Annotated in this window: 91 protein-coding genes, 29 tRNA genes and 1 CRISPR repeat array (2 of these 121 only partly in view); of the genes, 82 read left to right on the top strand and 38 right to left on the bottom strand. The window is 41.2% G+C overall.

The window, feature by feature from the left end:
* The 3 genes from AC504W_RS09760 to AC504W_RS09750 form a co-directional block, all read left to right on the top strand.
* A protein-coding gene (locus tag AC504W_RS09760; protein ID WP_494877563.1) for a cation:proton antiporter crosses the window boundary here: on the top strand, window positions 1-1072 show its end. Its footprint begins 1118 nt before the window's first position; 1072 of the gene's 2190 nt are visible here — the last part of the coding sequence; its start codon lies beyond the left edge, outside the window; the stop codon is at window positions 1070-1072.
* Between the two features lie 4 nt (window positions 1073-1076).
* Window positions 1077-1586: a hypothetical protein gene (locus AC504W_RS09755; protein WP_494877562.1), complete on the top strand. Its 510-nt coding sequence runs from the start codon at window positions 1077-1079 to the stop codon at window positions 1584-1586.
* A 141-nt stretch (window positions 1587-1727) separates the two neighbouring features.
* Window positions 1728-2570, top strand: coding sequence for an AMIN domain-containing protein (locus AC504W_RS09750; protein ID WP_494877561.1), 843 nt, complete (start codon window positions 1728-1730; stop codon window positions 2568-2570).
* A gap of 89 nt (window positions 2571-2659) precedes the next feature.
* Here AC504W_RS09750 and AC504W_RS09745 read toward each other — a convergent pair whose 3' ends face one another.
* Window positions 2660-3199 carry a DUF3172 domain-containing protein gene (locus tag AC504W_RS09745; protein WP_494877560.1) on the bottom strand — a complete coding sequence of 180 codons (540 nt, stop codon included), beginning with the start codon at window positions 3197-3199 and terminating at the stop codon, window positions 2660-2662.
* Window positions 3200-3440: 241 nt separating this feature from the next.
* Here AC504W_RS09745 and AC504W_RS09740 point away from each other — a divergent pair, with 241 nt between their 5' ends.
* A complete protein-coding gene (locus AC504W_RS09740) occupies window positions 3441-4268 on the top strand; it encodes an ABC transporter permease (protein WP_494877559.1) in 828 nt (275 codons plus the stop codon).
* A gap of 71 nt (window positions 4269-4339) precedes the next feature.
* Here the strand turns inward: AC504W_RS09740 and AC504W_RS09735 are convergent, their stop codons facing one another.
* From AC504W_RS09735 to AC504W_RS09725, 3 genes are all read right to left on the bottom strand, one after another.
* Window positions 4340-4690 (bottom strand): DUF1257 domain-containing protein, encoded by a 351-nt coding sequence (locus AC504W_RS09735; RefSeq protein ID WP_015113818.1) that lies wholly within the window; start codon window positions 4688-4690, stop codon window positions 4340-4342.
* Window positions 4691-4830: 140 nt separating this feature from the next.
* Complete coding sequence (gene ycf46 / locus AC504W_RS09730) at window positions 4831-6345, bottom strand: stress-responsive protein Ycf46 (protein ID WP_494877558.1); 1515 nt, start codon at window positions 6343-6345, stop codon at window positions 4831-4833.
* Between the two features lie 91 nt (window positions 6346-6436).
* On the bottom strand, window positions 6437-6790 hold the full coding sequence (locus AC504W_RS09725) for a slr0373 family blue light stress response protein (RefSeq protein ID WP_494877557.1): 354 nt from the start codon (window positions 6788-6790) through the stop codon (window positions 6437-6439).
* Between the two features lie 269 nt (window positions 6791-7059).
* Between AC504W_RS09725 and AC504W_RS09720 the strand changes: the two genes are divergently transcribed.
* The 4 genes from AC504W_RS09720 (at window position 7060) to AC504W_RS09705 (ending at window position 13048) form a co-directional block, all read left to right on the top strand.
* Window positions 7060-7566: a hypothetical protein gene (locus AC504W_RS09720; protein ID WP_494877556.1), complete on the top strand. Its 507-nt coding sequence runs from the start codon at window positions 7060-7062 to the stop codon at window positions 7564-7566.
* A 129-nt stretch (window positions 7567-7695) separates the two neighbouring features.
* The gene (locus tag AC504W_RS09715) at window positions 7696-8850 is read left to right on the top strand and encodes an NAD-dependent epimerase/dehydratase family protein (RefSeq protein ID WP_015113814.1); all 1155 of its coding nucleotides are present in this window, start codon (window positions 7696-7698) and stop codon (window positions 8848-8850) included.
* A gap of 208 nt (window positions 8851-9058) precedes the next feature.
* The gene (locus AC504W_RS09710; RefSeq protein ID WP_494877555.1) at window positions 9059-10195 is read left to right on the top strand and encodes a glycosyltransferase family 4 protein; all 1137 of its coding nucleotides are present in this window, start codon (window positions 9059-9061) and stop codon (window positions 10193-10195) included.
* 210 nt (window positions 10196-10405) lie between these two features.
* Entirely contained in the window at window positions 10406-13048 is a 2643-nt protein-coding gene (locus tag AC504W_RS09705) for a GAF domain-containing protein (protein WP_494877554.1), read from the top strand.
* A 104-nt stretch (window positions 13049-13152) separates the two neighbouring features.
* On the opposite strand, the gene AC504W_RS09700 is transcribed toward AC504W_RS09705, so the two are convergent.
* Window positions 13153-13416: a DUF7219 family protein gene (locus AC504W_RS09700; RefSeq protein ID WP_096575716.1), complete on the bottom strand. Its 264-nt coding sequence runs from the start codon at window positions 13414-13416 to the stop codon at window positions 13153-13155.
* A 734-nt stretch (window positions 13417-14150) separates the two neighbouring features.
* On the opposite strand from AC504W_RS09700, the gene purC reads away from it, so the two are divergent.
* From purC to AC504W_RS09665, 7 genes are all read left to right on the top strand, one after another.
* On the top strand, window positions 14151-14888 hold the full coding sequence (purC, locus tag AC504W_RS09695; protein ID WP_494877553.1) for a phosphoribosylaminoimidazolesuccinocarboxamide synthase: 738 nt from the start codon (window positions 14151-14153) through the stop codon (window positions 14886-14888).
* 110 nt (window positions 14889-14998) lie between these two features.
* Window positions 14999-17581 (top strand): BamA/TamA family outer membrane protein, encoded by a 2583-nt coding sequence (locus tag AC504W_RS09690; RefSeq protein ID WP_494877552.1) that lies wholly within the window; start codon window positions 14999-15001, stop codon window positions 17579-17581.
* Window positions 17582-17708: 127 nt separating this feature from the next.
* Window positions 17709-18578 carry a UDP-3-O-acyl-N-acetylglucosamine deacetylase gene (gene lpxC, locus AC504W_RS09685; RefSeq protein ID WP_494877551.1) on the top strand — a complete coding sequence of 290 codons (870 nt, stop codon included), beginning with the start codon at window positions 17709-17711 and terminating at the stop codon, window positions 18576-18578.
* Between the two features lie 57 nt (window positions 18579-18635).
* Window positions 18636-19157 carry a 3-hydroxyacyl-ACP dehydratase FabZ gene (fabZ, locus tag AC504W_RS09680; protein WP_096575724.1) on the top strand — a complete coding sequence of 174 codons (522 nt, stop codon included), beginning with the start codon at window positions 18636-18638 and terminating at the stop codon, window positions 19155-19157.
* Between the two features lie 252 nt (window positions 19158-19409).
* The gene (gene lpxA / locus AC504W_RS09675; protein WP_494877550.1) at window positions 19410-20231 is read left to right on the top strand and encodes an acyl-ACP--UDP-N-acetylglucosamine O-acyltransferase; all 822 of its coding nucleotides are present in this window, start codon (window positions 19410-19412) and stop codon (window positions 20229-20231) included.
* A gap of 168 nt (window positions 20232-20399) precedes the next feature.
* Entirely contained in the window at window positions 20400-21563 is a 1164-nt protein-coding gene (lpxB, locus tag AC504W_RS09670; RefSeq protein WP_494877549.1) for a lipid-A-disaccharide synthase, read from the top strand.
* A gap of 93 nt (window positions 21564-21656) precedes the next feature.
* Window positions 21657-22898 (top strand): DNA cytosine methyltransferase, encoded by a 1242-nt coding sequence (locus AC504W_RS09665; RefSeq protein ID WP_494877548.1) that lies wholly within the window; start codon window positions 21657-21659, stop codon window positions 22896-22898.
* Between the two features lie 150 nt (window positions 22899-23048).
* On the opposite strand, the gene AC504W_RS09660 is transcribed toward AC504W_RS09665, so the two are convergent.
* On the bottom strand, window positions 23049-24476 hold the full coding sequence (locus tag AC504W_RS09660) for a hypothetical protein (protein ID WP_494877547.1): 1428 nt from the start codon (window positions 24474-24476) through the stop codon (window positions 23049-23051).
* A 551-nt stretch (window positions 24477-25027) separates the two neighbouring features.
* On the opposite strand from AC504W_RS09660, the gene AC504W_RS09655 reads away from it, so the two are divergent.
* The gene (locus AC504W_RS09655; protein ID WP_494877546.1) at window positions 25028-25723 is read left to right on the top strand and encodes an esterase/lipase family protein; all 696 of its coding nucleotides are present in this window, start codon (window positions 25028-25030) and stop codon (window positions 25721-25723) included.
* A 98-nt stretch (window positions 25724-25821) separates the two neighbouring features.
* Entirely contained in the window at window positions 25822-26451 is a 630-nt protein-coding gene (locus tag AC504W_RS09650; RefSeq protein ID WP_494877545.1) for a cytochrome b N-terminal domain-containing protein, read from the top strand.
* Here AC504W_RS09650 and AC504W_RS09645 read toward each other — a convergent pair.
* Entirely contained in the window at window positions 26418-28340 is a 1923-nt protein-coding gene (locus tag AC504W_RS09645) for a cation:proton antiporter (protein ID WP_494877544.1), read from the bottom strand. The two genes, AC504W_RS09650 and AC504W_RS09645, sit on opposite strands and share 34 nt — an antisense overlap.
* Before the next feature lie 409 nt (window positions 28341-28749).
* On the opposite strand from AC504W_RS09645, the gene AC504W_RS09640 reads away from it, so the two are divergent.
* Both AC504W_RS09640 and AC504W_RS09635 read left to right on the top strand, forming a co-directional pair.
* Window positions 28750-28822: transfer RNA gene (locus AC504W_RS09640), tRNA-Glu, on the top strand.
* 48 nt (window positions 28823-28870) lie between these two features.
* Window positions 28871-28943 (top strand) — tRNA-Glu (locus AC504W_RS09635).
* Window positions 28944-29015: 72 nt separating this feature from the next.
* On the opposite strand, the gene AC504W_RS09630 is transcribed toward AC504W_RS09635, so the two are convergent.
* The 3 genes from AC504W_RS09630 to AC504W_RS09620 all read right to left on the bottom strand — a co-directional run bounded on the left by AC504W_RS09630 (window position 29016) and on the right by AC504W_RS09620 (window position 32733).
* Window positions 29016-29603 carry an SRPBCC family protein gene (locus tag AC504W_RS09630; protein WP_494877543.1) on the bottom strand — a complete coding sequence of 196 codons (588 nt, stop codon included), beginning with the start codon at window positions 29601-29603 and terminating at the stop codon, window positions 29016-29018.
* Window positions 29604-29611: 8 nt separating this feature from the next.
* Window positions 29612-31636 (bottom strand): GAF domain-containing sensor histidine kinase, encoded by a 2025-nt coding sequence (locus AC504W_RS09625; RefSeq protein ID WP_494877542.1) that lies wholly within the window; start codon window positions 31634-31636, stop codon window positions 29612-29614.
* A gap of 761 nt (window positions 31637-32397) precedes the next feature.
* The gene (locus tag AC504W_RS09620; protein ID WP_015113795.1) at window positions 32398-32733 is read right to left on the bottom strand and encodes a ribbon-helix-helix domain-containing protein; all 336 of its coding nucleotides are present in this window, start codon (window positions 32731-32733) and stop codon (window positions 32398-32400) included.
* 71 nt (window positions 32734-32804) lie between these two features.
* Here AC504W_RS09620 and AC504W_RS09615 point away from each other — a divergent pair, with 71 nt between their 5' ends.
* The 3 genes from AC504W_RS09615 to AC504W_RS09605 all read left to right on the top strand — a co-directional run bounded on the left by AC504W_RS09615 (window position 32805) and on the right by AC504W_RS09605 (window position 34059).
* Window positions 32805-33053, top strand: a complete 249-nt coding sequence (locus tag AC504W_RS09615; RefSeq protein WP_494877541.1) for a hypothetical protein — start codon at window positions 32805-32807, stop codon at window positions 33051-33053.
* 81 nt (window positions 33054-33134) lie between these two features.
* The gene (locus AC504W_RS09610) at window positions 33135-33653 is read left to right on the top strand and encodes an HNH endonuclease (protein ID WP_494877540.1); all 519 of its coding nucleotides are present in this window, start codon (window positions 33135-33137) and stop codon (window positions 33651-33653) included.
* 16 nt (window positions 33654-33669) lie between these two features.
* Window positions 33670-34059: an alr0857 family protein gene (locus tag AC504W_RS09605; protein ID WP_494877539.1), complete on the top strand. Its 390-nt coding sequence runs from the start codon at window positions 33670-33672 to the stop codon at window positions 34057-34059.
* Between the two features lie 71 nt (window positions 34060-34130).
* Here the strand turns inward: AC504W_RS09605 and AC504W_RS09600 are convergent, their stop codons facing one another.
* Window positions 34131-34973: a polysaccharide deacetylase family protein gene (locus AC504W_RS09600; protein WP_494877538.1), complete on the bottom strand. Its 843-nt coding sequence runs from the start codon at window positions 34971-34973 to the stop codon at window positions 34131-34133.
* Between the two features lie 509 nt (window positions 34974-35482).
* Between AC504W_RS09600 and AC504W_RS09595 the strand changes: the two genes are divergently transcribed.
* The 27 genes from AC504W_RS09595 to AC504W_RS09465 all read left to right on the top strand — a co-directional run bounded on the left by AC504W_RS09595 (window position 35483) and on the right by AC504W_RS09465 (window position 38298).
* Window positions 35483-35556, top strand: a tRNA-Asp gene (locus AC504W_RS09595).
* A gap of 83 nt (window positions 35557-35639) precedes the next feature.
* Window positions 35640-35712: transfer RNA gene (locus AC504W_RS09590), tRNA-Cys, on the top strand.
* A gap of 9 nt (window positions 35713-35721) precedes the next feature.
* Window positions 35722-35797 (top strand) — tRNA-Met (locus AC504W_RS09585).
* 2 nt (window positions 35798-35799) lie between these two features.
* Window positions 35800-35871: transfer RNA gene (locus tag AC504W_RS09580), tRNA-Trp, on the top strand.
* Window positions 35872-35955: 84 nt separating this feature from the next.
* A tRNA-Glu gene (locus AC504W_RS09575) sits at window positions 35956-36027 on the top strand.
* Window positions 36028-36031: 4 nt separating this feature from the next.
* Window positions 36032-36114, top strand: a tRNA-Tyr gene (locus AC504W_RS09570).
* Between the two features lie 4 nt (window positions 36115-36118).
* Window positions 36119-36208, top strand: a tRNA-Ser gene (locus tag AC504W_RS09565).
* Window positions 36209-36277: 69 nt separating this feature from the next.
* A tRNA-Arg gene (locus AC504W_RS09560) sits at window positions 36278-36352 on the top strand.
* Window positions 36353-36434: 82 nt separating this feature from the next.
* Window positions 36435-36508 (top strand) — tRNA-Phe (locus AC504W_RS09555).
* Between the two features lie 5 nt (window positions 36509-36513).
* Window positions 36514-36588 (top strand) — tRNA-Asn (locus AC504W_RS09550).
* Between the two features lie 5 nt (window positions 36589-36593).
* Window positions 36594-36666: transfer RNA gene (locus AC504W_RS09545), tRNA-Gln, on the top strand.
* A 3-nt stretch (window positions 36667-36669) separates the two neighbouring features.
* Window positions 36670-36745 (top strand) — tRNA-Gln (locus AC504W_RS09540).
* 6 nt (window positions 36746-36751) lie between these two features.
* Window positions 36752-36828 (top strand) — tRNA-Leu (locus AC504W_RS09535).
* 6 nt (window positions 36829-36834) lie between these two features.
* A tRNA-Leu gene (locus AC504W_RS09530) sits at window positions 36835-36913 on the top strand.
* A 1-nt stretch (window position 36914) separates the two neighbouring features.
* A tRNA-Pro gene (locus AC504W_RS09525) sits at window positions 36915-36988 on the top strand.
* Between the two features lie 107 nt (window positions 36989-37095).
* A tRNA-Leu gene (locus AC504W_RS09520) sits at window positions 37096-37169 on the top strand.
* A 15-nt stretch (window positions 37170-37184) separates the two neighbouring features.
* Window positions 37185-37258, top strand: a tRNA-Leu gene (locus AC504W_RS09515).
* A 10-nt stretch (window positions 37259-37268) separates the two neighbouring features.
* Window positions 37269-37344 (top strand) — tRNA-Met (locus AC504W_RS09510).
* A 67-nt stretch (window positions 37345-37411) separates the two neighbouring features.
* Window positions 37412-37487, top strand: a tRNA-Thr gene (locus AC504W_RS09505).
* 9 nt (window positions 37488-37496) lie between these two features.
* Window positions 37497-37567, top strand: a tRNA-Gly gene (locus AC504W_RS09500).
* 9 nt (window positions 37568-37576) lie between these two features.
* Window positions 37577-37648, top strand: a tRNA-Gly gene (locus AC504W_RS09495).
* Between the two features lie 5 nt (window positions 37649-37653).
* A tRNA-Val gene (locus AC504W_RS09490) sits at window positions 37654-37728 on the top strand.
* A 6-nt stretch (window positions 37729-37734) separates the two neighbouring features.
* Window positions 37735-37808, top strand: a tRNA-Arg gene (locus tag AC504W_RS09485).
* Window positions 37809-37882: 74 nt separating this feature from the next.
* Window positions 37883-37956: transfer RNA gene (locus tag AC504W_RS09480), tRNA-Ala, on the top strand.
* Between the two features lie 6 nt (window positions 37957-37962).
* Window positions 37963-38036, top strand: a tRNA-His gene (locus tag AC504W_RS09475).
* Window positions 38037-38043: 7 nt separating this feature from the next.
* Window positions 38044-38126 (top strand) — tRNA-Ser (locus AC504W_RS09470).
* A 100-nt stretch (window positions 38127-38226) separates the two neighbouring features.
* Window positions 38227-38298: transfer RNA gene (locus tag AC504W_RS09465), tRNA-Lys, on the top strand.
* Between the two features lie 14 nt (window positions 38299-38312).
* Here the strand turns inward: AC504W_RS09465 and AC504W_RS09460 are convergent.
* Window positions 38313-39335: a tetratricopeptide repeat protein gene (locus AC504W_RS09460; protein ID WP_494877537.1), complete on the bottom strand. Its 1023-nt coding sequence runs from the start codon at window positions 39333-39335 to the stop codon at window positions 38313-38315.
* Window positions 39336-40204: 869 nt separating this feature from the next.
* Here AC504W_RS09460 and AC504W_RS09455 point away from each other — a divergent pair.
* A complete protein-coding gene (locus tag AC504W_RS09455) occupies window positions 40205-40648 on the top strand; it encodes a DUF29 domain-containing protein (RefSeq protein WP_494877536.1) in 444 nt (147 codons plus the stop codon).
* 167 nt (window positions 40649-40815) lie between these two features.
* Here the strand turns inward: AC504W_RS09455 and AC504W_RS09450 are convergent, their stop codons facing one another.
* The 6 genes from AC504W_RS09450 to AC504W_RS09425 form a co-directional block, all read right to left on the bottom strand.
* Complete coding sequence (locus AC504W_RS09450; RefSeq protein WP_494877535.1) at window positions 40816-41058, bottom strand: YgiT-type zinc finger protein; 243 nt, start codon at window positions 41056-41058, stop codon at window positions 40816-40818.
* Window positions 41059-41062: 4 nt separating this feature from the next.
* Window positions 41063-41359 (bottom strand): DUF4258 domain-containing protein, encoded by a 297-nt coding sequence (locus tag AC504W_RS09445; protein ID WP_494877534.1) that lies wholly within the window; start codon window positions 41357-41359, stop codon window positions 41063-41065.
* A gap of 175 nt (window positions 41360-41534) precedes the next feature.
* Window positions 41535-41891, bottom strand: a complete 357-nt coding sequence (locus AC504W_RS09440; RefSeq protein WP_494877533.1) for a hypothetical protein — start codon at window positions 41889-41891, stop codon at window positions 41535-41537.
* Window positions 41892-42066: 175 nt separating this feature from the next.
* On the bottom strand, window positions 42067-43857 hold the full coding sequence (typA, locus tag AC504W_RS09435; RefSeq protein ID WP_494877532.1) for a translational GTPase TypA: 1791 nt from the start codon (window positions 43855-43857) through the stop codon (window positions 42067-42069).
* A 317-nt stretch (window positions 43858-44174) separates the two neighbouring features.
* On the bottom strand, window positions 44175-44642 hold the full coding sequence (locus AC504W_RS09430) for a hypothetical protein (RefSeq protein WP_494877531.1): 468 nt from the start codon (window positions 44640-44642) through the stop codon (window positions 44175-44177).
* Window positions 44643-44977: 335 nt separating this feature from the next.
* Window positions 44978-45994, bottom strand: coding sequence for a ribose-phosphate pyrophosphokinase (locus tag AC504W_RS09425; protein ID WP_096575766.1), 1017 nt, complete (start codon window positions 45992-45994; stop codon window positions 44978-44980).
* Between the two features lie 855 nt (window positions 45995-46849).
* Here AC504W_RS09425 and AC504W_RS09420 point away from each other — a divergent pair.
* From AC504W_RS09420 to AC504W_RS09405, 4 genes are all read left to right on the top strand, one after another.
* Entirely contained in the window at window positions 46850-48538 is a 1689-nt protein-coding gene (locus AC504W_RS09420) for a protein kinase domain-containing protein (RefSeq protein ID WP_494877530.1), read from the top strand.
* A gap of 190 nt (window positions 48539-48728) precedes the next feature.
* Window positions 48729-49406 carry a dethiobiotin synthase gene (gene bioD, locus AC504W_RS09415; protein WP_494877529.1) on the top strand — a complete coding sequence of 226 codons (678 nt, stop codon included), beginning with the start codon at window positions 48729-48731 and terminating at the stop codon, window positions 49404-49406.
* A gap of 61 nt (window positions 49407-49467) precedes the next feature.
* Window positions 49468-50685: a M20 family metallopeptidase gene (locus AC504W_RS09410; RefSeq protein WP_494877528.1), complete on the top strand. Its 1218-nt coding sequence runs from the start codon at window positions 49468-49470 to the stop codon at window positions 50683-50685.
* 85 nt (window positions 50686-50770) lie between these two features.
* On the top strand, window positions 50771-52090 hold the full coding sequence (locus AC504W_RS09405; RefSeq protein WP_494877527.1) for a pentapeptide repeat-containing protein: 1320 nt from the start codon (window positions 50771-50773) through the stop codon (window positions 52088-52090).
* A 5-nt stretch (window positions 52091-52095) separates the two neighbouring features.
* Here AC504W_RS09405 and AC504W_RS09400 read toward each other — a convergent pair whose 3' ends face one another.
* Window positions 52096-53277, bottom strand: a complete 1182-nt coding sequence (locus AC504W_RS09400) for a patatin-like phospholipase family protein (RefSeq protein ID WP_494877526.1) — start codon at window positions 53275-53277, stop codon at window positions 52096-52098.
* Between the two features lie 148 nt (window positions 53278-53425).
* Between AC504W_RS09400 and AC504W_RS09395 the strand changes: the two genes are divergently transcribed.
* Window positions 53426-53992 (top strand): sugar O-acetyltransferase, encoded by a 567-nt coding sequence (locus tag AC504W_RS09395; protein WP_494877525.1) that lies wholly within the window; start codon window positions 53426-53428, stop codon window positions 53990-53992.
* 19 nt (window positions 53993-54011) lie between these two features.
* Here the strand turns inward: AC504W_RS09395 and AC504W_RS09390 are convergent, their stop codons facing one another.
* Window positions 54012-54392: a calcium-binding protein gene (locus AC504W_RS09390; RefSeq protein WP_494877524.1), complete on the bottom strand. Its 381-nt coding sequence runs from the start codon at window positions 54390-54392 to the stop codon at window positions 54012-54014.
* A gap of 555 nt (window positions 54393-54947) precedes the next feature.
* Here AC504W_RS09390 and AC504W_RS09385 point away from each other — a divergent pair.
* The gene (locus tag AC504W_RS09385; RefSeq protein ID WP_494877523.1) at window positions 54948-55169 is read left to right on the top strand and encodes a hypothetical protein; all 222 of its coding nucleotides are present in this window, start codon (window positions 54948-54950) and stop codon (window positions 55167-55169) included.
* A gap of 97 nt (window positions 55170-55266) precedes the next feature.
* Entirely contained in the window at window positions 55267-56202 is a 936-nt protein-coding gene (gene rbsK / locus AC504W_RS09380) for a ribokinase (RefSeq protein WP_494877522.1), read from the top strand.
* A gap of 58 nt (window positions 56203-56260) precedes the next feature.
* Here the strand turns inward: rbsK and AC504W_RS09375 are convergent, their stop codons facing one another.
* Entirely contained in the window at window positions 56261-56692 is a 432-nt protein-coding gene (locus AC504W_RS09375; RefSeq protein WP_494877521.1) for a nucleoside deaminase, read from the bottom strand.
* Window positions 56693-56709: 17 nt separating this feature from the next.
* Here AC504W_RS09375 and AC504W_RS09370 point away from each other — a divergent pair, with 17 nt between their 5' ends.
* Complete coding sequence (locus tag AC504W_RS09370) at window positions 56710-57633, top strand: nucleoside hydrolase (protein ID WP_494877520.1); 924 nt, start codon at window positions 56710-56712, stop codon at window positions 57631-57633.
* 177 nt (window positions 57634-57810) lie between these two features.
* Complete coding sequence (locus AC504W_RS09365) at window positions 57811-59115, top strand: glutamate-5-semialdehyde dehydrogenase (RefSeq protein WP_494877519.1); 1305 nt, start codon at window positions 57811-57813, stop codon at window positions 59113-59115.
* 193 nt (window positions 59116-59308) lie between these two features.
* Here the strand turns inward: AC504W_RS09365 and AC504W_RS09360 are convergent, their stop codons facing one another.
* Window positions 59309-59887, bottom strand: a complete 579-nt coding sequence (locus AC504W_RS09360) for an Alr1449 family protein (RefSeq protein ID WP_494877518.1) — start codon at window positions 59885-59887, stop codon at window positions 59309-59311.
* Window positions 59888-59924: 37 nt separating this feature from the next.
* Here AC504W_RS09360 and ureE point away from each other — a divergent pair, with 37 nt between their 5' ends.
* The 8 genes from ureE to AC504W_RS09320 all read left to right on the top strand — a co-directional run bounded on the left by ureE (window position 59925) and on the right by AC504W_RS09320 (window position 75042).
* Window positions 59925-60410 (top strand): urease accessory protein UreE, encoded by a 486-nt coding sequence (gene ureE / locus AC504W_RS09355; RefSeq protein WP_494878614.1) that lies wholly within the window; start codon window positions 59925-59927, stop codon window positions 60408-60410.
* A complete protein-coding gene (locus AC504W_RS09350) occupies window positions 60388-61077 on the top strand; it encodes an urease accessory protein UreF (protein WP_494877517.1) in 690 nt (229 codons plus the stop codon). Before ureE ends, AC504W_RS09350 begins: the two co-directional genes overlap by 23 nt.
* Window positions 61078-61411: 334 nt before the next feature.
* The gene (gene ureG / locus AC504W_RS09345; protein ID WP_494877516.1) at window positions 61412-62008 is read left to right on the top strand and encodes an urease accessory protein UreG; all 597 of its coding nucleotides are present in this window, start codon (window positions 61412-61414) and stop codon (window positions 62006-62008) included.
* Window positions 62009-62547: 539 nt separating this feature from the next.
* Window positions 62548-69237, top strand: a complete 6690-nt coding sequence (locus tag AC504W_RS09340; protein WP_494877515.1) for a HAMP domain-containing protein — start codon at window positions 62548-62550, stop codon at window positions 69235-69237.
* A gap of 171 nt (window positions 69238-69408) precedes the next feature.
* Window positions 69409-69522: a DUF6888 family protein gene (locus tag AC504W_RS09335; RefSeq protein WP_494877514.1), complete on the top strand. Its 114-nt coding sequence runs from the start codon at window positions 69409-69411 to the stop codon at window positions 69520-69522.
* The gene (locus AC504W_RS09330) at window positions 69519-69719 is read left to right on the top strand and encodes a DUF6887 family protein (RefSeq protein ID WP_096575805.1); all 201 of its coding nucleotides are present in this window, start codon (window positions 69519-69521) and stop codon (window positions 69717-69719) included. The genes AC504W_RS09335 and AC504W_RS09330 overlap by 4 nt, the downstream gene beginning before the upstream one ends.
* Window positions 69720-69821: 102 nt before the next feature.
* Window positions 69822-73297: direct repeats of the CRISPR family, unit length 37 nt; unit sequence GTTTCAATCCCTAATAGGGATTAGTTTAAATTGCAAT.
* A gap of 382 nt (window positions 73298-73679) precedes the next feature.
* A complete protein-coding gene (locus AC504W_RS09325; protein WP_494877513.1) occupies window positions 73680-74645 on the top strand; it encodes an acetamidase/formamidase family protein in 966 nt (321 codons plus the stop codon).
* A gap of 25 nt (window positions 74646-74670) precedes the next feature.
* Entirely contained in the window at window positions 74671-75042 is a 372-nt protein-coding gene (locus AC504W_RS09320) for a sulfite exporter TauE/SafE family protein (RefSeq protein ID WP_096575809.1), read from the top strand.
* 93 nt (window positions 75043-75135) lie between these two features.
* On the opposite strand, the gene AC504W_RS09315 is transcribed toward AC504W_RS09320, so the two are convergent.
* Window positions 75136-76386, bottom strand: a complete 1251-nt coding sequence (locus AC504W_RS09315; RefSeq protein ID WP_494877512.1) for an HhoA/HhoB/HtrA family serine endopeptidase — start codon at window positions 76384-76386, stop codon at window positions 75136-75138.
* Between the two features lie 547 nt (window positions 76387-76933).
* Between AC504W_RS09315 and AC504W_RS09310 the strand changes: the two genes are divergently transcribed.
* Together AC504W_RS09310 and AC504W_RS09305 are read left to right on the top strand one after the other, a co-directional pair.
* Window positions 76934-78610: an alpha-amylase family glycosyl hydrolase gene (locus AC504W_RS09310; RefSeq protein ID WP_494877511.1), complete on the top strand. Its 1677-nt coding sequence runs from the start codon at window positions 76934-76936 to the stop codon at window positions 78608-78610.
* Window positions 78611-78681: 71 nt separating this feature from the next.
* Entirely contained in the window at window positions 78682-79425 is a 744-nt protein-coding gene (locus AC504W_RS09305) for a hypothetical protein (RefSeq protein WP_494877510.1), read from the top strand.
* A 170-nt stretch (window positions 79426-79595) separates the two neighbouring features.
* Here AC504W_RS09305 and asnS read toward each other — a convergent pair whose 3' ends face one another.
* On the bottom strand, window positions 79596-80987 hold the full coding sequence (asnS, locus tag AC504W_RS09300) for an asparagine--tRNA ligase (protein ID WP_494877509.1): 1392 nt from the start codon (window positions 80985-80987) through the stop codon (window positions 79596-79598).
* Between the two features lie 2 nt (window positions 80988-80989).
* Window positions 80990-81358, bottom strand: coding sequence for a sll0565 family protein (locus AC504W_RS09295; RefSeq protein WP_494877508.1), 369 nt, complete (start codon window positions 81356-81358; stop codon window positions 80990-80992).
* Window positions 81359-81435: 77 nt separating this feature from the next.
* Here AC504W_RS09295 and AC504W_RS09290 point away from each other — a divergent pair, with 77 nt between their 5' ends.
* The gene (locus AC504W_RS09290; protein WP_494877507.1) at window positions 81436-81711 is read left to right on the top strand and encodes a DUF6439 family protein; all 276 of its coding nucleotides are present in this window, start codon (window positions 81436-81438) and stop codon (window positions 81709-81711) included.
* 49 nt (window positions 81712-81760) lie between these two features.
* On the opposite strand, the gene AC504W_RS09285 is transcribed toward AC504W_RS09290, so the two are convergent.
* The 3 genes from AC504W_RS09285 to rlmD form a co-directional block, all read right to left on the bottom strand.
* A protein-coding gene (locus AC504W_RS09285) for an IS630 family transposase (RefSeq protein ID WP_494873200.1) occupies window positions 81761-82638 on the bottom strand; the annotation gives its coding sequence in 2 pieces (ribosomal slippage) (window positions 81761-82306 and window positions 82309-82638; 876 coding nt in all).
* 93 nt (window positions 82639-82731) lie between these two features.
* Entirely contained in the window at window positions 82732-83181 is a 450-nt protein-coding gene (locus tag AC504W_RS09280) for an ATP-binding protein (RefSeq protein ID WP_096575823.1), read from the bottom strand.
* A gap of 431 nt (window positions 83182-83612) precedes the next feature.
* A complete protein-coding gene (rlmD, locus tag AC504W_RS09275) occupies window positions 83613-84971 on the bottom strand; it encodes a 23S rRNA (uracil(1939)-C(5))-methyltransferase RlmD (protein WP_494877506.1) in 1359 nt (452 codons plus the stop codon).
* Window positions 84972-85094: 123 nt separating this feature from the next.
* On the opposite strand from rlmD, the gene AC504W_RS09270 reads away from it, so the two are divergent.
* The 5 genes from AC504W_RS09270 to AC504W_RS09250 all read left to right on the top strand — a co-directional run bounded on the left by AC504W_RS09270 (window position 85095) and on the right by AC504W_RS09250 (window position 93335).
* Entirely contained in the window at window positions 85095-85580 is a 486-nt protein-coding gene (locus AC504W_RS09270) for an allophycocyanin (protein WP_494877505.1), read from the top strand.
* Window positions 85581-86202: 622 nt separating this feature from the next.
* Window positions 86203-88578: a phosphoribosylformylglycinamidine synthase subunit PurL gene (gene purL, locus AC504W_RS09265; RefSeq protein ID WP_494877504.1), complete on the top strand. Its 2376-nt coding sequence runs from the start codon at window positions 86203-86205 to the stop codon at window positions 88576-88578.
* A gap of 169 nt (window positions 88579-88747) precedes the next feature.
* Window positions 88748-90247 carry an amidophosphoribosyltransferase gene (gene purF, locus AC504W_RS09260; protein WP_494877503.1) on the top strand — a complete coding sequence of 500 codons (1500 nt, stop codon included), beginning with the start codon at window positions 88748-88750 and terminating at the stop codon, window positions 90245-90247.
* Between the two features lie 398 nt (window positions 90248-90645).
* On the top strand, window positions 90646-91791 hold the full coding sequence (locus AC504W_RS09255; protein WP_494877502.1) for a hybrid sensor histidine kinase/response regulator: 1146 nt from the start codon (window positions 90646-90648) through the stop codon (window positions 91789-91791).
* 158 nt (window positions 91792-91949) lie between these two features.
* Window positions 91950-93335 carry an aldehyde dehydrogenase family protein gene (locus AC504W_RS09250; protein ID WP_494877501.1) on the top strand — a complete coding sequence of 462 codons (1386 nt, stop codon included), beginning with the start codon at window positions 91950-91952 and terminating at the stop codon, window positions 93333-93335.
* Between the two features lie 47 nt (window positions 93336-93382).
* On the opposite strand, the gene AC504W_RS09245 is transcribed toward AC504W_RS09250, so the two are convergent.
* From AC504W_RS09245 to AC504W_RS09235, 3 genes are all read right to left on the bottom strand, one after another.
* Window positions 93383-93982, bottom strand: a complete 600-nt coding sequence (locus AC504W_RS09245) for a sulfite oxidase-like oxidoreductase (protein WP_494877500.1) — start codon at window positions 93980-93982, stop codon at window positions 93383-93385.
* A gap of 432 nt (window positions 93983-94414) precedes the next feature.
* A complete protein-coding gene (gene rpmF, locus AC504W_RS09240) occupies window positions 94415-94588 on the bottom strand; it encodes a 50S ribosomal protein L32 (protein WP_015113744.1) in 174 nt (57 codons plus the stop codon).
* 142 nt (window positions 94589-94730) lie between these two features.
* Window positions 94731-95240, bottom strand: a complete 510-nt coding sequence (locus AC504W_RS09235; RefSeq protein WP_096575839.1) for a hypothetical protein — start codon at window positions 95238-95240, stop codon at window positions 94731-94733.
* Between the two features lie 199 nt (window positions 95241-95439).
* Between AC504W_RS09235 and AC504W_RS09230 the strand changes: the two genes are divergently transcribed.
* Window positions 95440-97380 (top strand): caspase family protein, encoded by a 1941-nt coding sequence (locus AC504W_RS09230; protein ID WP_494877499.1) that lies wholly within the window; start codon window positions 95440-95442, stop codon window positions 97378-97380.
* A gap of 78 nt (window positions 97381-97458) precedes the next feature.
* Here the strand turns inward: AC504W_RS09230 and AC504W_RS09225 are convergent, their stop codons facing one another.
* Window positions 97459-97836, bottom strand: coding sequence for a Mo-dependent nitrogenase C-terminal domain-containing protein (locus AC504W_RS09225; protein WP_096575843.1), 378 nt, complete (start codon window positions 97834-97836; stop codon window positions 97459-97461).
* Between the two features lie 770 nt (window positions 97837-98606).
* On the opposite strand from AC504W_RS09225, the gene uvrA reads away from it, so the two are divergent.
* Genes uvrA through AC504W_RS09210 form a run of 3 tightly spaced genes read left to right on the top strand, consistent with a single transcriptional unit; the run spans window position 98607 to window position 103782 of the window.
* A complete protein-coding gene (uvrA, locus tag AC504W_RS09220; protein ID WP_494877496.1) occupies window positions 98607-101495 on the top strand; it encodes an excinuclease ABC subunit UvrA in 2889 nt (962 codons plus the stop codon).
* Between the two features lie 26 nt (window positions 101496-101521).
* Window positions 101522-102193, top strand: a complete 672-nt coding sequence (locus AC504W_RS09215; RefSeq protein ID WP_494879602.1) for a nuclease-related domain-containing protein — start codon at window positions 101522-101524, stop codon at window positions 102191-102193.
* Window positions 102130-103782: a DEAD/DEAH box helicase gene (locus tag AC504W_RS09210; protein WP_494879601.1), complete on the top strand. Its 1653-nt coding sequence runs from the start codon at window positions 102130-102132 to the stop codon at window positions 103780-103782. Before AC504W_RS09215 ends, AC504W_RS09210 begins: the two co-directional genes overlap by 64 nt.
* Before the next feature lie 129 nt (window positions 103783-103911).
* Here AC504W_RS09210 and AC504W_RS09205 read toward each other — a convergent pair whose 3' ends face one another.
* Window positions 103912-104313 carry a type II toxin-antitoxin system VapC family toxin gene (locus tag AC504W_RS09205; protein ID WP_494877493.1) on the bottom strand — a complete coding sequence of 134 codons (402 nt, stop codon included), beginning with the start codon at window positions 104311-104313 and terminating at the stop codon, window positions 103912-103914.
* On the bottom strand, window positions 104313-104549 hold the full coding sequence (locus AC504W_RS09200) for a hypothetical protein (protein WP_096575851.1): 237 nt from the start codon (window positions 104547-104549) through the stop codon (window positions 104313-104315). The genes AC504W_RS09205 and AC504W_RS09200 overlap by 1 nt, the downstream gene beginning before the upstream one ends.
* Window positions 104550-105159: 610 nt before the next feature.
* On the opposite strand from AC504W_RS09200, the gene AC504W_RS09195 reads away from it, so the two are divergent.
* Window positions 105160-106425 (top strand): M16 family metallopeptidase, encoded by a 1266-nt coding sequence (locus tag AC504W_RS09195; RefSeq protein ID WP_494877492.1) that lies wholly within the window; start codon window positions 105160-105162, stop codon window positions 106423-106425.
* Between the two features lie 149 nt (window positions 106426-106574).
* Window positions 106575-107858, top strand: a complete 1284-nt coding sequence (locus AC504W_RS09190) for a M16 family metallopeptidase (RefSeq protein WP_494877491.1) — start codon at window positions 106575-106577, stop codon at window positions 107856-107858.
* 18 nt (window positions 107859-107876) lie between these two features.
* Here the strand turns inward: AC504W_RS09190 and AC504W_RS09185 are convergent, their stop codons facing one another.
* Both AC504W_RS09185 and AC504W_RS09180 read right to left on the bottom strand, forming a co-directional pair.
* Window positions 107877-112532 carry a response regulator gene (locus tag AC504W_RS09185; RefSeq protein WP_494877490.1) on the bottom strand — a complete coding sequence of 1552 codons (4656 nt, stop codon included), beginning with the start codon at window positions 112530-112532 and terminating at the stop codon, window positions 107877-107879.
* 112 nt (window positions 112533-112644) lie between these two features.
* Window positions 112645-113061, bottom strand: a complete 417-nt coding sequence (locus tag AC504W_RS09180; RefSeq protein WP_494877489.1) for an ATP-binding protein — start codon at window positions 113059-113061, stop codon at window positions 112645-112647.
* Window positions 113062-113212: 151 nt separating this feature from the next.
* Between AC504W_RS09180 and AC504W_RS09175 the strand changes: the two genes are divergently transcribed.
* Window positions 113213-114412 carry a PP2C family protein-serine/threonine phosphatase gene (locus AC504W_RS09175; protein ID WP_494877488.1) on the top strand — a complete coding sequence of 400 codons (1200 nt, stop codon included), beginning with the start codon at window positions 113213-113215 and terminating at the stop codon, window positions 114410-114412.
* 26 nt (window positions 114413-114438) lie between these two features.
* On the opposite strand, the gene AC504W_RS09170 is transcribed toward AC504W_RS09175, so the two are convergent.
* Window positions 114439-114765, bottom strand: coding sequence for an STAS domain-containing protein (locus tag AC504W_RS09170; RefSeq protein WP_494877487.1), 327 nt, complete (start codon window positions 114763-114765; stop codon window positions 114439-114441).
* Window positions 114766-114914: 149 nt separating this feature from the next.
* A protein-coding gene (locus AC504W_RS09165) for a glycosyltransferase family 2 protein (protein ID WP_494877485.1) crosses the window boundary here: on the bottom strand, window positions 114915-115343 show its 3' end. The gene runs 1557 nt beyond the window's last position; 429 of the gene's 1986 nt are visible here — the last part of the coding sequence; its start codon lies off the right edge, out of view; it ends in the stop codon at window positions 114915-114917.

Below are 115343 nucleotides of genomic sequence, written 5' to 3'. Positions count from 1 at the left end.
AGTAATTTCGCCGCTAGTCTTTACCATGCTGGTAATTATGGCATTGGTCACAACATTTATGACTTCGCCGCTACTGGAGTGGACATATCCAAAACGCCTGATTAAGTTAGATGTCGTTGAACCAGACTTAGAAGTAGAAACATCTGCTGAAACCGCTACCATTGTTGAATCTGCTCCTAGTTACCGAATTTTAGTCCCGGTGGCGAATCCCAGCACCCAAAAAGGTTTGGTACAGTTGGCAGTGGCGTTGGCGCTGAATTATAAACAACCCGCTGTTGTCAATCCTCTCAGCTTAATTGAATTACAAGAAGATTATGCTTTTGAGAGTACCCCAGTGGAAGCGGAACGATTAATTCTTCAGCGTCGCCAGGAACTAGAACAATTAATTAGCACCTTAGAACCGCCAATAGTTCGTTCTCACATACATCCCATCATTCGCATATCAAGCAATGTAGCGCGGGAAACTGCTCAAATAGCCAAAATTGAGCAACCTGATTTAATTCTCGTCGGATGGCACCGTCCAGCTTTTAGTAACAATCGTTTAGGTGGTAGAGTCGGGCAAATTCTGAGTACCTCACCAGTGGATGTTGCCGTATTTGTAGACAGGGGATCAGAGCGCTTAGAAAACTTGTTGGTTCCTTACTCGGCAAATATCCATGATGATTTAGCCTTGATTTTAGCTTTGAGACTATTGATTAACCGCGATACCTGTATGTTGCAGATTTTACAGGTACTTGGGGAAAATCACCACCAAGATGAGTTGAGTTATGAATTGTCCAAAATGATGGAGCAACTACCAGCTAGTGTAAGCGATCGCATTGAAATTAAAACAGTCGCATCCCCAGAGCCAATTCAAGCCGTTGTTGCCGCTTCCGAAACAGTTGACCTCACCATTGCCGGCACCAGCCGCGTTTGGGGAATTGAGCGTCAAACCCTGGGCAGATATACAGATGCACTAGCAATTCAATGCCGTTCCTCTCTGCTGATTACCCGTCGTTACAGTCAAGTTACCTCTCATCTGGCTTCTGTACTGCCTGAAATCACCAACCAAGAATCAAAAGTGACAAACTAAATCAATGAATCATTTGAATGTTAAATCTTTAACCTTCTATGGAGTAGCTATAGCTTCAGTGTTACTGTTGTTTAAAACTGTCACAGCCTATGGAGAAAACAATCTCAAAGCGCCTTCTGTAGTTGACGGCCGCTACCTGATTGCTCTATCCCCAAACTTATCAAAGTGTGACACAGCAGACTCTCTGGTACTAAATATCCAACAATCAGGTATTTATTTGAATGCCTCTTTATTGCCTGTAAATTCTGATGGAGATACTGAAAAACCGCTTTCGCTCACAGGTATCTTGCAAAAACAACAGATGAGTTTTTCTGGCAAAGTTGCTCCAGAAATCCTTTGTCGTCATCCAAACTCGCAACTTGACACAAGTAAATCAGTTACCATGCAAATGCAGCTGATAGATCAAGATAAAATGACAGGTCAACTAACAGTTAATGGCATTCCCCAAGCTCTGAGATTTACTGCAACTAAACAACTAACCCAAGAAAAATCACAAAAGTTAAATAGCCATTAAATGTGGGCAAATTATAGAAGTTAGGAATTGGGTAATTGGTAATTGCGTAATTTAAAGCCTAAAATTTGCTTTGAATGAGGTATCACCTTTTACTAATTCCGCTAAACTTTCTTGTGCCTAAACATACACCTAATACAAATAATGTACACAAGCCCAAAACCTAAATGGTTTTTTTTATTCAGCCAGCGTCTAGTTAGTATCAGCTTGCTGGGATTTTACACAGCAATTACTTTAGAAACTGGTAGTAGTAATGCTGCACCAATTGCTAAGTTAAATGATTGGCGATTTTATCCAGAAGCAGCACAACTTGAATTTATGCTGTCAGCAGATACAAAGCCGAAATACTTTTACCTTTCTCAACCACCACGTCTAGTTATTGACCTACCAGATACTAAGCTGGGCTATGTTGTTACCAAGCAAAATTATCCTGGCGCAATTCAACGCGTCCGGGTTTCGCAATTGAACGCCACCATAACTCGGATTGTTCTAGATTTAGCCGCCGGCACTTATATCGACATCAATCAGGTTAAACTACAACCCGTATCTATAAATAATCCCACGCGCTGGGTATTACGTCCTTTTACTTCTAGTAAAAATCTCTCTATTCAACCGACAAACTTACAGCCTGCTATTCATCGCCTCCCACCAACTTCCCATAATTACTATCCTCAAACACCAACTCCTACTAATTTAAATCCCAATTCTAACTATCTACAGTTACCTAGTACTTTACCGCCTATCACTGCTAACCAGCAGCAACCCTATATCACTGTACCTCCCCTAACTTCCAAGAATCCTTCTCAAATCCAAGGCTCAATTCTTCCTCCAGCCAACTTTCCCAATCAATCTGGTAACTTGAATAGTACTGCGCCCTTAGCCAGTCCTAATTTTCCCATTCCTACAGTTCCACGCACACCCAACTATCAATCCAATGAAGTCCAAATCCCAGTGATTGAATTTGGACAACCTCTGCCTAAACCATAAATTCAAAGTGCTGTTAGCGGTAGCGGGGCGTTCAGCCCGTGCTGATGGTTGAGTAAAAAACTAGCCTCTAAGCGTTCTTTCTTCTCACACTAAAATCTATCTGTTTCTTGAGGTGATGTAACTGCGCCTGGTTGGGATGTGAAAAAGTTTTGTGCTGCTTCGTTTTGATAAATACATCTAATATCAGGTTTTTCGCTATCTAAGCTACCTGTAAAACCAAAAGTATTCAGACGATTTTTACATTCTCTTACTTGGTCAGAGGTGACAAGTTTGCGTTGTTCTAATATTGCCCAGTTATTTTGCCGTAACACGCATCCTGGACGCATACTTGGTTGAGCAACATAAACGTTAAATGGGTTAAGTGTCACAAATAATCTGGCATCCATCACCATTGCACTAGCGCCGTACTGTACACAAATCTCTGGGTTTGGCGCTCTTGTATCAATAAATTCCCGCGAAGCCACGTTGGATGGCGTTAATGTAGTTGTGGAGCTAAAAGCAATCCCAATACCAATACCCAAAACTAGCACACCTCCCAAAATAGCGATCGTGGTGAGGTTGAACAGAGAAGGCTGAAAAGCCGGAGATTTAGATGTTGTAGCTGATCTACCAGTTGATTTACGTCTCATTTGTACTTGACACCTTCACGTTTTGGAAAGCAGGGAGCTTTCTGAACTGCTCTCCTTATTTCAGTATGCCGATTCTTGACGATGATTGTCTGCAAAATTCATCAGAGCGATGATTTTATATTTCTTCAGTGATAAATAATACATAAACTGCAATAACAGTATTTTTGATTATAAGTATTAATTGAATCAACTAAAATTGTAAAGTATTCTTACAAGAACTTTGATAAATAACTGCAAGCAAGTGACATCTCAAAAAGCATTGCTCTGGGGAAAAAAATTTCCAACTACACAATTTCCACTTCTACTTGCGGATAGTCTGACGATTTTCTGGGGAGAGTGGTTGAAATTACGTGCCAGAATTACACAAGTTGCCGCAACTGGTTTAATATCTCCACTTATATATATTTTGGCTTTTGGTTTGGGACTGGGTAGCTCAATTCGTCCAGGTTCAGGTATTACGGGGAATTATGATAATTATTTAGAATTTATTTTGCCAGGGATGGTAGCGTTATCATCGATGACCATTAGCTTTGGCGGGACAACATTTTCAATTTGTGGAGAAAGGCTATTTAGCAAAACTTTTGAAGAGATGTTGTTGGCTCCTATACATCCTCTTGCTTTGCATATTGGCAAAATGCTGGCGGGGATTTTGCGAGGTTTGATGACATCTGGTTCGGTAATTTTGGTCGCACTGTTATTTACTGGTAACTGGAATTTTCTCCATCCGTTATTTTTGTTGTTACTGGTGTTGAATTGTGCTGTATTTGCTGGGTTGGGGGTAATTGTTGGGTTAAGTGTGCGATCGCTCGAATCTGTGGGACTATATAACAACTTCGTGATTGTGCCGATGTCTTTTCTGGGCGCGACTTTTTTTGACCCCAGTACCTTACCAGTCGCGTTGAAATGTGTTGTTTACTTATTACCTTTAACTTACGCCAGCACAGGTTTACGGGCTACCGTTTACTCACCTTTATCGGAGTTTCCTTGGTACAGTATACCGATTTTATTAGTAGTGGCGATCGCTCTATCTTTGTGGGGTAGTTACAAATTTTCTCAGCAACAAGATTAAAACATAAAAAAGCGGGCTAACCGCTATAGTGTGGTTAACCCGTGCAGCTTTGGGAACGCGCAGAGAAATTACTATTGCAATACCAACTTAACGTTAGCGTTTTGCAGACCGCGCTGTTTTACTTCAGCCAAAGTCTTGTTAACTGCATATTTTTGATTAATGGAGTTGATTAACTCGGTTTGGTTGTGCTTTTTAGCAACGCCCCACAGGTCAGCGATGAGGTCGAAGGAACCATCGCTATTGCGAGACCAGCCGAGATCATATTCGCCTTCCAAAACAGCAACGATGTCGGAACGAACACGCTGACCGTTATAACCGCGTACATCAGCTTCTGTCTTTACGGTAATACCCAAGTCGCGCAGAGAAGCTTTGAGGATTTCTGCATCGGTGATTTTGGTGCGAAGAGTGCTAAAGTGAGACATTTGGGTTTCCTCCAATGAGAAGATTGAGAAAAAAACAACGGTTTATCTTCAGCAAGCCGCGCTTATAGAGAGGCGGCTTTTTCTTTTAACTGCTAGTTTTTGGGACTAGCCTTTCCCCCTGGGTTAGCAAGGGAAAGCTTTTAGAACTCCATTCGCTGATATTCAGCAACGGAGGCTGCGGCTGGTCTTGCCCGCTGTCTAGCCCAGTCTCTGAGGGCTGTTACCTGTTCTTGCATCGTGCGAGACAGGGGCAATGTTGCTTTCAGTGCAGCAATAATATCTAGTTGGGTGAACTCGCGGTCTTGGGCAAAAGCTTCGTACATTGCCGCAATAATCGCTTGCTCAATTTCTGCCCCAGAAAAGCCATCAGACATCTTGGCTAGTTGCTCTAAATCAAACCTAGTGATGTCTTCACGGCGGCGTTTGCTTAAGTGGATATTGAAAATATCGCACCTTTCTTCAGGAGTAGGCAGATCCACAAAGAAAATTTCATCAAACCGACCTTTCCTCAAGAATTCTCCAGGTAAGCGTTCGACTCGGTTGGCTGTGGCCATAACAAACACTGGAGATTTTTTCTCCTGCATCCATGTGAGGAAAGACCCGAATATCCTGCTTGATGTGCCGCCATCAGAATCACCAGAACCAGCACTACCAGCAAAGGATTTATCTAACTCGTCAATAAACAGAATCGCTGGAGAGATGGATTCTGCTGTTTTGAGGGCGTTACGCAGATTTGCCTCACTTCGTCCCACCATTGAGCCGTCGTATACGCGTCCCATATCTAAGCGTAACAGCGGTAAACCCCAAAGCCGGGATGTTGTCTTGGCTATCAAGGATTTACCACAACCAGGTACTCCTAAAATTAGCATCCCTTTGGGTTGGGGTAAACCATACTCTCTTGCTCTTTCGGTAAAAGCATTAGAGCGTTGCGTCAGCCATTTTTTTAATTCTTCTAAGCCGCCTACAGCATCAATGGTTTCATCTTCTTCGATGTATTCTAATATCCCATTACGCCGAATAAGCTGCTTTTTCTCAGATAAAACTATATCAACTTCTTCTTCTGTTAGCCGGCCGGTGGTGACTTGAGCTTTCCGGTATACTTTTTCGGATTCATCTTTAGTTAAACCTAAAGCCGCCCTGAGAAGTTTTTCGCGTGCTTCTGTTGTCAACCGTCGCCCACGGTGATTGTCTAAATGGGAGGTTAAAACTTTATTTAACTCCGCCATATCCGGTAGTTGGAAGTCTAAAACTACTACTTCTTTCTCCAGTTCTATGGGGACTTGGTGCATCGGGGACATTAAAATAATATTTTTTTGCTGCCCTTTAAAACTGGCGATCGCATCTCGCAACGATCTTGTTGTTGCAGGCGCATCAATAAATGGGTGTAAATCTTTAAGAATAAATATACCTGGTTCTCTCTGCCGAATTATCCAATCAATTGCCGCCTCTGGGGAAACAGTGTTGTGTTGGCTCACATTCCGGGGTTGACCATATTCCACGATGCCATGAGTTACTGTCCATACATAAACTCGGCGCTGGGGCTTTAACACTTGAGCGATTGTGGAAATTGCTTGCTCTGCTCGCTCTTCCTCGGAGGTCACAAGGTAGATTAGAGGGTATTGAGCTTGAATTAGGATATTGAGCTCTTCTTTCATACAATCGACCTACTTGAGACCTTATACAGTAAAGAACAGACTTCGTTTGTAACGATGGCTGAATTATGAATCACTCATTCATAATTCTTATCTAGCAAGGGACTAGCTCTTCCTCACTCTTGGGATGGGTTTCTACTGGTTCCATTTCATCAATGGAGATATGCTCTTGTCCAATCAATCCTGGTTGATTGCCTAATGCAATTAATTCCCCATCACGTAATGCAAGTGAACTTTCGCAAGTCGGACAGGAATACACTCTATGAGTTCTCCCATAAGCAGAAGCTTCTAATTCTTCTACTAATTCTGAGTTCGCCAAGTAAAAGTAGAGGGCGCGTTCGGCAAGGTCTGACATTGGCTCAGAATCAATTGCTGAACGAATCTTCAACCTTTTGTGCAGTTCTGGCGATATATAAAAAGTAACCTTTTGCTTAGTTTGCGTTTGCATATAACTCTTTGGCGGTCTTACCCGGGTATGTATATCACGTTATCGGCTCCTTTGTTAGTTGTCAAGCTGTTAAAACGTTTTGACGGCACTTTTGTTACATTTATTTATATACTTTGCCGACTTCTCAAGCCACTAAGTTATATTTAAAACATCAGATGAATTTTATTCATTTCTAGGTAATCAATAGAGAATATCTTGTGAAATCTCAATAAATCTGAATATTTACAATACTTGTATAAACTCTGTAAGATTAAATAATAGATTTAATTATGTCTGCTACTTCAGTGAAAACTTGTAGTTATCGACAAGAAAATCATACAAAAGCCCAGAGTATGGTGGGTGCGATCGCTCTCTCGCTGCTATTATTCGGATGCAGCAAACCTTTTAGCGTCTCCGATACCCAATGGCAGACTTATAGTAATTCTCGTTATGGCTTTGAATTTCCCTATCCTCGTAACTGGAATGTTTTAGCAGTACCAGAAAATGATGATGGTATTGCCCTAGTTTCACCACGCAGCCAAAAAGTCGAAATTAGAGCATGGGCTAGTAATCGCCAATCAGAGGCTGCAAATGCAATCCAGCCTAACTTTCAGACCACACAAGGGGTATCTGGAGTTTTATTAGTCGAAGTTGATCAGCAAGTTGGTTCGATGAAATTAACATTAACTCAAGGGCAAGTCACATATTACTGGCAGGGAAAAAGCCCCAGTCAAGAATTTTCTAACTATTACCCCTTGTTTTATTACATAGCCCAGCAATATCGGGTAAAAGTATGAAATCTTGTGTCTTTTGACAGATGACCAATGACTAATGACCAATGACTAATGACTAATCACTACTTTTGATGGTTGAGGGGGTACAGAAACCTGATAGATTTAGCTATCAGCGAGTAAAAACTGGTGAAAATGAAAGTCCTGGTTATTGGTGGCGATGGGTATTGTGGTTGGGCAACCGCACTTTACCTCTCCAATCGAGGTTACGATGTTGGAATTTTAGATAATTTAGTGCGTCGGCACTGGGATAACGAACTAGGTATCGCAACTCTGACTCCGATCGCACCTATTCAGCAACGTATCCAGCGCTGGCAAGATTTGACCGGCAAATCTATCGACCTATTCGTAGGCGATATCACTAATTACGAATTTCTGCAAAAAGCTTTACATCAATTTGAGCCAAATGCGATCGTGCATTTTGGCGAACAGCGTTCTGCACCATTCTCCATGATTGACCGCGAACATGCAGTTCTTACACAGGTCAATAACGTTGTTGGCACACTCAACTTGCTGTATGCCATGCGTGAAGATTTCCCAGACTGTCACTTAGTCAAGTTGGGAACAATGGGTGAATATGGTACACCCAACATTGATATTGAAGAAGGGTATATCACCATTGAACACAATGGGCGCAAGGATACCTTGCCTTATCCCAAGCAGCCCGGTTCAATGTACCACTTAAGTAAAGTGCATGATAGCCACAATATCCATTTTGCTTGTAGGATTTGGGGATTGCGTGCCACCGACTTAAATCAAGGCGTGGTTTATGGGGTCTTGACCGAAGAAACGGGAATGGATGAACTGTTGATTAATCGCCTAGATTACGACGGGGTTTTTGGTACAGCATTAAACCGCTTCTGTATTCAAGCTGCCATTGGTCATCCCTTAACTGTGTATGGTAAAGGTGGACAAACTCGCGGATTCTTGGATATTCGGGATACAGTCCGCTGTATGGAATTAGCGATCGCCAATCCCGCCGAACCTGGAGAATTCCGCGTCTTCAACCAATTTACCGAACTATTTAGTGTTGGTGACTTGGCATTAATGGTGAAAAAAGCAGGTAACTCCTTGGGATTGAATGTCGACATCAACAACATAGATAACCCTAGAGTGGAGAAAGAAGAACATTACTTCAACGCTAAAAATACTAAACTGCTTGACCTTGGTTTGCAGCCTCACTACCTCTCAGATTCATTACTTGATTCACTGCTGAACTTTGCCGTCAAGTATCAGCAACGAGTTGATAAAAAGCAAATTTTGCCAAAAGTTTCTTGGCATAGAAAGTAGGTGAAAACTCTATGAGGCTGGTGAAACAACCAGATTTCTATCTGGTCAATCACTAGCCTTCAATGATTTCTCGTTACGTTGTCACACAACAGAGACAAAACTTAAATTGTAACGATGCAGAATTGATTACACCACAGGAGAAGGTTTACCCTGTTTTTGATAGCGAAATCCACAAAAAGCTGGGATTATCTGCCTGGACTAATTTTTTATGAGAATAGCCCTATTCACCGAAACATTTTTGCCAAAAGTTGATGGCATAGTTACACGATTACGTCATACAGTTGACCATCTCCAACGTCATGGAAATCAAGTTTTAGTTATCGCCCCTGAAGGTGGAATTACAGAACACAAAGGAGCGAAAGTTTACGGCGTTACGGGCTTTCCTTTGCCTCTGTATCCAGAGTTAAAAATGGCGCTACCTCGACCAGCAATTGGTTATGCCTTAGAAGAATTCCAGCCAGATTTGATTCATGTTGTCAATCCAGCCGTTCTAGGATTATCAGGCATTTTTTATAGCAAACTTTTGAAACTACCTTTAGTAGCTTCTTACCATACCCATTTACCGCAATATCTCCAACATTATGGTTTAGGGATGTTAGAAGGATTATTGTGGGAATTCCTCAAAGGCGCTCATAATCAGGCATTGTTGAATCTTTGCACCTCTACAGCCATGATGAAAGAACTGTCATCACATGGCATTGAACGAGTAGATTTATGGCAGCGGGGAGTTGATACAGAATTATTTCACCCTGATTTAGCAAGTTGGGAAATGCGATCGCTTCTTTCGCAAAACCATCCCGAAAGTCCCTTGTTGCTTTATGTTGGTCGCCTGTCTGCCGAAAAAGAAATTGAACGCATCAAGCCAATTTTAGAAGCAATTCCCCAAGCGCGATTAGCATTAGTGGGAGATGGCCCCCATCGCCAAGCCTTAGAAAAATACTTTGCTGGGACAAACACAAATTTTGTCGGCTACCTCATAGGACGAGAATTAGGTTCTGCTTTTGCTAGTGCGGATGCTTTTATCTTTCCTTCTCGGACAGAAACTCTGGGGTTAGTCTTATTAGAAGCAATGGCCGCCGGCTGTCCAGTCGTTGCTGCCCGTTCTGGTGGCATCCCTGATATCGTGACAGATGGTGTAAATGGATATCTCTTTGACCCCAAAGCTGACATTCAAGATGCCATTTCTGCCACAATTCGCCTCTTGGAAAATCAACAAGAACGAGATATCATTCGTCAAAATGCTCGTAAAGAAGCAGAAAAGTGGGGATGGGCAGCAGCCACAAGTCAGCTGCAAGATTACTATCAAAAAATAGTCTTGGCAAAACAGCCAACAGCAGCAGTTTAAATGGAGACAGGAGTTAAAACGCAGGAGGCGGGAAGCTGATGGGAGAGGGATTTCGACCAGCTTCTCATAAAAGACTGGTAAAATCTTTGATTTGCTGGGAGACTTAAACCCAACTGGGCGATCTAAAAAGGCTTTTTTATAGTCTAAAAATTTTACCTCTTACCTCCTGCCTTCTGCCTCCTGCTATAAAATCTAAAATCTAAAATTCCCATGACTCTTCCCAATCCTGGTAGCGTCTTGGCTACATTAACCGAACTTACGCAAGTTAATCGCACCCACGCTTTACTGCGTCGCGTCAAAGACCTTTCTGTTAACGAATTTGTTTGTCTACTAGATTTTATAACAGCTGAGTTCCAACAATTTCTCAGAGCGATTGAATTAATCAATAATGAAGCTCTAGAAACTATGTTGGAAAAGGTACTAGAAGCAATCACTTTGAAAATTGGCCAAATTTTGCAAGCAGAACACACAGCTATTTTTTTAGTTGACTATGATAAAGGTCAGTTGTGGTCAAAAGTTCCTCAAGATAATAGCCAAAAATTTTTAGAAATTAGAACCCCGATTAATGTAGGAATTCCTGGTCATGTTGCGAGTACAGGCCAATACTTGAATATTTCTGAAACTGCTACTCATCCCTTATTTAGCCCAGATTTAGAAAAGCAAATGGGCTACAGAATTCGTAATATTTTATGTATGCCTGTTGTGAGTAGTAAAAGTCAAACTGTCGCTGTAGTCCAACTAGCAAATAAAGAAGGCGACATTCCTTTTAATCATGAAGATGAAAACTGTTTTCGAGATTTTGCTGCTTCTATTGGGATTATTTTAGAAACCTGTCAGTCTTTTTATGTAGCAGCCCGCAATCAACGAGGTGCTACAGCACTGTTACGTGCTACTCAAACACTAGGGCAAAGTTTAGATTTAGAAGCAACTTTGCAAATAGTCATGGAGCAAGCCCGAATTTTAATGCAGGCAGACCGCAGTACGCTATTTTTGTATCGTAAAGAAATGGGCGAACTTTGGACAAAGGTAGCAGCGGCTGCGGCTCCAACAGATTATCTTGAAATTCGGATGCCGGCAAATCGTGGGATTGCTGGCTATGTAGCATCTACAGGGGACGCATTAAATATTCCTGATGCTTATAAAGACCCCCGCTTTGACCCCAGTACAGATAGAAAAACTGGCTATGTAACTCGGAATATTTTATGTTTGCCAGTGTTTAATTCTGCTAACGAATTAATTGGGGTAACACAGCTAATTAATAAGCAAAAAGGTAGTTTCACCGCTTCTGATGAAGAGTTTATGCGGGCTTTTAATATTCAAGCAGGCATAGCATTAGAAAATGCGCGATTGTTTGAAAATGTCCTGCTAGAAAAACAGTACCAAAAAGACATTTTGCAAAGTCTTTCTGATGCGGTAATTTCTACTGATATGATTGGTGGCATTGTCACAATTAATGATGCCGCCTTAGAGTTATTAGGTTGTCCTTTAGGAGATGCTAATAACAAAAGCAATAAATTATTATGGGAACAAAATTTAATTGGTCGCTTTGTTTGGGAAGTAGTGCCAATTGAAAATTTACAAATGCGTTTAGAAGATAGTTTAACATCAGGTGCGAGATATTATGTCCCAGAGCAAAGTCTGATGGTAGGCTTATATCAAGCATTGATTTTAGAAGGGCGAGTGAGTAGCGAAATTCAGGACGCGGATCAACTTCCGTTACCGCTCCAAAATGGGTTTGCGGCTGGGCAAACGGGGATGACTCATCAGTTAATTTTAACAGTCCGCGATCGCACCAACCCCGATATGTTTATTCCTTGGAATTTACTCCTCACTCCCCCATCTCAGTTAATTCCTATCAGTCAGGTAGAACAGTTAGAACGCAGTATTAATCTGACAGTTAATCCCCTGACTAACCCAGAAGGCGGAGTTAGAGGTGGTTTGGTAGTTTTAGAAGATATTAGTCAAGAAAAACGCCTAAAAACTACAATGTATCGTTACCTCACTCCCCATGTAGCTGAACAAGTTATGGCTGTGGGGGAAGATGCTTTGATGGTGGGTGAACGTAAGGATGTGACTATCTTATTTTCTGATATTCGTGGTTACACCACTTTGACAGAAAATTTGGGGGCGGCGGCAGTAGTCTCCCTGCTAAACCAGTATTTTGAAACAATGGTAGAGGCAGTTTTTAATTATGAAGGCACTTTAGATAAATTTATTGGCGATGCCTTAATGGCTGTGTTTGGTGCGCCCCTACCACTCACAGAAAACCATGCTTGGCAAGCGATACAGTCAGCTTTAGAGATGCGCCAACGTCTGGAAGAATTTAATCAACGGCGGATTATTCAGGAACAGCCACAAATTCGCATTGGGATTGGGATTAGTTCTGGGGAGGTGGTTTCTGGTAATATTGGCTCTCACAAACGTATGGACTACACCGTGATTGGTGATAGTGTCAACTTAAGCGCCCGTTTAGAAGCTGTAACAAAAGAATATGGCTGCGATATTATTTTGAGCGAATTTACCTACCAATTATGCAGCGATCGCATTTGGGTGCGTCAGTTGGATCAAATTCGCGTCAAGGGTAAACACCAAGCAGTTAATATCTATGAGTTAATTGGCGATCGCCAAACTCCCCTGGATGCTAATACCCAAGAGTTTTTATTTCACTATCATAATGGCCGGGCTGCTTATTTAGCCAGGGATTTTGCCGGAGCGATCGCTTATTTTACCGCCGCTAAACATAATCGACCCAAAGACCAAGCTGTAGAAATTCATTTAGAACGCGCTCATAATTATCACAAAACACCACCGCCAGATTCTTGGGATGGTGTTTGGACAATTGTCAGCAAATAAAGGCGTAATTTGTGTACTATATGACAAAAGCTGTTTTATTTTTTATTACGTAATAAGTAAAAATTATTTTTTTGCTTCTTACTATTTATTTATTCTTGCTTTTCCTATGAATCTTCAGCTTCGCCCCCTTCATTTTTAAAAGGATTCTCGCCAATTTGTAACTGTTTTTTACTCTGCTTTAACTGTTTCCACAAAACTCTAATTTGTTCATAGGCTGCTTCTGGGGGAATTTTTCCACCTGTTTCTAAGCTACAAACATAACTAACTTTCTGAGCAAATTCTTGAAGATTTGCATTAAAGACTAAGTTTTCTGGTTTGACATGGCCATAATAGCGACCATGAGGGTAAAGAAAATCATCTTTGTCCACTATCCGATGCTCCACTTATGAAACTCCGTTATTGTTTTAATATCTGACTTTAAGCAATCACTTATGCACATATCTTGTGTCTCAAGGCAAAAAAGCTTAATCAACATTGATATAAAAACAATAGTTGTGCAGAATTGCTAATAGTTTACCCTTGTGCCAATTGCTAATTAACATTCTCTCCAATTAAATACCTATATTTTAAATAGCTTTTTACTGAGTCATATTTTATACTATTTTTTATTTGCAAGAGAAAAAATTAGGTTGATTGGTAAAAAAATCTACAGTCAGAGTGTAATATTTTTCTGGGTAATTTACCTCTACTAGAGGTTATATACTATATATCTGAGAATCAGCTTTGGGTAATTAATCTTAACCAAAACTTGATGTAGTTGGCTAGTGGCAGTTAATGAACCAACTGCTACTTTTTTATGGCTCAACAGAGGTCATAAACAATTTTATGAGGCATTTTATTTTACTTTTAAGGAAGTCTAAGTAAACCAGCTTTTATAGCAATAAATTGAGTTATGGAGATAGTAACAAGATTTACGGGTAAATACTCAGTAATCTTTATAGAAAGCTACTGTAGAAACCCCGCAAATATTATTTAATCATTTATTTTGAATCCTATTCATTACTCACTTACAATTGATTGGCTAATCTTTGTTAACTAAAGATAAAATGGTGAAGCCCGAAAGGACACAAGTCTCCCAGTGCTGAAAAGTTTACCTCCTACCATGTCTGTTCATTCCAAGCTCTACGAAGGCAAAGCGAAGATCCTCTATACAACAGATAATCCAGAAGTCTTGTTGGCTGATTTTAAAGATGATGCCACTGCTTTTAACGCCCAAAAGCGTGGAAGTATCCTTGACAAGGGAAGAATTAACTGTATTATTTCTAGCCAATTATTTAAAAAATTGGAAGCCAATGGGATTAAAACCCACTTTATTGACAGCCCAGCCCCCCATCAAATGCGGGTAAAAGCCGTTAAGATTTTACCGTTAGAAGTAGTTGTGAGAAATATTGCGGCTGGTAGCCTCAGTCAACAAACAGGTTTACCAGTAGGGACAGTTTTAAAACAGCCAATAGTTGAGTTTTATTACAAAAACGATCAATTAGGAGACCCGTTGCTGACAAGCGATCGCCTATTCTTGATGGAACTAGCTACAGCGGAACAAGTAGACATAATTAAGAATCTAGCATTGCAAATCAACGAGTTTCTGCGTAGCTTTTGGCAGCAATGTGGCATTACCCTAGTAGACTTCAAACTAGAATTCGGCTTAGATTCACAACAGCAGATACTCCTGGCAGATGAGATTAGTCCAGATACCTGTCGTTTGTGGGACACAGCAGAAACTGACCCTAACCGCCGGGTAATGGATAAAGACCGCTTCCGCCGAGATTTGGGAAATGTAGAAGACGCTTACCAAGAGGTTTTACAACGAGTGCTACAAACAGTAGACAGTAAAAATTAAACTGATATACCTTGTCATTGGTCATTGGTCTTGACAAAGGACAAATGACCAATGACTAATGACTAAGTAACTAGTGTGTGATTGTGTGCGGAAGTGAAGAGGAATATAAAATGCGTTTATCTCCTATATTAGTAGCAGCTGTAGCAATTGCAGCGCCATTAAGTGGCTCTCTCAGAGCAAATGCCCAAACTGCTGAAGGGTTACAACAGACAGCTAAATTTGTCCAACCCTCGACAAGTCAGCCACAAGAGAAGGACGCAGGCCAAAGTTCAGCAAGGGAAAGTTTAAAATCTGCGAGCAACTCTACAGAGGCTAAGGTACTTAAAGATACTCAACCTCAGTCTGTGAAACTTTTACCAACACAGTCAGCGGTAAAACTCAAACCACAGATAATAGTACCAACAATTGCCCAAACTCCAGAAACAATTCCCAACCCTGAGACTCAACAGCCCACTACCGTTCCAGATAATTCATCTCCAACAACCCAACCGACACCTGCACCAGAGAATACCAACCCGCCAACGACAATAGAACCCGCATTTCCTACAACTCCCAGTAACACTCAACCAGGAAATACCATCCCATCGACAATAGAACCCGCATCTCCAGGTAATACTCAGCCAAATAATACTCAACCAGAGAATACCAACCCGCCAACGACAATAGAACCCGCATTTCCTACAACTCCCAGTAACACTCAACCAGGAAATACCATCCCATCGACAATAGAACCCGCATCTCCAGGTAATACTCAGCCAAATAATACTCAACCAGAGAACACCAACCCGCCAACGATAGAACCAGCATTTCCCACATCTCCAGGGAATACTCAGCCGAATGGCGCTACCGAAACAACAGAACCAAGGGTGTTAGTCTCAGAAGTAGTAGTGAGGCCTCAGACAGGACAATTAACACCAGAATTAGAAGAAAAAGTTTATCAGGTCATTCGGACTCAACCAGGGCGAACAACCACCCGCACACAGTTGCAAGAAGATATTAATTCTATCTTTGGTACAGGTTTCTTTTCCAACGTTCAAGCATTACCAGAAGATACACCTTTGGGCGTGCGAGTCAGCTTTGTTGTTCAGCCCAACCCTGTACTGACACAAGTGCAAATCCAAGCTAATCCTGGTACTGGTGTCGCGTCTGTTTTACCTACCAACACGGCGGATGAAGTGTTTAAGGATCAGTATGGCAAAATTCTCAATTTGCGAGATTTACAAGAAGGCATCAAAACCTTAACCAAACGCTATCAAGACCAAGGTTATGTATTAGCCAACGTGATTGGTGCGCCCCAAGTTTCGGAAAATGGAGTTGTGACTCTGCAAGTAGCAGAAGGCGTAGTGGAAAATATTAAAGTCCGGTTCCGTAACAAAGAAGGTCAAGAAACAGACGATCAGGGTAGACCAATTCGAGGACGGACACAAGAGTATATTATTAAACGCGAAGTAGAATTAAAGCCAGGACAAGTATTTAACAGAAATACAGTACAAAAAGACTTGCAACGGGTATATGGACTAGGATTATTTGAAGATGTGAATGTTTCCCTAGATCCTGGTACTGATCCCAGTAAAGTAGATGTGGTAGTCAATGTAGCCGAACGGAGTAGTGGTTCGATCGCCGCAGGGGCTGGTATTAGTTCTGCTAGTGGATTATTTGGTACGGTGAGCTATCAACAGCAAAACCTCAACGGGAGAAACCAAAAACTAGGTGCAGAAGTCCAGGTGGGAACAAGGGAGTTACTGTTTGATTTACGCTACACAGACCCCTGGATTGCTGGCGACCCTTATCGTACTTCTTACACAGCTAACATTTTCCGGCGTAGTTCCATTTCTTTGGTATATGAAGGCACAGATGAAAACGTTGAAACCTTTAGAAATGCTGGAGATACAGATGGCGATCGCCCCCGTGTGCTGCGGTTAGGTGGTGGTGTTACATTTACCCGCCCTTTATCTAATAATCCCTACGAACGCGCAGAATGGACAGCTTCAGCTGGTTTGCAATATCAACGCGTTTCCACCCGTGACGCTGATGGCAATCTCAGAAGATTTGGGACAGTGTACACAAATGGAGTAGCTGGAGAATTAATTCCCTTGAGCTTTTCGGGAGAAGGCCAAGACGATTTATTACTATTACAATTGGGTACGCAGCGCGATCGCCGTAACAATGCCCTACAACCTACGAGTGGTTCTTTCCTCCGCTTCGGAGTTGATCAGTCAGTTCCTGTAGGGCTAGGTAATATTTTACTCACTCGATTACGGGGGAGTTATAGCCAATATATACCCGTTAAACTGCTTAACTTTACTAAAGGCGCACAAACCCTAGCTTTTAACATTCAAGGCGGAACTATCCTGGGTGACTTACCCCCTTACGAAGCCTTTACTTTGGGTGGTAGTAATTCTGTGCGCGGCTATGAAGAAGGTACACTAGCCAGCAGCCGCAGTTACGTGCAAGCAACTTTAGAGTATCGCTTCCCTGTATTTTCTATCGTTAGCGGTGCAGCCTTTGTGGATTTTGGCAGTGACTTAGGTACCAACACTAGGGCGGCGGAAGTCCTCAACAAAAATGGGACTGGCTATGGTTATGGTCTGGGTGTGCGCGTGCAATCACCTTTGGGGCCAATTCGGATTGACTACGGTATTAACGATGATGGTGACAGCCGCATCAATTTCGGCATCGGCGAAAGATTTTAAGTTGGTCAAAAGTCAATTGTCTATAGTCAATAGTCAATCGTTTTCAATTATTGACCTTTGACCACTGACTCTTGACTCTTGACCCCTAACCCTTGACTATTTATTAAGGTGTATTAAATTTTTGCCGATGCAACAACACACCATCACCGGGGAAGTCTACCAAACAGGAGTTGGTTTACATAGCGGTATTACTACCAATGTGCGGATATTACCAGCCCCAGCAAATAGTGGGCGTTATTTTGTGCGGGTAGATTTACCTGATTTACCAATTATTCCTGCCCAAATTGCAGCAGTTAATGAGACTGTTCTCTCAACTCAATTGGGCAAAGGTGAAGCATCTGTTCGGACAGTTGAGCATTTGTTGGCAACATTAGCAAGTATGGGTGTGAATAATGCCCGCATTGAAATCGACGGACCAGAAGTGCCGCTATTGGATGGTTCAGCACAGCTTTGGGCAGCCAGCATTGCTCAAGTTGGCTTACAACCACAATCAGTAGATGATCATCAAGAAAACTTGGTAGTCAAAGAACCAATCTGGATTTATCAGCAAGATGCTTTTGTTGGTGCCATCCCAGCAGCAGAAACTCGCTTTAGTTATGGGATTGATTTTGATTTATCTGCAATTGGGAATCAATGGCACAGTTGGTTGCTGGCTACTGATGTGAATGAAACTGCTGTGAGCTTTACGGCGGAAATTGCACCTGCGCGTACTTTTGGTTTATTACATCAAATAGAATACTTACAACAAGCTGGATTAATCAAAGGTGGTAGCTTGGATAATGCGCTCGTTTGCGGGTCGGAAGGATGGCTAAATCCGCCATTAAGATTTGCAAATGAGCCAGTCCGTCATAAGATATTGGATTTAGTAGGAGATTTGAGTTTATTGGGAATTTTCCCGCAAGCACATTTCTTAGCGTATAAAGCCAGCCACAATTTACATATTCAACTCGCGCAAAGGATTTTAGCAGCACAGCAAAATCCCACTGACAAAATCTGAGGGGGTTTCAGCGCCATCCCACTTAAATTTTTCTAGTCAAAGTCACACAAACCGCCAATGTCAATTCTTGCAGAAGTAAATAGTAGCGATGCGATCGCATCCTCATCTATTGCCACAGAAACTCCAACTGTATCTGAAGTGAAAAAAACCTTCACCTCTGAAGAAATTCAGCAGTTGCTACCCCATCGTTATCCCTTTTTACTGGTAGACAAAATTATTGACTATGTACCAGGAAAAGTGGCTGTAGGCGTTAAAAATGTTACTATTAACGAACCTCAATTTCAAGGACATTTCCCCGGTAGACCACTCATGCCAGGTGTGCTAATTGTTGAAGCAATGGCACAAGTAGGCGGAATTGTGTTAACACAACTGCCAGAATACAATGCAGGTGGACTGTTTGTATTTGCTGGTATCGATAAAGCCCGCTTCCGCCGTCAAGTTGTTCCTGGAGATCAACTAATCATGACAGTGGAACTGTTATGTATCAAACAACGTCGGTTTGGGAAGATGCAAGCTCGGGCCGAAGTTGATGGACAACTCGCCGCTGAAGGCGAATTGATGTTTTCTTTAGTTGGTTAACAACTTGTTGGAGTGTCTAAGTACAACCGTGATGTACCTAAACTCAATCCTGAAAAAAGATAACAAGTCAACAATTGTCCACAATAGTATTTGAAAATTTCTTGATTTTCGCTGCCCTCTCGGACGAGACGCTACGCGAACACACCTAACTTGCTTCGCCCAACACACTTTCGACAGCTGAAGTTATCACAACTCAGCAACACCAGTTGCCACAAAGCGCTGGCTTCTCAAGACAGTTCTGGAGATTCACCCTTGAAGACTCTTATTCATCCAACGGCTGTAGTTCATCCTAAAGCGGAACTCCACCCTACAGTGCAAGTCGGTGCCTATGCTGTGATTGGAGCGCATGTCAAAGTTGGCCCTGAAACAATTATTGGCGCTCATGTAGTGCTAGAAGGGCCTTGTGAAATTGGGGCGCGAAATCAGATTTTTCCAGGTGCAGCTATCGGTATGGAACCCCAGGATCTCAAATTTGTGGGAGAACCTACCTGGGTCAAAATTGGTGACGATAACTTAATTCGGGAATATGTCACCATTAATCGTGCCACAGGTGAGGGAGAAGCTACAATTATCGGCAGTAATAACTTGCTGATGGCTTATGTCCACGTTGCACACAACTGCATAATTGAAGACCATGTAGTCATTCCTAACTCAGTGGCCTTAGCTGGTCATGTCCATATCGAGTCTCGTGCCAGACTAGGTGGAGTGTTGGGAGTTCATCAATTTGTTCATATTGGTAGGCATTCAATGGTTGGTGGAATGTCACGGATTGACCGAGATGTGCCGCCATATATGTTAGTTGAAGGCAATCCTGTACGCGTAAGAACCCTCAACTTAGTAGGGCTAAAACGCTCTGGGATGACAGCTAGTGACCTGCAAACGCTCAAAAAAGCTTTCCGCATTCTCTACCGTTCTGGTTTGACTTTCAAGCAAGCGTTAGAACAGTTAGAACAGTTAGGAGATACAGAAGAACTACAGCACCTACGCCGCTTTATCCTTCTATCGCAAATGCCAGGAAGACGCGGTTTAATTCCGGGTAAAGGTAGAGCTTCTAGCGCTAGTGATGAGTCTTAGGTTAGTGACGGGAAATTAGGGGTTATACAATTTTGGATTTGAGATTTTGGATTGAGAATGTAGGTTTGATGAATCCAGTGATCTAAATCAATTTTTAAATTGGTACGAAGTAACTCCTAATTTCTCAGCTTTTATATCTAAAATTTTTACGAAATTTTTAATGATCAAATGCGGATATTTATCAGCACTGGCGAGGTGTCTGGCGATTTGCAAGGGTCGCTGTTAATTGCAGCCATACAACGCCAAGCGGTTGCTGCTGGGTGGAAATTAGAAATTGTTGCCCTTGGTGGTGAGAAAATGGCCAAGGCAGGAGCAACAATTTTAGGCAATACCAGTGGTATTGGCTCAATGGGTCTTTTAGAATCTCTGCCATATATTGTACCAACTCTATTAGTACAACGAAAAGCGATCGCCTACCTCAAGCAGAACCCGCCAGACTTAGTTGTGCTGATTGATTACATGGGGCCAAATCTTGGTATCGGCACTTATATGCAGAATAATTTGCCCGATGTGCCGGTGGTCTATTACATTGCTCCCCAAGAGTGGGTATGGTCAATGAGTTTACAAAATACATCTCGAATTGTGGGATTTACGGATAAACTCTTGGCGATTTTCCCCGAAGAAGGGCGTTATTATCAAGAAAATGGGGGAAATGTTAGCTGGGTAGGTCATCCGTTAATTGATCGAATGCAGGACGCACCCAATCGTCAGGCGGCGCGTGCCACATTGGGAATTGCACCAGAACAAATTGCGATCGCACTGCTCCCCGCTTCTCGTCAGCAAGAACTCAAATATCTTTTACCCATAATTTTTCAAGCGGCTCAGACAATTCAAGCTAAATTACCCCAAGCTCACTTTTGGATTCCCTTATCTTTAGAAAGCTTTAAACAACCAATAGAAGCAGCAATTCAAAGTTACGGTTTACGAGCAACAATCGTATCTGGCCAACAAAAGGAAGTATTTGCTGCTGCTGATTTCGCCATTACAAAATCTGGCACGGTTAACCTAGAACTGGCGCTGTTGAATGTGCCGCAAGTTGTGGTTTATCGCCTGAATGCCATGACAGTGTGGATTGCACGGAAAATCCTCAAAGGTTCCATTCCCTTTGCTTCACCAGTTAACTTAGTGGTGATGAAGGAGATTGTGCCAGAGTTATTACAAGAAAAAGCTACAGCAGAAAATATCACTCAAGCAGCGATGGAGTTATTACTGAATCCTGAACGCCGACAACAGACATTGACAGGTTATGCCCAAATGCGACAATGTTTAGGAGAAGTTGGTGTATGCGATCGCGCTGCTCAAGAAATTTTGCAAATGCTCAATAAAGTATGAAGGATAAAGTATAAAGTCTGAAGTGTGAATTAAAAAAGGGCTAGGAGCAAGTTACTTTTTACTCAGCACTCAAAACTCAGCACTCAGCACTTAATGAGAAAACGACGACCAATCGCAGTTGATTTGTTCGCAGGCGCAGGTGGTATGAGCCTTGGCTTTGAACAAGCTGGCTTTGATGTATTGGCAGCCGTAGAAATTGACCCCATTCACTGCGCCACACACGAATTTAACTTTCCTTCTTGTACAGTGTTGTGCAAGAGTGTAGAAGATACCACAGGAGAAGAAATTCGCCAGCGTGCCAAAATAGGCGATCGCGAAATTGATGCAGTTATTTGTGGTAGTCCCTGTCAAGGCTTCTCACTTATGGGTAAACGGGTTTTTGATGACCCGCGAAATTCTTTAGTATTTCACTTTCATCGCTTGGTATTAGAATTACAACCAAAATATTTTGTGATGGAAAACGTTCGCGGTATAACTGTTGGCGAACACAAACAAATCCTCAAAAGTTTAATTAGTGAATTCCAATCTCACGGCTATCAGGTAGAAGAAAATTATCAAGTTCTCAACGCTGCTCACTACGGTGTACCACAGTCCCGTGAGCGCTTGTTTTTGTTGGGAGCTAGACAAGATGTCAAATTACCAAAGTATCCCCAGCCAATTACCCAAATAGCCAAGCCAAATCAGTTAATCAAAAAAAATTCCTTACCACTGAGTCCCACAGTGTGGGATGCGATTGGTGATATCCCAGAAGTGGAAAATTACTCAGACTTATTAGAAAAAGATTGGGTATTTGCTGAGTATGGCAAACCTAGCGATTATGCCATGATACTTCGCGGTATCAGCACTTTAGCAGATAATTATGCCTGCGATCGCCAATTCGATGCCCGGATTCTTTCTTCGAGTTTCCGAACAAAACACTCATCTACCACTATTCAACGCTTTCAAGAAACTCCCCAAGGCGAAAGAGAACCCATTAGCCGCTTCCATAAACTACATCCGGCTGGTGTTTGCAATACCTTAAGAGCCGGAACAGATAGATACAGAGGTTCATTTACATCTCCGCGACCAATTCATCCGTTTACACCTCGTTGCATCACAGTTAGGGAAGCAGCAAGACTACATTCTTACCCAGACTGGTTTAGATTTCATATCACCAAATGGCATGGTTTCCGCCAAGTTGGTAATTCTGTACCGCCACTTTTAGCAAAAGCTGTAGCAAAAGAGATCATCCGCAGTTTAAAAGTCATTCCCTTCAAACCCAGTTTTTCACAGCAGCTAGGAGATGAAAAGCTATTGCAATTGAAGATATTCACAGCAACACAACGTTATTTATAGCAAGCGAAGCATAGCTTAGGATATCAACAGATGATACAAGCTAAACTATACTGGGTGCGGAATCCTCCTACCTGCTATTTTGCTCTTGATTAGGATCACAACACCTGCTTCTTACTATTTTGCCACTATGAAATGAGAGCGATCGCTACGTTATTTTTCTGAGTTAGCATTTTCTCTTTTTTCCCTGACATCGCGTAACTTTTGAATTAGTTGACGGTCAGGTTTTTGAGAAGACAATCGCTGATTGGTATTAGTTATTGATGTAGATGATGATGTTGGCTCAATGTTATCAGGTTTAGCCGTCACTGCTGGATTTGGTTTTAGCTGATTACTATTACCTGGAATAATTATTGGCTGGCTACTTGTTGTCTGTTGAGTTGTACCTACTGGTGTCTGTATTGGCTGTGAGCTACCCCCAGCAGTTTTGCTCCCGTCTTGGAACAGCAGATTAAATGGATAACGACTAATTGTTTTCTCTCCTTTTAAAGACTTAGCATTGAAATATTGCCTTGCTTTTAATTGCAGTGCTGGAGAAAGTAATTTGTCTTGAAATTTGATATCCAATACTTTGCCATCAGGATCTACTACTAAAACGCCTAAAACTGTACCTTCCACACCAGCTTTACTAACAGCAACTGTATCCCGGATGACCCCTTTTTCTTCTGAATTAGGGTATTGCTGCTGGAGTGCTTTTCTCAGTTCTGCGTAAGATTCTGCTTGAGCTATCAGCGTCTGGTTGGCAGCTTTTGTGGGCAAACTAGGCGTTGTTATTGGCTTTAAAGGGGGGAGGCTTGCTGTTGATGAAGTTGTATTACCTCCAGCCTTCGGCGTTTGAGCAATACCAGTGGCTAAAGTCCGGTTTGGCGTAACTGCTATATTATTTTCAGGCTCAGGCTGTATAGGCTGGGGAGTAATTCTGTTATTTGCCGTTGTCGTATTTGAGCTAGAGGCTGGACTGGGAATTGGGCTATTGAGTATTTCCGGCGGTATTGTTGCTGGAGGTAGATCTGGGAGATTTTCTACTGGAAGTGGTTGTGTTCTCTGTGGAATTACAGGCTTATCATCAAAATTAGGAATTGATGCGGTAAATTTTTGGTTCCCAGCTTTAAAACCGGAATTGTCAAATCGAAAATCTTGTCTAGGAATTTGTGAAGACTGCTTTGTAGGCAATGAGGAAATACGGTAGTTATTAGAAGTTGTGGGTAATGATGGCAGTACTGACTGTGTATAACTAGATGGTGGTAGCGGAGGCAGTACAGTTGTCTGGCCATTAAAAGATGGAGGTACTTGTGGCTGTAGAGCTAGTTGCTGTTGCTGCGAAAATCTAGGTAATTGTGGTTGCACAGCAAACTGAGTTGTACCTGGAGTTTGAGGTAAACGATTTTGATCAGCTTGGCTTAATTCCAAAATGCCCACTGATTTTGAAGATGCTGTATCTTTAGCTTTATTTGGATCTACTGGCATCAATGGCACAATCAATGCAATAGCGCCATGAATACCAATTGAGGCAATAGCGGCAATTCCAGTTGGCTGGCTTAAAATTTCAGGTATATTTTTTAGCAGGGAGACGTAAGACATAGCTGTTATCGTTCACTCGGCTCAGTTGCAGTTAATTAGCAAATCAATATTATCTTGGTGGTACAAAATGCAGCCTTTAAAAAGAATAACTTCTTGGGTATAACTCAAAATGACAAGAGTTAGATTTTTGGTCAAGTTTAATTTTTTAATGACGCAATTTTAGCTTTTTTAGTTGCACTTGCAAATCCGAACTTTAAATAGTTATCACTTCACCAATTTGTATGTTGCGTATATATTTACGCACTCTAAACTGACAATTACAGTAGTTTGCAGTGAGCCTGAACGCATCGGTCTAAAGATATATCCATCTAGACTGTACCAGACTCAACTATCGCTATAACTGTTTTTCCGTCAGTTGAGATTTTGTAGTAGATGGTTAGCTTGTTGTCTGTCAAAATTTGCCGACAGATGACATGGTATCACATCAGTTAGTAGCTAATTGTGGCTAAGTTGGCTTTTTCTCTAATAAATGACTACAAACAAGGTCTTCATAATTCCTGATATTTTAATGACATCATTTCCCACGATGAAATTTTCATTTTAATTGCCAAATGCCTTTACCTACAGTTATTGTGCCGGGATATTTAGAAAGCGCGATCGCTTACCAGACCCTAGAAACCTCCCTGAAACAGTTGGGGTTTCCTACAGTCACAGTACCATTGCGACGACGTGATTGGCTTCCTACTGTTGGTGGCAGACCTGTCACACCAATTTTGCAAAAGCTTGACCTGACTGTTAAACAAATATTGCAGGAATATCAAGCCACACAAATCAATCTAATTGGACATTCAGCTGGTGGTTGGATTTCCCGGATTTATTTAGGAGAAAAACCTTACACTCCTCGCAATCAAGCTCAACCATCTGTTTGGAATGCTCATCCTTTAATTGCTACCCTGATCACTTTAGGCACTCCGCATATCAGTCAAGAACGCTGGACGCGATGGAATCTCGACTTTGTAGCCAATAACTATCCCGGAGCATTTTACAAGAATGTCCGTTATGTGTGTGTTGCAGGCAAAACTATTTTTGGCGAACGGCGGCCTGGTAGCTGGTTAGCCTACAGCAGTTACCAATTAACTTGTGGACAAGGAAACACCTGGGGCGATGGTATTACTCCGATTGCATCTGCTCACCTGGAAGGAGCAGAAAATCTAATTATTGAAGGTGTGAGGCACTCACCCAGAAGCCCTGGAATTTGGTATGGCTCCCCAGAACCGCTAAAAATTTGGGTGAAATATTTGATTTAAAAATTTTATATATCTTTGATAAATGCAACAAATATAAATATTTGTTAGTTAAAATGTAGTAAAAATACATATTTAATAAAAATCAGGAGGGGTGAGCCATGCAAAGCGCCCAGTTCGATAGAATTTTGCGACGACTCGCAACGATATTCTCAGTCGTAATTCTGACCCTGTGCTTGATTTATACCACTACTGGAATTTTGCTGTCTTTTTATTACGAACCAACAGCAGGTGGCGCTTACAATTCCTTAAAAATGATTAATACCCAAATACCTTATGGGTGGTTATTTTACCGCACCCATGAGATAGCAGGTAATGGTTTAATTGCGATCGCCTTGGTGCAAATTGTCGTCATGTTTTTAGGGCGGCAATTTAGTCAGAGTTGGCTTGTAGCTTGGGTTAGCGGTATATTACTTACCTTAAGTGCGATCGGGCTAGATTGGACAGCTATGCTCCTTGATTGGACACAAGCAGGATACTGGCGTTTCAGCATTGAATTGGGAACTATCGAAGCCATTCCTTTCATTGGTGAACAACTGCGAAATATCCTGACTGGTGGTGGAGCGATTAACACCCTCACAGTGCAACATCTTTACGCCATCCACAGCTATATAATTGCTGCGGCCACCTTAATTCTGGCAGTAGTGCATTTATTAGCTTTACTGTGGCAAGAACAGCAAATTTATACAGCGTCAAATCAACTTCCAGAAACATCACTAGTAGAGAGTTGAGCCAAAGTTGGTACAGCAACTTCTTCTAGTTCTGGTAACTTTTCTACAGCCAAGGGTGTGGATTGACTAGCACCAGACAAGCGTTTTAACAGATTTGGTCTGGGGTCATGCAATAAATAAATAATGCGATCGCCTATTTCCCAGTCTTGATTTGCTGGCATTACTTGGAGACGCTCTTCTCGTTCTAATAGTAGTGGTAGGAATACCCCAGTCCGAATTTTTTCTTGAATGCGCTCTTGTTGGCTGTCAAAATCTGCTGCATCCAATGTTGTAGTCCCTAACTTCACGCGTCCGTCATTCATATATTCATTCCAAGTCTTAATTGTTAATTCAGTTACAAAAGCTTGGTTTACAGTCTTTTGATTTCCACCATTACTCGCCTGCGGATCACGGGGAAAAACAGCTAATACACGGGGAGGATTAAATTCCTCAGCAGCACGTTGCGCCAAAACAAAATTTACCTCCCCATTACTCGTCATCGCCACAAAAGTCCCCATAGAAGCAAGTCCGGCTTCTTCTAAAACTCCGGTATCGAGAGCGCTACTAGCAATCACGCGAATATTTTGCTCTGCGGCTTTTTCACAACTTTCCGGGTCTGTATCAATCATCACCACAGGCTCCCCTCGTTCTTGAAACAAGCGAGCAATTAACAAACTCAAGGAATTACAACCAACAATTACTACTCCAGTTGCATCCTTGGAGGTGATTTGCAATAACTTGGCAATTCCCCCAGCCGTTAACCCTTGGCAAACCACCGTCATAATGATAGTCAAAAATACTAAGGCTTTAATGGCATCACCACCATTTATCCCATGCTGCGTGAGTAAAATTGCGAATAATGAAGCCACAGAAGCCGAAACAATCCCTCTAGGAGCTACCCAACTTAAAAATAACTTCTGTCGCCAGTTGAGATTACTGTTCCAAGTACAGGCCAGAATATTAATTGGCCGCACTACAAACATTAGAACTAAAACAGTTAATACACTACCCCAACCTAGGGCAAATACACTGGCAATTGATAAATCCGCCGCTAACAAAATGAAGAGAACGGATACGCTGAGAATTGTTAACTGCCCTTTAAAACTGCGTAAAAGTCGTTCTTCCGGTACAGAAGAATTGGCAAACACAGCACCTGCGACTACCGTTGTCATCACTCCCGATTCACTACGAATAGTCTGGGCGAGAGAAAACAGACCCCAAAGTATTGCCAGAACTACAAGATTTTTCAACTCGAACGAAAGCAAACTGGCATACTTGAAAACCCAACTCATCAAGTAGCCACCAACTGCACCAATTGTCGCACCCACCCCTAAACGCATCAACAGACCAACAATGGCGTTAACTGGGTCAGCATCACCGTTAACAATCGTATCTAAAACCACGAAGGCTAAAATAGCACCCACTGGGTCAATTAAAACCCCTTCCCCTTCTAAGAGCGTTGCAACCTGTCGATCTACATTAATTTGTTTCAGCAGAGGCCCAACCACTGTTGGCCCCGTAACCACAACTATCGAAGCATAGAGAAAAGCGATATTCCAAGGAAATTCACCCAGCCAATGAGCCGCCATACTGCCGCCAAGTAGGGTGATTAGCGTTCCTAGGGTAACGAGCAATTGTAGGCTAACTGAAACCCTACCTAATTCCCGTAAATCTAAATTCAGTCCGCCTTCAAACAGGATGATAGCCGTCGCTAGAGAAACAATTACTTCTAGTCCTGTACCTAGCAAATGTGGGTGCAACAATCCCAGACCATCAGAGCCGAGGATAATGCCCAATAAGAGCAATAAAACGATACTGGGTACACGCAAGTATGCAGCTATCACTTGAGCGCTAATACCTGCTACAACAGCGATCACCATCTGTAAGGTGATTTCAAGAGATGCTTCCATGTTGTAGATTTTGAGCGATAGATTTCAAAATCTCTTGTAAAGAAGTGTAAAGAGGACTTCTCCAGAGTACAGTATGACAATCTTTGTATCTGATTAAAATGTGATTTTCTTTCATACTGGGTTTTGTAAGATACTCTATTGTCCCTTAGTTCTCACAAAAGTGGTAGTTTGCCAAACATTTTTAGATTTCAGATTGACTCAACAGATTAATCTGGGGGTTTGTGCCATTCAGGAACTCGTTAATTCGCTGTTTGTTGTGCATACAACAATTGTAGGTAAAAGCTTCAACCCATCTCACTTTGCCCTTTCTTCCCGCATCTTAGTTTATCTGCAATAAAAATTGTTTTTTTGCAAAAGCTGTTGACATCACTTGGAAAATTAGTTAACTTATAAAAGGTTTGATTGCGATGCCCCCATCGTCTAGAGGCCTAGGACACCTCCCTTTCACGGAGGCGACGGGGATTCGAATTCCCCTGGGGGTACTTTACCAGCAAGGCAGCATCAAACTAAAACACAGTCGAAAGTCTTATGCCCCCATCGTCTAGAGGCCTAGGACACCTCCCTTTCACGGAGGCGACGGGGATTCGAATTCCCCTGGGGGTACTTTAAAAGTCAAGTTTTTCCCTCTCACATTTTGTTTTTCAGGAAAACTTGACAAATCATTGTTCATATTAACTACGCCAACTGTGCTATACGCTGATAGATTGCTAAAAGATTCAACTGTAAATCCTTACTCAGACGGCGTTCGATAATAGTCACTGGCATAGTTAGTTTTGGCCAAACTTGGATGGTGTAGCAAAGATTGGTTCCCATAACTCCGTCAACAGAGCAAGGCTCTAAGTTCCAACTACCAGAGAAGCCTTTGAAATCTCCTTCAACCATAGAGAAAGTAATTTGCTGGGGAAAATGTTCTTCTAAATCTAGAACTACACGCGCACAAAAGTTGACATTCAATAAGCGCTGAGAGCCTACTTGCTCAAGTCGAATACCACCGTGAGGATGCTCCATTAAACGACTTTTAGCTAGATTGGGGATGAAGTCAACTAAGGCTTCATAATCAGTCAGCACTTGCCATATACGTTCCACGGAATGAGGAATGTGAATTTTGGCGGAAATTTGTCGCTGTCGCTCTGCTGTTTTCTCGATTTGGACGGCGACAGGAGGCAAATTCGCTGAATCAACAGCCAAGTTGTCTTCTAGGCTAGTGTCATCAATAGCGGCGTTGAAATCAAGGTTTGCTGTGGAATTGTTTTGTTCAGTCACGGTCGGAATTATAGTTCGCTTTCGTCTGAGAATTGGGGCAAGGTAAGAGTAAAAGAAACTTGGCTTTGTTCAGAATTGGGGATGGGAGTACTTTCAACAGCGATCGCCCCATTCAAATGCTGTACTAAAGACTTGGCTAAAGCCAGCCCCAAACCTGTTCCCGGAGTCCATCGACCACCTTTACCACGCCGGAACCGATCAAATATGTAGGTGGCTTCTTCTTCAGAAATTCCCCGTCCTGTATTAGTCACTTTAATAATAACTTGATCTACCAATTGCTCAACTTGGTGAAAGGCTTGCACATGAATTACAGTTTCCGGCTCTGAGTATGTACACGCATTCGTTAATAATTCTTGCAGGATACGGTTAAAACTTTCTAATTCAGTCTGTATTTTTAACGAATCTTGGGGTAAATCCAGATTTATACTTAAGGTTTTAGTTGCCAGTTTTGAGTTCAGATTAGCTGCTAATCCATGAATTTTCGTATTTAAATCTATAGTTTCAAATTGCGGACGTTCTTGTTTGGACTCTAACTTCTGGAGTGTCAGCAAATCATTAATTAAGTTAATCTCTTTCGTGCATTCTTGCTCTAGGATATCCATGTATCTTGCTTGACGCTCTGGTTGAATTCCCGGCAAACGCAAATTCTTGATAGACATTTGCATATTGGTCAGTGGATACCGTAGGCGATCGCTCATGTTGCTCAAAAATTCATCTTTGAGATGATTGAGTTCCCGTAGCTGCTCAACATATTGTCGTGTTTTTTCATGCAATTTCGCTTGCAATTCCAGACTGCTTTGGAGTTTTGCTGTGCGCTCATCTACCAAAGTCTGTACCTGGCGCAATGTTTGTGACTGAATAATGGCATTACTCATTTGAGCGCAGACCATTTCCACCAGATTTAATTCTGACGCTTGCCAACTACGGGCTGTTGCTTGTTGAAGAACAATAAACCCTAAAACTTTGCCTTGATTTTCTAATGGTACTAAAAGTACCGCAGGCAAGATATCCAGTGTAAACAATGAAACAGCTGTCAAGGTGTCTTGGAGGTCTGTGTAATCATCGATAATTACGGCTTTTCCTGAATCTGTAAACACACGTTGGCACAAACCACACTCAGAAATCAGAAATGACTGCGGCTCAACATCTGGCTTGGTAGCCGAATAACTTGATGTATTTCGGTTCCACTCAGCAACTACGGTGGCCTTTGCTTTGGGAATTTGTTTTTTTGGTTGAGTTCTAAATAAAGGATCTGTATATTTGAGCAAGATGAGTAAGCCTCGGTCTGCCTGTAAAGATTCGGCAGTAGACGAAATAGCTAACTGAAGCATTTGATTTAGCTCCAAATTACTCTTGCTTAATATAGTTAATTGCTTGATCAAGCTTTGATGTTCTTCGCTTTTTTGCAGATGCTCTTCTTGCGAGGTGATTAAATTCACTTGGGCAAATTGAGAAAAAGCGATCGCACAAGATGACTCAACAAAATTTAACAGTTGTTTTTCTGACTCACTCCAATTGTATGGTTGAAATTTTATCAGGCTAATCACACCATTATTTTGGCCAGCAAACCTAGTTGGAATAGCCAAAACAGATCTGATTGGTAATGGCAGATGTTGTCCTCCTACTACCAAACTATCTTGGATAGTAGAAATATCCTCAATAGTAAATGGTTCCGCCGCACATTGAACTACAGGCGAGTCCATCAACAGATGCTCCGGGGAGAACATCTGACTTGGGTTTGGCATTGCCAAATACTCATCAGAACACCAATTGACAACGATTGATTCACTGGATGCTGCGCTGGCGGGTACTGTCACTAAACAACAGCAATCCACTTTAAAGGCATTTCCTAGCAATCGAGCAATTTCTTGCAGCATCAATGTCGTTGCTGAGTTATTGGCGATGATGTGATTAATTTTTTTTACCAACTGAAGAGTTGGTTCGTTCTGATGCTGCATCAGCTTGAGTGGGTATGATTGTAGTCGTTCTAGGTCATCTGGACACTGTGGCGGCAATGATAAACGTTTTTTCATTCCTGGCACGCTTTTAGATAATGACCTCATATCGTATGCACCCAATTTCTTGGCATATTATTTTCATTTAGTTATGTCGCGGCACCCTAGTTAGTGGCCAATTTTTTATCAAGACTTTCTCTCACCTGTTATAGCCCCTTTCTCTTGCAGATGAATAAGTAACTGGTATATTAAACTAATTTATACAGGGGTATAGAAAAATCTCTAAAATATATTAAGGTGATGCTTAGAGAGGATTTGGGGCTGGGACGCAGACCTAAACTACTAGACTTTGGCCTAGGATAGCTTGTCGGTAACTATACATAAACCGTAATTTCTCTGGAATTAAGATAAAAACTCTCAAAAGTTTTACCGCATTAATACTGCTGAGTATATTAAATTTAGTAATATTTATTGCTAAATATTTATCTTGTGCTAAGTACATTTCTATGAGTTTGCCAAAAATTAAATTCTATTATGACAGAACCTTAGAAAAAACTCTGTGAGTGCTTTTGTCTCTTTGGAACAGGTTTATAGATAGTAATATCAAGCTTGTGGCTATATTTATTATGTGGTGATAAATCTTCTCATTTAATGTATCAAGTGTCATCGCATACCTAAAACTAAAACTCTAGTTTGCTTTTGAGATTGTCTATTGTGTTGGCAGCTTAATAAATATATATATTTTAAATAAAAAATATTGATAACGTGTGAAAGCTAAAGATTGAAAGCAGCCTAGTTAGCTGGATGAATAACTAAGCTGCCTTCGATGGAATTAAAAACTATCCAGCCAAACTTTCGACACTGAGAGGAACCATATCCCCGTTCCTGGTAAGTCCTAGTAACATAGGCTGTTGAGGTTGAATCAATTGACCTGTAAGTACACAACGTTCTTCCTGCTGGGCGGTAGCGGCTATACTAGCTCGAATATCGGCTCTTGAAAATCGCGGTTTCCACTCACCGGATTTTTGCTGGACATAATTCCAGAGAATATCGCGGATTAAGGCTTGATAGCCTTGATTGCCAGCTATTTCTTTGAGTTTGTCTTTGAGTTCTCGCTCCAGGCGAATGCTGGTAACTTCCATATCGGTAGTTGGGGTGCGAGTAATTGTGTGCATGACTTTTTCTCCTTAAAGGTATAGACAGGATAGTAATACAAGTGTAGTATGTTTAAAGGAATGTTCAATAGGTGAAATTTTCTGTGAAATCCATTTACCCCATCTCTACTTCTTTGCGTGCTGCCAACTGCCGATTTAGTTGGGAATCAGCTGCTATGGGAGTGGAGTATTTATTTATGGGCGATGGTAGCCAAATTCATGGGCTAATCACAGAGGGGAATTATGATTTTAGATATCTCGGCATAGGCGTGCTGAATGCAAAACCACAACCGAACCAAATAAGCGGGAGGTACAGACAAGAGAATGCTGTACCGATATAAAACCAGAAAAGTTTTTGGTAAGTTTCTAACCCCCGCTTCATTTAGACAAGAAGCGGGGGTTTTTTAATAAGGAGTGAAGCTGTGACAAGCGTAATGCAGGTGTTAGAGCAATCCGTAGTGGTGTTTTCGCAAAATTACTTACCACTGTGTCGCATAAATATTAAGCGAGCGATTGTGTTATTAGTCACGAATAAAGCAGAACCATTGGATTTTGCTTCAGAAGGTGGATGGCGAGTTCATTCACCCAGTCTAGTAATTGACGTACCAAAACACATTCGTTTGAAAATTGGCTCTAATGAACGGACATGGAAAGTACCACCAGTAAATCGGCGAGAAGTTTTGCGACGAGACCACTACACTTGTCAATATTGCGGTAGCAGCAAACGCCTGACCTTAGATCATGTCATCCCGCGATCCAAAGGTGGTTTACATACTTGGGATAACGTAGTCATAGCTTGTGAAAAATGTAACTCTCGGAAAGGCGATCGCAGTTTGTCTGAGACTGGAATGCGGCTACGGAAAATACCAAAAGCACCCATTCACCCCGCGATCGCTTTTGCAGAACAATTTTGGACAAATGTGCAAGCAAACCTGGAATAGCAGGAGAGCATAAGGAATGCTGAAATTAACTTACACCGAAAGGAGCTTTTGTTTAGAGTGTATTCCTCAGTCACTAGAGGAGTGGGTAACACAGCGCGTAATTTTCGCTATGCGAGTTGGACAAAATCTGTGTGTTGAACCCAGTACTGCTTCCTTTTTGCTACCTGTTGATCTGCCAGGGGTAGAAGCACTCAAGGCGGAAGTGAAACGAGATGATCGGGAAGTCATAGCCTTGTGTGTGTGCGATAGCGAATATGTAGAAGTCACCCTGCGTGGTTCTTGGCTAACAAGTGGTGCTGAGGATGGTGTAGGTGTATTCATCACCACAATGAGCGATCGCACCGAGTTCTTTCTGCAAAAACTGTGGCAGGAAGCGCAAGCTTGTGCTTCTGTGATGAGCGAGTAAAAAAGTATGAAGTGTGAAGTGTGTAGACGCTTTTAGCGGCTTGCCGCAGGCTAGTATGAAATTTCATACTTCTACTTTGGGCTTTCTTGTAGTAGTTCGGGGATTGTTACGAATCGGTAGCCTTGCTGTTTCAGCCCAGCGATGATTTGTGGTAGTGCTTCTACTGTTCTGTGGCGATCGCCTCCACCATCGTGCATCAACACAATAGCGCCTGGTTTGGCACCTTTCAACACATTGTTAACAAATGCTTGCGGTTTGGCATGAGGGTCAGTATCTGCTGAAGTTAATGACCACATAACTACAGAGTATTTCTGTCTTTTGGCATAAGCTGCTAATCCGTTATTTAAAAAACCTCCAGGCGGTCGAAACAAAGTTGTTTTGACTCCTGTTGTTTTGTAAATCAGATCAGATGTGCGGTCAATTTCCTTTTTGGCTGTGGCTTCATCCATACTTTTATACCAGTGATGCCAAGTATGGTTGCCAATGGCGTGTCCCTCAGCTACAACTTGCTTGGCAATTTCAGGATTTGCTTGTAAAGCACTCCCTACCCAAAAAAAGGTCACTTTAACGTTATTTGCTTTGAAGATATCCAGCATTTGTAAGGTTGTTTTTGGCCAAGGGCCATCATCAACAGTCAAGGCAATAACTTTGTCTTGATTGCTCGGTTCTACCTTATATAAGGTTTTTCCTTGAAATTTCGTCGGAACCTCGAAATTAAGGTTTTCTAGATTAGTTGATGGCTGTGATTTAGCATCTATTGGACTGGTTACTGGTTGATCTGGCACTTGTGCTGCATGGACTTTGTTAATTGGATGGGCATTTTCCAATTTTGCAGACGTACTACAGGCTGTTACACAAAAGGCGATCGCAACAACACCAAATATTCTGTGTCGCTTCAGGTTCTTATCTGTCACATCAGGTTCCTAAAATATTCAGCCCATCATAAGCTTGTAGTTTTACTTTTTAGAGAATTTAATAAGTCAAAAGCCAAGCAATCTAAGGGTTTTCAGCAATTTTAAAAAATTTTTCCTCAACCCCTTGACACTTTTGTAGTATAAATGTAGTATATATGTAGTGAAGCGAAAGACAAAGCCTCCAAACGGTAAAAGTCATGTTCTACACAAACATACAGAACAGGCACTGGAATCAACGAAAGTTGCCAGTCAAACAAGCCTCTCTCACTTCTAAACAACCAGAAGTAGAGGATATCAAAACCAAAAAATCTAAATTGGCTCAAACAAAAACCGCCGATACATCAGTAATACACAACAGGCTTATTACTTAGAGCGTCGGTTATTTAGTTAACAGTTTTTCTCAATCCAAGTAATTTTTCCGAACCTTGAAAACTGAATAAGGAATGGGCAAGTTCACCAAAAATTGTCTGTGTATCTAATCATAAAAATTAGGCACAGATACCAAACATGGGGGTATAGCTCAAATGGTTAGAGCGATCGCCTGTCGAGCGATAGGTTGCGAGTTCAAGTCTCGTTACTCTCGTGTAGCCTTGTGGACGACTAGATAAGTCACTGTGCATCTCAAGCACAGAGAAGCGGGTGCAACTCCCGTCAAGGCTCCCAAACGGCTGAGTAGCCAAGTGGTTGAAGGCATTGGTTTGCAAAACCGACATCGTGAGTTCGATTCTCACCTCAGCCTTTGGTTCATTGCAGTGTAGCTTAATTAGCAAAGCACCAGGTTCATACCCTGGTTGATGTGGGTGCAACTCCCGCCACTGCTACCAATGCAGGGATGGTGTAACGGCAACACCTCGTGACTCCAAATCCGATGTTCTGGGTTCAAATCCTAGTCCCTGCGTCACACAATTTTGGATTTTGGGTTGCCGATTTTAGATTGAGTTTTGAATCTAAAATCCAAAATTTAAAATCTAAAATTCTTTTGCCCCCGTGGACGAACGGTTAAGTCGCTGCTCTTTCAAAGCGGAGATTGCGGGTTCAAATCCCGTCGGGGGAATCATGGGTCGATGGCCGAGTCTGGTTAAAGGCGACAGTCTGTAAAACTGTTCTATTTTGTTCGCAGGTTCAAATCCTGCTCGACCCACTGTGGAGAGGTGGCTGAGTGGCTAAAAGCATCCTCCTGCTAAGAGGAAACGGGTAGTTAATATCCGTCGAGGGTTCAAATCCCTCTCTCTCCGCCTGAAAAGTGCTGAGTGCTGAGAAAAACACTAGCCCTAGTCCCTAGCCTCTAGTCCCTAATCCCTATTGAGAGCGTGGTGTAAATGGATAACATCTCAGTCTACGAAACTGAAGACGTGGGGGTTCAAATCCCTCCGCTCTCGTTACATAGGAGAGATGGTGGAGTGGCTGATTCAAGTTGAATTAAACCAGTCCACGGGGTAATTACCCATCTCTCCTTCTTATCCCCTGGTAGCTCAGTTGGTAGTAGCGCCTGTCTGAAGAACAGGAGGTCGTCGGTTCAATTCCGACCTGGGGGCTGCGTTGCCTCATAGCTCAATGGCAGAGCCAGCGGCTGTTAACCGCGAGGTTGTAGGTTCAAGTCCTACTGAGGCAGCCATTCATTGCCGGGTGGACGAATTGGAAAGTCGCATCGCTCTGAACGATGAGGTTGCAGGTTCAAACCCTGCCCTGGCAATAAAGCCCTGTGGTGTAATTGGCAACATCCCGCCCTTTGAAGGCGAAGATTCCAGGTTCGAGTCCTGGCAGGGCTGCCAAATTTTACTCTTGTAGCCCAATTGGAAGAGGCTGCCGTCTCAAAAACGGTATGTTGTGGGTTCGATTCCCACCAAGAGTACCAAAACTAGCTCCTGTAGCCCAACTGGAAGAGGCGGCAGACTTAAAATCTGTTAATTGTGTGGGTTCAACTCCCACCAGGAGTACCAACGGGATGTGGCGCAACTTGGTAGCGCGGCAGCTTTGGGAGCTGAAGGTTGCAGGTTCAAATCCTGCCATCCCGATATGCCCCTGTGACGGAACTGGCATACGTGCTGGAATCAGAGTCCAGATTTTGCAGCTACCCTTCGGGAAGCCGCTTCGCGTCTACGACTCCTGTCAGGGGTACTAAGCTCCCGTGGCGGAATGGAAGACGCACTAGACCGAGGATCTAGTTTTTTGCAGGTTCAAATCCTGTCGGGAGTAACAATATCAGAGTATGCCCTTGTAGCCCAACCGGAAGAGGCGCTTCGCTTAGAACGAAGAGGTTGCTGGTTCAAATCCAGTCAGGGGTATTGGTGAAATGCGGGGATAGAGCAAGAGTGGCTCAGAGGTCTCATAAGCCTCATATCAGCAGGTGCAACTCCTGCCCCCGTCACCAAATAAGGCAAAAGTAAAAAGTTAAAAGGTAAAAAGAAAATCTTTTCTATTTTTGCTTTTTCACAAGTGCTGGTGTAGCTCAATTGGCAGAGCAACTGACTTGTAATCAGTAGGTTGCAGGTTCAATTCCTGTCACCAGCTCCAGAATGCGGTGCGATCGTGGTGTAACGGCAGCATCAGAGTCTTCCAAACTCACGGTACGAGTTCGAGTCTCGTCGATCGCTCTGAAACTTGCGGGTGTGATGTAATCGGTAGCATCTGAGTGCGCCACATTCAGCGTGCGAGTTCAAATCTCGCCACTCGCTTGCGTAGTCCTGTAGTTCAACGGTAGAGCAATTGCCTTACAAGCAATAAGTTACGGGTTCAAATCCTGTCAGGACTACCAATTATTGGGAGTGTAGCTCAATTGAAGAGAGCATCGAGCTTCTAACTCGAAGGATGTGGGTTTGAGTCCTACCACTCTCGCCTGAATAAGTCAAAAGTTAAAAGGCAAAAGTATTTCTTTTTACTTTTTACTTTACACTTTTTATTTTCTTCATGGGGTCATAGCTCAAATGGCTAGAGCGCCTGCCTTGCAAGCAGGAGGTTATGGGTTCAATTCCCATTGATTCCACTGATGGTGTCTGAAGCCAAAGCTGTCGAGGCGCTGGTTTGTGGAACCAGTCATAGCGAGTTCAAGTCTCGTCGGACACCCCTAAATGGAAGATGCCGCTAAATGGCTGGCAACCGGTCTTGAAAACCGGGGTGGGGTAATACCCAGGAGTTCGATTCTTCCATCTTCCGCCTTCCACCTGAAGCCGAAAAGTGAGGCGCTGTGCTGATAACACAGTTAGAGGAGGGGCAGTACCTCCCTGGTGGATTTTACTTCCCATTCCTTATTCATGGGTGGTTGGCATAGCGGCTGTGCAGCGGGCTTTTAATCCGCTATAGAGAGGTTCGACTCCTCTACCACCCATTTTCAATAGACTTCTACAGAGAATCTATCTGCTGCTGTACTTTTTGCGATAGTGGTTGATACTCAATTTGCTGAGATAATTCATGAGCATTTTGGTAGCAAGATAGCGCCTTTTTTTTGCGTTTTGTTGAGGCGTACAAGTTACCCATATTTAACAAGCTCGAAATTTCTCCCAGGCGATCGCCTAATTCTTGATAAATTGCGATCGCTTGCTTATAAAATTTCATTGCCTGCCAGTTATTACCCAAAATGCTGTAGGTATAACCAATGTTGTTCAGAGTTGTGGCTTCGCCAGATCTGTCTTGAAGTGCGCGGCGAGACAAAAGTACTTGATAGTAAAGTAGCAGTGCTTGTTTAGGTTGGCCTAAATCACTGTAAACAGAAGCAATATTATTCATAGTAGTTGCTTCACCAACAAAATTTTTGACTGCTCGTTGAATAGAAAGTGCTTCCTGCAAAAATTCTAGAGCTTGTCCATGCTGGCCTAAGATACTGTAAGCAAACCCAAGACCATTTAATGTGGTGCCTTCACCAGAAAAATCACCTAGTAATCGCCGCATCGAGAGAATTTGGTGTTGTAACAACAGCGCACGTTTGGGTTCTCCTAATTTAGTGTAAATTAGTGCCACATCATTGAGCGTCGAAACTTCACCCTGAGTGTCTTGCAATCTTCTAAATATTTTCAGAGCTTGATCAAGATGTTTCAGCGCTTGCGAAAACTTTCCGAGACGGCTGTAGGTAGAACCAAGATTACTCAGAGCAGTTGCTTCTGCTCTGGCGTTACTTATCTCTTGAGCAACTAAAAGCGCCTGCTCAAAACACTCTAATGCCCTTTGAGGTTGCCAGCAACCAAGGTGAGCTAAACCGAGGTCGTTTAACGTGTAACCCTCTTTGGCACGATCAGAAATTGCTCTAGCTAATTCTAAATTTTTGGTTGCCAGAGCGAGTGATTCTTGAAGTTTACCTTGCTGGTAATAGCGGGTTGCTTGATCACGACGTTGTTCCCACTCTTGGACTGGATTGAATGATTGCGTCATTTGACCTCAGTTGCACTGGAGATACTTTAGGCAGGCTCTTGTTGAGCAAACACCCTTAAGACAGAAATTTTCTTGGGTTGCCCATCAATGTTAATCATTATTCTCTACCTTCAGATATAGGATGTAAATAGGAAAGTGTGGTATATTTTTCAACCAAACTGACTAATTTCTATAAATTTCTAAGATAATAGGTTGAGTTTTATAGCTTATTCTTGTAAATTCATCAGCTCACTAATTGAATAAGTTTTTTTGACGTAAATCTAAAAAATAAGCAATATTTTAGTTAATTTAAGACTAGTGTCTTCAATGTATTGTCTAAAGGAATATTTTGTAGTTTTGTTAAGATATGTGAAAATATCAAGGTAACGAAAGCTGACATACCTTGAAAGGGCTATTCAGAGAAAGCAATTAGATAAATCTGCTAAAGATAACCCATAATCTGCGTTGCTGCGACTTAGATATTTTTAATGGTTATCTTACACGAAGCTACTGGAATTCAGGTCTACAGAGACAAAACCCCTTCTGGTGAAACTCCTATGTTGCTAATTTTCTTTTGTTGCAACGAGGATAAAAATACTTCCTATAACCTCATACTTGAACAGAATCAGAAATTGAGCGATCGCTTCCTAACCCTCTACCAACAGCTTTTATTCTTGGAATGTTGACATGGGCTAATGTTAGATGCTTTTTAAATTTATCTAAATTAAAATAATAATCTTAAATTTTTCGCTGCAACCAAGCAAAGACTTCATCAACCCGAATCATGCCTTAAAGTTTAGGAATTTTTTTGGTAGTGAATATCGGTACAAACCTACAATTAACTTAATGTAATATGATTAAATTATAGAATGTCGGTAGAAGGTAAAAATATGACAATTACTACCAACTTAAAACAACTCTACGAAACAGATGATAGTTTATGGCTAGAAGAAACTATTAAATTATTAAAACAAAAGCAGTTGAACCAACTAGATATAGAAAACTTAATTGAGGAATTAATCTGTTTGGGGAAAAGAGATTTAGCGAAAGCTAAAAGTCTTTTAAGACAAATTATAATTCATATATTATTACTCCAGTACTGGCAGATAGAGTATGAGAGAAATTATCGTCATTGGCTTGGAGAAATTAAAACTTTTAGATATGACTTAAATAATCATCTATCCACAAATTTAATGAATAAATTGCAGGATGATTTAGAGAATATTTATCAAAGTGCAATTGATTTTGTGCAAGTTAAAACCGATTTAACAATTTTTCCCGAAAAATGTCCTTACACTCTTGCACAATTATTGGATGACAAATACTTGCCTTGATTTGACTCAATGTAGGTTAAGAGCGACCGCTCGAAGGAGTCAGTCTCACAAATGGGAGCGATCGCTAATCGTCATAACTTTGATATTGCTATAATTCACACACAAAACAACTTTACTAAACCTTGTGTTTAGGATTAACTTGAATACCTAAATTTACATAGTTTTTATTATGCTGATTCTAGATGAGTAACGGGAATTTGCTCAGTTCTTTCAGGGAGTTTCGCTCCGGTTGCAACAGCATGAACCGTATGAAGAATATCGGCTGAATAGTACCGATTTCCACAGTTGTCACAAACACCAATTGTTACATCTTCAAGAATGACGAATCCATCTCTATGTTTGAACGCCTCACGCTTGACAGTGCGGGGTTGAACAGTGCCTTCGCAATACTCACATCTATATCCATACATAAGCCTAGCCCTCAAGCTCAGTAACTTCATAAACAGTTATGATTAGATAACGTCCGATACTTGCGAAACGCCCAACAATTCCAACAGGCGTTTGTTGATCTAATGCAGTTCCTACTACTATATATTTTGTTCCTCTCGGATCATCTTTTTCAACCCGGATAACTTGACCTGTTATAACAGCCTCTTCTACATCTAAAATAGTCAGCAGATCCTCAGCCATTTCTTCCATTGCATGGGCTGAAATATCGTATTGGCGGAGTCTGATTTTTTCTCTGATACGGTCAATATCACTGCGAGGCACTTGCTTATCCAGGTAAGAATCTGCTGATCATACCAAGTCGTAAGACTACAACTTGTGATGAAAATCTATCACATCGTCTATGTTGTTGTCATACCCTATACAAATGGGCAAACGCTTCTCAAATATCTGCTGCATTTGATTAGTTAGGCTGTGCCATCTCCAATAATAAGTCTACTTAGTCATCATATTTATATTTCACTTTCATAACATACTTGGTTTTTCCTTTACTTCCAAACGTTATGTCAACACCCTCTATACTATTTACGCTAAGACCTGTAGCAATATCACGACTCATCTCAATTTCCATTTCGTCAACTTTTTGATTACGTCCTTCCTCAAGGATCTTTCTTATATTCTCAGCATCATCTTGAGATAAACTACCTGGCGAACTGAAACGATCAATAACATATTTCATCCCTTCCCATAAATCCATATATGGAGCAAAAGGATTTAGAAAGTGAATCCACCCAGCTTCTTTAGCTTCAAGCTTTTTTGTTTTCTCGTTATAAACAAATTTTATCATTCCTGGCATATTAACTATCCGGTATACGGAATGGCTAAATACTTACTTATATTAATAATTTCCGTATATCTACCCTATGATGCCAATTCAAAATTAATAAAATCCATTATGTGAGTGAGGCAAGATAAATCAAAAATAGAAAGCCCGCATTAGCGGGCTTTTTCAATCAATTAATTAACTTTACTTAGCGTTTCGCTAACTTCTTCGACATTTTCCGTAGGCGAATGGATTGGGGTGTAACTTCCACCAACTCATCGGGGCCGATGTATTCCAATGCACGCTCTAAGCTCATGTCGATTGGTGCTTGCAATTGAACCAATTCATCACCACCAGCAGCGCGGTGGTTGGTTAACTGCTTAGTTTTGCAGACATTCAATTCTAAGTCTTGAGGACGGTTGTGTTCACCGACAATCATGCCTCGGTAAACTTTAGTACCGGGAGTAATGAAGAATGAGCCTCTATCTTCGGCGTTCTTCATGGCGTAGAAGGTAGAAACGCCTTCTTCAAAGGAGATGAGAACACCTTTGTTACGGGCTTCAATATCGCCACTGAGTTGACGGTAATCTAAGAAACTGTGGTTCATGATGCCTTCACCACGGGTCATCCGCATGAATTCACCACGGAAACCAATCAAACCACGGGCGGGAATGACGAACTCTAGCTGGGTGCGATCGCCACTTCCTGGCTGCATATCTTGCATTTCACCTTTGCGTTGTCCTAGGCGTTCGATACAGCTACCAACTGCATCAGCAGGAACGTCTAACACTAGTAGTTCATAAGGTTCGCAAGGTTGACCGTTGATTTCGCGGTAAATTACTTGTGGTTGGGATACTTGGAACTCAAAACCTTCGCGGCGCATGGTTTCGATTAAGATACCCAGGTGTAGCTCCCCACGACCGGAAACTAGGAATTTATCAGGAGAATCGGTTTCTTCAACACGTAAAGCCACGTTGGTTTCTAGTTCGCGCAATAGGCGATCGCGTACTTGTCTTGATGTTACCAATTTACCTTCTTGACCTGCAAAGGGTGAATCATTTACCCAGAAGGTCATTTGTAAGGTAGGCTCATCCACTTTAATTAGTGGTAAGGCTTGGGGTTCGGTTGGATCAGTGATTGTTTCGCCAATGTAAGCATCAGCAAAACCAGCCACCGCAACAATATAGCCAGCGGTTGCTTCTTCCATCTCTACCCGTTTGAGACCTTCAAAGCCCATCAACTTGGTAATTTTACCCTTGACAATAGAGCCATTTTCTGTAACTAGAGCCGCTTGTTGTCCAGCGCGGATAGTACCGTTGTGGATTCTGCCAATAACAATCCGTCCCAGATATTCAGAATAATCTAGGGTTGTGACTTGCAACTGTAGGGGCTTGTTAACATCACCTACTGGTGGTGGAACGTGTTGCAGAATCGCATTAAACAGAGGCTGCATATCAACCGCTTCTGCTTCCATGCTTTCTTTGGCATAACCGCCCATACCAGAGGCAAACAGATAGGTAAAATCACATTGATCCTCGTCTGCGCCTAATTCTAAGAACAGATCTAATACTTTATCAACAGCAACGTGGGGGTCAGCTTTGGCGCGATCAATTTTGTTTAATACGACGATGGGGCGTAAGCCTTTCTCCAAAGCTTTTTTCAACACGAAGCGAGTTTGAGGCATGGGGCCTTCATTGGCATCGACAATTAGCAGACATCCGTCAACCATGCCGAGTACACGTTCAACTTCACCGCCGAAGTCAGCGTGTCCGGGAGTATCAACAATATTAATCAGCGTTTCTTTGTAGCGAACTGCTGTATTTTTAGACAGAATAGTAATTCCGCGCTCACGTTCGAGGGCGTTAGAGTCCATGACGCAATCCGGAACGTCTTCGCCTTCGCGGAAAATGCCGGATTGTTTGAGGAGTGCATCAACCAAGGTGGTTTTGCCGTGGTCTACGTGGGCGATAATGGCGACGTTACGAATTGGGAGCGTCATAGAGGCTTAGTGTCAACTCTAGAGAGGTTTTGTAGATTTACATTTAAGTGCTAGGCTGTTTTAACAGAATTAGGGGTGTTAGGCAAATTCTGTAAAGAACCTTTAACAATTCTAGCTTAATTGAAACAATTGCGAGGCTTTTTGTAAATACTAGTGAAGCGGAAATTTAGCAGTTTTTAAAGCTAAAGCATTAAGTTGACAAAGACTCTAAGTAATATTGACATTTTTTTGAGAGTTGAATATTCCAGATGCCTTTGTAGCGAGTTATTTCAGCATTTGACTGACAATAAATAATCTACAGTTATTTTACATTTGAACTACTGAATTTTGCCATCAGTCCATTGTTGATAATCATAACTAGTAGCAATTAATTGTTCATAGTCCTGTTGAATTACTGACCAATCTCCATAACCTTGCTCTACATAATCAAAATCCATATCAATCTGATAAATAGCTCTTCTCAGTTCCTCCGAAGGACTATTATCAAAAATTAAGTGATATAGCGATCGCAATAATTTACTGTGTTCAGGTTTGGCAAAGCAATTATTTTCAGGCTCAATAGTTGGATAAACTTTACCTAATTTAGCAATTAACAATCTGAAGGAAATTTCTAAATCTGGTTCGCCGGGAATAAAATCGAGCAAGTGGATAATGTCTAATGGATGCTTATCTGCACTTGTAGATAGCTCAATCATCCAATCTTCAGGATAGTCACTTTTTTCAATAAGTCGATCAGCCCAGTTTACAATTTCAGCGTGGGAACAAAGATTTAATTGAAATCCCATACAAAGGTAATCAGCGTAGTGTTTTAAACTGGGTTGCATTTATAACTATGACATGGGCGTTTTGTAAATTAGCATAAACGCGATCGCCCATATTCTAAAATCAAATCAGATACTTTTGGATGAATGGTTGAATTTACTTTGCGATCGTCCAAATTATTTCACTTTCAACAAACTAAAAATATCGGCTGATTTTACTTGCCAATCACTTAACACATCAAGAAAATGCTATGAAAATAAAAATTGAAGCATGAAAGAGAAAAAAATACTGACTTCATACTTCAAAATTTAATATTTATTTATGCCAGACTGTAATCTGAATAACAGTCTTTTTTTGGCTAACGGAACATACTACTTACAGAGGTATCTTCGTGAATCCGCCAGATGGTTTCTCCTAAAAGATTTGCCACGGAAAGCACTACTAATTGCGGAAAGCGTTTGTCTTCTGGTAAGGGTATCGTGTTTGTGACGATGACTTCCTCAAACAAACCGCTGGATAAACGTTCAATGGCTGGGGGAGAGAAGACTGCATGAGTAGCACAGGCATATACCTGACGCGCTCCTTCTTCACGCAGCAACCTAGCGCCTTCAGCGATGGTTCCGCCTGTGTCGATCATATCGTCTACCAACACGGCTGTTTTGCCTTTGACATCGCCGATGACGTTCAAGACTTCCGCTACATTATGAGCTTGACGGCGTTTATCAATAATGGCAAGTGGAGCATCATTCAACTTCTTGGCAAATGCTCTCGCCCGTGCTACGCCACCGACATCAGGAGAAACAACCACCAAATCAGGCAGTTGTTTACTAGCCAAATAATCGAGTATCACTGGCGAACCGTAAACATGATCAAAGGGTATATCAAAGTAGCCCTGAATTTGAGCAGCGTGCAGATCCATTGCCACAACGCGAGCTGCACCTGATTCCGTAATCAAGTTGGCAACCAGTTTGGCTGTGATTGATTCTCGTCCTGCGGTTTTGCGATCGGCACGAGCATAACCATAATATGGAATCACTGCTGTTACCTGTCTAGCCGAGGCTCGGCGACAGGCATCAATCATAATCAGCAATTCCATTAAGTGGTCGTTAACTGGTTGACAAGATGGCTGGATTAAATAAACATCGCAGCCTCTAATAGATTCTTGGATTTGAACATAAAGTTCTCCATCCGCAAATCTCTTGCGAATCATTGGCCCCAAGTCCATCCCCAGGTAACGAGCGACTTCTTGAGACAGTTGTATATTGGCAGAGCCAGAAAATAGCCGCAGGCGATGGTTTTCAGTTAGTCCTGTTGCAGCTGGCTGCACCTTAAAAGCGGCAGAACTGAGCACAGCAGATCCTCGAAGTGCATTCATGGCGAGATTATCATTTAGATATTTACCAGATTTAACCGGAATAGGCTAAATAAACATCTGTGAGCTTTATTTAAGCTTTCATAAAAACTTTAAACATTTCTCAATAGAGCTACCATCAGTCCATTTTTCAGTCTTTAGTGGTAAACAAACCATCGAATTCGTAACTGACCTATAGTGTGTAAGTTAGCCCCATAGTTGAGTCATTCTCAACAACTCAAATTTCCTCTAGATTTAGTCTGGTAGAGTAATGATCCTACCAACTGTATTGATTAATGAGTCCAACTCTTTTCAGCTTAAGTGAAGTAGAACTGGAACTCAGACAGTAGAAATACCCAAAATTAAATTCTTCTGGGGTAGAAGAATATTTTATGATACCAGCTACAAAATTATAAACTGACAAACTAAATTTTTGGATTATAAATTGGAGAAAAATTTTCAAATCTGCAAAATTAGTTGGGAAACTAGAAATTCTAGATTTTGGTTCAGGGGATTTACCCAGAGGGCGCAGAAAGGGAAGTGCATGAGTGCGCTTTTGCTATCTACGCCAGCTTTCTTGTGGTTTTGGTAATCAGGTTGAAATTTGAATACGATTATTGCTTTTCTTAGGGTAGAATATCGCCGCAGGTCATTGTCGTGTAACTTACGTATGAAAATGAAAAATCAAAGGTTGGAGTGATGGGTTCACAAATTTATCAGGATGAGGGTAAAGAAATTTAGGGGCGTAAGGTGCAAAATCCTCAAACCCTGACAGCATATTTCAAGGAAGAATTTTTGAGTGAATTCTATGTATTGTGTCCTCCAAACTCAGCTTTGTGAGGTCGGTGTATTCAGTTATGATTAAATTTGAATTTATTTATGCAACCTCCAATTACAATTGGTACTGTCTTACAAAACCGTTATCGGATAATTCAAATTCTGGGACAAGGTGGATTTGGCAGAACTTATTTAGCCGAAGATCAGCGTCGGTTTAACGAACTTTGTGCAATTAAAGAATTAATTCCGATCGCATCTGGGGTTGGTGCTTGGGAAAAAGCCCAAGAACTTTTTCAGCGAGAAGCGACGATTTTATATCAAATTGAACATCCGCAAGTCCCGAAATTCCGCGAAAGATTCGAGCAAGATCACCGTTTATTTTTAGTGGAAGATTATGTTGCGGGTAAGACTTATCGAGATTTACTAGTTGAAAAACAATCTATAGGTCAAACTTTTAGCGAACCAGACGTATTACAGTTGTTGCGATCGCTATTACCTGTGTTAGAACACATTCACAGTCGTGGAATTATTCACCGTGATATTTCGCCGGAAAATATTATTTTTCGGGATAGTGATCGCTTGCCAGTGTTAATAGATTTTGGCGTGGTGAAAGAACTGGCAACGCGCTTGCAAACAGCAGATACTAACATCAATGTTACTAGTGTAGGTAAATTGGGCTATTCTCCCAATGAACAAATGCAAACCGGACGGGCTTATCCCAGTAGTGATTTGTATGCTTTAGCGGTGACAGCAATAGTTTTACTAACTGCTAAAGAACCGTCTGAGTTGTTTGATGAAACCCAGCTTACCTGGACTTGGCAAAGATTTGTGAGGGTAAGTCCGCAATTAGCTCAGGTAATTAATCGGATGTTACATCCTTTGCCGAGCGATCGCTATCAAAGTGCGGCTGAGGTCGCCCAAGCATTACAATTTGTCGAGCAACCAGGCGTAGCAGCACCGCCACCAGTGTCCAATTTCCAAACAATTGCGGTTGGTCGTCGTCCCGATGCAATTCCATCACAACCATCTAACCGACCTGACCCTGTGATTCCCCCCAGCCGTTCTAACTCAGTGTTAGATAATCCTTTGGCGCTGGGTGCAATTGGTAGTGTGGTAGTTATCCTTGCGGGGTTTGGTTCTTGGGCGCTGGTGAGTTCAATTCGCAGTCAGTCTAATACACAACCAGAAACAACCCCACCCGCACCTCAGACTTTCCCTTCACCTGTCATTTCTGGCGGTACAACATTCGGAACACCCAGCAACACAGAACCAACTATTACTAGTAAGCGCCTGAGATTGGACGCATCGAACACAGCGACAGTGGAAAATTCGCTTAAAGCTGGTCAAGTTACGGAGTATACCTTTTTTGGACAAGCTGGAGCTAAGTTAACTACACTGCTGGAACAAGGTACAGGTATTACTTTGACTGTCTTAGCCCCGAATCGTCAAGTACTTGATAGTAGCGCTCAACAAGTAGGCTCTTATACAGGTATTTTGCCAAAAAATGGTAGGTACACTGTGCAATTAAATCTTGCGCCTGGAGTTAGTGAAAGTGATTATAATCTCAGGGTAGCGTTAGAAAACCCACTTCAACCTTCACCAACAGCTACACCAATAGTAACACCAACGCTAACGCCTACATTTCCACCAGTGCTAACACCAACAGTAACACCAACGCTAACACCCACATTTCCGCCAGCGTTTACACCAACACCCACAGTTCCTCCAGACAATAACCCGCCTGTGGATGGCACACTTCAACCAACACCTAGGGTAGAAAATACTCCTTAGTAAGGGTTTTTGAAACGCAGAGGGGCGCTGAGGTAAACGCGAAGTTACGCAGAGTCTTCATTCAAGCTTTGGTTAAGAACTGCTGAAATCCTGCACTGAGTTTTTGTCATTTGTCATTGGTGAGGATTTCCGGTATATTTACGTCTCGTAACATCACTTGTTACTTATTATCTATTTGTAAAACAGATTGTTGAATACATTACTAATTACTGGAACTGACACCGAAGCTGGCAAAACTGTTTTAACGACAGCATTAGCCGCTTATTGGCAAAAATATTATCCGCAGCGTCACTGGGGAATTATGAAGCCAATACAATCGGGAATTGGCGATCGCGAGTGGTATCAAAATCTGTTTAAGCTAGAACAATCGCCAGAAGAAATTACACCGCTGTATTTTCAAGCGCCTCTAGCACCACCCATCGCCGCAGCCAGAGAAAATCGCCCAGTTGATTTAGCTGTGGTGTGGAAAACATTGTGTGAGATGCGATCGCGTTATGAATTTCTGTTGGTAGAATCTGCTGGTGGGTTAGGTTCACCAATGACTAACGAATTAACAGTGGCTGACATTGCTGGCGAATGGCGTTTACCTACTGTCTTAGTCGTCCCGGTGAGATTAGGCGCAATATCTCAAGCAGTGGCGAATGTGGCATTAGCAAGACAGTTACGGGTGAATCTTATCGGTATTGTACTGAACTGCATTCAACCCCGTACCGATGCAGAGATTACCGACTGGACACCACCAGAGGTAATTGAATCATTTACCCACATCCCGGTTTTAGGTTGCTTGCCTTATTTTGATAATCCAGCAGATTTAGACAAACTTGCTCAAGCTGCATCTAATTTAAATTTAGAAGCGCTAAATATTTAAGGAACTATTAAACTGAGAACATAACCCAATCTCAGCCGTCTTGTAGCAGTTTGTTGTCAAAATGGTTTCCACATTACCCAATTCTTATTCTGTTGATTTATCCCGTGTGCGACTCTCAATTCGCTCATTGCAACCACAATTAGTAGAGTGGCGGCGGCGGTTACATCAACAACCAGAATTAGGCTTTCAAGAAAAACTGACGGCTGAGTTTGTTGCAAATAAATTGCAAGCATGGGGAATTGAACATCAAACGGGTATCGCGAAAACTGGTATTGTTGCCACCATTAAAGGTACTAAACTCAGCACTGAAAAAGTACTAGCAATTCGGGCAGATATGGATGCTTTGCCCATTCAAGAACTGAACGAAGTACCCTATAGATCGCAACATGATGGAGTAATGCACGCTTGTGGACATGATGGACATACTGCGATCGCATTAGGTACAGCATACTATCTCCAGCAGCACCGAGAAGACTTTGCGGGGACGGTGAAAATTATCTTCCAGCCAGCCGAAGAAGGGCCGGGAGGTGCAAAACCAATGATTGAGGCTGGGGTACTGCAAAACCCTGATGTGGATGCGATTATTGGTTTACACCTATGGAATAATCTTCCCTTGGGAACTGTCGGTGTTCGTGCTGGCGCGTTAATGGCGGCTGTAGAGTTATTCAACTGCACAATTTTAGGCAAAGGTGGACACGGTGCAATTCCCCATCAAACAGTTGATTCAATTGTAGTTGCAGCGCAGATTGTCAACGCCTTACAAACCATTGTCGCCCGGAACGTTAACCCGATTGATTCCGCCGTTGTAACTGTTGGCGCACTTCACGCAGGTACAGCCCACAATGTAATTGCTGACACCGCCAATATGAAAGGCACAGTGCGGTATTTTAACCCAGAATTTGCTGGCTTTTTTCAACAGCGCATAGAGCAAATAATTGCCGGAATTTGCCAGAGTCATGGTGCCAACTATAACTTAGAATATACAAATTTGTATCCCCCAGTAATTAACGATGTGGGGATTGCACAATTAGTGCGATCAATTGCAGAAGAAGTGGTAGAAACGCCTGTAGGAATTGTCCCAGAATGCCAAACAATGGGCGGCGAAGATATGTCATTCTTCTTACAAGAAGTTCCCGGCTGTTACTTCTTCCTAGGTTCTGCTAATCCAGATAAAGATTTAGCTTATCCTCATCATCATCCGCGATTTGATTTTGATGAAACTGTTTTACCGATGGGTGTGGAAATATTTGCCCGTTGCGTTGAGAAGTTTTTTAGTTGAGTTTGCAAAAAATCACTTAGTGCCTTAGCGCCTTTGCGTGAGCTTTTGATATTATCATCAGCAGCGCCAAAATATTGAATTATCTATGTCTGAAAACAACACAGACGCTCTCAGAACTTGGTTAATAGTTCTACCAATTATATTTATTCTGTTTTTAGCAGCCGTTTTTTTAGCATTTATAAACGTTGAGGGTTTATCAACAGAACAGAGGTTAGATTATGGCATTAAAGCCTTAACAACAACCGGAACAATTTTTGCGGGAATCGCTGTATTTATTAACGCTTTTTATGCAGCCAAGCGTGCGGAAGCTATGGACAAAAGTGCTATGGCTGCTAATGAAAGTGCCAAAGCAGCTTTGAAAAATGCTGAAGCTGCAATCCAAAATGCCAAAGCAGCACAAGATAAACAAATTACAGAACGCTTTGCGAAAGCAATTGAACAGCTTGGAAGCGAAAAGATTGAAGTGCGGTTAGGTGCAATTTATACGTTAGAAAGAATTGCGAAGGATTCCAAAGATGATCACTGGACAATTATGGAAGTTCTCACGGCATTTGTCCGAGAAAATATGCCTATAAAACTGGAAGACGAAAACATAGAAAATACACAGCAAATACCAAAAATTCGCACGGATATTCAAGCTGCACTCACTGTTATTGGACGGCGTAATTGTAACAATGAGCAAGAAAATCAAAAACTTGATTTAAGTAATATCGATATAAGAGGGGCAAACCTTTTTGAAGCAAAGCTGCAAGGAGCAATTTTCAAAAGAGCAAACTTGGGAAGAACTAGGTTCTGCAAAGCCGAACTTCAAGAGGCAGATTTTGAGGAAGCAAATTTACAAGAAGCAGACTTTGAGGAAGCAAATTTACAAGAATCCAACTTCAAGAATGCTAACCTGCAAAAAGCAATTCTCAACAAGGCTAATCTAGATAGGGCAGTATTATTAGCAGCTAATTTACAAGGTGCAAATCTATATGATGCTATTCTTTTCAGGACAACTCTGTATCAAGCCAATATGAAAGAGGCATATTTGAATGGAACAAACTTGTCTAATTTAATGCTGGCGAAATCTAATTTAGAAGATGCCAAGCTTCAAGGAGCTAATTTACACTCAGTAAACTTGACTAGTGCTAATTTACAAAGAGCAACTCTTCATGAAGCCAACCTCCAAAAAGCAAAGCTCATTTGTGCTGAATTGCAAGAGACAGATATGACTTGTGCTGCACTGCAAGGAGCAAATTTTCAGGATGCTAACCTAAAAAATTTAGATATGAGTTACGCTAAGTTGCAAGGGGCAAACTTTACAGGAGTTCAAAATCTAAAACAACAGCAGATTGACTCAGCTTCGGGCGATCGCACCACTATTCTGCCAGACTACCTCGAATATCCCGAACATTGGCAATAACATTCTTAGTTAATGCGTAAAAATTCTTGCAATTTATTTTGTATCGCTGGCTGCTGAATATAAACTTTTGCCGCTTCCATTAAATTTTGAAGATTCTCAGGACTGACATCATCGATATCATCACTCAATCGCTTACCGATAAGTTCGCGGTCTAGCTTAAATTGTAATCGTAAAATATGGTCGTCTGGAATGATTTGGTCGGTGATGTACTCATGAACGCCCGATGAAGCATCAAATAATATCCCAATTAGTGGCTGCGCCCATTGGATTAAACCCCAGCTTTCGGCTTGTTGAAATGGGATGATGCGTGTGCGATCGCCTGTACCTATAGAAAGAATGGTAATATCTTCAATGGAATGCCCTAATCTTAAAGCTTCCGCTACAGCACAAGCTGATGGGTTATTAGCCGCTACACCGCCATCAATGGCAGAGTAGATACATTTAATTGAGTAGGTAGCAGTATTATCTGGTATAGTTTCCCACGGAGAATCTAATAAAGCTTCTCTTGTGTAACCTTTGTATGTTTTAATAGTGCGAGTTTGACCGCTACCTGTACCACTCACAATTCTAATTTGTGTATTGTTATAAAGGTTTTCTGTATGGGAAGCATAACCATCTAAAGTAATAGTATCTTCTGTCGCTCTTTCTACTTTACCTTTGACTATTCTATCTAGTTTATGTGCTGGGAAATAAGTAGGAGCCGAGGCAGAACAAACGCAGATTTCCCACAGTGGTACATTGCCATAATCTTTATCTTGTCGCCAGCTTTTAAATATAATTGGTTCTCTGGCAATGGTATCGTAAGCTGTGATTAATAACTTCGGTTCAGGAATATCAAATAGTTTGATTTCACCTAAATTTTCTTTGAGAACTTGAGTTAAACCAGCATCAGAAAATTTTGGTGCAGATATCCCATATTTGAAAATCAGAGGTAGTCGCTGTAAAGAAAAAAGACTGCTGTAAGGGAAAATTCTTGAGCTTTTTTGTGTGTATAGATCAATGATATTTTGGCTGCTGCGACCTGTGGCGATCGCTGCTGCTAAAATTGAGCCTGTAGACGTGCCTGCTATTAAGTTAAAATACTCGTGCAAAGGCTGATTAATTTGCTGCTCAATAGCTGCCAAAATTGTTGCAGCAACAACTCCCCTAATTCCACCACCATCCAAGCTTAAAATCCGAAAAGGCATATTCCTCCGAATTTTGCTAATTTTGACTAAGTTTGGTAAATTCAGTTAAATTTTGTATTTTTGTGGCAATATTATTTTAATTTAAAATCATCTTGAAAAATTATTTTTAAATTCAACATTATTTTTTAATAAAACCTAAAAATCTTTGATGGAAAAAACAGAAAAACAAAAAATGTTAGCTGGCGAGTTATATTTAGCAGAAGATCCGGAATTAGTGGCTGAGAATAGACGAGCCAGTCGTCTTTTGCAAAAATATAATAATACGATTGCGGAACAACAAGAGCAAAGACAACAAATCTTACAAGAATTACTAGGTAAGGTAGGAGAAAAAACTACCATTGTGCCGCCTTTTCACTGTGACTACGGCAGTAATATTTATGCTGGTGATAGATTATATATTAACTATGGCTGTGTAATTTTAGACTGCAATCTAGTTGAAATTGGCGATAACGTTTTGTGTGCGCCTTACGTGCAGATTTATGCGGCTTATCATCCCGTAGAACCAGACATTCGTTTGACGGGTAGAGAACTAGCTGCACCAGTTAAAATTGGTAACAATGTCTGGATAGGTGGAAGTGCAATTATTTGTCCAGGGGTAAAAATTGGCGACAACACGACAATTGGTGCTGGTAGTGTGGTTGTGAAAGATATGCCTGCAAATGTTGTCGCGGCTGGAAACCCCTGTCGAATCATTCGCTATTTATCAGATAATTGAGGCGAAAAATGGCTATATTCTAGAATTTGTAGCCTCTAGCCAGCCAGTAATGCCAATCTGCGATCGCTTCTTCTGTTTCACTATCTGCATCAATAGGCTTTATTTCTGATAATTTTGCCGAATAGACATCATCATCCTTACCATTAATGTCAGCTACTTCCACATACATATCTTTTAAGCACTCATCATCGGGGGCCATTCCTAGCACCTCGACGTTTTTCTCTTCTATTGTCGATGTTTTGCGGGATTTCTTGGCCCACTTAGCCATAAACGGATAATTCAAAGCTTCTTCTAGGTAATAGTACCAGCCCATTGCCCGATCTTCTTTATCTTCCGCATCAACAATAATTTCTGCGGCGATGCGATTTTCTCTGGTTTCGTCGCGTTCAACACTAGACATAACAATAAAAAACTTACGTATATTGCACCTTGATATGGTATAACGCTTTAGCTATTGACTGTCAATTTTTTTTGCAGATGTGTCAAACAAGCCGTAAATGAGCGAGCAAATCAGCGAAATTTTTGCATTGTTCCAGCTTTCTCGCCAAAACTGCGGAATCTCTCCAATAATCTATTGTTAAGCTCATGAGGCATCCACAGTGTGATAATTTTTAACATTCCTTGATCATAGGTTAATTATATGGTGTGATTATTAGCAATTTATAGCAATATGGTTGCAAAAGTCTGCCAATAGAGAGAACCGCTTGCTTGTGTAATTACCCTAAAACTTATCTTCCGGTTTTTTAGAACGATATCAAGAAATTTACTAGAGGTAGATATTATCAGAGGAGAGAGCGTCGCTTGGTCAAAATATCTCAGTAATTTCAGATGACCAGACACAGTGTAACGCTGGCATCGTCACAATTTCCTCATGTTTTATTTATAAAATCTGAAACCAGAGGTAATGAAGTTGTTGTTGAAATTAGTAGTTAATCTTTTCTTACAGCATTGACCTATGGCGAATAAATTATATCTAGTCGCGATCGCTGCGCTGAACAAGCACTCAAAACGCTATGAATTAACGGTTTGCACTGCGGAAGTTGAACCAGATAAAGAAGACAAATTAGAGGATAAAGTCAATAATCTGGCATTAACTATATATCCATTAAATAAATATTCTCAACGTCAAATTCAAACACAACTTGTTGATAAAGAAACTATATTGAGGTGTATTTAGTCAGATTTAGCATGAATTTTGCTAAAAATTGGGGAGAAATCTTGTAAATACTAAATTTCCATCATCTAACTAAATCTTTCTCAGCAAAATTATCATTATGAGTATTATTGTTTTCGGCAGTATCAATATAGATTTAGTTGCCACAGCCACCCATTTACCAACTAGCGGTGAAACTTTGCTGGGAAACGATTTTTTTCAAATACCGGGAGGTAAAGGTGCAAATCAAGCAGTAGCATTAGCACGGTTGGGAATTCCCACTCATATAGTAGGGCGGGTGGGAACCCAGAGTTTTGGTACAGAACTGCTGAATCATTTGCAAACTGCTGGTGTACAAACTGGCAATATTTTATTGGATGAAACGGTAAGTTCTGGAGTTGCCATAATTATTGTTGATGATGCTGGGCAAAATCAAATTGTGGTGATTCCTGGTGCTAATGGAAAAGTAAATCACGAAGATGTAGATAGGTTATCACCTTTATTACCAACAGCTAAAGCACTGCTTTTACAATTAGAAATTCCCCTGAGTGCTGTTGTTGCAGCAGCTAAAGCTGGACGCAATGCAAATATAACAGTAATTCTTGATCCTGCACCTGCACAATCTAACTTACCAGCAGAACTTTACCCTTTGGTGGATATTATCACCCCCAATGAAGTGGAAGCAGGACAATTAGTTGGGTTTACGGTAGATAACCCAGAATCAGCAGCCAAAGCAGGGGCAGTGTTATTGCAAAGGGGTGTGAAATCTGCGATCGTTAAATTAGGTGCAAAGGGTGTTGTTTGTGCCACAGCAGAAGAAACATTTTTTGTGCCAGCTTTTTCAGTTAATGTTGTAGATACTGTGGCGGCTGGTGATGCTTTTAATGGTGGTTTAGCAGCTGCACTTTACACCGGAATGACTTTACATCAAGCAGTGATTTGGGGTGCAGCCGCAGGTGCTTTAGCAGCCACAAAATCTGGCGCACAAACTTCGTTACCTAATAAGTTGACTTTTGAGGCTTTCCTGAACGAAAAAAGTATGAAGTCTGAAGTCTGAAGTCTGAAATTACAATATTTAGCCTTTTGACCATTGACTATTGACTATTGACCATTAACTACTTCCCAATGTCTTCATTCCACAGTTCGGGGTTGGTTTGAATAAATTCACTCATCATTTGTTCGCATTCATCTAAATTTAAATCAATAACTTCTACGCCGTGAGAAATCATAAATTCCTTAGCACCAGGAAATGTGCGGGATTCTCCGGCGATAACTTTTTTTATTCCAAATTGCACAACGGCACCGGCGCACAAATAACACGGCATTAAGGTTGAATAGAGTGTGGTACCTCTGTAACTGCCAATTCTGCCAGCATTACGGAGACAATCAATTTCGGCGTGGGTAATAGGGTCGCTATCTTGGACGCGCTTGTTGTGTCCTCTACCAACAATTTTGCCATCCTTGATGAGAACGGAACCGATAGGAATTCCGCCTTCTTCTCTACCTTGTCTAGCTTGGGCGATCGCAGCTTGCATAAATTCATCCATTCTCTTATTCTCCTGATATGTCAAAACAACTTGTGTTAATGGATCACGATGGCGGTGTAGATGATTACCTAGCAACTATGCTGCTGTTGACGATGGATCATATCGAATTACTTGGTGTGGTTGTGACTCCTGCTGATTGTTATGTTGAACCAGCCGTTAGCGCTACACGCAAAATAATTGATTTGATGGGATTTTCTCACATCCCAGTTGCCGAAAGTACAGTACGCGGCATAAATCCTTTTCCCCGGCTTTATCGGCGTGATTCGTTTATTGTCGACCATCTCCCCATTCTCAACCAGCAGGACACGATTAAGACACCTCTGGTTGCAGAACCGGGACAAGATTTTATGGTGCGGGTGTTACGAGAAGCACCCCAACCAGTAACGCTGATGGTAACAGGGCCATTAACGACAGTTGCAGTAGCGTTAGAACAAGCACCCGATATTGAAGCCAAGATTCAAAGAATTGTTTGGATGGGTGGCGCGTTGAATGTTGGGGGAAATGTCGAAAAAAGTTTAGAAGCTGGACAAGATGGTTCGGCGGAGTGGAATGTTTATTGGGATGCAGTTTCAGCGGCGCGAGTTTGGCAAACCCAGATTGAAATTATTATGTGTCCTTTAGATTTGACTAACAATGTACCTGTGACATCAGATATTGTGTACAAAATGGGCAAACAACGCCAATACCCTGTCTCTGATTTAGCGGGACAATGTTATGCACTGGTAATTCCCCAAGATTATTATTTCTGGGATGTGCTGGCGACGGCTTATTTAGGACACCCAGAGTTTTATCAACTGCGAGAGTGGGAAACGGAAATTATTACCACTGGTGTGAGTCAAGGACGGACTAAGGTTGTTCCTGGTGGTCGGAAGATTTATGCAATGAATACAGTTGATAAAGAGGCTTTTTATGCTTATATCTTGCAGCAATGGGCAAGATAAGGATGTTGAGAAGGAATAGCTTTTTTAACGCAAAGGTGCGCGGAGGTTAACGCAAAGGTACGCGGAGGTTTTTTCTGTTATCTATCCGCATAAATAATTTAAGAATCAAATCGGATGGCTCTAATTGATAGGATGGAAAATAAATGTTTCTGCCATAATTAAGGGTTATTTTTTGATATGACTATTGTTCAAGTTGGTTCATCTTTAGTTGAGATTGCTGGGAAAACTCGCGCCGCGGCTAGTAAGTTGGCAATTCTTTCGACAGAGGCGAAAAATCAAGCGATCGCAGTGATCGCTCAGGCATTAGAATCGGCTCAAGAAGAAATATTGCAAGCGAATGTGGCAGACTGTCAAGCTGCGGCGGCGGAAGGAATTGCTAAACCTCTGTATAAGCGGTTGCAATTAGATGAACATAAATTAAGAGATGCGATCGCTGGAGTCCGAGATGTTGGTAAACTGGCTGATCCTATCGGTAAAGTGCAGATTCACCGCGAACTTGATACAGGGTTAATTCTCAAACGGATTACTTGTCCTTTGGGTGTGTTGGGGATTATTTTTGAGGCGCGTCCAGAAGCTGCTATTCAAATTGTTTCTTTGGCGATTAAATCAGGTAATGGCGTAATTCTCAAATGTGGTAAAGAAGCGGTACTTTCTTGTGAGGCGATAGTTAAAGCGATTAAACAAGGATTATCTCAAACTGCTGTCAGTCCTGATGCGGTGCAGTTGCTAACAACGCGCGAAGAAACTGTCGGACTTTTAAAATTAGATAAGTATGTAGATTTAATTATTCCCAGAGGTTCTAATTCTTTTGTGCGGTTTGTGCAAGAAAATACTCGCATTCCTGTACTTGGTCATGCTGATGGCATTTGTCATGCTTATATCGATCAAGCCGCTGATATTAATAAAGCTATAGAAATCACTGTTGATGCTAAAATTCAATATGCTGCTGCTTGTAATGCCATTGAAACTTTATTAGTGCATCAAGCAATTGCTGAGGAATTTTTACCTCAAGTTGCAACGGCTTTAGCAGAAAATCATGTGCAATTAAAAGGTGATCAACGCACCTTAGAAATATTACCAAATATTGCCGTCGCCAGCGAAATTGATTGGGAAACAGAATACAGCGATTTAATTTTGTCGATTAAAATTGTAGACTCATTAGAAGATGCGATCGCGCATATTAACCAATACGGTTCTCGCCACACCGATGTAATTATTACGGAAGATATCGCCACCGCTGAAGCTTTCTTTGGTTTGGTCAATTCCGCCGGAGTTTTTCACAATTGTTCCACACGTTTTGCTGATGGTTTCCGCTACGGTTTTGGTGCAGAAGTTGGTATTAGTACTCAACAAATGCCTCCCCGCGGCCCTGTTGGTTTAGAAGGCTTGGTAACGTATAAATATCAAATGACTGGTAATGGTCACATCGTTGCTAGTTACACTGGCGCGAATGCAAAAGCATTTATCCACCGAGATTTATGACTAGAGGTGACAGATTATACCGTTTCACTTTAAGTTTGATACAAATAGTCCGCAGGGGGCAGGGAGCAGGGAGCAGGGAGCAGGGGGAAAGAATGAAAAACCTATAAATCTGTATTATTTTTTTCGTGAAATGGTATTACAGGTGACAGGGTAGAGAGTTGATTTATTACTCAGCACTCAAAACTCAGCACTCCTAATCAGGGAAAGCTAAACCTGTTCTTGGGTCACGGATATACAATCCTAGAGTGAGACTACGCATAGCTTCATCCCAAACGGGTGTTAACTGTTCAGCTTGGTCTGCCCAATAATCGAAAGTAATTAGGCATTGTATATTCGAGCCTAAGCCAATGCAAATCCGGGAAAAAGCTTCCCGTGGTTCTGCTTGAGTGTCAATAAACTTCAGTTCTGTCCAGACTATTCTGGCGGTTTGACGCTTGAGGGTAAAAACTTCTCCCTTCTCAATCACATCACGACTGTCTTCTTCTACGACTTTCTTTAAGGTAGCTTTGAGGGGAAACAAAGTCCAGTCGTTGGGCGGTAGATGATTGAAAGATACTTCTAAACAGCAGTCATCTTTGGGCGGTTTTTTATCCATGAACTTGAAAGATTTTTCTTGGGGTTCAAACACCCAATTTTGAGGAACGTTGAAGCGAACAGCCCCCCGGTTGGCGACAAAAATTTTATAGCCTGATGGAGATTCCCAGTGATGATCAGGTTGCAAATCAAGCGTTTCTTTAATCCACTGGAGATTGTTTTTTTTACGCTTTGCCATAGTTTTAGCGATCGCTCACTTTGTTAATAATATCAAAATGTTGGATGATGAATATTTCGCGCAAAGGCGCAAAGGCGCAAAGATGATTTTGACTCAACGTAAACCACCAGATGCTGATGCTGTGGTGAGTTTAACTTTAGCACTGACGGCGGAGGAACGCACCCGCAGTCGTCATCGGTTTGAGATAGCGGATGGTCAGGTTGTGTTTTTGCGTTTACCAAGGGGGACAGTGTTACGGGATGGCGATATTCTACAAGATGAAAATGATGGTAGTTTAATGAGAATTGTTGCAAAACCTGAACCTGTGTTGACTGTATCGGCTACTTCATCACTTTTATTAATGCGTGCAGCATACCATCTGGGAAATCGTCATGTGGCTGTAGAAATTACACCGAGTTATTTACGCCTATCACCAGATGGGGTTTTAAAAACGATGTTGGCACAGTTGGGACTGGAAATTGCCGAGGAAATTGCACCGTTTCAGCCAGAATTAGGGGCTTATGGACACCATCACCCTCACTGATATTCATTTTTTGGGGATTTTGCAGTTAGCAAGCCCAGCTTTACCTGTGGGCGCTTATGGTTATTCGGAAGGTTTAGAAACTTTAGTAGAAGATGGCACAATTGCTAATCAGGAAACTCTTCAGCATTGGTTAACCTCGGAATTACGTTACGGTGCAATTCGGCTGGAGGCGGCGGTGATGTTACGGGCGGCGGAATCTGCGAAACTTGGGAATTTAGAAACGCTATGTTATTGGAATCGCTGGTTATCGGCGGCGAGAGAAACGCAAGAATTACGCAATTCTAGTTGGCAGATGGGGCGATCGCTGGCTCAATTAATTGGTAAACTACAACCAGAGCTACTACCTACTATTAATACTCTGGGTAATCGTTGTAATTATGCGATCGCTTTTGGTATTGCTGTCGCCCATTGGCAAATCAATGTGAATGCTGCTTTATTAGCATATCTGCACAGTTGGGCAAGTAATCTCATCACCGCTGGAGTTAAACTCATCCCCCTCGGACAAACCGCCGGACAAGCATTATTGCTAGATTTACAACCGTTAATTAGTGCGACTGTGCAAGAAATTCTGGTATTAGAAGATGATGAACTGAGTTGTTGTAGCTGGGGTTTGTCGTTAGCTAGTATGCAGCATGAAACCCAGTATACAAGGTTGTTTAGAAGTTAGATGCTAAGGTATACACTTAATTCGGTTAGATTACTTAATGTATCGCCCCGCATTGTTAATGTATCGCCCTGCATTGTGATTGTATCGCCCTGCATTGTGATTGTATCGCCCTGCATTGTGATTGTATCGCCCTGCATTGTGATTGCATCGCCCCGCATTGTTAATGTATCGCCTTACAATGTTAATGCTTTGACTTGTATAAATTAACCTACTGCCTTAGCAACTCTAAAAGACTTGTGTATACAAAATAGGGAGTTAAATAAGATAGATGCAAAGACGCAGTGAGGTAATAAAAGACAAAGGACTATTGACCATTGACTAGTGACTATTGACTATGACTGCATTTCGAGTAGGTGTTGCTGGCCCTGTAGGTTCGGGGAAGACGGCTTTAGTGGATGCTTTATGTAAGGAGTTGCGCGATCGCTATCATCTTGCTGTGGTGACGAATGATATTTATACTCAAGAGGATGCACAGTTTTTAGTACGTTCTCAGGCTTTAGCAAGCGATCGCATTTTGGGTGTGGAAACTGGCGGTTGTCCCCATACAGCGATTCGTGAAGATGCTTCAATGAATTTAGCCGCAATTGAACAGTTAGAAGAACGTTTTAATAATTTAGATATAGTCTTTTTAGAAAGTGGTGGTGATAATTTAGCCGCTACCTTCAGTCCAGAATTAGTAGATTTAACAATTTACGTTATTGATGTGGCTGCTGGTGATAAAATTCCTCGTAAAGGTGGGCCAGGAATTACCAAGTCTGATTTATTAGTCATTAATAAAACTGACCTTGCACCATTCGTAGGCGCAGATTTAAGCGTGATGGAAAAAGATACGAAAAGAATGCGCGGTGATAAACCTTTTATCTTTACTAATTTAAAAACTCAATCAGGACTAGCTGATGTGATTCGTTTTGTTAGTAAACATATCGCTTGAAAATTTTACATTTTTTAATTTATCAATACACCAACGCAAAAGAACTCTGCGTCGGCAGTCGCTGATGGGGGAAACCCCCAAGATCGCGCTGCCTCAACTTTGCGCTGACCCTTGCGTCCCTCTGCGTTAAAAAAGATTCTCAAAATAACAAATTTATTGCTTCTTGCCCTCTATCTTTCGTTAGATAGAAATAATATCTTCCTCGTCCTCAAGTGAATTTAATTATAGAGTTACAATAATTGATAGCAATTAATAATTAATCTGGTATCTTAAAAATGATTTTTAGCTATCTTCAGCCAGAGTTTAGTTAGAAATTAGCAAAGCAATTCTATTCTTAAAAGCGCTTGTGCGAAAACATCAACTTACTCATCAAAGACACTGATTTTTTGTCGATGTCTTCATTAGGAATGGTTCTTAGGTAATTTAATTTGCATAATAACGCTCTTAAATAGCAGCGTACAGTATTTATTTCCTTGCCTAAATCAGTATCAGCCAGCAGCAGACTACAAAACTACTCTTAACTTCCCAAGGATATAGTAATGGCAACCGAACAGTTAACCAGAGAAAGCGACAATCTTGATTTAAAACAACTGCTGAAAACCTTAACTGCTGTTAAAAAAGGTGACTTTTCGGTTCGGATGTCCGTAGACCAAACTGGTCTAGCTGGTAAAATAGCTGACACGCTCAACGATATTATTGACCAGAATGAGCGCATGGCATTAGAGTTACAGCGCATTGGGAATGTTGTTGGGAAAGAAGGCAAAATTACTGAACGCGCCACTATGGGAACTGTGCGCGGTTCTTGGTCAGATTGTGTTAATTCTGTCAATACTCTAATTACAGATTTAGTCCAACCTACAGCCGAGACTACACGGGTGATTCGGGCAGTAGCCAATGGCGATTTGTCTCAAACCATCCCCACAGAAATAGATGGCAAAGCCCTCAAAGGCGAGTTTCTCCAAACAGCCAACATCGTCAACACAATGGTGGAACGTCTGGGTTCCTTTGCATCAGAAGTAACACGGGTGGCGCGGGAAGTCGGAACAGAAGGGAAACTGGGCGTACAAGCAGAAGTTAAAGGTGTGGCAGGTACATGGAAAGACCTCACCGACAACGTGAACTTGATGGCGGGGAACTTGACAGGACAAGTACGGAACATCGCCGAAGTTGCAACAGCAATCGCCAATGGTGACTTATCGAAGAAAATTACTGTTAACGTCAAAGGCGAAATTCTGGAACTGAAAAACACCGTCAATACAATGGTGGATCAACTCAACTCCTTTGCATCAGAAGTAACCAGGGTAGCGCGGGAAGTAGGAACAGAAGGTAAATTAGGTGTACAAGCAGAAGTGCGTGGTGTGGCGGGTACATGGAAAGACCTCACCGACAACGTGAACTTGATGGCGGGAAATTTGACAGGACAGGTGCGGAATATTGCCGAAGTTGCAACAGCGATCGCGAATGGTGATTTATCAAAGAAAATTACTGTAGATGTAAAAGGTGAAATTCTCGAACTGAAAAACACCATCAATATCATGGTGGATCAACTCAGTTCATTTGTGTCAGAAGTAACCAGAGTTGCTAGGGAAGTAGGTAGTGAAGGAAAGTTAGGTGTACAAGCAGATGTCAAAGGTGTAGCAGGTACGTGGAAAGATTTGACTGACTCTGTGAACTTCATGGCGGGAAGTTTGACAGCCCAAGTGCGGAACATCGCGGAAGTGACGACGGCGGTGGCGAATGGCGACTTGTCGAAGAAAATCACGGTGGATGTAAAAGGTGAGATTTTGGAGTTGAAAAACACCATCAATACAATGGTGGATCAACTCAACTCCTTTGCATCTGAGGTAACGCGGGTTGCTAGGGAAGTGGGAACGGAAGGAAAACTGGGTGTACAAGCAGAAGTTCGAGGTGTGGCGGGTACGTGGAAAGACCTCACCGACAACGTGAACTTAATGGCGGGGAACCTGACAGGACAGGTGCGGAACATTGCAGAAGTTGCAACAGCGATCGCGAATGGTGACTTGTCGAAGAAAATTACTGTAGATGTGAAGGGCGAAATTTTTGAACTCAAAAACACCATCAATATCATGGTGGATCAACTGAGTTCCTTTGCATCAGAAGTAACCAGGGTTGCCAGGGAAGTAGGAAGTGAAGGGAAACTGGGTGTACAAGCAGATGTCCGAGGTGTAGCCGGAACGTGGAAAGATTTGACAGATTCAGTGAACTTCATGGCGGGAAGCTTGACAGCCCAAGTGCGGAACATCGCGGAAGTAACAACGGCGGTGGCAAATGGTGACTTGTCCAAGAAAATCACCGTGGATGTCAAAGGTGAAATCTTGGAGTTGAAAAACACCATCAACACAATGGTGGATCAACTTAACTCCTTCGCGTCGGAAGTAACGCGGGTGGCGCGAGAAGTAGGAAGTGAAGGAAAGTTAGGTGTACAAGCAGAAGTTCGAGGCGTTGCGGGAACGTGGAAAGATTTGACGGACTCTGTGAACTTCATGGCAGGAAGTTTGACGGCGCAGGTGCGGAACATCGCTGATGTAACGACGGCGGTGGCGAATGGTGACTTGTCGAAGAAAATTACTGTAGATGTTAAAGGTGAAATTCTGGAACTGAAAAACACCATCAACACAATGGTGGATCAACTGAGTTCCTTTGCATCAGAAGTAACGCGGGTTGCCCGTGAAGTGGGTACAGAAGGAAAGTTAGGTGTACAAGCAGAAGTGCGAGGCGTTGCCGGAACGTGGAAAGACTTGACAGGTGCGGTGAATATGATGGCAGGAAACCTCACCGACCAAGTAAGAAGCATTGCGGAAGTTGCAACAGCGATCGCGAATGGTGACTTGTCGAAGAAAATCACCGTCCAAGTTAAAGGTGAAATTCTCGAACTGAAAAACACCATCAATATCATGGTGGATCAGTTAAACTCCTTCGCATCTGAGGTAACAAGGGTTGCAAGGGAAGTAGGTAGTGAAGGAAAACTGGGCGTACAAGCAGATGTGAAAGGTGTAGCCGGAACGTGGAAAGACCTCACCGATTCTGTAAACTTTATGGCGGGAAGTTTGACAGCCCAAGTACGAAACATCGCAGCGGTGACGACGGCGGTGGCGAATGGCGACTTATCCAAGAAAATCTCTGTTGATGTTAAAGGTGAAATTCTCGAACTGAAAAACACCGTCAACACGATGGTGGATCAGCTGAACTCCTTCGCCTCGGAAGTAACGCGGGTTGCTAGGGAAGTGGGAACGGAAGGAAAACTGGGTGTACAAGCAGAAGTAAAAGGCGTGGCGGGTACGTGGAAAGACCTCACCGACAGTGTGAACTTCATGGCGGGAAGCTTGACAGCCCAGGTGCGGAACATCGCGGATGTAACGACGGCGGTGGCAAATGGCGACTTGTCCAAAAAAATCACCGTGGATGTTAAAGGCGAGATTCTCGAACTGAAAAACACCATCAATACAATGGTGGATCAACTCAACTCCTTCGCATCGGAAGTAACGCGGGTAGCGCGGGAGGTGGGAACGGAAGGTAAATTGGGTGTACAAGCCTACGTCCGCGGGGTTGGCGGTACATGGAAAGACCTCACCGATAACGTGAACTCAATGGCGGGTAATCTGACAGCCCAGGTGCGGAACATCGCGGAAGTAACGAAGGCGGTGGCGAATGGTGACTTGTCGAAGAAAATCACTGTAGATGTAAAAGGTGAAATTCTCGACTTGAAAAACACCATCAACACAATGGTGGATCAACTCAGTTCCTTCGCATCAGAAGTAACGCGGGTGGCGCGGGAGGTGGGAACGGAAGGAAAGTTAGGTGGTCAAGCCTTGGTGCAAGGGGTCGCTGGTACATGGAAAGACCTCACAGATAATGTGAACTCGATGGCGGGTAACTTAACAGCCCAGGTGCGAGGGATTGCAAGAGTTGTGACTGCCGTAGCGAATGGTGACTTGAAGCGGAAATTAATGCTAGATGCGAAAGGTGAAATCGAAACCTTGGCAGAAACCATCAACGAAATGATTGATACTCTAGCGACCTTTGCCAATCAGGTAACAACCGTAGCGCGGGAAGTGGGAATAGAAGGAAAGTTAGGGGGTCAAGCTAAGGTTCCAGGTGCAGCCGGAACGTGGAAAGACTTGACAGACAATGTAAACGAACTGGCGGCGACACTCACAACTCAGCTACGGGCGATCGCAGAAGTAGCGACGGCGGTAACAAAAGGCGATTTAACCCGGTCAATTTCCGTAGAAGCACTAGGTGAAGTGGCAATCCTGAAAGACAACATCAACCAGATGATTGCCAACCTGCGCGAAACCACCCAAAAGAACACCGAACAAGACTGGTTAAAGACCAACCTTGCCAAATTTACCCGAATGCTGCAAGGTCAGCGCGACTTAGAAACCGTTTCCAAGTTAATTCTGTCGGAACTTGCACCATTGGTAGGCGCGCAACATGGCGTATTCTACTTAATGGATGCTGCCGAACAACAACAAGCATATCTGAAATTACTTAGCAGTTACGCATACCGTGAACGCAAACATCTAGCAAATCGTTTTCACTTAGGCGAAGGTTTGGTCGGACAATGTGCTTTGGAAAAAGAGCGAATTTTGTTAACAGAAGTCCCGATGGATTATGTCAAAATTAGTTCTGGTTTAGGTGAGTCCAGCCCACTCAATGCTGTAGTTTTACCCGTGTTATTTGAAGGACAAGTGACAGCAGTAATTGAACTCGCTTCCTTCCGCCGCTTTAGTGAGATTCATTTAACATTCTTCGATCAACTTACCGAAAGTATTGCGATCGTTCTCAACACCATCGCCGCTTCCATGCGTACCGAAGAATTGCTGAAACAGTCCCAATCTTTAGCCGAAGAACTGCAAACTCAGCAAAACGAACTCAAAGAAACCAACAAACGCCTCGAACAACAAGCCCAATCGCTGAAGACTTCGGAAGATTTACTCAGAACACAACAAGAAGAACTCCAGCAAACCAACGCCGAACTCGAAGAAAAAGCCGAGTTGTTAGCACAGCAAAAGAAAGAAGTTGAATGGAAAAACCGCGAAATTGAACAAGCCCGATTATCTTTAGAAGAAAAAGCTGCCCAACTCGCCCTATCATCCAAATACAAATCAGAATTTCTGGCGAATATGTCCCACGAACTGCGGACACCTTTAAATAGCCTGTTAATTTTGGCGAAGTTGTTGACAGATAACATCGATGGGAATCTCAGCACCAAACAAGTTGAATACAGCCGCACGATTTACTCCGCCGGGAATGACTTGTTAGCGCTGATTAATGACATCCTCGATTTGGCGAAAATTGAATCGGGAACCATGTCTATTGATATGTCCCAGATGTTAGTTACAGATTTGCGAGATCAAACCGATCGCACCTTCCGCCAAATCGCCCAAGACAAAGGACTCGGTTTCACCATTGAATTAGGTACTGAACTTCCCAAAGCAATTTATACTGACCCCAAACGTTTGCAACAAGTCCTGAAAAATCTTCTTTCCAACGCCTTTAAATTTACCGATCGCGGTGAAGTACGCTTGCAAATAGATGTCGCCAAGCAAGGATGGAGTATTAATCAAGAAACCTTGAACCGCGCCCCAATAGTAGTTGCCTTTTCTGTCATCGATACAGGTATTGGTATTGCCCCCGAAAAGCAAAAAGTGATTTTTGAAGCATTTCAACAAGCCGACGGCACTACTAGCCGCAAATACGGCGGTACAGGACTAGGCTTATCCATCAGCCGAGAAATTGCCCGTCTGTTTGGTGGAGAAATTACCTTAGTAAGTAGCCTAACTCAAGGCAGTACATTTACCTTCTACTTGCCACAATTCAATTCTGAGTCAACATTCACCACTCCTGAACCAACAACTCAACGAATGGTGACTCAGCCAGCAACCTTCAACACACAGCACACAACCACCTTAGCAGTCACTGAAATGCAGCCAACAGAGGTAGTTAATCCCGTTGCATCCCCAACACAGTGGCTGATCCCTAACTCCCAAGTGCCAATTTTAGAAGACGATCGCATTGATATCCAAAATGGCGATCGCATCTTGTTAATTGTCGAAGATGACATTCATTTTGCCCGCATCCTCTTAGAAATGGCACAGCAGCAAGGATTCAAAGTCCTCGCCGCCCAAAGTGGTAGCAATGGTTTAGCATTAGCCCAACAATTCCAACCTTTGGGGATTTTACTTGATATCCGCCTACCCGATATGGATGGTTGGACGGTGCTAGATCGCTTAAAACATGATCCAAATACCCGCCACATTCCTGTACATATAATGACCGTCGAAGAAGGCAAACGACGGAGTTTGCAACTAGGTGCATTAGCATATTTGCAAAAACCAGCCAGCAGCGAAAGTATATCTGAGGCTTTAAACAAAATTAAAGGTTTTGTAGAACGGCGGGTGAAGAATTTGCTGGTAGTTGAAGATGATGATACACAACGCCATAGCATTGTGGAGTTAATTGGTAATAGCGATGTTGCTACTACCGCCGTTGCTACTGGCGCAGAAGCCTTAGAAGCGATTAACACTCAACAATTTGATTGTCTGGTGCTAGATTTGGGGCTACCCGATATGAACGGGTTTGAACTGCTTCAGCAAATTAAACAACAGCCCAATGGTGAATCTTTACCCATCATTATTTACACAGGCATTGAATTGAGCAAATCCCAAGAATCAGAACTACGACGGATTACCGAAACAATTATCGTCAAAGATGTGCGATCGCCCGAACGTTTGCTTGATGAAACTACATTATTCTTACACCGAGTTCAAGCCGCTTTACCAGAACCCAAACGCCAAATACTCGAACAACTGCACTCTCGTGACTACATCCTGGCAAATAAAAAAGTATTAATTGTTGATGACGATGTCCGCAATATCTTTGCCTTGACCAGTATGCTAGAACGCTATCACATGCAGGTTATCTATGCAGAAAACGGCAGAGACGGTATCACATTGTTAGAAACTACACAAGATATTGATGTGGTGTTAATGGATGTGATGATGCCCGAAATGGATGGTTACGAGACAACCCGCTTAATTCGGCAAAATGAACGATTCAGAGCCTTACCAATTATTGCCCTCACCGCCAAAGCCATGCAAGGCGATCGCGAAAAGTGCATCGAATCCGGCGCATCAGATTACATCACCAAACCTGTAGATATTGAACAGTTACTTTCTTTATTACGCGTTTGGCTATATCGGTAAACTAACAGTAGATACACAGCACAGCAGCGTTGTTAAAGTTACTCATCAACTGTTGCTTCGCTGTGTGTTTATTTATTGCAGTTTACAATTATAATGAGCAACGCGCTTTATCCTACTTCAGAACAGACAAGAACGTGCTTTATCATTTGTCAAAATATTACGAGTTTGTTTTTGCCTATTTTTCTAGTCCGCATCGATGAACGTACTGGAAACATTTACATTCTGGCTGGGCAAGAAACAGGTATCTTAATTACACGCGATGGCAAATGGAGATACGAAGAATGACAAAACCAAACTTTGCAGCAATGAGTAAATCTGAGTTGAAAGCTTATTTGTTAAAACATCGCAACGATACTGAAGCTTTTCACGCTTTGATGGATAAAATCACATCTGAGCCGAATCAAACATTTTATACAGTTGAAGAGGTAGAAAAGCTAGAAGAATTAATTGAAGATAGAAGGCGCTTTCAAGAAAATAGTTAGTATAAAAAATGTAGGTTGGGTGCAGCAATAGCAAAACCCAGCAACCTCAAGCTGGCAATGTTAATAAGACTTACACAAAATCTCTTTTCGGCGAAACTTCAAGTTTCAATCCCTAATAGGGATTAGTTTAAATTGCAATACATGAAGAACGACTGGCATAATTTAAAGACTATAGTTTCAATCCCTAATAGGGATTAGTTTAAATTGCAATTGTTCAGGATTTATCATAACTATTTATTTTCCTACTTGTTTCAATCCCTAATAGGGATTAGTTTAAATTGCAATGATAACAAGGGGGGTTGTACCTACAGCTTTGGCAGTTTCAATCCCTAATAGGGATTAGTTTAAATTGCAATAAAGACCAGGCGCGATCGCTGGGTGTGCCGAACAGTTTCAATCCCTAATAGGGATTAGTTTAAATTGCAATTTCGTTATGGTCAACAGTAGCCTTGCTTAAGGGGTTTCAATCCCTAATAGGGATTAGTTTAAATTGCAATATGATATGTCTGCCATGTCTGCGTTTGGGAATGCGTTTCAATCCCTAATAGGGATTAGTTTAAATTGCAATACTTGGGTGAATGGAGTCGCGATCGCCTTAACTCGTTTCAATCCCTAATAGGGATTAGTTTAAATTGCAATAATCGCCCTTCACGAGATGCGATCGCTTGCAATTGTTTCAATCCCTAATAGGGATTAGTTTAAATTGCAATGGAGAGTATTCGTGTTGACCACACCTTATTGAAACTGTTTCAATCCCTAATAGGGATTAGTTTAAATTGCAATGGAGCAGGGGAGCGGAGGGGCGGAGGAGGAAGTTTCAATCCCTAATAGGGATTAGTTTAAATTGCAATATGCAGCCAGGAATAGGCATATTCTTCAACTCTTCAGTTTCAATCCCTAATAGGGATTAGTTTAAATTGCAATTGTGACAGGATTTTTTCGTGATATTCATCGCGCTTATTTGTTTCAATCCCTAATAGGGATTAGTTTAAATTGCAATTGCCTTACAGGCTAGAAATTCCTGATTATGCTTTGGTTTCAATCCCTAATAGGGATTAGTTTAAATTGCAATTTCCTATCCATCCTTTAATCGGATGAAATCGCAATATACCTGTTTCAATCCCTAATAGGGATTAGTTTAAATTGCAATCACTGCCCTATTAATTTTAAATACTTGTATATCCATCTCACAGTTTCAATCCCTAATAGGGATTAGTTTAAATTGCAATGATATCGCTTTGAATTTCTTGAATAAGATTATTAATTTTCGTTTCAATCCCTAATAGGGATTAGTTTAAATTGCAATCGCTCAAGAGAGTATCTCAGGCTTGGTGAAGTAGGTTTCAATCCCTAATAGGGATTAGTTTAAATTGCAATTTTGCTCAATGCCAGAGAATTTGCAAAAACATCAAAGGGTTTCAATCCCTAATAGGGATTAGTTTAAATTGCAATCTGTTAAGTCACAGTATCCAATTAGTATTTACGCGTTTCAATCCCTAATAGGGATTAGTTTAAATTGCAATCCGCCCCAGAAATCACTTGGTGCAAAAAATTTTGTTTCAATCCCTAATAGGGATTAGTTTAAATTGCAATACACATAGTCTTCGTATTTTAGTGTTACATCTGCGTGTTTCAATCCCTAATAGGGATTAGTTTAAATTGCAATAACATACTAGTGTATGAGAATAAGGTGTACTATGTGTCAGCTGTTTCAATCCCTAATAGGGATTAGTTTAAATTGCAATATCTAGGGTTATTTTGTTTTCTAGCCGTTGATATGTTTCAATCCCTAATAGGGATTAGTTTAAATTGCAATTAAATTCGGCATCACAGAGAGGTAAAAACGTTGTGTTTCAATCCCTAATAGGGATTAGTTTAAATTGCAATGGATCGCCTACTCCAGAGCCATCACTTTCACTCACAAGTTGTTTCAATCCCTAATAGGGATTAGTTTAAATTGCAATAGAGGCTCGTTCCGCACCATTCTGATAAGCTTAAGTGCGTTTCAATCCCTAATAGGGATTAGTTTAAATTGCAATTCAATATCAGGAATATTGTAAGTAGCTTTAACTGTTTCAATCCCTAATAGGGATTAGTTTAAATTGCAATCTCAGCGGCGAGATAACTATCAATCGAATTGGCGTTTCAATCCCTAATAGGGATTAGTTTAAATTGCAATTCTAAGTCCTTATTTTGAAGGCGAGTTTCAGGCAACTGCTCGTTTCAATCCCTAATAGGGATTAGTTTAAATTGCAATCAATTCAATCAAATGTTTTATTGGACAATAATGTTGTTTCAATCCCTAATAGGGATTAGTTTAAATTGCAATTTAGGCGATATCGACCGAGCATCACGGCTAAACTTTCAGTTTCAATCCCTAATAGGGATTAGTTTAAATTGCAATTTTATAGCCAATTGCCCCCAGGCTGGCAGGATATGAGAGCGTTTCAATCCCTAATAGGGATTAGTTTAAATTGCAATTTTGTGCCAAGCAATGAATAAATCGATACTGTCTGTTTCAATCCCTAATAGGGATTAGTTTAAATTGCAATTAAAATGTATTGTTCATATTCATTGAGTGTTTGCATGTTTCAATCCCTAATAGGGATTAGTTTAAATTGCAATTGTGTTTTGGGAAGAATTAAACCAGTGAGAAGTTGTTTCAATCCCTAATAGGGATTAGTTTAAATTGCAATCACAGTCAGCAATTAAACGCTTATGCAAGTGCAAAAAAAATGTTTCAATCCCTAATAGGGATTAGTTTAAATTGCAATAATAGTAAATTTCTCTTTGGTCATTAGTCATAAGTTTCAATCCCTAATAGGGATTAGTTTAAATTGCAATTGAGTTTAAAAGTTGAGAATAGCCCAAAACTCTGAAGTTTCAATCCCTAATAGGGATTAGTTTAAATTGCAATCAATCGTGCTGTCAGATTTTCCCGCCCCAAATTTCTGAATTGTTTCAATCCCTAATAGGGATTAGTTTAAATTGCAATCTGATTATGCGGGTCAAGTGGTGGCGGTCGTTGGCTACAACCGTGTTTCAATCCCTAATAGGGATTAGTTTAAATTGCAATTTCCCCCTCAGCCCTTGGGGCTTTTGCCCCTAATGTCAAATTTAGTTTCAATCCCTAATAGGGATTAGTTTAAATTGCAATTTTGCTTGCGGATTTTAGAATATTCCGAGTCAGTCAAGTTTCAATCCCTAATAGGGATTAGTTTAAATTGCAATTCCTAGATGAAGATGGTAATCCAGAAGTTCGCGTTTCAATCCCTAATAGGGATTAGTTTAAATTGCAATTTTATCGAAAATACTAAAGAATTTCCGACTGTTTCAATCCCTAATAGGGATTAGTTTAAATTGCAATAATATTTCAAAAATACACCAGCAGATAGCTTAGAGTTTCAATCCCTAATAGGGATTAGTTTAAATTGCAATATGAGAGTCTGGTTATACAATTCTCTTGGCACGTTTCAATCCCTAATAGGGATTAGTTTAAATTGCAATACGGCGATTACCACTTCTTCTTCCAGAATTGCATGTTTCAATCCCTAATAGGGATTAGTTTAAATTGCAATCGCTGGAGCCGGAAAAGCTTACTGTATTTAGTTTTCAAGGTGCAGTTTCGCGGATGGGTTAATTTTAACACGCTGAAAAGTCAATTAATTTGCGGTAAATAGCTGAAATACTTGCTGTGTAACGTTCGCGGATTATTTTAATTAAATTTTTCTGCAAAAGCTTGTACTCCAAGGAATCCAGCCATTATTTTTCTAGAGCGATTTTGTACACCTACCCATCCGCGCATTTTGAGGAATTGTTGAGCGTGGTGTTCATATATCTGACTTCTCCAGAAAGTCAGGCATCTAGATATTACATCAAGATTTGACAGCTTAAAATACACGAGTAAATGAAACAGTTAATCCGCTATCCTAAGCAATAATCTGGAAAACAATAGCGGTAATGACTCACCACAGTTTAAAAGCGACCAAAAAAACAGTACATCTTGGTGGTTTCTCCCATTTATTAACACCAGCACTCACTATTGATTCTGGTGACACCATTGATGTTGAAACCTTCACAGGTTACTACATTTATGACAAAGCGCCACCAGAATTTATCACCCCAGAATTTGTGGATATCTGCCAAAATCTGCCAGATGAACGGAAAATAGCTGGAGGGCCGCATTTACTTACAGGGCCGATTTATGTGCGCGATGCCGAACCAGGAGATGTATTAGAAGTAAAATTAGAAGCGATCGCCCCACGTTTACCAATTGGCTTTAATGCTATTCGTCCAGGTTGGGGAGCTTTACCAGAACATTTTACCCAGCCTGCATTGAGATTCATTCCCCTAGATTTAGCTAATAATATTGCAGAATTTCCTGCCAATAGCGGCATCAAAATTCCCCTCAAACCCTTTTTTGGTATCCTGGGGGTTGCAACTCCTACAAGCGATCGCAATTCTATTCCCCCCGGTAATTATGGCGGTAACATCGATAACCGTGAACTCCAAGCAGGTTCGCGGATATTTTTACCAATTTACGTGCCTGGGGCATTGTTTTCTCTTGGTGATGGACATTCTGCACAAGGAGATGGAGAAGTAAATGTTACCGCTATTGAAACCTCTATGAACGGTAAAATCTCCCTCAAACTTCGCAAAGATTTGTCCCTAACAACACCCATCGCCGAAACCCCCACAGATATCATTACAATGGGCTTTGCTGCAACTTTAGATGCAGCCCTAGAACAAGCTTTAAAAAATATGATTGATTTTTTGAAGCATTTTGCCAATTTATCAGCAGAAGATGCTTATGTTTTGTGTAGTTTAGCTGTAAATTTTCGCATCACCCAAGTTGTGAACAGTCCTCAAAAAGGAGTTCACGGGATGTTACCCAAATCAATCTTGTCCCCTAAAATTATTTTGTGATTCAACACAAAACAAAGATTTTTGTATGTCAAATATTCTTGTACAAATGCTACTCATTGGTTTAGCTGCTGGCGTTGCTGGTGGGATGTTTGGTATTGGTGGCGGTGCAATTATGGTGCCAGCAATGGTACTTTTGCTAGGAATGGATCAAAAATTTGCCACAGGAACTTCCATCGCCGCCCAAATTTTACCCATTGGGATTTTAGGCGCAGCAGTTTACCATCGTAGCGGTAACATCAACATCAAATATGCGGTGATGATTGCCCTTGGTTTAGTAGTAGGCAACCTCTTTGGTGCATTATTTGCTAATCAGCCGTTTATTAGCAGTGAAACCATGAAAAAATTATATGGCATCTTTTTATTGCTCATAGGTGCAAGATATTTGTTCTTCCGTTAATCATTTAGTTCACACAAGGGTGAAGGATGTACGCGATTTTTCACTTACACCCTTACACCCAGCCTCAATCAATAAACAAGTGTGCTTAAACTTCTACTGCACCTGAGATGGAAAAGCACCAGGACGCACGGACAAATTCAATGTTTGTCCATTACGGCGTAACTCTAAGCGCAAATCTCCGCCAATTCGACTTTTATCAACTGCTTTCTGGACACTCTCAGCGTCTGTAACAGCGTTACCTTCGAGTTTTTGAATAACATCACCCGCACGTAGTCCGGCTTTTGCGGCTGGTGAATTAGGCAGAACTTTCACAACTAAAACACCTTTATCTTCATTAATACTCAAACCACTATTGGGATCAGAATTAATATTTTGTTTTAGTTGTGGTGTTAATCCAATCATCTGAATTCCCAGGTAAGGATGCTCAACTTTACCTGTAGAGATCAGTTGATTAGCAATGCGTTGTGCTGTAGCGATAGGAATAGCAAAACCTATACCTTGCGCTCCTTGAATAATAGCTGTATTCATCGCAATTACTTCACCACGGGCATTGAGTAGCGGCCCGCCAGAGTTACCAGGATTAATTGCTGCATCAGTTTGAATAAAATCTACACGCTTATCAGATGCACCAATTTGATTACTACTGCGTCCAGTAGCGCTGATGATACCTGTAGTTACTGTATTATCTAATCCTAAGGGATTGCCGATCGCGATCGCCCATTCTCCTGGTTGCAATTGGTCGGAGTTACCCACGGTGACAGTCGGCAAATTGCTGGCTTGAATTTTGACAACCGCTACATCAGTTAATTCATCTTTTCCTAAAACCTTACCTTGAAAACTCCGCCCATCCTTGAGGATGACTGTCACTGTATCAGCACCATCAACAACGTGAGCATTAGTCAAAATCTGACCATCACCGCTGATAATAAACCCAGAACCAGTACCGCGCTCTACTCTTTCTTGAGCTTCTGGTAGTTGTGAACCAAAAAAGCGGCGTAACAATGGGTCGTTGAATTCTTCTGGTAATTGACTTTTTACAGTACGGGAAGAATTAATTCGCACGACTGCTGGCCCTACCTTCTGTACCACCTGAGTCACAAAATTAGGGTCTGTACCAGCCACGATAGGCGGTGCAGCATTAACTCGACTCAAGGCCAAATTCGATGCACTTTCCGACACCTGCGACTTATGGTTAGCAAGATAACCACCTGTCAAGGTCATACCAGATCCTAGCAACACTAGCGATAGAGAAGCTGCTGCTTTCTTCCAAGACGCTTGTTTGCGGTATTTGGTATCTAAATTGCTATTTAATGGGTTATTTCCGTCTGGTATTTGATTTTGCATTGCTGTCTGAAAAGTTGTTTGAATCTATTACTAATGTAGACAGCGTTTATTACACTTTTGTTACAGCGCTATAGCATTAATGTGAAAATGTGAAAATTTTCCTAGTTAGGAGCCTTGATTCGAGTGTTTTACGGCTATTAAAGGATTTGGGTGTTTGATATCATGTCCGGCAAATCAGCTATGATTCAACACATCTGTGCAGAAAGACAAAATTCTTTCTCCCCCTGCTCCCTGCCCCCTGCCCCCTGCGGTTTTGATGATAAGTCTTTTACCGGACATGATATGAGAGTGTGAGTCTTAGCCATGTATTACGCGCTGTGATACAAAGACTCGACTCTTTGAGATAGTGTAATTCACTCACTTAAAATCTGGTGCGATCGCAAATCCCAGTACTTCAGATTTTTGCTTGCTGAGAAACTATTATCTCTATCTTAGGAAATTAAGCCTTTTGACTCATTGTTATTTCTTATAACTTCCGAAAGAAGCTTTTATTGATTCTAAAGTCCAGAATTAATAAATATTATTTTGGCAAATATATCTAACTAAAATGGCAAATTTAATTGAATTTAAATTATTTGCTCCTCGGAATGAACAGGCAAGTTTAATCGGCTCTTTTTCTGACTGGCAAGATATACCATTAGAAAAAAACGAAAATGGCTATTTCCAGACTCAAATATCATTAGCAGATGGAATTTACTCATATAAATTTCGAGTGCAAACAAAAAGTCCTCAGTTTCAACTTAATAAATGGGTAGATGTAATTGATCCCTACGCTACAGATATTGATGAAGCCAGAGAATATGGTGTAATGCGGATTAAAAATGGTGAACGAGTTATTGACACCTATATTTGGCAACATGATGATCATCCCTTGCCACGAAATGAAGAATTAGTCATATATGAATTGCATATTGCAGACTTTACTGGCGATGAAAGTGAGCCTGATAAACGGGGTAAATATTTAGGAGCGATCGCCAAACTAGATTATCTTTGTGAACTAGGCATCAATGCAATTGAATTAATGCCAGTAAATGAATATCCTGGTGATTATAATTGGGGTTATAAAGTTCGCCATTTCTTTGCTACTGAATCTAGTTATGGAACTACAGAAGATTTAAAGCAGTTTATTGATGAATGTCATAGTAGAGGCATTCGGGTTTTTCTCGATGGAATTTACAATCACACAGATGAAGCATGTCCGTTAATGCTAATTGATAGAAATTATTGGTATTACGAACATAAACATTATCCTGAAGACCCTGATAATTACTGGGGGCCAGAGTTTAACTATAATAATTACGATAAAAAATTAAATATCAAACCTGCGTGGAAATACATTGGAGATGTAGTACAATTTTGGATTAAAGAGTACCATGTTGATGGTATTCGCTTTGATGCAGTGCGCCAATTAGCTAACTTTGAATTTTTAGAATGGTTGGCTCAACAAGCAAAACAAAGTGCCGCACCAAAACAGTTTTATAATATTGCCGAACACATTCCCGACACCAGCACTGTAGTCAAACCAGATGGGCCATTAGATGCTTGTTGGCATGAAAGTTTTCACTATTTTATAATTCCCCTAATTTGTGGAGACGAATTTGAATTAGAGGAAATTATTTCGGTATTAGATCCGAGAAAACAAGGTTATGCCACAAGCATAAATGTAATCAATTATTTAGCTACCCATGATCGTGAACGGCTATTGAGAGAATTAGGCGATCGCGGTATTTTTGGTAAAGAGACATTTACTAAAGCTAAATTAGCCGCCGTCATCCTTATGACAGCAATGGGTATACCTATGCTATGGATGGGGGATGAATTTGGTGAATATCAACAAAAAAGTAAAAGCGTAACTCAACCCAAAAAAATTAATTGGTCTTTACTCGCAAATGTCCAAAATTATGAGTTATTTCAGTATTATCAAAAACTCATTACTTTACGTCAACAAACTCCAGCTTTGCAAAGTGACAACATTGAGTTTTTTCACACCAATACTGAAGCTAAAGTCTTAGCATATATTCGTTGGCATAATCAAGGTTCTAAAGTTGCTGTAGTCCTCAACTTTTCTCATCAACATCTTATTGATTACGCCATTCCAGATTTTCCAATCACTGAATCTTGGTACGATTGGTGCGATAATTGTCAAATAAAAGTTAGCGAAGATACTTTATTAACTAATATCCCAGGCTATACCGCTAAGATATTCATTTCCCAATCACATTAACAATAAAATTGGCGCTGAGTAAATTTTTGTGTTATGGTGTCGGTTTTTACAGGGTTCCCTACTTCTAACTCATGATTAAGCGCCAACAATTTTCCCAATCTCTAGCCTTTTTATCTTTATTAGCAGCATTAGGAATTGATTTAATTATTCCTCAAGTTGTAGCCCAAACTAGTATCAAGACATCTTTCGCTAAAAGTGTAGCATTTACATGCAATGACAGCGAAACAAGCATCAAAGCCAAAAACGGGCCGAAGATATCTATTGGAAGCAAAAATATCTACATTGGTTATCAACAAGTATCATCTCAAAACAAAGATCCCCGCATCATTCGCTTTGATAACGGTGTAAAAAAATGGTGTCGTAGTGACTATGAAATCACTAATGATGATGGTACAGGTTACGGGTTGTTATGGGATGGGGGAAACGTTTTGTATGGCGTTTTCACTTCGACGGGTAGCCAAACTGGTAATGATTTTCGCCGCTTTGCTAAGAACGGTTGGTTATCTTCTTATGGTAGCGGTGGTGGTGCAAAAGTAGCCGTTATCGCCAGAATTAATCCTACCAATGGTAGTGTTTATTCTGCGACTTTTGTCACTGCTAAAAAACCGAATGATGGTAAAACTAACTCTTTAGCTATCACTAATTTGTCATGGAATGGCACAACTTTAAAAGTAATAGCAGATTCCTGGTGGAGTCCACGGCGTGCTGACAAAAATTCTATGACTTGCGCTGGTTCATCACCTTATAAATACACAGCAGTATTTACTAGTGATTTAACAAAGGTAAACTCGGCTACGGCTGTTAATTGTAGTTAAGAGGGTTAGAGGTTATAGGTGACAGGTTACAGGTGATAAAAAGGGGTGTGAGGGTTTTAAATACCTACATCCCTATGGATAAGTCAAAATTCAAAAGTAAGAGAATTTTTGACTTTTAACTTTTGAATTTTGACTTAATTTTGCCCCTACACCCTGTTTTATATTCCCGATTAAAACTCAGCATTTTGTGGTGTACGTGGGAAGGGAATAACATCACGAATATTCCCCATACCTGTCATGAATTGCACAAGTCTTTCAAAACCTAATCCAAACCCGGCGTGAGGTACAGTACCAAAACGCCGCAAGTCTAAATACCACCATAAATCTTCGGGTTTCATTCCTTGCGCTATCACCCGCCGTTCTAGCACATCTAAACGTTCTTCTCTCTGAGAACCGCCAATAATTTCTCCAATTTTGGGTGCGAGAATATCCATTGCGCGGACTGTTTTTTCATCGTCACTCAAACGCATATAAAAAGCTTTAATTTGCGCGGGATAATCTGTCACAATTACTGGCTTTTTAAACAATTGCTCTGCAAGATAGCGCTCATGTTCTGATTGTAAATCTAAGCCCCAACTCACAGGATAATCAAACTTAACATCAGCTTTTTCTAACAGCTTGATGGCCTCTGTATAAGTTAGGCGTTCAAATTGATTGTTAATAATATTTTCGGCTGTAGCTAAAACAGTATCATCAATGCGTTGGTTGAAAAATTCCATATCTTCAGGACATTTTTCTAACACATAATTAAAAATATGTTTGAGAAATGCCTCAGCTAAATCCATATCACCTTCTAAATCGCAAAATGCCATTTCTGGTTCAACCATCCAAAATTCTGCAAGGTGACGGGAGGTATTAGAATTTTCTGCACGGAAGGTGGGGCCGAAGGTATAGACGTTAGAAAAAGCCATCGCCATGACTTCTGCTTCTAACTGGCCACTAACTGTTAAGTATGTGGGTTTAGTAAAAAAGTCTTGGGTATAATCTATAGCTTGGTTGTCAGTGCGGGGAATATTTTTGAGATCTAAACTAGTAACGCTAAATAGTTCACCTGCACCTTCGCAATCACTGGCGGTGATAATGGGGGTGTGTACCCACAAAAAGCCACGTTCTTGGAAGAATTGGTGAATTGCTGTTGAACAAGCATTTCTGACACGGAAAACTGCGCCGAAGGAGTTGGTGCGCGATCGCAAATGTCCAATAGTACGCAAAAATTCAAATGAGTGGCGTTTCTTCTGCAAAGGATATGTTTCGGGATCAGCTTCACCGTAGACTTTCACCGTCTCGGCTTTCAATTCAATACGCTGTCCCTTTCCTTGAGAAGCCACTAGTACGCCATTAACTTCAACTGACGCACCTGTGTTCAGTTTTTTCAAAATTGCCTCAAATTCAGGCAAATCCTGATGGATGACAACTTGCAAATTCGCTAGTGATGAACCGTCATTGACTTCAATAAAAGCAAATCCTTTCAAGTCACGCTTTGTTCTTACCCAGCCTTGAACTACAAGAGACTCATCAGGTTGACCACTTCGCAATATTTCTGCAATTTGTCGATTTACCATATTTACCCAGCACAGGATTTTAATATCCAGCCTATGATAACGCCCATTCCACCAAAGCGGATGGCTTGCCAGAAAGGTTTTTTCAGGCTACGCCAAGAAAATAACCGACTTTCTAAATTAATTTCTAGCAATTCCAATTGCTTTTGAATTTGCTGTAACTCAGCTTTGATTTCTGGTGTTTGAGGTTTATTGTGTTTTAATTCTTGCTGACGTTGTTGCCATTCTGCCTTTTGCTCTTGATCGCTCTTGATTTGAGTGTATCGTTCTTTGATGGAGATCAGCGATCGCTCTACTTCTGCTAATTCTTGCTCAAAATCTGGTGATTGATTTTCTTCAGACGAAGAATTATGTGATTTTCTCGGCGGCTTCATTGACTGGTAGTAAATTAAGATTGATATAAGCTCTGCCAATAGTTAAAAGTTACTAGTCAATCCCCAAATTTATAGATATGGAATCTCTTAATCCTCCGCACTTAGAACTCAGCACTCTCGAATTAGCGCAAGCCCTCATGGAAAGACTAACAATCTCTCCTAACGATTGGCATCGCCTCAAGTCTAACCGCAATTCTCGCGCTAGTGAACAAGCCGCGGCGGCTCTTGTATTTCTCCTCAAAAACCAACCACAAGAAGCCCTCGCCCGCTTAGAACAAGCCACAGGCTGGCTAGATAAATCAATATCTGCGCCTCCATGTCCAACTCATGGACATAAGGAACAAGGAATCTAAAAGTTAAAAGGTAAAAGTTTTGGTTCTTTTATAGCTGTAGCCAACTTCGTTAGGACGCTGCTTGTTTGAGAACAGTTTCCATTGCATCACGTAAATTATTAGAATGAGGTAATAGCTTGCGAACCTTACTCTTCAAAGTTGCCCAACACTTTTCAATACGATTGAGGTCTGGCGAATAGGGTGGCAGATAGATTAACTGACAGCCTGCGGCTTCAATTAATTGAGCAATCCTACCGCCCCGATGAAACGTGGCATTATCTACAATCACCCACTGGCCTGAACATAACACCGGAATCAAGCAATTTTCTAACCAAGTCTCAAACACGGTACGGTTACAAGCCCCCTCGACAGTAAATGGCGCAATCACTTTTCCTTGTCGATACCCAGCAATCATATTAATGCGACCCTGCCGTCTACCTGATTTGAGGTCATAGAATCGCTCCCCTATTGGGGAGTATCCGTAGCCGTAGTTGTCGCGTTCATCCATGCCAGACTCATCAACATATACTAGATGCGATGCTTTCGGATTTTCCAGTTGTGCTAAGAACGCTGCCCGTTTGGCTTCGTCTCGTTGACTATATCCGTAAGTTTTTTTTTACGCGAATTTCCTATCTTTCCTAACGCTCTGGAAATCGTGCGCTGGCTAATCTCTCCCTCCCATACCTGTGCCATCTCAGTCTGAGTTTTATCCCCATGCTCTTTAACAAAGGTGCGAAACTTCTCCCAATCACCGATTTTGCCATTGTGCGGCGATACTTTCCTCTGTTTAGGCTTGACATCACCTGTTTCGGCTTTGCGTTGAAACCACAAGTTAATTGTGTTGCGACTGATATTGAACAGAAGGCTTGCCTCGCACTTTTTGAGACCATCTAATTCAATCGCTTGCATAACTTTTCGCCGGAAATCATCACTATAAGCTTTTGCCATTGGGATGAGGTAGATGCAATGCTAACTCTTATAGTTTACGTCCTAATCTTTCTGGCTATGGCTATACCTTTTGCTTTTTTACTTTTTACTTTTTCATCGCCTCAAAGATAAGCGGGGGCGATTTTCCATCTGTTTACACAATCTTAATTCTGTACCTTTGCGGCTCCATTGCACCTGATCAAAAATTTGATGAAGGAGACATAAACCGCGACCACTTTCTGAATCATCAGATGGCAAATAATCTGTCGGATCTTCTTCAGAACTTGGTTCTGGCTTAAAGCCTTGACCTTGGTCTGAGATCACCCACCAATACTGATTATCTATCAAAGAAAAACGGACTACAACTCTTTTACTGGGATCAAGATTATTACCATGTTTCGCGGCATTTACTAAGGCTTCTTGGAGTCCTAGCCGCAATTCTGCTTGTAATTTAGCTGGAATTTCTGCCAGCAGTAAATCTAATATGGGACAAAGATAGAGAGTAGAGGCAAAACTAAGAGTGCCCCAATAACGTCCAACCGGACGGAGCGAAATACTAATCACAAGAGAAACCCCATAGCTTTCAGTTAGCTAGACATCAGTTTGCTTGTACGCGCACCCTGACAAAATTGGAGGTGGTCATGCTGCCTTCAAACTTGCGTCTTTTATACTAAGTTTTGAAAATGCTAGGGAGCATTTACTCTATTTATGAAATTCGATTGTTGATACATAAAACGGCTTTTAAAAACTGCTATTGCAGTCAGCAACTGAGAATTTGCTGAAAATTTTTTAGAAGTATTAGGATGATGTTTGTATTGCCGATTTGTATGTCAGACAACCTTATTCATAATTAATGAGAGTCTATGCAACGTTAGTTGTTTTAACAAAATCATTTCTATTTTCAGGTTAATACGATTTTAGCATTGTTACTATGCAAGAGACTACAAATTTGCAATTTAAGATTTTGATAAAGAGTTAGTACTCTTATTTAAATGTCATAACACAAGAAAGGCAGCAGCTTCTACATGAGATGTTTGTGGGAAAAAATCAGCAGGTTGTACCCGTGTAAGTGTATATACGCCTCCTTGACATAAAAATTTCAGATCACGAGCAAGTGTGGCTACTTTGCAGCTGACGTAAACGATGCGTGCAGGTTTCGATCGCAGTAATGAATCGATGACAGAGCGATCGCATCCTTTACGTGGCGGATCTAGTATGACCACATTCGGTATTATTCCCATTTGCGGCAGTAAATTCTCTACCGCACCGACTTGGAATGTAACATTATGTATACTGTTGCGTTCGGCGTTCAAAATTGCTTGTTCTACTGCTTGGGCTTGCAGTTCCAAACCCACTGCTTGACGCACTTGCTTGGCTAGAGGCAGAGTTAAGGTACCAATCCCACAATAAGCGTCAACTAGCACTTCATCCCCTTGGAGGTTCAATTCTGATTGAATTACCTCTAACAGTGCTTCGGCTGTTTCCGTAGAAACTTGGAAAAATGTATCTGGGCGAATTTGAAATTCTAAGTCGGCAAATTTTTCTGTCAGATAGGGAATGCCTGCAATAGTGCGAGTTTCTGCCCCAAAAATGGCATTTGTCCGTTCAGAGTTGCGATTTAAGGCAACTCCTACCAATTGTGGATATCGCTGCAACCATTCTTCGGCTTGTTCAGTAATTTTCGGTAAATTCCACTCAGTAACTACCAAAGTTAACAAAATTTCACCAGTCCGACGGCCAATACGTAAACCTAAATGGCGAATTTGTCCTTTGTGCCGCTGTTCATCATAAATTTTCCAGCCGCGCCTTTGAATATCTTGCTTAATTTCAGCAAGTAATGGATTTAATCGAGAATCTTGGACAGGGCATTGATTTAAGTTAACTAAATGATGACTACCCTTTTGGTAATATCCCGCTTGTACTTGTCCTGTCGCAGAAACACTGAAAGGATATGTAGATTTATTGCGGTATCCCAAAGGCGATAAGGCTGTCAAGACGGGATCTACTGATGGTGCAGTAAAACCACCGATGCGCTGCAAAGCTTGAATAACTTGATTACGCTTGGCTTCTAATTGATATTCATAATTAATATGCTGCCACTGACAACCACCGCACTTATCAGCCACAATGCAACTCGGTCGAATGCGGTGTGGGGATGGGTGCAATAGCTGTATGAGTTTGCCATGAGCATATTTAGGCTTGACGTGTAATAAGCGTACCTGAACGCGATCGCCTGGTACAGTATCTGGTAAGAATACCACACGATCCTCATAACGACCGACACCGTCACCAGTATCAGTGAGATCGGCGATCGCAACTTCAATTAATTCACCTTGTTTCCAAATATTAGTCATTGGTCAATAGTCAATAGTCAATAGTCAAAAATTATTCTCCCCTGCTGCCCTACACCCCTGCTTCCCTTCTGTACCTCCAACTCGTTAAACTAGCAAATAATATTTATCGTGATTACAATAATCATGACTGTAATTAGCCAAGTTATTCTCAAAGCTGACGACGAACTGCGTTACCCCAGCAGTGGCGAACTCAAAAGTATCAAAGAATTTTTGCAAACAGGCGAGCAACGGACGCGCATTGCTGCGACCTTAGCTGAAAACGAAAAAAAGATAGTTCAGGAAGCAACCAAGCAACTTTGGCAAAAACGCCCTGATTTTATCGCACCTGGGGGCAATGCTTACGGTGAACGCCAACGCGCTCTCTGTATCCGTGACTTTGGCTGGTATCTACGCCTAATTACCTACGGCGTACTTGCTGGCGACAAAGAGCCAATTGAAAAAATTGGTTTAATTGGTGTCCGGGAAATGTACAACTCTCTGGGTGTTCCTGTCCCTGGAATGGTAGAAGCCATCACTTCTTTGAAAAAAGCCTCCCTCGACCTACTAAGTGCAGAAGACGCAGGAGCAGCATCACCATACTTTGATTACATCATTCAAGCGATGTCATAATCCAAAGTTAGTTTTGCTTCTTTAAGATGCGCCCCTGGTCTCTTAAAGTGAGTGCAAAGTCTTAGCACTCAAAGATTAAGATCTCTAATTTGATCATACTCTCCCCACATTTGGTAGTGGCTTTGGCCGTCTCTGTGTCAAGTTACCAACCAACTGTGGGGAAATTTTATTTATTGGTTAATAGTCAATAGTCATTTGTCAAAAGGTAGCAAGCAAAAGCCTGAAGAATCAAGTTTCACAATTCATACTACCCTTCTCCTGTCAGAGACGCTACGCGTAGCTTGCTTCCCCGTAGGGGTACGAGAACGCCAAGGGTGAAAACACTTGAGACTTTTTTTAGATACAAAAAGCCGACAGTTTTTCATCAAAGCTGTCGGCGATTAGTGTGTTCCCTATTAATGACTCGGCTAGAGTTCAGTTGTATGTAATTATGCCAATTTGGCTATGGTCATGAGACGATCTCAATCATGTTTCTATGTGATTGTGGTCACTCAAGTGTTAATATCGAGCGGTATCTACTTAAGTGAGTCACAACGCAATGGGGATGACAAATGACCATTGACTATGGACTATTGACCATTAACTATAAAATAGTCTTCTGTCCCCTTGGTGCATTATTCCCATGACCACCACCCCCAAAGATCCGTTTTCTCCCCAAGAAATTGCCGCCGAAGGTATAAAGCCAGAAGAATATGCCGAAATTGTGCGCCGTTTAGGTCGTCATCCTAACAAAGCAGAACTGGGAATGTTTGGGGTAATGTGGTCAGAACATTGCTGCTACAAAAATTCCCGACCTTTGCTCAAACAATTTCCCACCACAGGCCCCCGCATTCTTGTCGGCCCTGGTGAAAATGCCGGAGTTGTTGACCTAGGTGAAGGATTACACCTAGCATTTAAAATTGAATCCCATAATCACCCTTCGGCGGTTGAACCATTCCAAGGAGCCGCCACAGGTGTCGGTGGTATCCTCAGAGATATTTTTACAATGGGTGCGCGTCCCATTGCTTTGTTAAACTCCCTGCGCTTCGGTTCTCTAGAAGATGCTAGAACCCAAAGGATATTCACTGGGGTAGTATCAGGCATCAGCCATTATGGTAACTGTGTTGGGGTACCCACTGTTGGTGGTGAAGTCTACTTTGACCCTGCTTATGCGGGAAATCCCTTAGTCAATGTGATGGCGTTAGGATTGATGGAAACACCAGAAATCGTTAAATCTGGCGCATCGGGTTTAGGTAATCCGGTGTTGTATGTTGGTTCCACCACTGGACGCGATGGGATGGGTGGTGCAAGCTTCGCCAGTGCAGAATTAAGTGATGCCTCAATGGATGACCGTCCAGCGGTGCAAGTAGGCGACCCATTTCTGGAAAAGTCTTTAATTGAAGCTTGTCTAGAAGCGTTTAAAACGGGTGCAGTGGTCGCTGCCCAAGATATGGGTGCAGCGGGAATCACCTGTTCTACCTCAGAAATGGCGGCTAAAGGCGGTGTCGGCATTGAGTTAGATTTAAATAAGATTCCGGTGCGGGAAACTGGCATGATTCCTTATGAATATTTACTGTCGGAATCTCAAGAACGAATGTTATTTGTTGCCCACAAAGGTCGGGAACAAGAATTAATTGATATTTTTCACCGTTGGGGACTTCAGGCTGTTGTCGCTGGTAAAGTAATTGCTGAACCCATTGTGCGGATTTTATTTCGCGGGAAAATTGCCGCAGAAATTCCTGCTGATGCTTTAGCAGAAAATACACCACTTTACGAGCGTGAGTTATTAGCAGAACCACCAGAATACGCCCGTCAAGCTTGGGAATGGACAGCAGATAGTTTACCTGCTTGTACAACTAAGGGTATTGGCAGTCACAGTTGGCATGATATCTTATTGACTTTACTAGATACACCCACGATCGCCTCGAAAAATTGGGTATACCGCCAGTACGACCATCAGGTACAAAATAATACTGTCACTCTTCCAGGCGGTGCAGATGCGGCTATAGTCCGTTTGCGTCCACTAGAAGAGCAGGGGAGCAGGGGAGCAAGGGAGCAGGGGAGCAGGGGAGCAGGGGAGCAGGGGAGGATTTCTTATAAATCTGCTGTGGCGGCTACGGTAGATTGCAATCCCCGCTATGTTTACCTTGATCCCTACGAGGGTGCTAAGGCAGTTGTGGCAGAAGCCGCACGCAATCTTAGCTGTGTGGGTGCAGAACCGCTGGCTGTGACTGATAACCTGAATTTTGGCAGTCCCGAAAAACCCATTGGTTATTGGCAATTAGCCGAAGCTTGTCGCGGTTTGGCAGAAGGTTGTCAAGAATTATCTACACCAGTCACAGGGGGGAATGTTTCTCTCTACAATGAAACCCTCGATTCTCAAGGAAACCCCCAACCAATTTATCCGACTCCTGTGGTGGGGATGGTCGGGTTGATTCCTGATTTCACGAAAATTTGTGGTCAAGCTTGGCAAGCAACTGGTGATGTCATTTATTTATTAGGGTTAACCGTACAAGCCAAAGTTGAATTAGGCGCATCGGAATATTTAGCGACTATCCACAACACTGTGGCTGGCAGACCACCACGGGTAAATTTTGACTTGGAACGCCGTGTGCAGCAGGTTTGCCGTGATGGTATTCGTTCTGGGTGGGTGCATTCAGCCCATGATTGTGCTGAAGGCGGATTAGTCGTAGCGTTGGCAGAATCTTCGATTGCGGGTAATTTGGGTGCGGAAGTGAAATTAGAAATTTCGCCCAATCAGTTACAACGTCTTGATGCAGTGCTGTTCGGTGAAGCAGGCGCAAGAATTATAGTGTCGGTGGGATCAGAACAGCAAGAAATGTGGGAATCATACTTACAGGCACATCTGGGACAAGATTGGCAAAAATTAGGCAACGTTAGTAATTATGATGCTGGTTTGACGGTTTTAACTACTAATAATCAAACCTTAATCACAGTTAGTATTGAAGATATGAAGGGTCGTTACAATAATGCGATCGCCAAACGCCTCGCAGCATAAAAAAGCCTGAAGTAATCAGTATGAAGTCTAAAATTTCACACTTCGGACTTCATACTTCATCCTTCTTAAGGTACTGTTTTAATAAGTGGTTAAAGATTTGTTAAGAATAAGTAACCACTCATAGCCAAAATCCCAGTGACTTGACACCCCCACCAGGAGCAAAGCCAGCATGATTCCCATCCATTCCGTCACTTCGGATGAATACCCCGAACAGACTTGCAACTCAACTAATAGTCAAGAAAATCGTCCTGATAAGCCAGAAGAAGCTTGCGGTGTCTTTGGCCTCTACGCACCAGAACAAGACGTTGCTAAACTGACCTACTTTGGATTGTATGCCCTCCAACATCGGGGTCAAGAGTCAGCTGGGATTGCGACTTTTGAAGGTACAAAAGTCCACCTCCACAAAGATATGGGCTTGGTGTCTCAAGTATTTAACGAGTCTATTTTAGAAGAGTTACCAGGAAATCTCGCCGTTGGTCATACTCGCTATTCCACCACTGGTTCTAGTCGCAGAGTTAACGCCCAGCCTGCGGTAGTGGAAACGCGCTTAGGTTCCATAGCCCTTGCACATAACGGTAATCTTGTCAATACAATGCAATTGCGGGAGGAGTTACTCCAGAGCAATTTTAACTTAGTCACCACCACCGACTCCGAAATGATTGCCTTTGCGATCGCCGAAGCAGTCAACGCTAGTGCAGACTGGTTAGACGGTGCAATTCAAGCATTTCACCGCTGTCAAGGAGCCTTTAGTTTAGTCATAGCCACACCAGTTGGGGTGATGGGAACCCGTGATCCTAATGGTATTCGACCTTTGGTAATTGGAACCGTAGGTAGCAATCCAGTTCGTTACGTATTATCTTCTGAAACTTGCGGTTTAGATATTATTGGCGCTGAATACCTGCGAGATGTCGAACCAGGCGAGTTAGTCTGGATTACAGAAGAAGGTTTGGCTTCTTATCACTGGAGTCAACAACCGCAACGTAAATTGTGCATTTTTGAAATGATTTACTTTGCTCGTCCTGATAGCGTTATGCACAACGAAAGTTTATATAGCTATCGGATGCGTTTAGGCAGACAACTCGCAGCCGAATCTTTTGTCGAAGCTGATATTGTCTTTGGTGTACCTGATTCTGGTATCCCCGCCGCCATCGGATTTTCTCAAGCTTCCGGTGTATCCTACGGTGAGGGCTTGATTAAGAATCGCTACGTTGGACGCACCTTTATTCAACCAACCCAAAACATGCGCGAGTCAGGTATCCGCATGAAACTCAACCCCCTCAAAGATGTACTGGCGGGTAAACGAGTTGTGATTGTCGATGATTCAATTGTGCGGGGAACTACGAGCCGTAAACTGGTGAAAGCCTTGCGTGATGCAGGTGCAGCAGAAGTACACATGCGAATTTCTTCCCCGCCTGTTACACACCCTTGCTTTTACGGCATTGATACCGATACTCAAGATCAATTAATTGCCGCTACCAAATCAGTTGCAGAAATTGCTCAACAATTAGAAGTCAACTCTCTCGCTTATCTCAGTTGGGAAGGAATGCTCACAGCGACAAGAGAAGATACCAATAGTTTTTGTTCTGCCTGCTTTACCGGAGATTACCCGATTGCCATTCCTGAACAAGTAAAACGTTCTAAATTGATTTTAGAAAAGGTAGTAGTCTAGAGCAATAATTACATACTTCGCTGATTAATAGAATATCCGGCTATTAGACCACAAAGGTAATCTGATAGCCGGATTTTTATCATATAAAAAACTTATATTTCCTAACAGAAATTGTAATACTAACTTTTTGCTGGCTATATTTACTAATGATGATCATAAATGTCTGATAATGATCACAAAAGTCATCTTGTAGAGGCTTGCAAGAAATCAAGCGATCACCTTTAGATAAGCGCTAACTATTGGTTTAATTTACTTTTAATTTTCTACAATTGAAGTAAAATTATTGACTGTGCCACTTTTCATGGCGGAATGTAAGCTGAAAAACAAATAACCAAAAAGTGGTAGCAATATAGCAGTTTCCCTCAAAAACTCACCTCTAACCGAACCTTTTCTCACAAATGAGTTCACTATTGCCTAGCCCTGACAAAATTTTGGTTGTCGATGATTCTCCAGATAATGTTTTTTTAATTAAAACAATACTTGAAGAAGAAGGATATATAGTTAGTACTGCCGAAAACGGTATTGTAGCATTAACACACTTACAAGCATCTCCCTGTGACTTGGTACTGCTGGATTTAATGATGCCAGGAATGGATGGCTATGAAGTTACCAGGCGCATCCGTGGGGAAATGAACTTGCAGCAATATATTCCCATTCTGTTAATTACGGCTCACGATGCACCCAACGTCGCCCACGGATTAGATCTGGGTGCTGATGATTTTATTCGTAAACCTGTAACCGTAGATGAATTACTCGCCAGAGTGCGATCGCTTTTACGGCTAAAACATAGTATGGATGAGCGTGATGAAATTGCCCGTCAACGAGAAGATTTTGTTTCCCGCCTCACCCATGACTTACGTACGCCCTTAGTTGCTGCTGATCGGATGTTAATGCTATTTGAGCAAGGTGCTTTAGGGCAATTATCGCCGCAAATGCAAGAAGCACTCACCATTATGGCGCGTAGCAATACTAACTTGCTGTCGATGGTGAATACCTTATTAGAAGTTTATCGATTTGAAGCCGGGCGCAAAACCCTAGCCTTTCAACCCGTTGATTTAAAGCAGTTAATTGCCGAAGTAGTTAGTGAACTAACACCCTTAGCACAAGTTAAAGCGCTAACTATCAAACAGGAGTATGCCGAAGAATTAACCAACAGTAACATTATGGGCGATCGCTTGGAACTGCACCGTCTTTTAACTAACTTGATAGGTAATGCCATTAAATTTACTGAATCTGGCCAAGTAGCAATTCGTCTTTCCTCTGTGCAGGAAAATAATGAAATTTCTGCCTCTAGACTCTCGTCATCTACCCCTAGTGGTGATTATATTAATATTGTGGTAGCCGATACTGGTTCAGGTATTCCGCCTGAAGAACAAACTACCTTGTTTCAAAGATTTCGCCAAGGTAGTCATAAAAGTTCCGGTAGTGGTTTGGGATTATACCTTTCTCGTCGTATTGTTGAGGCACATCAAGGTCAGATTTTTGTTAATTCCGTATTAGGTAAAGGTAGTGAATTTATTGTGCATTTACCAATTAAACCCTAAATAAATTATAAATAATAAATTATGAGTTACGTAATTTTTTGATTCAATAACTCATAATTTATTGTTTATTATTCCTGATATTTATTATAAGTTATTAGCTCCAATACTTAATATATATTCCCTGTAAAAAACTATTACATAATCCAGAGGATAACATAATGATTACTACAGAATTATCTAAAATTACTGAGCTTATTCACAAACAACGAGAATTTTTTCAAACTGGAAAAACAAAAGATATAGCTTTTCGGTTAGAAAAACTCAGAACACTCAAACAAGCAATAGTGGAAAATGAAACAGCTATTGCCCAAGCATTGCAAGCTGATTTTCATAAACCAGACTTTGAGTCTTATGCAACAGAAATCAGTGTTACTAAAGAAATTGATTATGCTATCAAACATCTGCATTCATGGGCTAAACCTCAGAAAGCAGAAGTGCCAATAGAATTTTTTTCTTATTCAGCTAAAATTTATGCTGAACCTTTAGGAGTCGTTTTAATTATCGGCCCTTGGAATTATCCCTTTAATTTAATTATTGCACCTTTAGTAGGGGCGATCGCCGCAGGTAATTGTTCAATTCTCAAACCTTCAGAAATTGCCCCCGCCACCTCTAGTTTATTAGCTCAGATGATGGGTAAATATTTTGAACCAGAGTTTATTGCTGTAGTTGAAGGTGGAGTGGAAGCAAGTCAAAAACTACTCGCAGAAAAGTTTGATCATATCTTTTTTACTGGTGGTACAGATGTTGGCAAAATTGTCATGGAAGCAGCAGCAAAACATCTCACACCAGTTACTTTAGAATTAGGCGGCAAAAGTCCTTGTATTGTTGATGCTGATATAAATCTAGAACATACAATCAAACGGATTACTTGGGGTAAATTTATTAATGCCGGACAAACTTGTGTTGCACCTGACTATTTATTAGTTGATAAAAAAATCAAACCAGATTTAATCAATGGCTTGAAAAAAAGCATTACAGAATTTTATGGAGATAATCCCCAAAATAGTAGCGATTATGCCAGAATCATCAGTCAAAAACATTGTGAAAGGTTAATTAAACTTCTCGATAAAGGGGAAATTATTGTTGGTGGAGAAAGCCAACTAGAAGAACGCTACATTGCTCCCACAATTATTGATCAAGTCTCGTTAACAGACCCCGTGATGCAGGAAGAAATTTTTGGCCCAATTTTACCTGTAATTGAATATACAGATATTAAAGAAGCGATCGCCTTAATTAATTCCAGACCCAAACCCTTAGCTTTATACTTATTCTCACAAAACAAAAACCTGCAACAGCGAGTTTTACAAGAAACTTCTTCTGGTGGAGTTTGTCTTAACGACACAGTATTGCATGTGGGTGTCTCATCTTTACCCTTTGGTGGTGTTGGTGATAGTGGTATTGGTAACTATCATGGCAAAGCTGGTTTTGATACCTTTTCTCACCATAAAAGCGTCCTCCGCAACTCTTTCTGGCTAGATTTAAAATGGCGCTACGCTCCATATCAAGGCAAATTAGCTTTCTTGAAACGACTAATTGGGTCATAAAAATAAAGGCGTTGCAATGCAACGCCTCTTCATAAAAAAGTTTAAAATCAAAACCTCCCACTATAGCGTTCTTCCGCCCAAGGTTCACCCCGGCGATGATAGCCGTTGCGCTCCCAAAAACCTAGTTCTTCTTTTTTCAGAAACTCTAAACCATTAATCCACTTGGCACTTTTCCAGGCGTAGAGGTGGGGGACAACTAAACGTAAGGGGCCACCGTGTTCTGCGGGTAATGGCTCTCCAAATAATTGAACAGCAAAGAAATTTTCTTCACGTACAAAATCTTCTATAGCGATATTCGTTGTGTAGTCACCATAGCAATGTTCCATCACATGGGCAGTCTCTGGTTCTAGCTCAATCAACTTCATGAATTCTGTCACCTTAACCCCCGTCCACTTGACATCAAGTTTAGACCAGCGTGTGACACAGTGAAAATCTGCTGTAAATTCGTGCTGTGGTAGCGCCATAAACTCTGACCAAGTGAACACAGCCGGCTTGGCTGAACCCCAAACGCGAAATTCCCACTCTTCTATGTTGACTTGGGGAGTTGCACCATAGGTGAGTACAGGGAAACCTTTAGCGAGGTGCTGTCCAGGCGGAACTCGTTCTCCTTGTTCTTTGTCTGGTTTTTGAAAAAACTTTCCTAACATATTTTCATTTGGGGTGTAGTGGTTTGGGGTGTAGGGGGTGAGAACAAATTATCTGCTTGCTTACACCCTGACACCCAATCTTAATCAGTATTCTTTATGGGTAAGTCCTAACACTGTCAAATAGCCTGAGCATCAACAGATAGACTCAGGCAGAGAAAAAATATTAATTTTGCTGAACACCCAATAATTAGGACATCCAGATACTTTAATGTTTGATTATGATTATCTGATCATCAGTCATGGGTAAGAGGTAATGGATAACGGATTTTCCGAATTATTCATTACCGATTTTTTATTTGCCCCATTAGCTGCTGCACACTCAGCATAAATTTTTAATTATTCAGACAATCTACAATTAACTGCCGAAAAGCCTGAGCGGTAAAAGTCACCGCTCAAATCTTCGGTGATGCTAGTGTTTTTCCCAATAGGAGATTATGACTCTTCGTCCTCTTCTTCAGGAGTAGGATAGACAAATGTAGAACGTCCAGTCAAAATTGACTTGCCCAGGGAGAGAGCTTTTTGAGCTTCAACAGCAGCTTTATGTCTCCAAGTAGCTCGACGTTTATCGCGTTTAGATTTAGAAGTTTTCTTCTTAGGGACAGCCATAGTAGCGGATATCGCAGTTTTTGACAACCTTTCTATTCTAAGCCATCTATTGGCATCTGCAATGGTATTCCCCACCAGGAAGGAATTTTTAAACGCAAAGGAGCGCTAAGGTCAACGCAGATGGGCGGAGAGAGGAAAAATATTACGGTGTGGTAGCTGCTGGTGCGACTGTGGTGATTGGAGGAATATTAACGGGATTGGTGGGAGTTGTTTCAAAGAATAAAAGCGATCGCGCGGTTTTAAAGTAAGTCGCCCAACGTTGAGCATCAGGACGAGAACGCCATTGGGGACGGCTAACTTCTAAAGCTAAAATTGGTGCGATCGCCCCGTAGCTTTGTACGGAAATAATAATCGATACATCTGTAGCTAATATATCTTGATCAAAACTGCGTTGCGCGGCTGCTCTAGCTGTTGCTTCGGCTCTCCTGAGTGTAGTTTCATAGCTTTCATCTGGTAATCTATCAATAATTAAGTCAACTCTGGCGGTGTAAGCTCTTACTATCTGAGGTGAAATTACTTCTGCCACAATCCATACAGGTAGGCTAGAAAAGAGCAAAAATATTAATGGAAATATCCGGATTTTTTTGGCAACTTGGCTAATAAATAAACAGGAAATGATCGATGATAGTTGGTAAGCAACATTCCTGGTCATAACCTTAAAGCTCCTGACTAATTAATGGCCTGTAATTGAGATTGTCTGAGAATTTTTACTGAAATTAAAGGTAATAAAAATTACTTAGTTTTTAGGGTTCAATGAGAAACTCTTAGACTATAAGACATAGGTTAGCTTTGTTTTTTCAGCAAAGCCAACCGCAATTTTAGGCAAGTCAACCACAACCTACAAAGAGCGGATGGCAAATTACTGGGCGATCGCAATCGGCATCAATCAATATCAATTCTTTCAACCCTTACGTTGCGCCCAAGCTGATGCCGAAGCGCTAAAAGATTTTTTGGTTCAAGAAACAGGTTTTTCACCTCAACGCTGTCTATTAATGACAGATACTTCGCCGCCTATTAGTGATAGATCTACTTATCCGACAAAAGACAATATTCTGTTGTTAATAGAAGATTTAGCAGCGGCCTGTTGGCAACCAGGCGACCATCTGTGGTTGTTCTTTAGCGGTTATGGTGTCAACTATGGGGGACAAGATTACTTGATGCCAGTGGAAGGCAATCCTGAGTTAGTGCAGAAAACTGGCATAGAAATGCGATCGCTCATGCAAAGTCTCCAAATCGCTGACCTCAATGTTTTGGTGCTGCTAGATATTAACCGCGCTTCCAGTACCCAAGCCGATGCGACTGTTGGACAAGAAACCATTGAACTAGCTCAAGAATTACAACTAGCTACGATTCTGTCTTGCGAACCAGAACAATTTTCCCGTGAAAGTAGTGAGTTAGGTTACGGATTTTTTACCGCTGCTTTGTTAGCCGCTTTGCGTTCTGGTCATGGCAGTAGTTTGGCGGATTTAAACAGTTATTTAAATGTTTTTACTCCAGAATTATGCCAACACTATTGGCGACCTACACAAAGTCCAGTAGCGATCATACCGGCTAATCCTCCCACCATCTTGCCGCAGCTAGAGGTGAATCATACAGTTACAGAAGTTCCCAGTACCCTGGAACCAACTGAAGCTAAACCCCATGAATTAGAGTCAACTGAAGCTGAAGGAAGTATTTTTCCAGAGGAAAATTTTGCTATGGCTTTGGCGGCTCCCCCGTTAGCACCATCACCCAAAAATCCAGCTAATTCTCCACAACTAGGTATTTGGGAAGAATCCCCGGCTCTACAATCTGTCGTTGGTGCTAGATCCTCGCAGCTGACTTTCCCAAATCTCCCTCTGGGAGAACAACAACTATCTAAATCACCGGATTTAGTAGCCAAACAAGAGTATGGCAACCAACAACCGCAATCAGCGATCCCCTCCCCAGAAACGGGTATGGGAGGTAGGTTCATTCCTGATGTTCCCCAAGCCTATGTCTCTCGTTTATCTCAGAAAAAGATAAAAAACTCATTGTGGCAGCAGTTTGCTTTTTGGGGAAGTGGCATGATGTTGCTAACAGCTTTAGTGACAGTAGTTGTGCTTCGCAATCAAGAAAAATTTGTTGCGGGTAGAGAGGCGTTATCAGCCTCGCCTCATGATCGGTTAATTCCAGCCAAAAATCAGTCTAATGCCCAAATTATCTCTCTTTCTGAGTCCAAGAGTCGCAATCAAGCAGTATTAGACTTGGCGAAAATGTCTCTCAGGCAAACTCAAGCCACGGATCTGAGTTTAGCGATCGCCACTGCACGGAAAATTCAGGCGGGTGAACCGCTTTACGAACAAGCCCAAGAAAATATCAATATTTGGAGTAATATGATCCTCAATTTAGCTGAGGGTCGGGCTAAACAAAGACAATATGCTAATGCGATCGCCGCAGCGCAATTAATCAGCAAAGAAGGCTCACTTTATCCCCAAGCGCAAGCAGCCATTAAGCAGTGGCGACAAGAAGCCAAGCAATATCTTGCTAACAAAACTTTGTTAGAAGCCGCTAATGCCTTAATTAAACCAGAACAAGCTTCTACATATAATCGCGCCATTGAAGTTGCCAAGCGTGTTCCCCAAGGTCAACCAGGATTTGATTTGGCGCAAAAATCAATCAACAAATGGAGTGAGAAAATTTTAGATCTGGCGAAAAGTCGCGCGGCTGAAGGTGATCCCCAGGCTGCCATTGCCACAGCTACCTTAGTTCCAGAAGAGACATCTGTTTACGAAGATGCTCAAGAAGCAATCCGCAAATGGCAAAAAAAATAGTTAGTAGTCAAAAGTCAATAGTCCATAGTCAAGAGTAATTAGCTTTGACTATGGACTATTGACCTTTGACTTTTTGTATTAACAGTACTGCGAAATGTCTTCGCCGCATTCATCTGCTAAATAGCACATAGCCCGGAAACGCAAACTCACGACTTCCTCGTATAAAGGGTTGAGCTTGCACATTGGCGGTATGTGTAGTAAGGTTTTGCCGAATAATTTAATATCGCGTTCAAAAGGACATTGAGCGGGGATCATTCTGCACAAACGATGAGCTAATTCGCGATCGCGGATTTGAATGTTGTTTAACCTTCGTCGTAGAGGGAGGAAAATATCAAAGCCTGACTGGGAATTGGGATGGTGCAGCTGGGTTACGTGGGTTTTGCTAACCTCTGCCGGACTTATTGAAACCCAGCTTGCAAGAAAAATCTTTTTTGTGGTATTATCGAATACCTTCATGGTTCAGCCTCTGTATTATTGAGGGTATTCACCTTTCTGATGAATATATACAATGTGACAACCACATTTACCGGAAAAATCTTGTTCTGACAGAGATACAATAAGACATTAATGTAACTATTCAGGTCAGAACCTATTTCTTTCTACGTTAAGTAAATCGCAATTTTCTCGGAAACGGTAGTGTAGTAATACGATCTTGTTTATAACTTGACACAGTTTAAATTTTAATAAAGACATCTACCGTTGGACGGAATTTATTGTAATAGTTACAAAACTTAATATAACACTGAGAATCTGTATTTACCGCAGATATAAATATCAAGCTATAGCGAGAGATGTGCAGATAGAGCAACTGTGCATAGACACAACGACGGATAATCCGATATTCCTCCGATAAATAGCTCGCTCGCTCAAGTGACGTTAACAGGTAATAGGGAAACCTTCATAAAATAAATAAATGGGATTTTTTACAATGACTAATTTTCCCCTGTTTCCTGTTCCCGTTAAATCAAGCGACTTGCTGTTTCTCATATATCCCAGAATGATGAATGCAGGAGTTTTGTGCGATTATCAACTCAAAGCTTGAGCAACAACCCTCAGCAGGATGTTCTAATTGCGAGCCGTTTCAATTAACGGATATAGGAAGATGTCTGTAGTCTGAATATTGGGCAATCCCTACTTAAAACAGTACTATTGTTCTAGTATAAGCAGAGTAAAAATAGTATTATTAAGAACTGTTTCATACTGCCTCTCACTATCAGCCTGCCAATATGTCAGATAATCAGTTAGCCGCATCCCTCCTGAATGGCCATCTTCCCCACACGCATCACAACAGTCAAAATACCATTAGGATTCGGGGTGCTAGACAGCATAATCTGAAAAATATTGACTTGGAATTGCCACGCGATCGCCTGATAGTGTTTACTGGTGTATCAGGTTCGGGTAAGTCTTCTTTAGCCTTTGATACGATTTTTGCTGAGGGTCAACGGCGTTATGTAGAATCTCTCAGTGCTTACGCTAGGCAATTTTTAGGACAGTTAAATAAACCGGATGTCGAAGCAATCGAAGGTTTAAGTCCAGCGATATCGATTGATCAGAAATCAACATCTCATAACCCCCGTTCTACAGTGGGGACAGTCACAGAAATTTACGACTATCTACGCCTGTTGTTTGGTCGGGCTGGTGAACCTCATTGTCCGATATGCGATCGCTGTATTGCACCCCAAACCATTGACGAGATGGTAGACCGCATCATGGACTTACCAGACCGCACCAAATTCCAAATTCTTGCGCCTGTGGTGCGGGGTAAAAAAGGTACTCACCGCAAGCTGTTATCGAGTTTGGCTTCCCAAGGTTTCGTGCGAGTGCGGGTTGATGGCGAAGTGCGGGAACTGTCAGACTCGATTGAGTTAGATAAAAATTTTACCCATACAATCGAAGTAGTCATTGACCGCTTGGTGAAAAAAGATGGAATTCAAGAGCGCTTGGTTGATTCCTTGTCTACATGTCTGAAACAGTCTGGTGGTATTGCAACAATTTTAGTCACCCCGATTACGGAGAATCCAGCAGCGAAAGAAGAAGAAATGGTATTTTCGGAAAACTTCGCTTGTCCCGAACATGGCGCAGTCATGGAGGAGTTATCGCCGCGCTTATTTTCATTTAATTCTCCCTATGGCGCGTGTCCACACTGTCATGGTATTGGTACTTTAAGAAGATTTTCAGCGGAATTAGTTATACCTGACCCTGAAGCACCAGTATACGCAGCGATCGCACCTTGGTCAGAAAAAGAAAATTCTTATTATTTGGAATTACTTTATAGTTTAGGACAGGCGCACGGGTTTGAATTACAAACCAATTGGAGTAAGTTGTCGGAAGAACAACGACAAATTATTTTAAATGGAGAAGAGAAAAACAAAGAGACAGCAAAAACTAATTTTAAAGGTGTTCTGCCAATATTACAGCGTCAATATGAAGGTGGTTCAGAATTAGTTAAACAAAAATTAGAGCAGTATTTAATCGACCAACCCTGTGAAGTTTGTGGTGGAAAAAGGTTAAAACCCGAAGCCTTAGCGGTACGGTTGGGACAATTCCAGATTTTAGATTTAACAGGTGTATCAATTCGAGATGCACAGGAAAGAATTGCTCAGTTAAAATTGAGCGATCGTCAGCTACAAATTGCTGATCTAGTACTACGAGAAATCAGAGCTAGATTGCAATTTTTGTTAGATGTTGGCTTAAATTATCTCACCCTCGACCGTCCCGCCATGACTCTTTCTGGTGGGGAAGCACAGCGCATTCGCCTCGCCACACAAATCGGTTCTGGGTTAACAGGAGTTCTCTATGTTTTAGACGAACCAAGTATTGGTTTACATCAAAGAGATAACGGCAGATTACTCAAAACTTTAATTAGATTACGTGATTTAGGTAATACTTTAATAGTAGTTGAGCATGATGAAGAAACCATCCGGGCTGCTGACCATTTAGTTGATATTGGCCCTGGTGCAGGTATTCATGGCGGTCATATTATTGCTCAAGGTGATTTGCCAGCATTATTAACAGCAGAAAAATCATTAACAGGTGCATACTTATCAGGAAGAAAAGTAATTCAAACACCAACAGAACGCCGCGAAGGTAATGGTAGAAGCTTAATTATTAAAAACGCCCATCGCAACAATTTAAGAAATATCGATGTGGAAATTCCTTTAGGTAAACTTGTCGCTGTAACTGGGGTTTCTGGTTCTGGTAAATCTACATTAATTAACGAATTACTTTACCCATCGCTACAACATCATCTGACAAAAAAAGTACCTTTACCAAAAGATTTAGAAAAAATTCAAGGGTTAAATGCAGTTGATAAAGCCATTGTCATTGACCAATCTCCCATCGGACGCACACCCCGTTCTAACCCTGCAACTTACACAGGTGTTTTTGATGTAATTCGAGATGTATTTTCACAAACCGTTGAAGCCAAAGCTAGAGGCTACAAACCTGGACAATTTTCTTTTAACGTTAAAGGTGGACGTTGCGAAGCTTGCAGTGGACAGGGGGTAAACGTCATTGAAATGAACTTTCTCCCTGATGTTTACGTGCAATGCGAAGTATGTAAAGGTGCAAGATATAACCGCGACACATTGCAAGTAAAGTACAAAGATAAATCTATTTCTGATGTTCTCAATATGACAGTTGAGGAAAGTTTAGACTTTTTTCAAAACATTCCCAAAGCAGTTACAAGACTACAAACTCTAGTTGATGTTGGCTTAGGTTACGTGCAACTTGGACAACCTGCAACCACCTTGTCTGGAGGTGAAGCACAGCGCGTCAAGTTAGCTACAGAATTATCTCGCCGCGCCACGGGGAAGACACTTTATTTAATCGATGAACCCACAACAGGATTATCTTTTTATGATGTCCATAAATTGTTGGATGTGTTGCAAAGATTAGTAGATAAAGGTAATTCGATTTTAGTAATTGAACACAACTTAGATGTGATTCGTTGCGCTGACTGGGTAATAGATTTAGGGCCAGAAGGTGGCGATAAAGGTGGAGAAGTAATTGCTTTCGGAACACCAGAAGATGTGGCGAAGAATTCTAAGTCTTATACTGGGCAATATTTGCAGCAGGTGTTAAAACAGTATCCAGCAGCACCTTATAAGATTTAAAGCATATAATTCCTTGGAGGAAATAAATGGAATTTGTATGGTCTGATTCTGGAGATAATAATGCAGGCGAGAGAATGATATGGAAATCTCTCAAAAAATCTTTAATTGATTATGAGGGTGTTTGTTATCATCGTTATCCTATTTTCTCTGCGGATAGATCTAGGCGAGAACCTGACATTCTGATTCTCCATAAAGAGTGGGGATTATATGTTATCGAAACTAAAGGATATAGAATTGAAAATCTTGAAAGAATTAATGGGCAAGTATGGGAGATGAAGGGCTGGCATTCCAGTCAAGAATCGCCCTATGCTCAAGCTGAGGATCAAATGTTCTCGGTGCTTGGAAAGTTTAAAAATGAAAGTCGCTTACGCAAAGGAAGATATGATCTAATTCAAGGCCATGTTTTTATAGCACTACCTTTTATAACTAAAGCAGAGTGGAGGGAAAAAGGTCTTGATCTTTCTCCTGCTTCACCTTTGACTATTATCTTTGCAGATGATCTAGAACCTGATGCATTGAAAGCAAGATTACAAAATGTACCTGCGGAGGAAAAGCAAGAAACACTCAACGATGAACAGTGGCAACTTGCACTAGGTGTTCTTCAAGGTGCGCCTACACTGCGCCGTGAACTAAAGTGCCAGAGCCAAAGAAGCAAAACTCTAAAGCTGCTTTACTTAGAGAAGTTGAGGCTCAAATGATGGCTCTTGACAAAGAACAGGAAAAAGTTGCTATACAGATTCCGAATGGGCCACAAAGAATAAGAGGACTGGCTGGTTCTGGCAAGACAGTCGTAATGTGTATGAAGGCGGCTTGGATGCATTTGAAATATCCAAATTGGAATATTGCTTATACGTTTTACACTAAAAGTTTATATGCACAAATAAAAAGTCATATTACCCGTTTTTACCGTTGGTGGACTGATGGCGATCCAGATTGGAGTAAGATTAGAATACTACATGGTTGGGGTGGAAAAGACCTTCAAGGAATGTACCGTTTGGTTGCTAATAAGATGAATCGTAGCTCCCGTACATTTAGTGAAGCTAAGAACATTTATAGTTATAAGGAATATAGCGAAATATTAGGAAACTGCTGTAAAGAACTGCGGGAAAGTAATGATGAAATCCCTCAGCTATTTGATGCTATAATAATCGATGAAGCACAAGATTTTAATTTTGAATTTTACAAGTTATGCTACAGTATTTTGAGAGAACCTAAAAGATTGATATGGGCTTATGATGAAGTTCAAAGCCTAGAAAGTTTGTCTATTCCTACAGCTATTGAAATATTTGGAACCCATTTGGATGGCTCTCCAATTGTTGATCTAGAGGGTAATTATCCAGACAGCGAAATAGAAAAAGATTTAATTTTATATCATTGCTATCGTACTCCTCGTCCTATTCTAGTTACTGCTCATATTTTTGGAATGGGATTACTGAGACCGCAAGGTGCTGTCCAGTCTATTCCTACATCAGGCGGATGGGAAGATATTGGATATGAAATAGTAGCAGGACAATTTAAGACTGGGGAAAGAGTTACAGTAAGAAGACCAGAAGCTAATTCTCCTAATCCTTTAGAAAAATTAACTAAAGGTAAAAACTTAGTTCAATGTATAGCTTTTACAACAGTGGAAGCAGAAATAGATTGGGTAGCAAAACAGATTTACAAAAATATTCAAGAAGATGAACTAAAGCCAGATGATATTGTGGTTATATCTCTTGATCCACGCAGAATGTCTAAAGATTTTGAAACCTTGCAACAAAAGCTAACAAATCTAAAGATTAACTCAGCAAAAGTAGGCGTGGATACAGATGGTGCAGTATTTCGTAAGGCTAACCATGTTACATTGACAGGAATTTTTAGAGCTAAAGGAAATGAGGCTGCTGTCGTTTACGTAATTGGTTTTGAAGAAGTTGGTAGAAATTCTAATCTGATTGTTCAAGAGCGAAATCAAGCTTTTACAGCAATGACGCGCGCTCGTGGGTGGTGCTATTTAACTGGTGTAGGAGAAAAAGTTAAAGTTTCCTTTAATGAAATACAAACTATACTTGCTAACTATGAGCAAATTACCTTTACAGTTCCTGATCCCAAGTTGATCCAGCGAAATCTTGATAATTTGGAATATGAAAGACGACGTAATAGATTAAAAAAAGGACAAGATCTAACAAATGAACTTGCACGAGTAGCCAACGAAATAGAAGATCCTGAGATTACGAAAAAAGTAGCTGAATTACAGGAACTGATGAAGCAAAAACTTAAAGGTAGTAATCCAGATATTAGCAAAAATTAGCTTAAATTTAAGGTTAGATGAAGGCAACTTTTGTCTGACCTTAGTTATTATCAACAGTGCATAATTATCTTAAACTTAGTTTATTACACGATTTGACTAAGTGCGATCGCAACTATAAAAACATTCAAGTTACCAAATAACATTTATTCCAGATACAGTTATTTTGGAGTCTCGGCTAATTAAGGGTAAACCTAAATGCTTGGCGGTAGCTGCAATAATTCTGTCAGGCATATCAGGAATACTATCTCGTGGTATTGTTGTCAATGCTGCGACTACCTCACCTGTAAGATCCGCTAGGATTAAACCACTATTTTCAGCTATTAACGCAGCATCTAGCTGAGTCTTCATTTGTGCTGATATGCGCCCTTTTTCTTGTAAATAAACAATTTCTACAAGGCAAATTGTTGGAATGTAAATAACAATCTCGCCGCGATCGCATTTTTCAAAAGCCTGGTTAGCAGCAATGCTGAGGTTTGGACTATCTTCTAGATACCAAATCAAAGCATGGGTATCAGTTACCAAATTAGACATCAAACATCCTCGCGGGGAAAATTTGACCACATTTGCTGTCTCACTTCAGCAATATCTGACTCTGTTATGTGACTACCCTTCCACATTCCTCTTAAAGAAGTTCGGGGTTTCGGCTGAATTGTGATTAACTCTTGTTCAATTTGCGGTGCGACTTGTTCAATCAAGCGTATCTTATCTACTAACGAAAGTTGTGTTACCAATGCAAGAGCATCTTCTAATGTTACGGCTTTCTCCATTTTTTCTGACTTGAGCCATTATCAACAGCTTATCATTCTACTGAAAGGTTGTGTGTTGTGGGATTTATACTCGTCAGATTGTATAGTTACGTTCTATAGTGACAGCCGCTGATCTTTAACGCCCGTTTTTAGTTCTCCAACATCCTATTAAAACATTAATACTTAAACAATATTTTTTATTATACTAAGCTTAAACACGGGATTATACTGAAAATTTTTTTGTAGAATTACGCATAAGCACGGTGGCTGAATACTGAGATAATTAGCACAATAAGTTTATGAAGTTAAGGCAAAGAAGGGTATCAATAGAAATTGTACATGGTATCAGGGAATCTACCTTTCTCATGACCTTAAACTTTAGACTGCTGGCAAAAGCCGTTTTGTTTACATAATTCTTTGCATCTTTGCATAATCCCAACAAATATTTATGCAATGTCTGTGACACAACATAGATTTATACTTAGCACTTGCTTGAGGACAACTCATAAATTTAAATTATTTAAAATACATTATTAATAAAGTTAAATCTGTAGCAAATGATTCTAATTTAGGTTTCGTTAAGAGTTAAGATGGCCAAATTACGTTAAATTGTGGTTAAATCTACAAAAAATTGTCACAGCAATTAATTCATCCGGTTTTTCCAGCCTCCATTTTCCGACTCGACAATGGTTTAACGTTTATTCATCAAGAAATTCCGACTACTCCTGTAGTTGTGGCGGATGTATGGGTGCGTGCTGGAGCAGCCAGAGAGCCAGAACAGTGGTTTGGGATGGCTCATTTTTTAGAACACATGATTTTTAAAGGGACACCTACACTAGCCCCTGGAGCTTTTGATCACAAAATTGAAAACCGTGGTGGTGTGAGTAACGCAGCCACCAGTCACGACTATGCTCATTATTGTGTGACCACAGCTGCACCTTATTTAGCAGATACATTGCCTTGTCTAGGAGAACTACTAGTAAATGCGGCAATTCCTGATGATGAATTCTTGCGCGAACGGGATGTAGTACTAGAAGAAATTCGTTCTTGTCAAGATGATCCCGACTGGCTAGGATTTCAGTCTCTCATCAAAAACGTTTATCAGTACCATCCCTATGGACGTTCGGTGCTGGGTACGGAAATGGAACTGATGCAGCAGTCAGCCGATGATATGCGCTGTTTTCATCGCGCTCATTATCAACCAGAAAATATGACTGTGGTAGTTGTCGGTGGTATTGAGCAAGCAAAAGCCTGGGAATTAGTAAATCAATCATTTGCAAATTTTACTGAACCTGTTGATTGTCCCCTATCCATCCCAGCCATACAACCAGTAATTCGAGGGATACAGCGTCAAGAACTGTGTTTACCCAGGATGGAGCAAGCACGGTTGCTGATGGCGTGGACTGCACCGGGAGTTGAGCAACTCCGCACCGCTTATGGCTTAGATGTGTTATCTGTATTCTTAACAGAAGGGCGAACTTCTCGCTTAGTCCGTGACTTACGGGAAGAACAGCAATTAGTACATGGAGTTTGTAGTAATTTTTCTCTTCAAAAAGAATCCAGTTTATTTACTATCACTGCTTGGTTAGAACCAGAAAACATCGAGAAAGTTGAGGAATTAATTCGCAACCATTTACATGATTTGCAAACTGAAGGCATTAGCGAACAAGAATTAGCGAGAATGCGTCGGTTGTTATGTAATGAGTATGCCTTTTCGACGGAAACGCCCAATCAACTGACAGGACTTTATGGTTACTACAACACTATTGCCCAAGCTGAAGTGGCAATAACTTATCCGCAGCAAATTCAGTCATTTACTACCCAAGAACTGCAACAATTAGCTAAACAGTATCTTTCACCGCAAAATTATGCAGTGACTATCCTGAAACCATGTTAGTCCAGATTTTTGTCTAGAAAAGGCAGGGAAACAGGAAGGCGGAAGCGAACAAATGACTAATGACCCTTCGGGTTCGCCAGTTGCTCATGGGGGAAACCCCCAAGACCGCACTGACTCACCAATGACCAATGACTATTGACTATTCAAAAATGACTCCAACCGTAAAACCTTCCCTTTCTCAGTCCTTTATTCATCGCACTGTACTCAATAACGGCATTGTTGTGTTGGTGGCGGAAAATCCAGCGGCGGATATTATTGCAGGGCGAATTTTTCTCCGGGCTGGTAGTTGTTACGAACAACGAGAACAGGCGGGATTAGCACATTTACTTTCCGCTGTCATGACTAAAGGCTGTGATGGGCTTTCTAGCTTGGAAATTGCTGAACACGTAGAATCTGTAGGGGCTAGTTTGAGTGCAGATACCTCTACAGATTATTTTTTGTTGTCCTTGAAGACCGTCACTTCAGACTTTGCGAATATATTGGCACTAGCAGGGCGAATTTTGCGATCGCCTACCTTCCCCGAAGAACAGGTAGAATTAGAACGGCGGTTAGCTTTACAAGATATTCGCTCCCAAAAAGAACAGCCTTTTACTTTAGCCTTTGAGCAAATGCGGCGGGCAATATATCAAAATCATCCCTATGCTATGTCATTGCTAGGAGATGAAACGACAATGAGCCGCATTACCCGCCAAGACTTGGTGCAGTATCACCAAACTTATTTTCGTCCAGATAATTTGGTCGTGAGTATTGCTGGCAGAATTACCTTAACAGAAGCAGTCGCATTAGTAGAACAAGTATTTGGTGACTGGAAAATACCCACACAAGCACAACCAGTTTTAAATTTGCCAGAAATTCCAGTTAACCCACAACAGCTACTCAAGCCGCTACAAACACAACAATCAATTGTTATGTTGGGTTATTTAGGTGCAGCCGTTAATTCTCCAGACTACGCCCCACTTAAACTGCTTTCTACCTATTTAGGCAATGGCTTATCTAGCCGTTTATTTGTGGAATTGCGAGAAAAGCGCGGTCTAGCATACGAAGTCTCTGCTTTTTACCCCACTCGATTGTATCCAGGTTCTTTTGTCGTCTACATGGGTACAGCCCCAGAAAATACCACTATTGCTATTGAAGGACTGCGGGCAGAAGTTGATTTACTGTGTACTACAGAAGTCTCAGCCAACGCCTTCCAAGCTGCGAAAAATAAAATTCTCGGACAGTATGCTTTAGGTAAACAAACTAACGGACAAATTGCTCAAATTTACGGCTGGTATGAAATCTTAGGGTTAGGCATTAATTTTGACAGCCAATTTCAAGAGCTAATTGCTGCGGTGAGTGTGGAAGATGCCCAAACCGCCGCTAGTCGATATTTAGAAACACCTTACTTATCTTTAGTTGGTCAAGAAGAGGCAATTAATCGGGCTTTAGCTTAAAAAAGAAGGATTTTTCTTTTAATTATGGCTATTGGTTATAAATGCTTGAATACGGTTGACAAAATTCTCTAGTTCTGAAATTATTTCAGTGCTACCTCTGCGTTCTTGATAAATAGCCAGTTGTTCTAATTTTTCCGCAACTAAATACATAGATTTAGCTCCGATATTATTACTAGTGCCTTTAATTTGATGGGCTTGTTGCGCCATTAACTGAAAGTCACTGTTGGCGATCGCCTCTTTGGTTAACTCTAAACGAGTGTACATATCTTTCACAAAGATCTCCAACAGTTGCTCTTCAAATTCGTGATCATTTTCTGACAGCTGATGCAAATGTTCCCAATCAATGGGCAATGTATCTAAATCCTCTGCGGTTGTAGAAACTGGATGAACAGATTTAATATCTGTGTGAATTTCCACCAAAAACTGGCTCCAATGTTCTAATACAGCTGCCAGCTTCTCCTTCATCACAGGCTTACTCAGATAGTCGTCCATACCAGCATCTAAACACAATTGTTTATCTTCCTTCATGGCATTAGCTGTCATAGCAATGATGACTGGACGACGACGATTAGCAAAATAACTTTCATGCCAACGATGAATTTCTTTGGTTGTTTCTAAACCATCCAGAACTGGCATTTGGCAATCCATCAAAATCACATCGTAAGGAATTTTTTCTAACAGTTGTAAAACTTCTTGGCCATTAGCGGCAACATCGGCATTGTAACCCAGACTTTTAAGCTGTTTAAGAGCAACTTTTTGATTGACTAAATTATCCTCAGCCACGAGAATTCTTAATTTAGTGGAGCCAGTAGCAACATGAAGGCGGCTATTTTGCAAATTGTTCATTTCTAAACCCTGATGACTTGGTAGATGCTGTTGTTCTGGTGGTAATTGGAACCCTAAAATATTTGTGAGAGTATCCAGGAGGCGGGATGGCTTCACAGGTTTGACTAAATAAGCAGCAAATCCCATTGTGAGCGATCGCTGTATTTCCTCCCGCTGCTGAGTAGATGTCAGCATCACTAAAGGTATCTCAGCCATAGTAGGTTGAGCCTTGATTGTTTCTGCTAAAGCCATCCCATCTGTTTGGCACATCTGCATATCAATTAAAACCACATCATAGGGATTTCCTTGCTGATCAGCTGCTTCCATAGTGCTGAGAGCCACGTCTGCACTATCAGCTTTATCTACCTGTATTCCCCAGCGGGTGGCTTGATGAGCGATGATTTTGTAGTTAGTAGTGTTGTCATCGACTAAAAGCAGGCGGCGATCGCACAAAATTCCGCGATCGTCTGTTACCGTATTCGGCTGGATTTGTTTGGCAAAAGGAATCTCAAACCAAAACTCGGAGCCTTTACCTAACTCACTTTCTACGCCAATTTCTCCTTTCATCAAGGTCACAAGTTGTTTGCAGATAGCCAATCCCAAACCAGTACCGCCATAATTGTAAGTATTAACAGTATGTACTTGGGTAAATGAGGTAAATAGTTTGCGTTGGTTTTCTGTAGTAATACCCAGCCCAGTATCGGTAATAGCAAAGCGAATATTAGCTGTCGTGGTATTTTCCCAGCACAATTCGGCTTTGACTAATACTTCTCCAGTACTGGTGAACTTGATCGCATTACTAATCAAGTTCATCAAAATTTGCCGTAAGCGACTAGCATCTCCTTGGAGAAGAGTTGGAACGTTGCGATAAATTAAAGCGGCAATTTCTAATTGCTTTTGATGCGCTTGGGGAGCTAATAAATCTAAGACTTCTTCGACACAAGTTGCTAAATCAAAATTGAGGGTTTCTAAAGTCATTTCCCCAGCTTCAAGTTTGGATAAATCCAAAATCTCGTTAATCAGGCTTAACAGCGCATCACCGCTAATGCGAATTGTTTCAATAAAATCTTGCTGCTCTTGATTGAGGGGAGTTTCTAACATCAAACCAGTCATCCCCAACACAGCATTCATGGGAGTCCGAATTTCATGACTCATATTAGCCAAAAATGCACTTTTGGCTTGAGAAGCTAATTCGGCTTGGCGACGAGCCACTTCTAGTTCTTCTCGTTGTCTTGTTTCTACTTTTAGTAATTGGGCTTGAGCGATCGCAATACCTACTTGGTCAGCAATTTGCCTCAGAAGATGAGTTTCAAAACTTGACCATTGATGGGGAGAGGTACACTGATGAGCAATTAATAAACCGCAGAGTTCTTCTTTGACGAGTATAGGGATAACTAAGTTGGCTTTTACTCCCAGTTGTTGCAGTAATTTTAGATGACTTTGTTGAATGCCCAGCAAATCAAACTCAGCTATCACTTCAATCTGCTTTTTGCGGTATTGTTGAAGGTAATATTGTTGTTGATATTCTGTTTGTAAGTAAGAATCAGCAATATTTTGTGATTTAATTGATGGCCAGTCAGAAACTACTGCCTCAACCAACATATTATCCGCGCTATTGAGGGACATTTGCGAAATTAAAACGCGGTCAGTTTGCAGAATTTTTTGAACTTCTTTGACAGTGATTTCTAAAATTTCTTCAATTTGCAAAGATTGGCGAATCTTTAAGGTAATTTCTGTAAATAATTGCGATCGCAAGTTTTGCCTTTGTAGTTCTTCTTCGGCTTTTTTGCGTTGAATAAACTGCCCTACTTGTTCACCAATGGAATTAATAATTTTTGTCAAATTTTGGTCATATTGCTGAATTTGATGGCTGAAACAGGTAATAACACCAAAGATTTTATGTTCACTGCGAACAGGAAAACCAAAAGCGCTATGCAATCCTAATTGAGTTACAGCTTGGTTTCGCAAAAAGTTGGCATCACTAGGAACATCCGTCAACCACACACTGTCACAACTCGACCAAACACGACCAGGTAATCCAATTTCTGGTGCAAATGTGATTTGCTGACTCTGTGTTTTCAAGTCTTGTATATCTAACGATTCACGATGCCACAAGTCAAAAAAACTGAGTACATTTGCTTGCTGGTCAACCATCCAAATTTCACTCACATCCCATCCCAAGCTCTCACAAATAGCTTGGAGAATCTGCGGAATTGTTTCGGCGATCGTTGTTGATTCTGCTAAAACGCGGGTAATTGCATATTGTGCAATCAAATGTTTTTGTGCGCGTTTGCTATCGGTAATGTCAATCCCTGTACCAATAACATATTCCACTACACCTTCGTAGCCTTGGAGAATAGCATTTGACCAAGCAATCAACCGCTTACTACCATTTTTAGTTACCCAATAGTTTTCGTAATTTTGATAGCCTTGATGATGATTACCTGCTTGTAACTGAGCGAATACTGCTTTGACTGGTTCTACTTCTTCTGGAAGTAAAAACAAATTCCAGAAATATCTACCCCTGACCTCCTCAAATGAGTAACCTGTGATTTGCTCACAAGCTTGATTGAAACGAACAATTTGCCCTTGAGCATCAAGCACTATTACCAAGGCACTGGCTGTATCCAGCACTGCTGAAATAAAATTACGCTCTTCTTGGAGTGTATCTTCTATCGATTTGCGTGTCGTAAATTCACAATAAATTAGGTAGTAGACTACAGCCAGAATCACAAAGCTCAGAAAAATGGCAAAAGCGAGGATTAAAATTGTGTAGCCGGAACTGACTTTTGCCGTTTGTGATTGCTCTTTTAATAATTCTTTTTCCTCTTTTTCTATCTCATAAATTGCTTTGTGGATATCATCCATTAAGTTATTTTTTTTATCTTTTAACATAGTCTGCAATGCGACTACAAACCCTTGACTTTGGCGCAGATTGATGATTTTTTTTAACAAAATAAGTTTAGCTGTTATCAGTTGTTGCAGAATAATTAGCTGCTGTTGTTTCTGAGGTTGCTCTACTGTGGCATTTTGCAGATTTGTTATTTGTTCATCAATATTTGCCAGTGCTGCTTGATATGGAACTAAATAAAATTTGTCTCCTGTCAGAATGTAACTTTGTTGTGCAGCTTCCGCATCTTTAATATCAGACAGTAATGTTTCTAAGCGGTTAATTTGCTTTTGGGTTTTTTGAATTTGATGATTTGTATTAATAAATAATTTGGTATTTTTGTAAGAAATTAGACCTATCAAAACTAAAATTACTGAAGCTAAACCAAAGCCACCAGCAACCCTTTTAAAGAAATGCTTATGTACTTTTTGTTTATGCTTACGTTCATCAGCAACTAGTACTAAACTTGCTAAATTCCGCCGCATTTCCATTTGCTTGATGACTTGGCGGCCGAGAGTGCGTAATGCCTCTACCTGCTCAGAAGACAGGTTTCGTGGTACACGATCAATTACGCAAAGTGTGCCTACAGCATAGCCTTCAGGGTTAATCAACGGCACACCAGCATAAAACCGAATATCGGGGTCAGCGGTAACTAATGGGTTGGTAGCAAAGCGTTCGTCATCTGTCGCATCAGGTACAGTAAAAATGTCAGGCTGTAAAATGGCATGGGCGCAAAAGGCTAAATCTCTGTGTGTTTCTAGTGCATCCAGCCCGACTTTTGACTTAAACCACTGACGATTGCGATCAATTAAGCTGATTAAAGCAATCGGAGTTCCACAAATATACGATGCTAAATGAGTCAGGTCATCAAATGCTGCCTCAGATGGAGTATCGAGGATTTTATATTCTAAAAGCGCCTCTATTCTTTGTACTTCGTTATCAGGTAATGGTGCTTTCATCCTATTTGATTTATGACCTTAGACGTACACTTGGGGAACAAGAAATTGTCAAAATTTATTCGGCTGATATTCTTGACTTTTGCTATAAGTCAAGTTTTTTTGTTTAATATTTCTAATAAAATTTACTAATAAATAAACAGTAATAGTTATCCGCTATTTTTTCGTAGCTCAATTTGTCGGCGATCGCCGACATAATTTTCAAGCCGCGTCCTCGTTCTTGTTGATTATCTTTAAGTTCAGTGACTTCTCTTAATTGTTTTTCTAAATCAAACGCTTCTCCGCGAGATAATATGCGTATTTCCATCTGTTGATTTGACAAGCAAACTTCTATCTCAATCGGAGTTTCTTTGGGTAAATTTTTGTGAGCATGTTCAACAATGTTGGCAAATCCCTCTATTAACAGAGTTTGACATTGCCACCAAATTTGTTGATTAATCATTTGTGCGTGGTTAATTTGCTCAAACCAAGACAAAATCTCAGACGAGGCATTCAGGTCTGTATTGACTTTTAAACAAATTTTATGATCCACTTTGATTTTATTAAATGTTGAGCTTATATCATAAGCGGAACTCAATTTATTTAATTTGAGTATTTTTACTATACATTTACAACTAAAATCTAGTTAATTTTAAATGTGAATAAGATATTTAATTATTGTTATATTGAGTAAGCTGTAATTTATGGTAAAAATTTTAGTTATTGATGATGACCCAATTGTTCAGGCAGTCCTGAAAAGAACACTCGAAAATCAGGGTTATGAAATAACTGTGGCGAAAAACGGTGAAGAAGGAATTACTCAAGCGCGCCGACTTCGCCCTGCTTTGATTATTTGTGATTGGGTAATGTCAAAACTAGATGGATTGGAAGTGTGTCGGCAAATTAAAGCAGATCCAGAGTTAGCTACTACTTTTTTTATTTTGCTGACTGCTAAGGGAGCAGCTAGAGGAGAAGAAGACGATAGAGTCAGAGGGTTGGATGCGGGAGCAGATGAGTTTATCTCTAAACCCATCGAGATGAATGAGTTAAAAGCACGAGTCCGTGCTGGACTGAGGTTACATCAACTAAATCAAGATTTGCAAAGTCAAAAACAAGCTTTAGAAATACTCAACCAAACTTTGCAAACCCAAAAGCAAATTATGGAAGCAGAATTAGCTGAGGCTGCTGAATATGTGCGATCGCTCTTACCGCCACCACTTACGGGAAAAGTAACTACAGAAGCACTATTCATTCCCTCTGCACAGTTAGGCGGTGATTGCTTTGATTATTATTGGCTAGATGACGAGCATTTAGTAATTTATCTCCTGGATGTATCAGGACATGGGGTAGGTTCGGCGCTGCTTTCTGTATCTGTGCTGAATATTCTGCGATCGCAATCTTTACCCAACACTAATTTTTGTCACCCCAGTGAAGTTCTCAAAGCACTCAATCATCACTTTCAGATGAGTAATCACGGTGCTAAATATTTTACCATCTGGTATGGAGTTTATCATCGCATTAAGCATCAACTTGTCTACGCCAACGCCGGACATCCACCTGCTGTACTGCTATCAGGTAACTCTTATACTAATTTGCAAGTTAAACAACTGAGTTCTTTAGATTTACCTATAGGCTTTGTGCCAGAAGTTGACTTTGCAGAGGCTGTTTTTGATATTGAAGCAAATAGCATTCTTTATATATTTAGCGATGGGGTTTATGAAATCAATCAACCAAATGGAAATATCTTGGGACTCGATGCTTTCATCGAAATATTAATCAAATATAACCGAGTAAATAATTGCCATATTCAAAATCTATTAATGCAAATTATGACACTCAATATTCAACAAAGTCTGGAAGATGATTTCTCTTTGCTCAAAATTCATTTTGGTAGTGCAGCTTAAATCAAATGGTGTAATTGCTTATTAGTTCACAGAGTTGTTAATACTTGTTGTTTAAAATCATCTTGATCGGTAAAGGTTTGAATCACTCGATCAATTTTTGTCAATTCAAATAACATTCTCACTTGGTCACTTACAGAGCAAACAAATAGTTTAGCATTAGCAGTTTTTGCTATTTGCATTGCTGAGACTAAAGACCCTAAGCCAGAGCTATCGATAAAAGTAACTTCTTTCAAATCAATTAATAAAATTTCCACACCATTATCTAGTAAGTCGCTAACTTCACGCCGCAACTGATTACCACTAATGCCATTTAAAATTCCCGATGGTTGAATTATTTCAATTTTAGAACTCATTAGTTACTCGCTGTTTTTTGTATTAAATCTCACATTTTTATATTTTGGCATTTGTATTCTTTAAGTGCAAGTTTTTTGCTAACTTTCAGACTACAAAATACAATTTACATCATTTCTTTATTCAGTAATGAGTAATTTTGGTGAAATCTTTAAGACTCTTTTGATGGTTGCCAAATAGCAGCACGAATCACTACCCACAATAGCAGTAAATTATAAATAGCCCAAGCACTATTTAGTAAGTGAACCCAAGGATGATTGAGATTGCCAATAACCAAACGATAAAGAATCCATAACATACCTAAAATAGTGAGAAAAAAGATAAGTAATTGCGGCCAAACCAACCGGAGATAAATGCCAGATTGCCGTTGTTTAGGTGTGACTTGGAAATTAATTTTTTGTCCAGTGAACACACTCCATACAGCTTGAATTAATAAAGGAAAGAGTGCGATCGCATATTGTTCTGAACGCCATACTTCACCAGCGGGAATACCCCAAGTCACTGCTAAAAAAGTGAGGCGATTAATTATAAAAGCTGGAAAAAAATGTATAGCGAAATCATACCCGAAGGTTTGCACAGG

This window comes from Nostoc sp. C96 (assembly GCF_059384975.1).
The sequence above is the reverse complement of the archived record's forward strand: the minus strand, read 5'-3'. Positions and strand labels throughout refer to the sequence as shown.

What these genes read in the sequence shown, in the direction of transcription:
- ureE (WP_494878614.1), top strand. Translation starts at nt 59,925, where the DNA reads ATGTTGGATGATGAATATTTCGCGCAAAGGCGCAAAGGCGCAAAGATG.
- purL (WP_494877504.1), top strand. Translation starts at nt 86,203, where the DNA reads ATGACCACCACCCCCAAAGATCCGTTTTCTCCCCAAGAAATTGCCGCC.
- AC504W_RS09170 (WP_494877487.1), bottom strand. Translation starts at nt 114,765, where the DNA reads ATGAGTTCTAAAATTGAAATAATTCAACCATCGGGAATTTTAAATGGC.
- AC504W_RS09720 (WP_494877556.1), top strand. Translation starts at nt 7,060, where the DNA reads ATGTCTGCTACTTCAGTGAAAACTTGTAGTTATCGACAAGAAAATCAT.
- AC504W_RS09390 (WP_494877524.1), bottom strand. Translation starts at nt 54,392, where the DNA reads ATGTCTAGTGTTGAACGCGACGAAACCAGAGAAAATCGCATCGCCGCA.
- AC504W_RS09250 (WP_494877501.1), top strand. Translation starts at nt 91,950, where the DNA reads ATGATTACTACAGAATTATCTAAAATTACTGAGCTTATTCACAAACAA.
- AC504W_RS09410 (WP_494877528.1), top strand. Translation starts at nt 49,468, where the DNA reads ATGGTTTCCACATTACCCAATTCTTATTCTGTTGATTTATCCCGTGTG.
- AC504W_RS09320 (WP_096575809.1), top strand. Translation starts at nt 74,671, where the DNA reads ATGTCAAATATTCTTGTACAAATGCTACTCATTGGTTTAGCTGCTGGC.
- AC504W_RS09235 (WP_096575839.1), bottom strand. Translation starts at nt 95,240, where the DNA reads ATGACCAGGAATGTTGCTTACCAACTATCATCGATCATTTCCTGTTTA.
- rlmD (WP_494877506.1), bottom strand. Translation starts at nt 84,971, where the DNA reads ATGACTAATATTTGGAAACAAGGTGAATTAATTGAAGTTGCGATCGCC.
- AC504W_RS09330 (WP_096575805.1), top strand. Translation starts at nt 69,519, where the DNA reads ATGACAAAACCAAACTTTGCAGCAATGAGTAAATCTGAGTTGAAAGCT.
- AC504W_RS09430 (WP_494877531.1), bottom strand. Translation starts at nt 44,642, where the DNA reads ATGGGATTTCAATTAAATCTTTGTTCCCACGCTGAAATTGTAAACTGG.
- AC504W_RS09440 (WP_494877533.1), bottom strand. Translation starts at nt 41,891, where the DNA reads ATGCCAGGAATGATAAAATTTGTTTATAACGAGAAAACAAAAAAGCTT.
- AC504W_RS09200 (WP_096575851.1), bottom strand. Translation starts at nt 104,549, where the DNA reads ATGGAGAAAGCCGTAACATTAGAAGATGCTCTTGCATTGGTAACACAA.
- AC504W_RS09450 (WP_494877535.1), bottom strand. Translation starts at nt 41,058, where the DNA reads ATGTATGGATATAGATGTGAGTATTGCGAAGGCACTGTTCAACCCCGC.
- AC504W_RS09715 (WP_015113814.1), top strand. Translation starts at nt 7,696, where the DNA reads ATGAAAGTCCTGGTTATTGGTGGCGATGGGTATTGTGGTTGGGCAACC.
- uvrA (WP_494877496.1), top strand. Translation starts at nt 98,607, where the DNA reads ATGTCAGATAATCAGTTAGCCGCATCCCTCCTGAATGGCCATCTTCCC.
- AC504W_RS09315 (WP_494877512.1), bottom strand. Translation starts at nt 76,386, where the DNA reads ATGCAAAATCAAATACCAGACGGAAATAACCCATTAAATAGCAATTTA.
- AC504W_RS09625 (WP_494877542.1), bottom strand. Translation starts at nt 31,636, where the DNA reads ATGAAAAAACGTTTATCATTGCCGCCACAGTGTCCAGATGACCTAGAA.
- ureG (WP_494877516.1), top strand. Translation starts at nt 61,412, where the DNA reads ATGACTGCATTTCGAGTAGGTGTTGCTGGCCCTGTAGGTTCGGGGAAG.
- purC (WP_494877553.1), top strand. Translation starts at nt 14,151, where the DNA reads ATGTCTGTTCATTCCAAGCTCTACGAAGGCAAAGCGAAGATCCTCTAT.
- AC504W_RS09655 (WP_494877546.1), top strand. Translation starts at nt 25,028, where the DNA reads ATGCCTTTACCTACAGTTATTGTGCCGGGATATTTAGAAAGCGCGATC.
- AC504W_RS09460 (WP_494877537.1), bottom strand. Translation starts at nt 39,335, where the DNA reads ATGACGCAATCATTCAATCCAGTCCAAGAGTGGGAACAACGTCGTGAT.
- AC504W_RS09245 (WP_494877500.1), bottom strand. Translation starts at nt 93,982, where the DNA reads ATGTTAGGAAAGTTTTTTCAAAAACCAGACAAAGAACAAGGAGAACGA.
- AC504W_RS09325 (WP_494877513.1), top strand. Translation starts at nt 73,680, where the DNA reads ATGACTCACCACAGTTTAAAAGCGACCAAAAAAACAGTACATCTTGGT.
- AC504W_RS09305 (WP_494877510.1), top strand. Translation starts at nt 78,682, where the DNA reads ATGATTAAGCGCCAACAATTTTCCCAATCTCTAGCCTTTTTATCTTTA.
- AC504W_RS09225 (WP_096575843.1), bottom strand. Translation starts at nt 97,836, where the DNA reads ATGAAGGTATTCGATAATACCACAAAAAAGATTTTTCTTGCAAGCTGG.
- AC504W_RS09425 (WP_096575766.1), bottom strand. Translation starts at nt 45,994, where the DNA reads ATGAATGCACTTCGAGGATCTGCTGTGCTCAGTTCTGCCGCTTTTAAG.
- AC504W_RS09735 (WP_015113818.1), bottom strand. Translation starts at nt 4,690, where the DNA reads ATGTCTCACTTTAGCACTCTTCGCACCAAAATCACCGATGCAGAAATC.
- AC504W_RS09620 (WP_015113795.1), bottom strand. Translation starts at nt 32,733, where the DNA reads ATGCACACAATTACTCGCACCCCAACTACCGATATGGAAGTTACCAGC.
- AC504W_RS09405 (WP_494877527.1), top strand. Translation starts at nt 50,771, where the DNA reads ATGTCTGAAAACAACACAGACGCTCTCAGAACTTGGTTAATAGTTCTA.
- AC504W_RS09400 (WP_494877526.1), bottom strand. Translation starts at nt 53,277, where the DNA reads ATGCCTTTTCGGATTTTAAGCTTGGATGGTGGTGGAATTAGGGGAGTT.
- ycf46 (WP_494877558.1), bottom strand. Translation starts at nt 6,345, where the DNA reads ATGAAAGAAGAGCTCAATATCCTAATTCAAGCTCAATACCCTCTAATC.
- AC504W_RS09310 (WP_494877511.1), top strand. Translation starts at nt 76,934, where the DNA reads ATGGCAAATTTAATTGAATTTAAATTATTTGCTCCTCGGAATGAACAG.
- AC504W_RS09370 (WP_494877520.1), top strand. Translation starts at nt 56,710, where the DNA reads ATGTCAAAACAACTTGTGTTAATGGATCACGATGGCGGTGTAGATGAT.
- AC504W_RS09455 (WP_494877536.1), top strand. Translation starts at nt 40,205, where the DNA reads ATGACAATTACTACCAACTTAAAACAACTCTACGAAACAGATGATAGT.
- AC504W_RS09255 (WP_494877502.1), top strand. Translation starts at nt 90,646, where the DNA reads ATGAGTTCACTATTGCCTAGCCCTGACAAAATTTTGGTTGTCGATGAT.
- AC504W_RS09190 (WP_494877491.1), top strand. Translation starts at nt 106,575, where the DNA reads ATGACTCCAACCGTAAAACCTTCCCTTTCTCAGTCCTTTATTCATCGC.
- AC504W_RS09360 (WP_494877518.1), bottom strand. Translation starts at nt 59,887, where the DNA reads ATGGCAAAGCGTAAAAAAAACAATCTCCAGTGGATTAAAGAAACGCTT.
- AC504W_RS09395 (WP_494877525.1), top strand. Translation starts at nt 53,426, where the DNA reads ATGGAAAAAACAGAAAAACAAAAAATGTTAGCTGGCGAGTTATATTTA.
- typA (WP_494877532.1), bottom strand. Translation starts at nt 43,857, where the DNA reads ATGACGCTCCCAATTCGTAACGTCGCCATTATCGCCCACGTAGACCAC.
- AC504W_RS09750 (WP_494877561.1), top strand. Translation starts at nt 1,728, where the DNA reads ATGTACACAAGCCCAAAACCTAAATGGTTTTTTTTATTCAGCCAGCGT.
- AC504W_RS09215 (WP_494879602.1), top strand. Translation starts at nt 101,522, where the DNA reads ATGGAATTTGTATGGTCTGATTCTGGAGATAATAATGCAGGCGAGAGA.
- AC504W_RS09605 (WP_494877539.1), top strand. Translation starts at nt 33,670, where the DNA reads ATGCTGAAATTAACTTACACCGAAAGGAGCTTTTGTTTAGAGTGTATT.
- AC504W_RS09755 (WP_494877562.1), top strand. Translation starts at nt 1,077, where the DNA reads ATGAATCATTTGAATGTTAAATCTTTAACCTTCTATGGAGTAGCTATA.
- AC504W_RS09295 (WP_494877508.1), bottom strand. Translation starts at nt 81,358, where the DNA reads ATGAAGCCGCCGAGAAAATCACATAATTCTTCGTCTGAAGAAAATCAA.
- purF (WP_494877503.1), top strand. Translation starts at nt 88,748, where the DNA reads ATGATTCCCATCCATTCCGTCACTTCGGATGAATACCCCGAACAGACT.
- lpxC (WP_494877551.1), top strand. Translation starts at nt 17,709, where the DNA reads ATGCAACAACACACCATCACCGGGGAAGTCTACCAAACAGGAGTTGGT.
- AC504W_RS09340 (WP_494877515.1), top strand. Translation starts at nt 62,548, where the DNA reads ATGGCAACCGAACAGTTAACCAGAGAAAGCGACAATCTTGATTTAAAA.
- fabZ (WP_096575724.1), top strand. Translation starts at nt 18,636, where the DNA reads ATGTCAATTCTTGCAGAAGTAAATAGTAGCGATGCGATCGCATCCTCA.
- AC504W_RS09290 (WP_494877507.1), top strand. Translation starts at nt 81,436, where the DNA reads ATGGAATCTCTTAATCCTCCGCACTTAGAACTCAGCACTCTCGAATTA.
- AC504W_RS09420 (WP_494877530.1), top strand. Translation starts at nt 46,850, where the DNA reads ATGCAACCTCCAATTACAATTGGTACTGTCTTACAAAACCGTTATCGG.
- AC504W_RS09205 (WP_494877493.1), bottom strand. Translation starts at nt 104,313, where the DNA reads ATGTCTAATTTGGTAACTGATACCCATGCTTTGATTTGGTATCTAGAA.
- AC504W_RS09185 (WP_494877490.1), bottom strand. Translation starts at nt 112,532, where the DNA reads ATGAAAGCACCATTACCTGATAACGAAGTACAAAGAATAGAGGCGCTT.
- AC504W_RS09270 (WP_494877505.1), top strand. Translation starts at nt 85,095, where the DNA reads ATGACTGTAATTAGCCAAGTTATTCTCAAAGCTGACGACGAACTGCGT.
- rpmF (WP_015113744.1), bottom strand. Translation starts at nt 94,588, where the DNA reads ATGGCTGTCCCTAAGAAGAAAACTTCTAAATCTAAACGCGATAAACGT.
- AC504W_RS09230 (WP_494877499.1), top strand. Translation starts at nt 95,440, where the DNA reads ATGGCAAATTACTGGGCGATCGCAATCGGCATCAATCAATATCAATTC.
- AC504W_RS09705 (WP_494877554.1), top strand. Translation starts at nt 10,406, where the DNA reads ATGACTCTTCCCAATCCTGGTAGCGTCTTGGCTACATTAACCGAACTT.
- AC504W_RS09350 (WP_494877517.1), top strand. Translation starts at nt 60,388, where the DNA reads ATGGACACCATCACCCTCACTGATATTCATTTTTTGGGGATTTTGCAG.
- AC504W_RS09690 (WP_494877552.1), top strand. Translation starts at nt 14,999, where the DNA reads ATGCGTTTATCTCCTATATTAGTAGCAGCTGTAGCAATTGCAGCGCCA.
- AC504W_RS09645 (WP_494877544.1), bottom strand. Translation starts at nt 28,340, where the DNA reads ATGGAAGCATCTCTTGAAATCACCTTACAGATGGTGATCGCTGTTGTA.
- AC504W_RS09385 (WP_494877523.1), top strand. Translation starts at nt 54,948, where the DNA reads ATGGCGAATAAATTATATCTAGTCGCGATCGCTGCGCTGAACAAGCAC.
- lpxB (WP_494877549.1), top strand. Translation starts at nt 20,400, where the DNA reads ATGCGGATATTTATCAGCACTGGCGAGGTGTCTGGCGATTTGCAAGGG.
- AC504W_RS09650 (WP_494877545.1), top strand. Translation starts at nt 25,822, where the DNA reads ATGCAAAGCGCCCAGTTCGATAGAATTTTGCGACGACTCGCAACGATA.
- AC504W_RS09375 (WP_494877521.1), bottom strand. Translation starts at nt 56,692, where the DNA reads ATGGATGAATTTATGCAAGCTGCGATCGCCCAAGCTAGACAAGGTAGA.
- rbsK (WP_494877522.1), top strand. Translation starts at nt 55,267, where the DNA reads ATGAGTATTATTGTTTTCGGCAGTATCAATATAGATTTAGTTGCCACA.
- asnS (WP_494877509.1), bottom strand. Translation starts at nt 80,987, where the DNA reads ATGGTAAATCGACAAATTGCAGAAATATTGCGAAGTGGTCAACCTGAT.
- AC504W_RS09725 (WP_494877557.1), bottom strand. Translation starts at nt 6,790, where the DNA reads ATGCAAACGCAAACTAAGCAAAAGGTTACTTTTTATATATCGCCAGAA.
- AC504W_RS09665 (WP_494877548.1), top strand. Translation starts at nt 21,657, where the DNA reads ATGAGAAAACGACGACCAATCGCAGTTGATTTGTTCGCAGGCGCAGGT.
- AC504W_RS09710 (WP_494877555.1), top strand. Translation starts at nt 9,059, where the DNA reads ATGAGAATAGCCCTATTCACCGAAACATTTTTGCCAAAAGTTGATGGC.
- AC504W_RS09365 (WP_494877519.1), top strand. Translation starts at nt 57,811, where the DNA reads ATGACTATTGTTCAAGTTGGTTCATCTTTAGTTGAGATTGCTGGGAAA.
- AC504W_RS09660 (WP_494877547.1), bottom strand. Translation starts at nt 24,476, where the DNA reads ATGTCTTACGTCTCCCTGCTAAAAAATATACCTGAAATTTTAAGCCAG.
- AC504W_RS09175 (WP_494877488.1), top strand. Translation starts at nt 113,213, where the DNA reads ATGGTAAAAATTTTAGTTATTGATGATGACCCAATTGTTCAGGCAGTC.
- AC504W_RS09745 (WP_494877560.1), bottom strand. Translation starts at nt 3,199, where the DNA reads ATGAGACGTAAATCAACTGGTAGATCAGCTACAACATCTAAATCTCCG.